At 38.8% G+C, this 109366-nt stretch carries 138 protein-coding genes and 1 pseudogene (2 of these 139 running past the window's edge); 61 read left to right on the top strand and 78 right to left on the bottom strand.

From position 1 onward, the window contains the following. Both ACFX4R_RS04825 and ACFX4R_RS04820 read right to left on the bottom strand, forming a co-directional pair. Positions 1–927: the 5' portion of an MDR family MFS transporter gene (locus ACFX4R_RS04825; RefSeq protein WP_237074414.1), read on the bottom strand. The gene continues 681 nt to the left of window position 1, outside the view; only the first 927 of its 1608 coding nucleotides appear in the window; it begins with the start codon at positions 925–927; its stop codon lies beyond the left edge, outside the window. A gap of 22 nt (positions 928–949) precedes the next feature. Beyond that, positions 950–1402, bottom strand: coding sequence for a MarR family winged helix-turn-helix transcriptional regulator (locus ACFX4R_RS04820; RefSeq protein WP_043981452.1), 453 nt, complete (start codon positions 1400–1402; stop codon positions 950–952). 158 nt (positions 1403–1560) lie between these two features. Between ACFX4R_RS04820 and ACFX4R_RS04815 the strand changes: the two genes are divergently transcribed. Beyond that, complete coding sequence (locus tag ACFX4R_RS04815; protein ID WP_043981451.1) at positions 1561–2331, top strand: MerR family transcriptional regulator; 771 nt, start codon at positions 1561–1563, stop codon at positions 2329–2331. A gap of 232 nt (positions 2332–2563) precedes the next feature. On the opposite strand, the gene ACFX4R_RS04810 is transcribed toward ACFX4R_RS04815, so the two are convergent. From ACFX4R_RS04810 to ACFX4R_RS04795, 4 genes are all read right to left on the bottom strand, one after another. Beyond that, positions 2564–3097 carry a GNAT family N-acetyltransferase gene (locus tag ACFX4R_RS04810; RefSeq protein ID WP_043981450.1) on the bottom strand — a complete coding sequence of 178 codons (534 nt, stop codon included), beginning with the start codon at positions 3095–3097 and terminating at the stop codon, positions 2564–2566. Between the two features lie 44 nt (positions 3098–3141). Continuing rightward, complete coding sequence (locus tag ACFX4R_RS04805) at positions 3142–3513, bottom strand: hypothetical protein (RefSeq protein WP_013057801.1); 372 nt, start codon at positions 3511–3513, stop codon at positions 3142–3144. 42 nt (positions 3514–3555) lie between these two features. After that, the gene (locus ACFX4R_RS04800; protein ID WP_014459359.1) at positions 3556–3747 is read right to left on the bottom strand and encodes a hypothetical protein; all 192 of its coding nucleotides are present in this window, start codon (positions 3745–3747) and stop codon (positions 3556–3558) included. Positions 3748–3831: 84 nt separating this feature from the next. Then, positions 3832–4104, bottom strand: coding sequence for a hypothetical protein (locus tag ACFX4R_RS04795; protein ID WP_025751130.1), 273 nt, complete (start codon positions 4102–4104; stop codon positions 3832–3834). Positions 4105–4324: 220 nt separating this feature from the next. Between ACFX4R_RS04795 and ACFX4R_RS04790 the strand changes: the two genes are divergently transcribed. Further along, positions 4325–4558, top strand: coding sequence for a hypothetical protein (locus ACFX4R_RS04790; protein ID WP_043981449.1), 234 nt, complete (start codon positions 4325–4327; stop codon positions 4556–4558). Between the two features lie 15 nt (positions 4559–4573). After that, complete coding sequence (locus tag ACFX4R_RS04785; RefSeq protein WP_025751128.1) at positions 4574–5683, top strand: GerAB/ArcD/ProY family transporter; 1110 nt, start codon at positions 4574–4576, stop codon at positions 5681–5683. Between the two features lie 20 nt (positions 5684–5703). Here ACFX4R_RS04785 and ACFX4R_RS04780 read toward each other — a convergent pair whose 3' ends face one another. Then, a complete protein-coding gene (locus tag ACFX4R_RS04780) occupies positions 5704–6420 on the bottom strand; it encodes a CPBP family intramembrane glutamic endopeptidase (protein WP_043981448.1) in 717 nt (238 codons plus the stop codon). Between the two features lie 219 nt (positions 6421–6639). Here ACFX4R_RS04780 and ACFX4R_RS04775 point away from each other — a divergent pair, with 219 nt between their 5' ends. Further along, entirely contained in the window at positions 6640–7827 is a 1188-nt protein-coding gene (locus ACFX4R_RS04775; protein WP_043981447.1) for a macrolide family glycosyltransferase, read from the top strand. A gap of 327 nt (positions 7828–8154) precedes the next feature. Further along, on the top strand, positions 8155–8433 hold the full coding sequence (locus tag ACFX4R_RS04770) for an RNA polymerase sigma factor (protein WP_028409216.1): 279 nt from the start codon (positions 8155–8157) through the stop codon (positions 8431–8433). Positions 8434–8453: 20 nt separating this feature from the next. Here ACFX4R_RS04770 and ACFX4R_RS04765 read toward each other — a convergent pair whose 3' ends face one another. Further along, on the bottom strand, positions 8454–8771 hold the full coding sequence (locus ACFX4R_RS04765; RefSeq protein ID WP_013057808.1) for a hypothetical protein: 318 nt from the start codon (positions 8769–8771) through the stop codon (positions 8454–8456). 208 nt (positions 8772–8979) lie between these two features. Here ACFX4R_RS04765 and ACFX4R_RS04760 point away from each other — a divergent pair, with 208 nt between their 5' ends. Continuing rightward, entirely contained in the window at positions 8980–9099 is a 120-nt protein-coding gene (locus ACFX4R_RS04760; RefSeq protein ID WP_013057809.1) for a DUF4023 domain-containing protein, read from the top strand. A 172-nt stretch (positions 9100–9271) separates the two neighbouring features. After that, a pseudogene (locus ACFX4R_RS04755) lies at positions 9272–10312 on the top strand (alkene reductase); the annotation flags it as partial. 27 nt (positions 10313–10339) lie between these two features. On the opposite strand, the gene ACFX4R_RS04750 reads toward ACFX4R_RS04755, so the two are convergent. The 4 genes from ACFX4R_RS04750 to ACFX4R_RS04735 form a co-directional block, all read right to left on the bottom strand. Then, complete coding sequence (locus tag ACFX4R_RS04750; protein ID WP_162214550.1) at positions 10340–11062, bottom strand: GDSL-type esterase/lipase family protein; 723 nt, start codon at positions 11060–11062, stop codon at positions 10340–10342. Between the two features lie 245 nt (positions 11063–11307). Further along, entirely contained in the window at positions 11308–14346 is a 3039-nt protein-coding gene (locus tag ACFX4R_RS04745; protein ID WP_377568990.1) for an efflux RND transporter permease subunit, read from the bottom strand. Positions 14347–14466: 120 nt separating this feature from the next. Beyond that, complete coding sequence (locus ACFX4R_RS04740) at positions 14467–14916, bottom strand: DUF6188 family protein (RefSeq protein ID WP_043981443.1); 450 nt, start codon at positions 14914–14916, stop codon at positions 14467–14469. Positions 14917–14955: 39 nt separating this feature from the next. After that, positions 14956–15525: a TetR/AcrR family transcriptional regulator gene (locus ACFX4R_RS04735; protein WP_016764786.1), complete on the bottom strand. Its 570-nt coding sequence runs from the start codon at positions 15523–15525 to the stop codon at positions 14956–14958. Between the two features lie 260 nt (positions 15526–15785). On the opposite strand from ACFX4R_RS04735, the gene ACFX4R_RS04730 reads away from it, so the two are divergent. Beyond that, positions 15786–16079 (top strand): DUF3817 domain-containing protein, encoded by a 294-nt coding sequence (locus ACFX4R_RS04730; RefSeq protein ID WP_013083888.1) that lies wholly within the window; start codon positions 15786–15788, stop codon positions 16077–16079. 47 nt (positions 16080–16126) lie between these two features. Here the strand turns inward: ACFX4R_RS04730 and ACFX4R_RS04725 are convergent, their stop codons facing one another. Continuing rightward, a complete protein-coding gene (locus tag ACFX4R_RS04725) occupies positions 16127–16501 on the bottom strand; it encodes a DUF7674 family protein (protein WP_013057816.1) in 375 nt (124 codons plus the stop codon). Between the two features lie 75 nt (positions 16502–16576). Further along, positions 16577–17854, bottom strand: coding sequence for an imidazolonepropionase (gene hutI, locus ACFX4R_RS04720; RefSeq protein ID WP_377568986.1), 1278 nt, complete (start codon positions 17852–17854; stop codon positions 16577–16579). Positions 17855–18267: 413 nt separating this feature from the next. On the opposite strand from hutI, the gene ACFX4R_RS04715 reads away from it, so the two are divergent. Then, a complete protein-coding gene (locus tag ACFX4R_RS04715) occupies positions 18268–18531 on the top strand; it encodes a hypothetical protein (protein WP_013057818.1) in 264 nt (87 codons plus the stop codon). Between the two features lie 34 nt (positions 18532–18565). On the opposite strand, the gene ACFX4R_RS04710 is transcribed toward ACFX4R_RS04715, so the two are convergent. The 3 genes from ACFX4R_RS04710 to ACFX4R_RS04700 form a co-directional block, all read right to left on the bottom strand. Then, positions 18566–19393, bottom strand: a complete 828-nt coding sequence (locus ACFX4R_RS04710) for an LCP family protein (RefSeq protein ID WP_377568983.1) — start codon at positions 19391–19393, stop codon at positions 18566–18568. A 133-nt stretch (positions 19394–19526) separates the two neighbouring features. Further along, complete coding sequence (locus ACFX4R_RS04705) at positions 19527–20069, bottom strand: GNAT family N-acetyltransferase (RefSeq protein ID WP_028409223.1); 543 nt, start codon at positions 20067–20069, stop codon at positions 19527–19529. Positions 20070–20170: 101 nt separating this feature from the next. Next, positions 20171–20584 carry a hypothetical protein gene (locus tag ACFX4R_RS04700; RefSeq protein WP_028409224.1) on the bottom strand — a complete coding sequence of 138 codons (414 nt, stop codon included), beginning with the start codon at positions 20582–20584 and terminating at the stop codon, positions 20171–20173. 181 nt (positions 20585–20765) lie between these two features. On the opposite strand from ACFX4R_RS04700, the gene ACFX4R_RS04695 reads away from it, so the two are divergent. Then, complete coding sequence (locus tag ACFX4R_RS04695; protein WP_060746350.1) at positions 20766–21545, top strand: undecaprenyl-diphosphate phosphatase; 780 nt, start codon at positions 20766–20768, stop codon at positions 21543–21545. Between the two features lies 1 nt (position 21546). After that, positions 21547–21885, top strand: coding sequence for a hypothetical protein (locus ACFX4R_RS04690; RefSeq protein WP_013083895.1), 339 nt, complete (start codon positions 21547–21549; stop codon positions 21883–21885). Positions 21886–21914: 29 nt separating this feature from the next. Here ACFX4R_RS04690 and qoxD read toward each other — a convergent pair whose 3' ends face one another. From qoxD to ACFX4R_RS04660, 6 genes are all read right to left on the bottom strand, one after another. Beyond that, positions 21915–22223, bottom strand: coding sequence for a cytochrome aa3 quinol oxidase subunit IV (gene qoxD / locus ACFX4R_RS04685; RefSeq protein ID WP_013057824.1), 309 nt, complete (start codon positions 22221–22223; stop codon positions 21915–21917). 3 nt (positions 22224–22226) lie between these two features. After that, on the bottom strand, positions 22227–22835 hold the full coding sequence (qoxC, locus tag ACFX4R_RS04680; protein WP_013057825.1) for a cytochrome aa3 quinol oxidase subunit III: 609 nt from the start codon (positions 22833–22835) through the stop codon (positions 22227–22229). Further along, positions 22835–24778, bottom strand: coding sequence for a cytochrome aa3 quinol oxidase subunit I (qoxB, locus tag ACFX4R_RS04675; RefSeq protein WP_013083896.1), 1944 nt, complete (start codon positions 24776–24778; stop codon positions 22835–22837). Before qoxB ends, qoxC begins: the two co-directional genes overlap by 1 nt. Before the next feature lie 46 nt (positions 24779–24824). After that, positions 24825–25778 carry a cytochrome aa3 quinol oxidase subunit II gene (gene qoxA, locus ACFX4R_RS04670; RefSeq protein ID WP_013057827.1) on the bottom strand — a complete coding sequence of 318 codons (954 nt, stop codon included), beginning with the start codon at positions 25776–25778 and terminating at the stop codon, positions 24825–24827. A gap of 566 nt (positions 25779–26344) precedes the next feature. Beyond that, a complete protein-coding gene (locus ACFX4R_RS04665) occupies positions 26345–26923 on the bottom strand; it encodes a hypothetical protein (protein ID WP_025751110.1) in 579 nt (192 codons plus the stop codon). Positions 26924–27231: 308 nt separating this feature from the next. Further along, positions 27232–27579 carry a rhodanese-like domain-containing protein gene (locus tag ACFX4R_RS04660; RefSeq protein ID WP_033580561.1) on the bottom strand — a complete coding sequence of 116 codons (348 nt, stop codon included), beginning with the start codon at positions 27577–27579 and terminating at the stop codon, positions 27232–27234. A 386-nt stretch (positions 27580–27965) separates the two neighbouring features. Here ACFX4R_RS04660 and ACFX4R_RS04655 point away from each other — a divergent pair, with 386 nt between their 5' ends. Then, positions 27966–28427 carry a hypothetical protein gene (locus ACFX4R_RS04655; RefSeq protein WP_162215273.1) on the top strand — a complete coding sequence of 154 codons (462 nt, stop codon included), beginning with the start codon at positions 27966–27968 and terminating at the stop codon, positions 28425–28427. A gap of 57 nt (positions 28428–28484) precedes the next feature. On the opposite strand, the gene ACFX4R_RS04650 is transcribed toward ACFX4R_RS04655, so the two are convergent. Continuing rightward, positions 28485–28637 carry a hypothetical protein gene (locus ACFX4R_RS04650; RefSeq protein WP_170960212.1) on the bottom strand — a complete coding sequence of 51 codons (153 nt, stop codon included), beginning with the start codon at positions 28635–28637 and terminating at the stop codon, positions 28485–28487. Positions 28638–29144: 507 nt separating this feature from the next. On the opposite strand from ACFX4R_RS04650, the gene ACFX4R_RS04645 reads away from it, so the two are divergent. The 6 genes from ACFX4R_RS04645 to ACFX4R_RS04620 all read left to right on the top strand — a co-directional run bounded on the left by ACFX4R_RS04645 (position 29145) and on the right by ACFX4R_RS04620 (position 34639). After that, entirely contained in the window at positions 29145–29573 is a 429-nt protein-coding gene (locus ACFX4R_RS04645) for a PAS domain-containing protein (protein ID WP_237074405.1), read from the top strand. A gap of 299 nt (positions 29574–29872) precedes the next feature. Beyond that, on the top strand, positions 29873–30232 hold the full coding sequence (locus ACFX4R_RS04640) for an ArsR/SmtB family transcription factor (protein WP_013057833.1): 360 nt from the start codon (positions 29873–29875) through the stop codon (positions 30230–30232). 31 nt (positions 30233–30263) lie between these two features. Beyond that, a complete protein-coding gene (locus tag ACFX4R_RS04635) occupies positions 30264–32825 on the top strand; it encodes a heavy metal translocating P-type ATPase (protein WP_377568978.1) in 2562 nt (853 codons plus the stop codon). A gap of 58 nt (positions 32826–32883) precedes the next feature. Continuing rightward, entirely contained in the window at positions 32884–33504 is a 621-nt protein-coding gene (locus ACFX4R_RS04630; RefSeq protein ID WP_043981436.1) for a class I SAM-dependent methyltransferase, read from the top strand. 88 nt (positions 33505–33592) lie between these two features. After that, positions 33593–34099 carry a PCYCGC motif-containing (lipo)protein gene (locus tag ACFX4R_RS04625; protein WP_162214555.1) on the top strand — a complete coding sequence of 169 codons (507 nt, stop codon included), beginning with the start codon at positions 33593–33595 and terminating at the stop codon, positions 34097–34099. A gap of 222 nt (positions 34100–34321) precedes the next feature. After that, positions 34322–34639: a DUF3243 domain-containing protein gene (locus ACFX4R_RS04620; protein WP_013083905.1), complete on the top strand. Its 318-nt coding sequence runs from the start codon at positions 34322–34324 to the stop codon at positions 34637–34639. A gap of 47 nt (positions 34640–34686) precedes the next feature. Here the strand turns inward: ACFX4R_RS04620 and ACFX4R_RS04615 are convergent, their stop codons facing one another. The 5 genes from ACFX4R_RS04615 to ACFX4R_RS04595 all read right to left on the bottom strand — a co-directional run bounded on the left by ACFX4R_RS04615 (position 34687) and on the right by ACFX4R_RS04595 (position 39601). After that, positions 34687–35532 (bottom strand): N-acetylmuramoyl-L-alanine amidase, encoded by an 846-nt coding sequence (locus tag ACFX4R_RS04615; protein WP_043981434.1) that lies wholly within the window; start codon positions 35530–35532, stop codon positions 34687–34689. 427 nt (positions 35533–35959) lie between these two features. After that, a complete protein-coding gene (locus ACFX4R_RS04610) occupies positions 35960–36583 on the bottom strand; it encodes a LysE family translocator (protein ID WP_013057840.1) in 624 nt (207 codons plus the stop codon). A gap of 160 nt (positions 36584–36743) precedes the next feature. Then, positions 36744–36878, bottom strand: coding sequence for a hypothetical protein (locus ACFX4R_RS04605; protein ID WP_272911085.1), 135 nt, complete (start codon positions 36876–36878; stop codon positions 36744–36746). 137 nt (positions 36879–37015) lie between these two features. Continuing rightward, positions 37016–38659, bottom strand: a complete 1644-nt coding sequence (locus ACFX4R_RS04600) for a glutamate/serine transporter AimA (protein ID WP_043981433.1) — start codon at positions 38657–38659, stop codon at positions 37016–37018. Between the two features lie 384 nt (positions 38660–39043). Then, positions 39044–39601 (bottom strand): thioredoxin family protein, encoded by a 558-nt coding sequence (locus ACFX4R_RS04595; RefSeq protein WP_025751101.1) that lies wholly within the window; start codon positions 39599–39601, stop codon positions 39044–39046. A gap of 335 nt (positions 39602–39936) precedes the next feature. On the opposite strand from ACFX4R_RS04595, the gene ACFX4R_RS04590 reads away from it, so the two are divergent. The 3 genes from ACFX4R_RS04590 to ACFX4R_RS04580 all read left to right on the top strand — a co-directional run bounded on the left by ACFX4R_RS04590 (position 39937) and on the right by ACFX4R_RS04580 (position 42274). Then, positions 39937–40068, top strand: coding sequence for a hypothetical protein (locus tag ACFX4R_RS04590; RefSeq protein ID WP_013057845.1), 132 nt, complete (start codon positions 39937–39939; stop codon positions 40066–40068). A gap of 342 nt (positions 40069–40410) precedes the next feature. Then, a complete protein-coding gene (locus tag ACFX4R_RS04585) occupies positions 40411–41547 on the top strand; it encodes a processed acidic surface protein (RefSeq protein ID WP_377568973.1) in 1137 nt (378 codons plus the stop codon). A 1-nt stretch (position 41548) separates the two neighbouring features. Beyond that, positions 41549–42274, top strand: coding sequence for a class D sortase (locus ACFX4R_RS04580; protein ID WP_043981431.1), 726 nt, complete (start codon positions 41549–41551; stop codon positions 42272–42274). Between the two features lie 29 nt (positions 42275–42303). Here the strand turns inward: ACFX4R_RS04580 and ACFX4R_RS04575 are convergent, their stop codons facing one another. Continuing rightward, complete coding sequence (locus ACFX4R_RS04575) at positions 42304–43095, bottom strand: sulfite exporter TauE/SafE family protein (protein ID WP_377568970.1); 792 nt, start codon at positions 43093–43095, stop codon at positions 42304–42306. A 312-nt stretch (positions 43096–43407) separates the two neighbouring features. Here ACFX4R_RS04575 and ACFX4R_RS04570 point away from each other — a divergent pair, with 312 nt between their 5' ends. After that, positions 43408–43977, top strand: coding sequence for a GNAT family N-acetyltransferase (locus tag ACFX4R_RS04570; protein ID WP_043981430.1), 570 nt, complete (start codon positions 43408–43410; stop codon positions 43975–43977). A gap of 127 nt (positions 43978–44104) precedes the next feature. Here the strand turns inward: ACFX4R_RS04570 and ACFX4R_RS04565 are convergent, their stop codons facing one another. Beyond that, positions 44105–44242 carry a hypothetical protein gene (locus ACFX4R_RS04565; protein ID WP_193377160.1) on the bottom strand — a complete coding sequence of 46 codons (138 nt, stop codon included), beginning with the start codon at positions 44240–44242 and terminating at the stop codon, positions 44105–44107. 131 nt (positions 44243–44373) lie between these two features. Then, complete coding sequence (locus ACFX4R_RS04560) at positions 44374–45198, bottom strand: 5'-nucleotidase, lipoprotein e(P4) family (RefSeq protein ID WP_043981429.1); 825 nt, start codon at positions 45196–45198, stop codon at positions 44374–44376. A 417-nt stretch (positions 45199–45615) separates the two neighbouring features. On the opposite strand from ACFX4R_RS04560, the gene ACFX4R_RS04555 reads away from it, so the two are divergent. After that, positions 45616–46248 carry a YitT family protein gene (locus tag ACFX4R_RS04555; protein ID WP_013083915.1) on the top strand — a complete coding sequence of 211 codons (633 nt, stop codon included), beginning with the start codon at positions 45616–45618 and terminating at the stop codon, positions 46246–46248. Between the two features lie 39 nt (positions 46249–46287). Here the strand turns inward: ACFX4R_RS04555 and ACFX4R_RS04550 are convergent, their stop codons facing one another. Continuing rightward, positions 46288–47286 carry an NADP-dependent oxidoreductase gene (locus ACFX4R_RS04550; protein WP_028409240.1) on the bottom strand — a complete coding sequence of 333 codons (999 nt, stop codon included), beginning with the start codon at positions 47284–47286 and terminating at the stop codon, positions 46288–46290. Positions 47287–47414: 128 nt separating this feature from the next. On the opposite strand from ACFX4R_RS04550, the gene ACFX4R_RS04545 reads away from it, so the two are divergent. Then, entirely contained in the window at positions 47415–47642 is a 228-nt protein-coding gene (locus tag ACFX4R_RS04545) for a hypothetical protein (RefSeq protein ID WP_016764806.1), read from the top strand. Positions 47643–47884: 242 nt separating this feature from the next. Continuing rightward, entirely contained in the window at positions 47885–48343 is a 459-nt protein-coding gene (locus ACFX4R_RS04540) for a GyrI-like domain-containing protein (RefSeq protein WP_013083918.1), read from the top strand. 28 nt (positions 48344–48371) lie between these two features. Here the strand turns inward: ACFX4R_RS04540 and ACFX4R_RS04535 are convergent, their stop codons facing one another. Both ACFX4R_RS04535 and ACFX4R_RS04530 read right to left on the bottom strand, forming a co-directional pair. Beyond that, positions 48372–48845 carry a hypothetical protein gene (locus ACFX4R_RS04535; protein ID WP_097825272.1) on the bottom strand — a complete coding sequence of 158 codons (474 nt, stop codon included), beginning with the start codon at positions 48843–48845 and terminating at the stop codon, positions 48372–48374. 98 nt (positions 48846–48943) lie between these two features. After that, on the bottom strand, positions 48944–49069 hold the full coding sequence (locus ACFX4R_RS04530) for a hypothetical protein (protein ID WP_272911084.1): 126 nt from the start codon (positions 49067–49069) through the stop codon (positions 48944–48946). 301 nt (positions 49070–49370) lie between these two features. On the opposite strand from ACFX4R_RS04530, the gene ACFX4R_RS04525 reads away from it, so the two are divergent. After that, positions 49371–50255, top strand: coding sequence for a YitT family protein (locus ACFX4R_RS04525; protein WP_043981425.1), 885 nt, complete (start codon positions 49371–49373; stop codon positions 50253–50255). 38 nt (positions 50256–50293) lie between these two features. Here the strand turns inward: ACFX4R_RS04525 and ACFX4R_RS04520 are convergent, their stop codons facing one another. From ACFX4R_RS04520 to ACFX4R_RS04480, 9 genes are all read right to left on the bottom strand, one after another. Next, positions 50294–51052 (bottom strand): cytochrome c oxidase assembly protein, encoded by a 759-nt coding sequence (locus ACFX4R_RS04520; protein WP_043981424.1) that lies wholly within the window; start codon positions 51050–51052, stop codon positions 50294–50296. Continuing rightward, the gene (locus ACFX4R_RS04515; protein ID WP_043981423.1) at positions 51045–51527 is read right to left on the bottom strand and encodes a DUF2243 domain-containing protein; all 483 of its coding nucleotides are present in this window, start codon (positions 51525–51527) and stop codon (positions 51045–51047) included. Before ACFX4R_RS04515 ends, ACFX4R_RS04520 begins: the two co-directional genes overlap by 8 nt. A 946-nt stretch (positions 51528–52473) precedes the next feature. Next, the gene (locus ACFX4R_RS04510) at positions 52474–52884 is read right to left on the bottom strand and encodes a disulfide oxidoreductase (protein ID WP_043981422.1); all 411 of its coding nucleotides are present in this window, start codon (positions 52882–52884) and stop codon (positions 52474–52476) included. Beyond that, entirely contained in the window at positions 52884–53591 is a 708-nt protein-coding gene (locus tag ACFX4R_RS04505; protein ID WP_165574945.1) for a DsbA family protein, read from the bottom strand. Before ACFX4R_RS04505 ends, ACFX4R_RS04510 begins: the two co-directional genes overlap by 1 nt. Positions 53592–53627: 36 nt before the next feature. Then, positions 53628–54479, bottom strand: coding sequence for a M56 family metallopeptidase (locus tag ACFX4R_RS04500; RefSeq protein WP_043981420.1), 852 nt, complete (start codon positions 54477–54479; stop codon positions 53628–53630). Positions 54480–54482: 3 nt separating this feature from the next. Next, positions 54483–54896 (bottom strand): BlaI/MecI/CopY family transcriptional regulator, encoded by a 414-nt coding sequence (locus ACFX4R_RS04495; protein WP_013057865.1) that lies wholly within the window; start codon positions 54894–54896, stop codon positions 54483–54485. An 84-nt stretch (positions 54897–54980) separates the two neighbouring features. Next, positions 54981–55118: a YvrJ family protein gene (locus ACFX4R_RS04490; RefSeq protein ID WP_013057866.1), complete on the bottom strand. Its 138-nt coding sequence runs from the start codon at positions 55116–55118 to the stop codon at positions 54981–54983. A gap of 55 nt (positions 55119–55173) precedes the next feature. After that, the gene (locus tag ACFX4R_RS04485) at positions 55174–55386 is read right to left on the bottom strand and encodes a DUF2922 domain-containing protein (protein ID WP_377568964.1); all 213 of its coding nucleotides are present in this window, start codon (positions 55384–55386) and stop codon (positions 55174–55176) included. Positions 55387–55401: 15 nt separating this feature from the next. Further along, positions 55402–55620, bottom strand: a complete 219-nt coding sequence (locus ACFX4R_RS04480; protein ID WP_377568962.1) for a DUF1659 domain-containing protein — start codon at positions 55618–55620, stop codon at positions 55402–55404. A 118-nt stretch (positions 55621–55738) separates the two neighbouring features. Between ACFX4R_RS04480 and ACFX4R_RS04475 the strand changes: the two genes are divergently transcribed. Beyond that, the gene (locus tag ACFX4R_RS04475; RefSeq protein WP_043981418.1) at positions 55739–56182 is read left to right on the top strand and encodes a hypothetical protein; all 444 of its coding nucleotides are present in this window, start codon (positions 55739–55741) and stop codon (positions 56180–56182) included. Between the two features lie 39 nt (positions 56183–56221). Here ACFX4R_RS04475 and ACFX4R_RS04470 read toward each other — a convergent pair whose 3' ends face one another. Beyond that, entirely contained in the window at positions 56222–56368 is a 147-nt protein-coding gene (locus ACFX4R_RS04470) for a hypothetical protein (RefSeq protein ID WP_013057870.1), read from the bottom strand. 157 nt (positions 56369–56525) lie between these two features. After that, a complete protein-coding gene (locus ACFX4R_RS04465; RefSeq protein ID WP_043981417.1) occupies positions 56526–57848 on the bottom strand; it encodes an AlbA family DNA-binding domain-containing protein in 1323 nt (440 codons plus the stop codon). 148 nt (positions 57849–57996) lie between these two features. Here ACFX4R_RS04465 and ACFX4R_RS04460 point away from each other — a divergent pair, with 148 nt between their 5' ends. Continuing rightward, positions 57997–58551, top strand: coding sequence for an HAD-IIIA family hydrolase (locus tag ACFX4R_RS04460; protein WP_097822759.1), 555 nt, complete (start codon positions 57997–57999; stop codon positions 58549–58551). On the opposite strand, the gene ACFX4R_RS04455 is transcribed toward ACFX4R_RS04460, so the two are convergent. Next, positions 58502–59077 (bottom strand): poly-gamma-glutamate hydrolase family protein, encoded by a 576-nt coding sequence (locus tag ACFX4R_RS04455; RefSeq protein ID WP_165574942.1) that lies wholly within the window; start codon positions 59075–59077, stop codon positions 58502–58504. The genes ACFX4R_RS04460 and ACFX4R_RS04455 overlap by 50 nt on opposite strands. A gap of 228 nt (positions 59078–59305) precedes the next feature. Between ACFX4R_RS04455 and ACFX4R_RS04450 the strand changes: the two genes are divergently transcribed. Both ACFX4R_RS04450 and ACFX4R_RS04445 read left to right on the top strand, forming a co-directional pair. Next, positions 59306–59839, top strand: coding sequence for a TetR/AcrR family transcriptional regulator (locus tag ACFX4R_RS04450; RefSeq protein ID WP_043981414.1), 534 nt, complete (start codon positions 59306–59308; stop codon positions 59837–59839). After that, on the top strand, positions 59836–60162 hold the full coding sequence (locus tag ACFX4R_RS04445; protein ID WP_013057875.1) for a DMT family transporter: 327 nt from the start codon (positions 59836–59838) through the stop codon (positions 60160–60162). The genes ACFX4R_RS04450 and ACFX4R_RS04445 overlap by 4 nt, the downstream gene beginning before the upstream one ends. A gap of 97 nt (positions 60163–60259) precedes the next feature. Here ACFX4R_RS04445 and ACFX4R_RS04440 read toward each other — a convergent pair whose 3' ends face one another. Then, positions 60260–61837, bottom strand: a complete 1578-nt coding sequence (locus ACFX4R_RS04440; protein WP_016764821.1) for a peptide chain release factor 3 — start codon at positions 61835–61837, stop codon at positions 60260–60262. A gap of 242 nt (positions 61838–62079) precedes the next feature. After that, positions 62080–62277, bottom strand: a complete 198-nt coding sequence (gene cspD / locus ACFX4R_RS04435; protein WP_013057877.1) for a cold-shock protein CspD — start codon at positions 62275–62277, stop codon at positions 62080–62082. Positions 62278–62604: 327 nt separating this feature from the next. Here cspD and ACFX4R_RS04430 point away from each other — a divergent pair, with 327 nt between their 5' ends. Further along, positions 62605–63327 carry a DUF421 domain-containing protein gene (locus ACFX4R_RS04430; RefSeq protein ID WP_237074396.1) on the top strand — a complete coding sequence of 241 codons (723 nt, stop codon included), beginning with the start codon at positions 62605–62607 and terminating at the stop codon, positions 63325–63327. Between the two features lie 237 nt (positions 63328–63564). On the opposite strand, the gene ACFX4R_RS04425 is transcribed toward ACFX4R_RS04430, so the two are convergent. After that, positions 63565–65052: a hypothetical protein gene (locus ACFX4R_RS04425; RefSeq protein ID WP_043981412.1), complete on the bottom strand. Its 1488-nt coding sequence runs from the start codon at positions 65050–65052 to the stop codon at positions 63565–63567. A 535-nt stretch (positions 65053–65587) separates the two neighbouring features. Here ACFX4R_RS04425 and ACFX4R_RS04420 point away from each other — a divergent pair. From ACFX4R_RS04420 to ACFX4R_RS04405, 4 genes are all read left to right on the top strand, one after another. Continuing rightward, on the top strand, positions 65588–66202 hold the full coding sequence (locus ACFX4R_RS04420; protein ID WP_028414459.1) for an NAD(P)-dependent oxidoreductase: 615 nt from the start codon (positions 65588–65590) through the stop codon (positions 66200–66202). 22 nt (positions 66203–66224) lie between these two features. Further along, positions 66225–66473 (top strand): hypothetical protein, encoded by a 249-nt coding sequence (locus tag ACFX4R_RS04415; protein ID WP_013083940.1) that lies wholly within the window; start codon positions 66225–66227, stop codon positions 66471–66473. A 275-nt stretch (positions 66474–66748) separates the two neighbouring features. Next, entirely contained in the window at positions 66749–67828 is a 1080-nt protein-coding gene (locus ACFX4R_RS04410; protein ID WP_043981410.1) for a PrsW family intramembrane metalloprotease, read from the top strand. A gap of 152 nt (positions 67829–67980) precedes the next feature. Beyond that, a complete protein-coding gene (locus tag ACFX4R_RS04405) occupies positions 67981–68235 on the top strand; it encodes a hypothetical protein (protein WP_377568959.1) in 255 nt (84 codons plus the stop codon). A 60-nt stretch (positions 68236–68295) separates the two neighbouring features. Here the strand turns inward: ACFX4R_RS04405 and ACFX4R_RS04400 are convergent, their stop codons facing one another. The 7 genes from ACFX4R_RS04400 to ACFX4R_RS04370 form a co-directional block, all read right to left on the bottom strand. Then, positions 68296–68436, bottom strand: a complete 141-nt coding sequence (locus tag ACFX4R_RS04400) for a hypothetical protein (protein ID WP_013057884.1) — start codon at positions 68434–68436, stop codon at positions 68296–68298. Between the two features lie 259 nt (positions 68437–68695). After that, positions 68696–69550, bottom strand: a complete 855-nt coding sequence (locus ACFX4R_RS04395; RefSeq protein ID WP_013057886.1) for a manganese catalase family protein — start codon at positions 69548–69550, stop codon at positions 68696–68698. A 328-nt stretch (positions 69551–69878) separates the two neighbouring features. Further along, complete coding sequence (locus ACFX4R_RS04390; protein WP_377568956.1) at positions 69879–70835, bottom strand: siderophore ABC transporter substrate-binding protein; 957 nt, start codon at positions 70833–70835, stop codon at positions 69879–69881. A 23-nt stretch (positions 70836–70858) separates the two neighbouring features. After that, positions 70859–71617 carry an iron ABC transporter ATP-binding protein gene (locus tag ACFX4R_RS04385; RefSeq protein ID WP_043981407.1) on the bottom strand — a complete coding sequence of 253 codons (759 nt, stop codon included), beginning with the start codon at positions 71615–71617 and terminating at the stop codon, positions 70859–70861. Further along, positions 71611–72558 carry an iron chelate uptake ABC transporter family permease subunit gene (locus tag ACFX4R_RS04380; RefSeq protein WP_060746379.1) on the bottom strand — a complete coding sequence of 316 codons (948 nt, stop codon included), beginning with the start codon at positions 72556–72558 and terminating at the stop codon, positions 71611–71613. The genes ACFX4R_RS04385 and ACFX4R_RS04380 overlap by 7 nt, the downstream gene beginning before the upstream one ends. Next, positions 72551–73501: an ABC transporter permease gene (locus tag ACFX4R_RS04375; protein ID WP_097822768.1), complete on the bottom strand. Its 951-nt coding sequence runs from the start codon at positions 73499–73501 to the stop codon at positions 72551–72553. The genes ACFX4R_RS04380 and ACFX4R_RS04375 overlap by 8 nt, the downstream gene beginning before the upstream one ends. A gap of 552 nt (positions 73502–74053) precedes the next feature. Beyond that, positions 74054–74860 carry a cell wall hydrolase gene (locus tag ACFX4R_RS04370; RefSeq protein ID WP_377568951.1) on the bottom strand — a complete coding sequence of 269 codons (807 nt, stop codon included), beginning with the start codon at positions 74858–74860 and terminating at the stop codon, positions 74054–74056. A gap of 362 nt (positions 74861–75222) precedes the next feature. Here ACFX4R_RS04370 and ACFX4R_RS04365 point away from each other — a divergent pair, with 362 nt between their 5' ends. Continuing rightward, a complete protein-coding gene (locus ACFX4R_RS04365; protein WP_013057893.1) occupies positions 75223–75477 on the top strand; it encodes a hypothetical protein in 255 nt (84 codons plus the stop codon). An 81-nt stretch (positions 75478–75558) separates the two neighbouring features. On the opposite strand, the gene ACFX4R_RS04360 is transcribed toward ACFX4R_RS04365, so the two are convergent. From ACFX4R_RS04360 to ACFX4R_RS04340, 5 genes are all read right to left on the bottom strand, one after another. Further along, the gene (locus tag ACFX4R_RS04360; protein WP_013057894.1) at positions 75559–75723 is read right to left on the bottom strand and encodes a hypothetical protein; all 165 of its coding nucleotides are present in this window, start codon (positions 75721–75723) and stop codon (positions 75559–75561) included. A 325-nt stretch (positions 75724–76048) separates the two neighbouring features. After that, complete coding sequence (locus ACFX4R_RS04355) at positions 76049–76612, bottom strand: NAD(P)H-dependent oxidoreductase (RefSeq protein WP_028409265.1); 564 nt, start codon at positions 76610–76612, stop codon at positions 76049–76051. 291 nt (positions 76613–76903) lie between these two features. Continuing rightward, positions 76904–77464 carry a signal peptidase I gene (gene lepB / locus ACFX4R_RS04350; protein WP_043981403.1) on the bottom strand — a complete coding sequence of 187 codons (561 nt, stop codon included), beginning with the start codon at positions 77462–77464 and terminating at the stop codon, positions 76904–76906. Between the two features lie 83 nt (positions 77465–77547). Further along, a complete protein-coding gene (locus ACFX4R_RS04345) occupies positions 77548–77904 on the bottom strand; it encodes a nuclear transport factor 2 family protein (protein WP_097822777.1) in 357 nt (118 codons plus the stop codon). Positions 77905–78005: 101 nt separating this feature from the next. Beyond that, positions 78006–78551, bottom strand: a complete 546-nt coding sequence (locus ACFX4R_RS04340; protein WP_165574938.1) for a hypothetical protein — start codon at positions 78549–78551, stop codon at positions 78006–78008. A gap of 288 nt (positions 78552–78839) precedes the next feature. Between ACFX4R_RS04340 and ACFX4R_RS04335 the strand changes: the two genes are divergently transcribed. Together ACFX4R_RS04335 and ACFX4R_RS04330 are read left to right on the top strand one after the other, a co-directional pair. Beyond that, positions 78840–79496, top strand: coding sequence for a DUF975 family protein (locus ACFX4R_RS04335; RefSeq protein ID WP_043981401.1), 657 nt, complete (start codon positions 78840–78842; stop codon positions 79494–79496). Positions 79497–79610: 114 nt separating this feature from the next. Then, positions 79611–80024 (top strand): DUF1259 domain-containing protein, encoded by a 414-nt coding sequence (locus tag ACFX4R_RS04330; protein ID WP_029715116.1) that lies wholly within the window; start codon positions 79611–79613, stop codon positions 80022–80024. A 185-nt stretch (positions 80025–80209) separates the two neighbouring features. Here ACFX4R_RS04330 and ACFX4R_RS04325 read toward each other — a convergent pair whose 3' ends face one another. From ACFX4R_RS04325 to ACFX4R_RS04315, 3 genes are all read right to left on the bottom strand, one after another. Then, positions 80210–82108, bottom strand: a complete 1899-nt coding sequence (locus ACFX4R_RS04325) for an endonuclease MutS2 (protein ID WP_340447982.1) — start codon at positions 82106–82108, stop codon at positions 80210–80212. A gap of 452 nt (positions 82109–82560) precedes the next feature. Further along, on the bottom strand, positions 82561–82890 hold the full coding sequence (locus ACFX4R_RS04320) for an AzlD domain-containing protein (RefSeq protein WP_097822781.1): 330 nt from the start codon (positions 82888–82890) through the stop codon (positions 82561–82563). After that, positions 82887–83612 carry an AzlC family ABC transporter permease gene (locus ACFX4R_RS04315; RefSeq protein WP_377568947.1) on the bottom strand — a complete coding sequence of 242 codons (726 nt, stop codon included), beginning with the start codon at positions 83610–83612 and terminating at the stop codon, positions 82887–82889. The genes ACFX4R_RS04320 and ACFX4R_RS04315 overlap by 4 nt, the downstream gene beginning before the upstream one ends. Positions 83613–83707: 95 nt before the next feature. Between ACFX4R_RS04315 and ACFX4R_RS04310 the strand changes: the two genes are divergently transcribed. After that, positions 83708–84259 carry a helix-turn-helix domain-containing protein gene (locus ACFX4R_RS04310; RefSeq protein ID WP_237074390.1) on the top strand — a complete coding sequence of 184 codons (552 nt, stop codon included), beginning with the start codon at positions 83708–83710 and terminating at the stop codon, positions 84257–84259. Between the two features lie 35 nt (positions 84260–84294). On the opposite strand, the gene ACFX4R_RS04305 is transcribed toward ACFX4R_RS04310, so the two are convergent. Next, positions 84295–84978, bottom strand: coding sequence for a TerC family protein (locus tag ACFX4R_RS04305; protein ID WP_043981397.1), 684 nt, complete (start codon positions 84976–84978; stop codon positions 84295–84297). A 422-nt stretch (positions 84979–85400) separates the two neighbouring features. On the opposite strand from ACFX4R_RS04305, the gene ACFX4R_RS04300 reads away from it, so the two are divergent. Beyond that, the gene (locus tag ACFX4R_RS04300; protein ID WP_098965201.1) at positions 85401–86561 is read left to right on the top strand and encodes an Ig-like domain-containing protein; all 1161 of its coding nucleotides are present in this window, start codon (positions 85401–85403) and stop codon (positions 86559–86561) included. Between the two features lie 59 nt (positions 86562–86620). On the opposite strand, the gene ACFX4R_RS04295 is transcribed toward ACFX4R_RS04300, so the two are convergent. After that, positions 86621–87604: a LacI family DNA-binding transcriptional regulator gene (locus tag ACFX4R_RS04295; RefSeq protein WP_195696497.1), complete on the bottom strand. Its 984-nt coding sequence runs from the start codon at positions 87602–87604 to the stop codon at positions 86621–86623. Between the two features lie 160 nt (positions 87605–87764). Between ACFX4R_RS04295 and ACFX4R_RS04290 the strand changes: the two genes are divergently transcribed. Next, the gene (locus ACFX4R_RS04290; protein WP_043981394.1) at positions 87765–88244 is read left to right on the top strand and encodes an RrF2 family transcriptional regulator; all 480 of its coding nucleotides are present in this window, start codon (positions 87765–87767) and stop codon (positions 88242–88244) included. Between the two features lie 18 nt (positions 88245–88262). Further along, positions 88263–88646 (top strand): nuclear transport factor 2 family protein, encoded by a 384-nt coding sequence (locus ACFX4R_RS04285; protein WP_043981393.1) that lies wholly within the window; start codon positions 88263–88265, stop codon positions 88644–88646. A gap of 35 nt (positions 88647–88681) precedes the next feature. On the opposite strand, the gene ACFX4R_RS04280 is transcribed toward ACFX4R_RS04285, so the two are convergent. Continuing rightward, entirely contained in the window at positions 88682–89506 is an 825-nt protein-coding gene (locus tag ACFX4R_RS04280) for an SPL family radical SAM protein (protein ID WP_043981392.1), read from the bottom strand. A 436-nt stretch (positions 89507–89942) separates the two neighbouring features. Between ACFX4R_RS04280 and gvpA the strand changes: the two genes are divergently transcribed. The 10 genes from gvpA (at position 89943) to ACFX4R_RS04230 (ending at position 94064) form a co-directional block, all read left to right on the top strand. Further along, positions 89943–90221, top strand: coding sequence for a gas vesicle structural protein GvpA (gene gvpA, locus ACFX4R_RS04275; RefSeq protein WP_013057921.1), 279 nt, complete (start codon positions 89943–89945; stop codon positions 90219–90221). A gap of 23 nt (positions 90222–90244) precedes the next feature. Further along, positions 90245–90508: a gas vesicle protein GvpO gene (locus ACFX4R_RS04270; protein ID WP_013057922.1), complete on the top strand. Its 264-nt coding sequence runs from the start codon at positions 90245–90247 to the stop codon at positions 90506–90508. Between the two features lie 23 nt (positions 90509–90531). Next, entirely contained in the window at positions 90532–91302 is a 771-nt protein-coding gene (locus ACFX4R_RS04265) for a GvpL/GvpF family gas vesicle protein (protein ID WP_097822786.1), read from the top strand. Next, positions 91299–91556 (top strand): gas vesicle protein GvpG, encoded by a 258-nt coding sequence (locus tag ACFX4R_RS04260; RefSeq protein ID WP_014459264.1) that lies wholly within the window; start codon positions 91299–91301, stop codon positions 91554–91556. Before ACFX4R_RS04265 ends, ACFX4R_RS04260 begins: the two co-directional genes overlap by 4 nt. A 9-nt stretch (positions 91557–91565) precedes the next feature. Then, on the top strand, positions 91566–92390 hold the full coding sequence (locus ACFX4R_RS04255; RefSeq protein WP_043981390.1) for a GvpL/GvpF family gas vesicle protein: 825 nt from the start codon (positions 91566–91568) through the stop codon (positions 92388–92390). After that, positions 92387–92638, top strand: coding sequence for a gas vesicle protein (locus ACFX4R_RS04250; RefSeq protein ID WP_013057926.1), 252 nt, complete (start codon positions 92387–92389; stop codon positions 92636–92638). Before ACFX4R_RS04255 ends, ACFX4R_RS04250 begins: the two co-directional genes overlap by 4 nt. Further along, the gene (locus ACFX4R_RS04245; protein WP_013057927.1) at positions 92628–92912 is read left to right on the top strand and encodes a gas vesicle protein K; all 285 of its coding nucleotides are present in this window, start codon (positions 92628–92630) and stop codon (positions 92910–92912) included. The genes ACFX4R_RS04250 and ACFX4R_RS04245 overlap by 11 nt, the downstream gene beginning before the upstream one ends. A 14-nt stretch (positions 92913–92926) precedes the next feature. After that, entirely contained in the window at positions 92927–93244 is a 318-nt protein-coding gene (locus ACFX4R_RS04240) for a gas vesicle protein (RefSeq protein WP_016764858.1), read from the top strand. 32 nt (positions 93245–93276) lie between these two features. Continuing rightward, positions 93277–93405, top strand: a complete 129-nt coding sequence (locus tag ACFX4R_RS04235) for a hypothetical protein (RefSeq protein WP_013083966.1) — start codon at positions 93277–93279, stop codon at positions 93403–93405. A 134-nt stretch (positions 93406–93539) separates the two neighbouring features. Beyond that, a complete protein-coding gene (locus ACFX4R_RS04230) occupies positions 93540–94064 on the top strand; it encodes a hypothetical protein (protein WP_377568940.1) in 525 nt (174 codons plus the stop codon). A 141-nt stretch (positions 94065–94205) separates the two neighbouring features. Here the strand turns inward: ACFX4R_RS04230 and ACFX4R_RS04225 are convergent, their stop codons facing one another. Beyond that, entirely contained in the window at positions 94206–94646 is a 441-nt protein-coding gene (locus ACFX4R_RS04225; RefSeq protein WP_013083968.1) for a cell wall hydrolase, read from the bottom strand. Positions 94647–94777: 131 nt separating this feature from the next. Beyond that, positions 94778–95296 carry a dihydrofolate reductase family protein gene (locus ACFX4R_RS04220; RefSeq protein WP_025751048.1) on the bottom strand — a complete coding sequence of 173 codons (519 nt, stop codon included), beginning with the start codon at positions 95294–95296 and terminating at the stop codon, positions 94778–94780. 90 nt (positions 95297–95386) lie between these two features. Here ACFX4R_RS04220 and ACFX4R_RS04215 point away from each other — a divergent pair, with 90 nt between their 5' ends. After that, complete coding sequence (locus ACFX4R_RS04215) at positions 95387–96346, top strand: helix-turn-helix transcriptional regulator (protein ID WP_162214581.1); 960 nt, start codon at positions 95387–95389, stop codon at positions 96344–96346. A 204-nt stretch (positions 96347–96550) separates the two neighbouring features. Here ACFX4R_RS04215 and ACFX4R_RS04210 read toward each other — a convergent pair whose 3' ends face one another. Further along, positions 96551–99700, bottom strand: coding sequence for a bifunctional cytochrome P450/NADPH--P450 reductase (locus ACFX4R_RS04210; RefSeq protein ID WP_043981386.1), 3150 nt, complete (start codon positions 99698–99700; stop codon positions 96551–96553). A 26-nt stretch (positions 99701–99726) separates the two neighbouring features. Continuing rightward, positions 99727–100305: a TetR/AcrR family transcriptional regulator gene (locus tag ACFX4R_RS04205; protein ID WP_043981385.1), complete on the bottom strand. Its 579-nt coding sequence runs from the start codon at positions 100303–100305 to the stop codon at positions 99727–99729. 303 nt (positions 100306–100608) lie between these two features. Here ACFX4R_RS04205 and ACFX4R_RS04200 point away from each other — a divergent pair, with 303 nt between their 5' ends. Beyond that, positions 100609–100977, top strand: coding sequence for a nuclear transport factor 2 family protein (locus ACFX4R_RS04200; protein ID WP_043981384.1), 369 nt, complete (start codon positions 100609–100611; stop codon positions 100975–100977). A gap of 60 nt (positions 100978–101037) precedes the next feature. On the opposite strand, the gene cotJC is transcribed toward ACFX4R_RS04200, so the two are convergent. The 3 genes from cotJC to ACFX4R_RS04185 are packed head-to-tail and all read right to left on the bottom strand — an operon-like array spanning position 101038 to position 102134. Continuing rightward, on the bottom strand, positions 101038–101607 hold the full coding sequence (gene cotJC / locus ACFX4R_RS04195) for a spore coat protein CotJC (RefSeq protein WP_013083974.1): 570 nt from the start codon (positions 101605–101607) through the stop codon (positions 101038–101040). 21 nt (positions 101608–101628) lie between these two features. Then, complete coding sequence (locus ACFX4R_RS04190) at positions 101629–101889, bottom strand: spore coat protein CotJB (protein ID WP_028409289.1); 261 nt, start codon at positions 101887–101889, stop codon at positions 101629–101631. Continuing rightward, positions 101886–102134, bottom strand: a complete 249-nt coding sequence (locus ACFX4R_RS04185) for a spore coat associated protein CotJA (protein ID WP_013057939.1) — start codon at positions 102132–102134, stop codon at positions 101886–101888. The genes ACFX4R_RS04190 and ACFX4R_RS04185 overlap by 4 nt, the downstream gene beginning before the upstream one ends. A gap of 201 nt (positions 102135–102335) precedes the next feature. On the opposite strand from ACFX4R_RS04185, the gene ACFX4R_RS04180 reads away from it, so the two are divergent. Further along, the gene (locus tag ACFX4R_RS04180; RefSeq protein WP_043981383.1) at positions 102336–102698 is read left to right on the top strand and encodes a hypothetical protein; all 363 of its coding nucleotides are present in this window, start codon (positions 102336–102338) and stop codon (positions 102696–102698) included. 53 nt (positions 102699–102751) lie between these two features. On the opposite strand, the gene ACFX4R_RS04175 is transcribed toward ACFX4R_RS04180, so the two are convergent. Both ACFX4R_RS04175 and ACFX4R_RS04170 read right to left on the bottom strand, forming a co-directional pair. Further along, positions 102752–103381, bottom strand: coding sequence for a LysE family translocator (locus ACFX4R_RS04175; RefSeq protein WP_043981382.1), 630 nt, complete (start codon positions 103379–103381; stop codon positions 102752–102754). 27 nt (positions 103382–103408) lie between these two features. Beyond that, a complete protein-coding gene (locus ACFX4R_RS04170; RefSeq protein WP_043981381.1) occupies positions 103409–104242 on the bottom strand; it encodes an AraC family ligand binding domain-containing protein in 834 nt (277 codons plus the stop codon). A gap of 222 nt (positions 104243–104464) precedes the next feature. On the opposite strand from ACFX4R_RS04170, the gene ACFX4R_RS04165 reads away from it, so the two are divergent. From ACFX4R_RS04165 to ACFX4R_RS04140, 6 genes are all read left to right on the top strand, one after another. Further along, a complete protein-coding gene (locus ACFX4R_RS04165; protein WP_377568935.1) occupies positions 104465–105286 on the top strand; it encodes a sensor histidine kinase in 822 nt (273 codons plus the stop codon). Further along, positions 105287–105928, top strand: a complete 642-nt coding sequence (locus tag ACFX4R_RS04160) for a response regulator (RefSeq protein WP_043981379.1) — start codon at positions 105287–105289, stop codon at positions 105926–105928. Positions 105929–106059: 131 nt separating this feature from the next. Further along, complete coding sequence (locus tag ACFX4R_RS04155) at positions 106060–107442, top strand: PepSY-associated TM helix domain-containing protein (RefSeq protein ID WP_237074382.1); 1383 nt, start codon at positions 106060–106062, stop codon at positions 107440–107442. A gap of 29 nt (positions 107443–107471) precedes the next feature. Beyond that, positions 107472–107936, top strand: coding sequence for a FixH family protein (locus ACFX4R_RS04150; RefSeq protein ID WP_043981377.1), 465 nt, complete (start codon positions 107472–107474; stop codon positions 107934–107936). Between the two features lie 140 nt (positions 107937–108076). Further along, on the top strand, positions 108077–108499 hold the full coding sequence (locus ACFX4R_RS04145; protein ID WP_013057949.1) for a NucA/NucB deoxyribonuclease domain-containing protein: 423 nt from the start codon (positions 108077–108079) through the stop codon (positions 108497–108499). Positions 108500–108648: 149 nt separating this feature from the next. Continuing rightward, positions 108649–108993 (top strand): DUF1516 family protein, encoded by a 345-nt coding sequence (locus ACFX4R_RS04140; protein WP_025751033.1) that lies wholly within the window; start codon positions 108649–108651, stop codon positions 108991–108993. Positions 108994–109033: 40 nt separating this feature from the next. Here the strand turns inward: ACFX4R_RS04140 and ACFX4R_RS04135 are convergent, their stop codons facing one another. Further along, on the bottom strand, positions 109034–109366 hold the 3' portion of the coding sequence (locus ACFX4R_RS04135) for a hypothetical protein (RefSeq protein ID WP_097822801.1). The gene runs 261 nt beyond the window's last position; only the last 333 of its 594 coding nucleotides appear in the window; its start codon lies off the right edge, out of view; it ends in the stop codon at positions 109034–109036.

Below are 109366 nucleotides of genomic sequence, written 5' to 3'. Positions count from 1 at the left end.
CATCATCGGTGTCATAATGGTACCGGATTCCGAGGCGCTGACTCCAACGATTCCTTGCATAAAGAACGGAACAAACGTAATGGCCCCGAACATGCCGATGCTCATAAAAAAGCCAATGATATTTAAAAGCGTAAACGTTCGGTTCTTAAATAAATACATCGGAAGAATCGGCTCTTTCGCTTTCTTTTCCACAATAATAAAGCTTATGATCCCCACAACAGCAAGTGTAAATAGACTAATAATTTGCCAAGAGTTCCAGTCGTAGTCTTTTCCTCCAAAGCTCAGGGCAAGAAGCAAGCTCACTACTCCAATAACCATTGTGAACATACCGGCTACATCGAATTTCACAGGTCCCGTATGTTTCTTTCCTTGAAGTCCCAGGGCAATAAAAACGGTAGCGAGTATCCCTACCGGCAAGTTGATGTAAAATACCCATTTCCAGTTCAGTGAATCAACAATCCACCCGCCAATTTGTGGACCGATGACAGAAGCAAGACCGTAAATTCCTCCGAATACTCCTTGAAATTTTGCTCGTGCTTTTCCTGTAAATAAATCACCGATTACAATCATTGCCATCGGCATCATAACCCCGCCGCCAATTCCTTGTAATGCACGGAATAAAATAAGCTCTGTCATGTTATTTGCCATTCCACATAGAGCAGAAGCAACCATAAAAATAATAAGTCCTGTAACATAAATTACTCTGCGTCCTACTAAATCAGCGAGCTTTCCTGCAATCGGAACAACTGTTGTCGACGTTAATAAATAGGCTGTTGTCAGCCATGTCATCATGCTCAATCCACCAAGATCTCCTACGATTCTTGGCATAGCTGTTCCGACAATGGTTCCATCAAGTGCAGAAAAGAACATCGCAATAATTAACCCAATTAATAAGAGCGTGCGCTTTGAATTTTTTTGATTTTCCATCGTGTGTCTCTCCTCTTTTTTGTTACTGCTGCTTATCTTTATAAGAAGCAGCTGACGTTGCAAGCTTTTTCGTAATAGAAGCCATCATAGAAAGCTCTTCTTCTGTTAAATGCAAAAGATAGCGGTCCATAATGGCTTTTCGACCATTCAGCACATCTTCAAGCTTGTGATACCCAAATTCCGTTAAGGTAATATCAACGACTCGTCTGTCCTCTTTATTATGTTCTCTTACAACAAAATTGTGCTGTTCGAGACGATCCACTAAAAGAGTCACGGCGCTCGGTTTGACATCCATGAGTTCTGCAATTTGAGAAACCTTACTGCTCCCTACTTTCTTTAAATAAGAAAGAACAAATAATTGCGTAGGAGTCATCTCATGCTCATTTAGGCTCTCCATCATTTCGGGCTGCATTTTTTCAAATAGCACTTGAAGCGATGAACGAATCTCTCCAAGATACTGATTGCTTTTTGTCACATCTATTCCTCCAGGCTTGCTTATTTATTTCATGTCATAAATAGTTAATGCTAATTAAATATAAATGCATATAAACTAAAAGTCAATTATTTCTTTTTTAGTATTGACCCTTACGCTGCGTTATATTTTATAGTAGATTTCAGAAGGGAGATGAAAGAATGAACAGAAAAATAAAAGAAGTTGCTGACTTAGTAGGAATCAGCGTCCGCACGCTGCATCACTATGACGAAATCGGGCTATTAAAACCTGATGCCGTTAGTGAATCCGGCTATCGGCTTTATTCAGCGGCTAATCTCGATATGCTTCAACAAATATTATTTTTTAAAGAACTTGGCTTCCCTTTAAAACAAATTCACGAGATTATAACAGACCCGACGTTTAATCGCACAGAAGCATTGATACTGCAAAAAAACATGCTGATTGAAAAACGCAGTCGGCTCGATCAAATGATTGTAACCATTAATAAAACGATTCAATATGAAGAAGGAGCGATTGAAATGAACGAAAAAGAGCGGTTTAAAGGACTGGATTTTTCGCATAACCCATACGAAGAAGAAGCACGGAAGCGCTGGGGAAACCAGCGGGTAGATGAAGCGAATGAAAAAGTACAAAGCTTCTCACAAGAAGAACAGCAGCACATGTCAAACGAATGGGAAAGTATCTACACTCACCTAGCTTCGCTTCGTGATCTGTCACCATCCTCTACAGAAGCTCAAAAAGCTATTGGGAAATGGTATAAATTTTTAAATGAGAACTTTGGAACGTATTCATTAGAAGCCTTTAAAGGTCTCGGAGAAATGTATGTGCAAGATGAGCGATTTACAACTACCATTGACCGCTACGGAAAAGGATTAGCCAAATTTATGAACGAGGCGATGAGTGTATTTGCAGACGCTAAAAACAATAAACAAAAAGACAATGAGATATAACTAAATCAATTCAATCTAAAGACGAACAACTGGCATATATAATCTGACCTGCTTGTTCCGCCGCTGTTGATTTCCGTCCAAGGCTTCGCGTTCCGCGGGCGCCGCTGAGCCTTCAAAACCGCTAGAAGCACCTGCCTATATGAAACTTATGTTCATCACCACAATGAAAAAATCCGAACGATTCATCGTTCGGATTTTCATTCACTTAATATACTTTTGTCCCAGCCTCTTTTTATAAGTGAAGACCCATAAGCATTGTATTATAGTACACGCCATTTATATAGGTGTCTTTTTCTTTTAATCCTTCTGGTTGAAACCCTAGCTTCCTGTATAAAGAAATAGCTCTTTGGTTATCTTCTCGCGTCACAAGTTCGATTTTTTTTGTTTGTTTATGCGTACGTGCCCATTCAATCAGCTCAATCATTAGCTGTCTGCCTAACCCTAGCCCGCTATAAGATTTCTCTACTACAATACCGAGGGTTCCCACATGCTTATTACGCGGGTTTTGAGACGAGGTGATGGATGCGATACTAATGATTTTCTCTTCTTTTTCAGCCACAACTATAAGAGCATTTTGCTCTTGTTTTACAGAAGCTAAAAACAGTTCGTACTCTGAAAGGGGTGTAAGAAACTCACCTTCTCCAAATGAAAGAAAATCACTTTCTCCTCCTACCCGGTTGTAAAAAGCAATCATTTTCTCTGCGTCTTTTGGTGCTGCTTCTCGAATGCTGACGCCTATACCGTTCTTTAATGTACGTAAACTCATATACCTATCTTCCTTTTGGTTATTCTTGTTTGCTTAGCCGAGTTTTATCGCTGTTTTTCTCTCCACTGATCTAACCACATGCGATTTCCTAAAGCTGTAAAATCATTTTCATCGGCGTAGCGTTCAATGACGGAAAGCGCATTGTCCTCAAGCATTGGTGAATAGCTCATGATTTCTAAAATATGATGTGCAGCCCATAAATCAATTCGATAAGTAGGATTCGTCAGCAGTGTTGCAAATTCAAACAGCATGCCTGGATAGTATAAATGAATGAGCTGCGCAATTTTTTTCATATCTTCTGCAGCTCGATTGCCTTTTTTTACAGATTTTTTATCTCGATAATCGATTTCATAATGAATTTTGGCGCTTTTTTGATAAAGATCAACTAGCGTTTCATACGTACGGTGTTTCCGCATTTCTCATCTTCCTTTGCTTCTAGATTTCCTCGTTTGAAGATGCTATAGTTCATTTTTAGGTTTCATATATTCAAATAAATGCAGCAAAAATATGATACTTCCGCCAATACACATCACAAAACTTAACGTAGCAGGATACTGAATAAAGAAACCGACAACACCAAAAATCAGCATAGCAAGCGCTCCTATCATCATAAACAGATGATAAGCCGGTGTATTTTCTTCATTATTCATACATAACTCCTTTTCACTATTTTTTAAGTTATTAAAAAGATATGACACTTCTTTTGGACTATGATCTTTTATTTTGCTGACGCTTTATTTCTTTAGTTTAGCACGAAGTAACGTGAGAAGGCCTCCTCCAAACATGACGCCACCCACAATTTGATACAGGTGTATGTAGCTTTTTATCGTTTCAAGATACAGATCCGTGTCTGCGTTCCCTTGACTTTCTAGCCATTTTTGACCCATGGCCTGCCCTGTTGCAACACTTTTTAACAAAACGACCAGGCCTCCAAGCATGACAACAGCGGCGATAATAAGCTGCACCTTTTCTTTGTCATCTAGCATTTTTTTGAGCTCATCTGCCATATATCTCTCTCCCATCCTTCCCTTGTTATGTATCTACTTGTTTGTAATCATGATGTTTTTTCTATTATAACGCTCAACTTGGTCATTATAACACGGTTTTGCCCTGCCTTTAGTCTTACTTTTCATAAATGAAACCTTTTTGGATCATACTATCTTTGAAACACAGGCGTCTTTAACATCCCTTCATCATTTTTAAAGGGTTACTAATTGAGGTTGATACATGCTTATATTTTTAGGGATTTTTTTACTTTGTGCAGCTGTTTGTTTAGTAGAAATACCTTATTTAAAAAAAGTGAACAGTAAAAAAGAAAAGCGAATGTTTTGGAGTTTGTTCACAGTAAGTATTTTGATTGTTAGTTTAAAATACGGCGGTGTTGAAATCCCCAACCCCGGGGACGGCATTGCTTTTTTATTAAAACCTTTTAGTGATTTTTTGTTCAGTCTGTTGAAGTAAAAGGAAGTGAACAACTTGCATCGTCAGATGAAATTATCCGCAGCACAGTTTCGAATACTCGTCATTTTTTATAGTTTAGGCGATACTATTTTAGTCGTGCCTGGAAGCTTAACCGCTGATTCTAAACAAGAGGCATGGATTCCAGCTATTTTAGGCGTAGGTGTAGGCGTTTTACTGGTATGGATGTATATCAAACTCTCTAGCCTTTATCCGAATAAAACCCTGATAGAACTAAACGAAGCCATTTTAGGAAAGTGGCTAGGAAAGTTTGTCTCTCTTTTATTTGTCGCTTCTACTCTTCTTTTTTGCAGTCAAGTTTTGTTTTACGTGGGCTCGTTTCTAACAACTCGCATTATTATTCAAACACCTATGCTTGCTGTTCATATTTTGTTTATGGGAATTGTGATTGTCGGCGTTCGGCTTGGCATTGAAACGATTGCCCGCTGTGCTGAAATTCTCTTTCCATGGTTTGTTATTCCGTTCTTAATCTTAGTTTTTTCGATCTTCCCTCAAATTCATTATGAGAATTTGCAGCCTTTGTTAGAGGTAGGCGTTAAGCCTATTATCAGATCTATTCTGGTATTTACAAGCATTACGTCTCTCACTTTTATTGTATTGCTAACCGTTTTCCCTGCTCACGTAGCGGAACCAGACCAGCGGAACCGGGCTTTTTTTACGGGAAGCTTAATCGGCGGAGGCATTATGATTATTATTTTATTGCTTGGCATTCTTGTACTTGGAAATACGTATACACGTATTGCTTTATATCCAAGCTATGAGCTTGCAAGACGGATTGAAGTTGCGGATTTTCTAAAAAACATTGAAGTAATTATGGCTATTATGTGGTTTTTATCTCTTTATTTTAAAACATCTCTCTACTATTATGCGACCGTTTCTGGACTCGCTCAAATTCTTGAATTAAAAAACTACCGAGTTTTAACTCTTCCGCTAGGCATTATTGCCGTTACATTTTCACTTATCGTGTATCCAAGCATTCCATATGAACAAACGTGGGACAGAGATACGTGGATTCCGTACAGTCTGCTATTTGGACTATTTTACCCTCTTGGATTATTAATAGTTGGGAAAATTCGCGTAAAGCATTCTGCGTCTTTATCCAAATAAAAAAGCCGCTTAAGCGGCTTTTAAAAGAACACGGTTATGCTCACTAATCCATTCCACAGCATATGTAAAATCATAGATGGGAAAATAGATTTTGTTCGATAATAAATAATGGCAAAGACAAGTCCCATGACGGTAGCTGTAATCGGAAAGCCAATATGTAAAAGGCCGAATACAAGAGCGGAAACGAAAACGCCCACAAGCACGTGATGGCGTTTGGTTAAGAAACCACATAAAACACCTCTGTAAAGCAGTTCTTCTTTAATAGGCGTGATAACTGCTACACTTATAAAAAATATCCAGCTCGAAAGCAGCGTTTGATTAAAACTGCCTTGATTTAAATCCTTTTGCTGCTGATCTGCGCTTTCTACGTTTAAAAATGAAAGCATCACGTACTGCACCGCGGCTACAATTAAAAAGCCTACTACAATATATACATACGTTTTTCTTTCTTTTAATACTGAGAAGTTCCACATAGGCTTTAAAAATCTGCGCACAGGCCTGTACAGCACGGCAACACCTAGAAAAAACGCCGCGTCTACCAGCAGAGCATATGGTCCTTCTAATAAAATCCCCGTCATATTTGACCCCGTAACTTCATCGTAAATAGCTACTCCAATTCCAGCTATAATCTGCAGACCAAAGCCCAACACGATAAATAGAAGCAGCGTGAAGTAAGTAAACTCTTTTTTCTTTTTAGGCTTTAAAACCGGTTCTGAATTTGTTGATAACGTACTCAAAATAGTAACCTCCAAAAATGATTCTTTCTCTCTAGTGCTCTCAAAATTCTACCATAATCTCCGCTTAATGATGTTATTTTTTAGGAAAAAAGTTATATTTTTTCACATTTTACACACAAAGATAGGATTTGAAAAGATAAATGAGCTAGCCAAATTAGTTGTCAACTTCCTTATATTTGATTACGCTTGAAGAAATCTTACCGAAAGTGAAGTGAAAAAATGGCAAACATTTTAATGATCAATTTTCCCGCTGAAGGTCACGTAAACCCAACGCTTGGAATGGTAAAAGCTTTTTCAGACCGAGGTGATACCGTTCATTACATTACGACCGAGCGTTTTAAAGAGCGTCTTGAAAACGCCGGAGCTATCGTACACACTCACCGGGACTTCTTAAGCGGTGTATCCATCAAGCCTGAAACTCCTCAAGGAATCAACGCTTTTTTAAATATCCACATCCAAACGTCTTTAGATACGCTTAAGCTTGTTCATACGTTATCAAAAAAAATTGACTTTGACTTTGTGTTTTACGACAAGTTTGGAGCAGGCGAATTAGTCCGTGATTATTTGCGGATTCCCGGGATTGTATCATCCGCTTCTTTTTTAATGCCAAAAGAACGCTTAGCAATGATGCCTCTGCATCCCGATTCAGACGTTCCATTTAAACCTGACGAAAAAGCTCAGTACGGGCTCAGCTTGCTAAAAAATCAGTTTGGGGTAGAACCTAAAAATCTGCTTCAATTTATGAACAATGAAGGCGAATTAACGGTCGTATATACAAGCCGCTTTTTTCAGCCGCTTCATGAACATTTTGATGACTCTTGTTTATTTATTGGGCCAAGCTTTCCAAAGCGTCACGGCTCTCACGATTTTCCGCTAGAAAAGCTAAAGAACGAAAAAGTTCTTTATATTTCAATGGGAACGGTGCTTCATGATGTAGAAGGCTTTTTCAACCTTTGCATCGACGCATTTAGCGACTTTGAAGGAAAAGTTGTGATTGCAGCAGGAGACCGAGCTGATTTTAAAAAAATAAAAAAAGCACCAGAGCATTTTCTTATTTCGCCCTATGTTCCCCAGCTTGACGTGTTAAAAGAAGCTGATGTTTTTATCACGCACGGAGGTATGAACAGCGTAAATGAAAGTATTCATTTTAACGTACCGTTAGTCGTTTTACCTCATGGGAAAGATCAGCCTCTCGTCGCTCAAAGGCTCGTGGAACTAAACGCCGGGTATCGCTTAGCAAAAGAAACGGTAAATGCTTCTCTTTTAAGGAGTGCAGTTGAAGAAGTTGTCCGCGACGATCGCTATAAAAAAGGAATTAAAGAAATCAACGCAAGTTTCCAGCAGGCATCTGGACCGGCTGCAGCAGCTAAAAAAATTGTCAATTACTTAATAAAACAGCATTCATAAAGAAAAGGTGCACAGATGTGCACCTTTTCTTTATAAAAACAGCCATGTACAAACTGTATATATGCCAATGATTAGCAAACTGACGACTGTAAGGAAAATCAATGCACATCCAGCTACAATAAGCTTATCAGCCCATTTGGATACGTAATGAGCAAAGCTTGCAGGCGGTCTCTCACTTTCCCCAAGTTTTCTTCTTTGATATCTCGTTGAATATTTTGCCTTGTTTTTTTGATACTACGTAGCTCATAAGCCTCTCCTTTTTAGGTGTTTATACTCATCTTAACAAGGGTACAATGAACTATAATTGATTTTCGAAGGGGCTCGGTTATGAACAATGATCTTTTACTCATTCAAGAGATAAAAATCCGAAAGAAAGAAGCACTTCATCAGCTTTACAATCGATATGAATCGCTTTTGTATCGTCTTGTCTATTCAGCAGTAAAAGATCCACATGCTTGCGAAAGCATCTTAACAGAGCTATTCAAAGAAATTTGGCATTCCCCTGATCTTTTGGTCAAAGAACGTACTCTTTCTCTTTCTTTGTGCAAGCAATGTGTAAAAAATATAAAAAAGCACAGCCAGAACTCAGAGAGGATTTCGTCGTAAATCATTTTTTGCTATACATACTATGAATACAAATCCATATGACTGAAATAATCGAAAATATGATTTAAATCTGTAATCTTTATGCTATGAGTGCTGTAAGCAACGATTATTTCAGCCAGCATAAGAACGAATAAAATGGCCAATAGCACCTTAACAAGCGGAAATTGTCGGAACTGAGGAGAAAAAAGCAGCTTACTGACTGTATACAAAAACAGCAGGATAAAGTAGATCATCATGGCATTTGTCGCCTGAAGGGGCACATTCCAGACAAATATGTACACGCTGAATGTCAAAATTAAAATAAACGACATTTCTTTCCCGCTAAAAAAATCACTCATTGCGTAACACCTTTTCTTGTTCATGAATGAATAAGAAATTATAAACTCACGAAACATTAACATTATTTTTACAACAGTATACACGATTTTCCTATTAATTTCTATATACCGGTGTATATATGGAGCGGCTTTTAGCGGATTGGCGTCATGTTTTTGAGTGCAATGGGTTATAGTAACAGGGAAAGCTCATAAAGGAGGTTTAGATAATATGGAAAACACAAATGAATTTGTTCAAAAGCTGAACGATAATCAAGAAAAGCAGCGCAAAAATAAGCAGGGTCAAGCTACTGGGCATCCTGAGAAAAAACTTCCTAACAAACAGCATTAATGTTGTAAAAGTTGGCTGTAAAGACAGCCGGCTTTTTTTTTGAAATTTTTTCGGAAGTCGAAATGTTTGAAGATAAAACAAATCCCCTGTTACAATAAACTGAACCCGCTGCAAAACGTTCGCAGCTATACTTTCCTCTTAAGGAGCTGAATATAAAATGAGTAAATTTGAAAAACTATTCCAACCAACAAACATTGAAGCATTTGATTTACACACTCGTACAGCAATGGCACCGATGACAAGATGCTTTGCTGATCCAGAGACAGGCGTAGTCGGTCAAGACGTTGTAGACTATTACCGCCGCCGCGCAAAGGATGGTATTGGCTTAATTATTAGTGAAGGAATTGTTATCAGCGAACGCGCAAAAGGAAATCCTGGCGTTCCGGGTATCTATACCCAAGAACAAATTGATTCATGGAAGCCTGTAACAGAAGCTGTTCATGAAGAAGGCGGCACGATTATTGCTCAAATTTGGCACGTTGGCCGCTTGAGTCATTCCGGGTTAATCAATGGGCATAAGCCTCAGGCCCCTTCCGCTATTGCAGCACAAGGCCAAGTGCCTCGTTTCCGCAAGCCCTATGAAGAGCCTGAAGAAATGTCGAAAGAAGATATTAAAGAAGTTGTGGGACAGTATGCCCAAGCCGCTAAAAATGCCATTGAAGCAGGATTTGACGGTGTTGAAATTCACGGTGCTCACGGCTATTTGATCGATCAGTTTAATTCAGACTGGTCTAATAAACGCACTGATGAATACGGAGGCGACCTTGCACAGCGATTAACGTTTATGAAAGAAGTGATTTCCGCTGTTATCGACGCCATTGGAAAAGAGCGCGTTGTGATTCGCTTCTCTCCTCATAAGCTTGATAAACCAGACTACCGCTGGGATGATACTGAAAAAGCTATTCAAACGTATACAGAAGCATTTAAAGAAACAGGAATTGAGATCATCCATCCGTCTATGCTGGATTTTTATGAAGATGTTCAAAACGGTCAAAATCTTTATGAAATTACGCGTAAGTACTGGGATGGACCGATTATCGGTGTAGGTGACTTAACGCCTGAATCAGCTGAAAAAGCGCTTCAAGCCGGCTGGATCGACGTAGCTGCTATTGGCCGCCCGCTGATTTCAAATCCTGATTATTTACAGCGCATTAAAAACGGCCAGTCTCTTGTCGAATACGATGCTAAAAAACATTTACCAGAGCTTATCTAAAAAAAGCGCTCCTTCCGGAGCGCTTTTTTATTGGTTTACGTATGCCTGAACCTCTTGTTTCCAAATAGCATAGCCTTGGCCTTTTAAATGAAGACCATCAACCGTGAAATTACTTTTTAACTGATTATGTGTAGATACTTTCGAATACAGATCAATGTAAGAATCGTTGTGTTTCTTAGCTAGACGCTCTAAATAGTTATTTAATGCGATAACATCTTTATTGTCCACTGCGTCGCCGCATTTTTTATTGTTCACGGGCAGTACACTTTGAATGTAGACTTTTGTATTCGGTGATTCTTTATGAATACGTTCAAGAATTTCAGTATAATTGGCTTTGGTTTTTTTTACAGATTTTTGCTCGTTTAAATCGTTAATGCCAATCATTAAGAAAATCTTTTTTGGCTTAGCATCTGTAATACTTTTTAGACGATGCAATACCCCTTCTGTTGTATCATCGGCTACGCCTCGATTGACAATCTGCTTATTATGAAAAAGTTCGCTCCATTCAGAGCGCTGGGTAATGCTATCACCGAGAAATACGATCGACTCTTTAGGAATACTTAATTGCTTAAACAAAGTGGTCCGTTCAATGTAATAAGGATTATCTCTATAGCTTTGCTTAGATGAATCCTTAGATGACAGCGGATTTTTCATTGCGCTGCTGCTTGTAGCATAAAAAGCAAAAACACCTAGGAAAAGGACATTTAAAATAATGGAACTGATAAATACAACTTTCTTTGTTGAACTCACGAAAACGACACTCCTGTACTTTGTATGTTTTTTAGATAACTCTACGATGATATAGTAAAGCTTCCTGTTAACACTCTTTCCCTCCATACAAGACATTTAATCATTTTTTGTAAATAATGATTTTACATAAAAAAGAAGCGGCGCTCGAAAGCGCCGCTTCTTTTTCTATAATATAAGGGGTTAAAACGTACTTTTATTATAACATATAGTCTATGGTCATATTTTCCTCTATTAGAAAATAGTTCTTATGTCGTTTCTTTTTCCAGCTGTTTTTCTCTTTTCACTTGCTTTGCGAAGAAGAGTTCGTATACCACTGGAATAATAATTAAGGTAAGAAGGGTAGATGACGCAAGCCCTCCGATTACCGTGATAGCTAAGCCTTTTGAAATCAGCGTTCCGCTTGATGTAGTAAGCGCCAGCGGAATTAATGCAGCAATGGTAGCAAATGCCGTCATTAAAATTGGACGCAAGCGCGTTTTCCCAGCTTCAATAAGGGATTCGCGGATCGTCATGCCTTTTTGTTCACGATTTTGGGTAATTCGATCTACAAGCACAATCGCGTTTGTTGTAACAATTCCAATCAGCATTAAGAATCCAATCATGACGCTGACAGACAGCGGTTCTTTTGCAAGGACTAGACCAACTAACGAACCGATTGGCACAAAAATGAGTGACGATAAAATGATAAATGGAATACGCGCTTTTCCAAACGTAACGAGCATCGTTAAATACACAAGGCCGATTGCTGTTAAAATAGCTAGACCTAGAGATTGGAAGACTTCCACTGTCTCGTCGCTTCCGCCTCCACCGTCCAAGCTCACATCTTTTGGCAAGTCTAACTTTTTCACTCCATCTACAACATCTTTGGTCACAGCTTGAACATCATCGCCTTTAATGTCTGCTTCCACTCGCGCAAATACTTTGCCGTCAAGCTTTTGAATAGAAGTGAACGTATCAATTGTACGAACGTCAGCAATATCTTTTACTAACACAGGTCCTCGTTCTGTAAATACTTGAAGATCTTTAATTTCTTTTACTGAACTAAGGTCTTTATCGTATGAAAGCTGAACCGCTCGTTTTGTATTATCTAATTTTAAGTCTCCAACAGATACTGGTTTGGTTTGGTCGGAGATTGTACCAAGCAGCTGAAATCCAGATACTCCATACTCTGCGGCTTTATCAGGATCTACTTCTACTACAAGCTGCTTTTGCTTATCTGAGAAGTTATTTGTTACATATTTAAGACGTTTGTCTTTGTTTAAGTGGTTTTCCACTTGCTTAGCTGCCTTTTGCAAGTCATCTAAATTAGAAGAATATAAATCAACCGTTACGTTATTATTTGTAGGAGGCCCTCCTGTTGATGCTTCTTGTACATTAACTGTTGCTTTCGGTGATTCTTCTTTCGTGATGCTTTCCATTTTCTTTTGAACTTTATCAATAAACGTATCAACATTCACGTCTTCTTTTACGTTCAAGAAATAGCCAACTTGGTTCGGGCGTTTTATACCTGTTGAAAAGTCGCGTGATCCAACTTCCGTAGTCACATCGGAAATTTCATTTTGATCCGCAAACATCTTTTCAATTTTTAAAGATACATCGTTTGTTTTTTCAAGTGATGTAGATGCTGGTAATTGAACGTTGGCCTGAAGCATCTTTTGTTCTTCATTTGGAATAAACGTAAAGCCAAGTGAAGGAACAAGCGCAAATGAGCCAAACAGTAAAATAAAGGATAAAATTAAAATTTTGATTTTATGATTAAGCGACCATGCAATCGCTTTTGCATATCCGCGCTGCAGCTTTCCTTCTTTTTCTTCAGGCGGTACTTTTTTAAACGCAAACTTTGCTAAAATCGGCACGATTGTAATCGCTACAAGAAGAGATGCTAACAGTGAAAAAACAACTGTTAAGGCGAACGGCAAGAAGAACTCTCCTGTAATTCCTCCTACAAAGCCGATTGGCAAGAATACGACAACCGTTGTAATGGTAGACGAGGTAATGGCTTTTAAAATTTCTTTTGTGGACGATTCGACAAGCTCGTTGCTCATGCCTTCTTCTGAACGGCGAACACGTCTAAAAATATTTTCAATCACAACAATACTGTCATCCACTACGCGCCCAACGGCTACAGCCATTCCGCCTAGTGTCATAATGTTAAGTGAAATATCAAGCTGGTTTAAGAAAATAGCTGATACTAACAGCGATAATGGAATCGATATAATCGCAATGATCGTAGCGCGGAAGTTACGCAAGAAAATCAGCACGGCAAGTGATGCAAATAATGCTCCGAGCAATCCTTCGCGTACTAATGTTTCAACAGACTTTTCAATGCCGTCAGCTGAATCAAAGCCGATTGCGTAGTCTAACTGATCGTCATATTTTTTCAAAATTTTCATCGTTTCGCTCGCCACTTCAACCGTATTAGCATCTTGTTTTTTTGTGATGGCCATCGACAGTGCATCTTTGCCGTCATAACGCGTATATTCGCCTTGGTCTGTTACGGCTTCGACTTTGGCAATATCGCCAAGCTTCACAGGCTTTGCTTCAGGATTCATCGTAGATTTCAGCTGGATTTTCTTTAATGCATCGATCGTCGCAACTTTTTCTTCTACTCGCACTGGAATTTGAAGCTCTTTTCCGTTTAATGTTCCTGCTGGGAATGAAACAGCTTTTTGATTAATTTGTTCTTTCATCCCATCAAGCGTTAAGCCAGCTTGAGCTGCTTTTTCTTTATCGACCGTAATTTGTAAAAGGTCCTCTTTCACGCCGCCAACTGAGACGGAGTTAATACCTTGAATTTTATTCAATTCAGGAATCACTTCATCGTTTAATACTTTTTCAAGATTTGCATCATCTTTCGCAAACAGTGAAATGTTGAAAATCGGGAATGAACCAAATGAAAAACGGTTTACGTCTACATTTGATGACTCTGGTAAATCTAATTCTTTTATCGACGAGTTAATTTGCTGTTCAACTTTATCTAAATCCGTATTAAACGGGAATTCTAAATTAATAATGCCAACGTTTTCATACGATACGCTTTGTACACTTTTAATTCCTTCAATTCCTTTCACTTGGTCTTCGATTTTCGACGTGACGTTTTCATTTACGTCATCAGGAGAAGCCCCGGGATACGTTGCTTCAATGGACAGCTGCGGAAATTCGATATTCGGCAGTAAATCAATTTTTAGTTTTGAAAATGAATATAGCCCCGCTAAAATAAGTAAAAATGAAACGATAAACACAGCTACCGCATTTTTCAAACTAAATCTCGTCAAAAAATTCATCTTTTTCCTCCGTTACGTAACTAAGTTATTTGAGAAGCCTTCATCCTTTAATAGCTGCAGACCCGTCTTAATTTTTCAACAATTTTAGAGTACCCACGGGTCAGTTTTTCACAAAAAAACTCACCTCCTTTCATGTGCTGATGAACTGTCTATACAAACTGAAATTTGATGGTCACACGCTCCCCCTGGAAGCGAGATAAAGGAAAAGCCATCTTGACCATATAAATCCCAACCTTCAAAAAACGAGCTGTCGTGAAACATATCTAGCGCATACCCATTAGAAAATGTAATTCGAAGTATACCGATATCTTCATACCACTGTATAGAAATAATGTGCTGGCCAAGCAGCAGCGCTTCGACTTGCTGACGCTGCTCGGCAGAATGTAGCGATTTCCAGTCCGCTTGACCAAGCAAGATGCTGCGTTTGTTTTTTAGTCTCCATGGACATTCTGCCACAAGTCCACCTTTACTAAATCCAAGAGAAAACGGCAGGGTATTGTCTGTGTTAACCTTGGTAACGATTTGTTCTTGAAAATATGAAAAATTAATCACTGTGCTGCTGGTATCCATCATATCCCTCCATTATCAACCAGTACCGACGAGTCATTTTTAGGTCTCAAAGTAGCAGCCTTCAATGTATAAGTTCACAATGAACTCCGCATAGTTCATGATATCTTCTTCTGTTATATCATCATCGGAAACGATATCCATCCTATACCCATTTAACATGCTGCAAAACGCTTTTGAGTGTAAAAAAGCATTTTTTATTTTCTGCTCTTCAATCAATTTAGCAACAAGCCCGTGATAATCCTCAAAAAATTGATGAAGACGACCCATCATTTCTGGCATTTGGTGTGGGGCTTGCCAAAAAGAGTCGGGATATTTTTTAGTTTCGTAAAAAAAGAGCAGATGATGCTTCGCAATTGAATACAGCTTTTCATGAAACGTTTGGCATTCATCCGTTCTTCGCTTTGCATGATACAAAAACTCATCAAACGAACGATTGTTCACAGCGATATAAAGCGACTCTTTAGACGAAAAGTACAAGTAAAGCGTTCCTTTAGATACACCCGCTAGTTTAGCAATATCAATCATTTTTGCTTCATAGTAGCCTTTGGATCCGAACACTTCAAAAGCAGCATCTAAAATTTTCTCTCTCTGCTGTTTTCGGTTTGTCATGGTAAAAAATCCTCTCATACGTTTTCGATACTATACATATAAAATAATTAAAATAACTTGTCAACACGTAGTGTGCTCTTTTATCCCTTGCATCACAAGAGTATGTCAGTTTTTTAAACAAAACACTTCTATAGAGCAAATTAAAGCGTTTTCGACTTTTTTGTGACAGATACAAATGATGCTTGTATATGAAGAGCTCGCTATGGTACATTTTTGTCATTGATACAGAAATTTATTCCGTCGTTACGGGAGGAGAAAACATGGTTCTTACATCACCAATCGGTCGCCTGCGTTTAGTAGGAATTTTAGAAGGAATTTCATTTTTACTGCTGCTTGGCATTGCTATGCCGCTAAAATATGCAGCAGGCATACCAGAAGCTGTATCAGTTGTAGGCGCAGCACACGGTGCACTTTTTGTGCTGTACGCTCTTGCAGTCGTTCATGTAAAATTCGCGCATAAATGGTCAATCGGCCGCTCTTTATTTGCGTTTCTTATGTCGGTTATTCCGTTCGGCCCTTTTATTTTAGAGAGACAGCTGAAAAAAGAACAGTAAAAGAAAAGAACGTCACGGACATCATGTTTCCATGACGTTCTTTTTCCTTACTGTTCACCACTGTTTTCGCTAAAATGGTCAATCGTTTTCCACCACTTCAGTGAGTGAGGTTTTAATAGCATTCCAATTTCTTCTGGGCTAATTTGCTGATCTATAATCATTTCATGCATTGCTTGAAAGAGTCCCGTTGTAACAGCTTCTTTCACATCAGCTTCACCTTCTATATACAGCTGTTCAATCGCTTCAAATACGTCCGGTTCACGCTGGAGCTGGCCGTTATATTCAAGAGAGATTAAATGACCCGCAACACGGCTTAATTCATGCTGCAGCTCGTCTTTATCGTTGAGGTCCACTTCTTCGCTTGGCTCAAAAGATGGGCAAGCTTCTTTTAGTAATGGAATAACATTTTGTTTTGTAATCATATCTAAATTCCCTGCCTTTGCATGTGTGACAAATTCTCTATTCTTTACCCTTTTCTCTTTTTCTATAAACTTCTTTTACAAAACTTTTCCGTTTTCTACAACTACTTCTCCTTTTTTTACTACGCAGTCAATATGATTTAAGCCATACTGATATTGAAGGGTTCGATAACTAGAGACATTAAAAATCGCTAAGTCAGCCTGTTTTCCGGCTTCAATACTCCCAATCTTATCTCCTTGATTAATAGCATGAGCTGCGTTAATAGTTGTGGCTAAAAGCACTTCTTCAGGACTCATGTTCATATTCATACATGCCAGGTTCATCACAAATTGCTGTGAAGTCGTTGGAGATGAACCTGGATTGCAGTCTGTAGAAAGCGTAATCGGCACTTCTAAATCGATCATTTTTCTAGCATCTGGCCATTTCATTCCAACAAATAAGGAATTCCCCGGTAAAAGGGTCGCTACGATCCGTTTTTCAGCCAGTTTCTTTAATCCTTCATCAGAAGCATACAAAAGATAATCTGCTGATATCGCTCCTACCTCTGCTGCGAGCTCCGCTCCTCTGCAGTATTCAAAGGGGTCGGCATGTATTTTAGGAAGCATGCCATGGCTTTTCCCGGCTTCTAGTATTTCTTGACATTGTTTGAATGAAAAAGCATTTGGAAGACATACAGCATCATTAAATGCTGCAAGCTTATAAGAAGAAATTTGAGGAATCATTTCGTGAATAAGTAAATTGACGTATTTCTGCGTATCTTTTTTATATACAAGAGGTACGACGTGTGCGCCTAAAAAGGTACTTACTACATCAACTGCGTGCGTATCATTCAGCATTTTAGCGATTTGCAGCTGCTTTAGTTCTGTTTCTAGTTCTAAGCCATACCCGCTTTTCACTTCTATAGTTGTGACTCCGTGAGCTAGAAAAGACGTAAGACGCTCATAGCTCTGCTGATAAATCCGGTACGCATACTCTTCCTGTGTTTGAACGACAGTGGAGTGAATACCTCCACCTTCTTCTAATAAATCCAAGTAAGAAGTTGGCCTTTCAAACCGCCTATAAAATTCTTCTTCACGCGAGCCAGCGTACACAGCGTGTGTATGGGGATCAATCAGACCCGGAGTCACAATTTTATGAGAAGCATCAATAATCGTTGCGTCATTTCTTTCCCTTTCATATTTTTGTTCTAACTCTTTTGTTGTACCTACGGTCACAATTTGATCTCCTTCTATCCAGACTGAGCCATTTTCAATCACCGTTAAGTTTCTCATTTCTTTTCCAGCTAAAGGACCTTTATTTTCTTTGGCCGTTACAACTTGCGAAGCATTTTTAATCCATAGCGCTTTTTTTGACATCGTTGAATTTCCCCCTTTTCTAGCGTGTATCACGTTTTGGGGCCTCATGTTTACCGTAAACTCATTTAGATTCACCTACACATTTCGCATCTCTGCCTTCTTTCTTGTAGGTAGAAATTTGAAAAAGCATGTCCATGGTCTGAAAAGCGTGTTTTTAAGTCTTTAAAGCTAGATAACTTATATTTTTTTCAATTATATACGCTTTTAGACCCTTCTTTTCTCCGTTTTCTTACTTATTGATTTTCGTTTTATACAAATATATCCTTATATACTAAATCTTTTATCACATGTATTTTATAAACACCACGGCAAGTTCCCATCAACAGGATAAATAATAGATTTCTAGGAATAGAACGTTTATAATATTCTTTGAAGTTTTACTTTTAGAAAGATTCACTAATGGAGGAAGAAATATGATTGTCAACTATAAAAACCAAGCAACCGGTCATCGCATGAATAACGGCTGGAATCTTTTCTACGCGTCAAACTTAACGATGTGGCGCAAAGATGAAAAGTATTTGCTTTTAGATGAAAACCAAGATGTGGTGATGATCTTTGGCTTTAAAAAAGACGAAATCATTCTAGATAAATTGCAAACGTGGGGCTATACATTTGGTGTCCATCCAGAGAAAAAACAAATTTCCTGCTTGCAGCGTCAAGAAGAAATTGGTGAATAAAAAGAGGGCTGAATTTCTTCAGCCCTCTTTTTTATTAATGGGTTTGTTGAAACATAGCGCTCAGCTGTTTTTTTTCAGATGGTTTGACAACATAATACCATGTACCATCTACCACTTGCCCTTCTCCCTTTACCGTTACCGTTTCGAAATCGGGCCGTCCATTCTTAATGATGTTATACATCGTAAATGCATCACTGACATCAATATTCGTTCGAATATGCTTCTTTACAAGCGTGAGGAGACTTGGAATGTTTTTCACCGTTGACATGTTCATTCCTTTATCTAATAGGGCTTCCACTACTTGGCGCTGTCGATTATTTCTTCCTAAATCTCCTTTTGGATCTTCGTGTCTCATCCGCACATAGGCAAGAGCTTTTTCGCCGTTCAACGCATTTTCTCCTTGAGGAAAGATAAATGAATCAAACACAAAAGGAAACGGGTTCTTAACGTTCACTCCGCCAAGTTCATCTACTACATCTTTAAAGCCTTCCATATTTACTTTCACATAATAATCGACATCGATATCTAAGAAGTTCTCAACCGTGCGCACGGTTAAAGGAATGCCTCCGTATCGATAGGCATGATTAATTTTCTCATCCGTTCCTTTTCCATCAATGTGCACGCGCGTATCTCTAGGGATCGGCATAACTTTTGCTTTATTGTGGCTCGTATCTAAGTTGACCACCATTAATACATCTGAGCGGCCTGTATCTCCTGGCCTTTCATCTACGCCCATCACCAGTACATTAAATGAGTGAGGCTGCTCTTTAGCAGATGTTTGCTGTTGATAGACAATTCCAAATCCAGCGGTTCCTAAAAGCAAAATACATGCCGCTAAGATCCCTATTTTGTATTTTTTCATTCATACGGTCTCCTTTACACGTCACTTACTCTCTATATGCCTTAATGAATGAAAATTTATACCTTTTTAGAGAAATTTAAGCACACGTCAAAAAAGCCTGCTTGTTGAGAAGCTGGCTTTTCACTAGTAGATTTTAGCTTGATTTTTGATGCACATCACGCTGTGCCCATTCACTTTCTAACATACTCATTTCAATTAAGCTCCAGTACTGTCCATCTACAAGCCGGACATCTCGAAGAAGGCCTTCGCGTGTAAAGCCAATTCGTTCATAGGACTGAATCGCCCGCTCGTTAAAGTCAAAGACGCCGAGCGAAATTCGGTGAAGACCCAGTTCTTCAAAACCGAAAGCTAACACTTTTTCAAACATGTGCGAGCAAAGCCCTTTTCCTCTATACTTTTCACCAAGCAGCACTCGGCCAATTCTTCCTGTTTTATGATAATAATCAATGTGAGCCAGAGAAATATGCCCAATAAGCTGTTCATTGTCATCTATGACAGAAAAAGCATAGGTAGAAGCACCATCTTCATTTGCATATCGAATGTAGTGTTTTAACTGTCTAGGAGTAAGCGGAAAAGAAAAGCTAGAGCCGCTCCATTGCACCATAAATGACTCGGAGGGAATCCAATCCATTAGCTGTTTAAAGTCTTTTTTGGAGAACGGTCGTAGAGCTATCACATAATTCTCCCCCTTATTATTTCTGACTTTTCTAAATATATTACATTTATCATAATAAACTGTCAACTGTCTATGTAAAAAAAAGCCATCATTTCGATGACTTATAGCTGTAATGCTTTTCTGAGAAGAGTTAAATCATGAGTAAATTCAAAAAAATAGGTTCTATTTTCATTGTCAAATACCATCATGATTGGCTTTTGATTCGGCTCAAGAACAAAAATAACTTCACTTGCCAGCGTGTTGACCGCACTATTTTCAATTTTTACGGCTGGATCAAGAGGTACTTTAACAAGATAGCCTTTTTTAGGAAGCGGACTTGCCTTTTTATATAAACCAGTAATGGACGCAATACTTTTTTCGGCTTCTTTTTGAACACTGGGAGGTTTGAGCGTTGAACGAACGACTCTGCCCGTTTCAATTTGAAATACCTCTACTTTTGGCTGTTCGGCACTTACTGCCTGCGGAAAAATAAAAGCAGCGAATACGACGCATACAGCAACCCATTTTCGTATCATTTTTAGCACCTCTTTCCATTGTGGATGAGATGGAGATAAGAATGGTCGTCTCTTCTTATACTATGACCTATTTTTATGTATTTATTTCACTAAATGAATGCCTATACTTCCATGTTTTTGTCATGTTCTCAGAACTTACTCTATACACTACTAATAAGGACACGCTGTATGAGGTGATAAGATGTCGTGGTTTGAAGCATTTATTTTGGGAATCATTCAAGGGCTTACAGAGTTTTTACCGATAAGCAGCACGGGGCATTTGTATTTAGGGCGCCACTTATTTGGCTTAGACGATGCAGGATTGTATTTAGATACGATGCTGCATATAGGCACTCTGCTTGCTGTGTTTGTCTTTTATAAGCGTGAGCTATGGCATATTATTCGTCATCCCTTTAGCAAGCTTACAGGGCTTTTAGTGATAGGAACGATCCCTGCAGTTGCGATTGGTCTTTTGTTCAAGGACTATTTTGACAGTATTTCGAAATCTGGTTTAACGATCGGCTGGGAATTTCTTGTGACGGGACTGCTGTTATGGTTTGGTGATTCCGTAAAAAATGGCTATAAAAAAATGGACCATATTTCATACGGAGATGCCTTTTTTATCGGCTCGTTTCAAGCAGCTGCGATATTCCCTGCTGTATCTCGATCTGGTTTAACCATGGTAGCTGCGTTAATGCGAAAATTAGACCGTGAAACAGCCGCTTACTTTTCATTTTTATTGTCGACTCCCGCCATTTGCGGAGCGGTGTTACTTCAGTTAAAAGATGTAGTCACAGGTGAAGTCGAGCAGCTTTCCGTTTTCTTTTTATTCGTCGCCACCCTTTCATCTGCTTTATTTGGTTATGTAGCGGTAAAATGGATGATCAATTATTTAAAGCATCATTCATTAAAAACATTTGCAATTTACGTTTGGATATTAGGTGCAGTCGTGCTGGTTTGTCAGTTTACGGGGGTGTTTTAAGATGAAGATGAAAGTCCGGACGCTTTTTTTAGTATTGTTTTTTGCCGGCATTTTAGTCGTGACAAGCTATGTTGATAACAATTCCCAGCAGTCGTTTAACAGCTTATCTCACCTTTCACTTGATGGAGGAGCTGTTGAAACCTCTGCAGATGAAGACGAGGCGGAACAATTAAACATGTCGGTCAAAGAAGTTCATGTTAAAACAGAAAAAAGAGGCGGATACCGAATTGAAGTGTACGAACAAGTAAATGTTTATAGAGATGATAAAGGAAAAGTAGTAAAAAAAGTTCCCACAGGAGAATATCAAACGTTGAAATATAAACTGAATGAAAAAAAATAAACCACTTACCGAAGTAAGTGGTTTTATTTTTAATGGTTAAAGTGAGCTGCAAGAATCCACAGTGTACCAACAACGATACAAAGTGCAATAAAGAAACTGTAAAGAATATTTGCAACCTGTACTTTACCATTTTCACTTTCAGTCATGTGCATGAACATTACTAGCTGCATTGCTGCTTGTAATAACGCTAGGATCATGATAAGAGTCATCGTAATGCTTCTTGATAGATCAGCTAGCACTACTAAACCAAGCGCTGCGAATGTTAAGGCTAGTGAAAGGATAAGCCCAAATACATGACTAAGCGGAAAACCTGCTTTTTGGCCTTGTTTATTTTCCATGTCTTATCCCACCAATCCGTTCAAGTATACAAGCGTGAAGATGAAGATCCATACAACATCAAGGAAATGCCAGTATAAACCGATAATAAATACTTTACGAGCAGTAACTGGTGTTAATCCTCGTCTTACTAATTGAATAATAATACTGATTGCCCAGAATACACCGACTGTTACGTGAAGACCGTGCGTTCCAAGTAGTGTAAAGAACCCTGATAAGAAGGCACTTGTTTGCATTGTTGCACCTTCGTGAACTGCGTACATGTAAAACTCACGAATTTCGTAGAAAAGGAATCCTCCACCAAGGACAAGCGTAATCACGAACCAAACTAAAAGTCCTTTTAAATCATTATTACGCATTTTAAAGATGGCAATTCCCATCGTGAAACTACTGAATAGTAGTAACAGCGTTTCGATCATAAAATCTTTAACAACGAACAGTTCTTCTGCAGTAGGGCCACCCGCTGTACGCGTATGGTACGTTAAGTACGTTACGAACAGCGTAGAGAACAACGCGATCTCGGCACCTAAGAAAATCCAGAATCCAAGGATATTCAGGCGACTTTGTTCTTCTTGGTATTCTAACGGCAATGATTTATCTAAATGTCCTGCCATTATTTGTCACCCCCTGTAATTCCTTCAACCTTCTTGATTTCATCTACTTTTACATAGAAGCCTGGATCATAATCAAATGAACGAGCAAGCATACAAGCAAAAATACCTGCTAATCCAACGATTGCCATTGGAATCCATTCAAATACTAAGCCAAATCCACCGATAAACCAGAAAATACCTGAGATAAACGGCACACCAGAGTTGCTTGGTAAGTGAATTGGTTTTAAGTCTTCTGCTTTAATTTCTGTTTCATTACGTTTTTTCATGTGCCAAAATGCATCCATTTCTTTCACATGAGGAATTACTGCAAAGTTGTAAGCTTGAACTGGTGATTTAGTCCACCACTCAAGTGTACGACCATCCCAAGGATCGTTTGCAGTGTCGCGTTTGTTTTTCCATGCACTGTATAATAAGTTAACTACTAATACGAAGAAGCCAAGACCCATTAAGAATGCACCGATTGTTGAAACTAAGTTTAATCCGTTCCAGCCAAGGTTATCTGCATAAGTTTGCATACGACGAGTCATACCGTCTAAACCTAGGAAGAATTGTGGGAAGAAACATACGTTAAATCCAACAACAAAAATCCAGAATGAAATTTTTCCTAATTTTTCGTTCAACGTGTGACCGAAAATCTTTGGATACCAGAAGTATAAACCTGCGAAACAGCCAAACACTGTACCAGAGATTAATACATAGTGGAAGTGAGCGATTAGGAAGTAACTGTTATGATATTGATAATCGGCTGATGCCATCGCAAGCATAACCCCTGTTACCCCACCGATTACGAAGTTTGGAATAAACGCTAATGACCAAAGCATCGCAGTCGTAAATTTGATACGGCCTTTATACATTGTAAAGAGCCAGTTAAAGATTTTAACTCCGGTTGGTACGGCGATTAACATCGTTGTAATTGAGAAGAACGAGTTAACTGACGGTGAGTTACCCATTGTAAAGAAGTGATGCACCCATACAAGGTAACTTAAGAATGCGATACCGACCATTGATACAACCATTGCTTTATAACCGAATAAGTTCTTACGAGAATGTGTACTGATAACTTCTGAGAAGACACCGAATACCGGTAAAATAACGATATATACTTCAGGGTGACCCCAAATCCAGAATAAGTTAGCCCACATCATTGGAAGACCGCCGTTAGCCATTGTAAAGAAGGCTGTTCCGAATACACGGTCAAGTGTCATAAGTGCAAGCGCTACTGTTAATACAGGGAACGCGAAAATAATAATAATTGATGTGATGAAGATTGACCAAGTAAACATTGGCATTTTCATCATTGTCATGCCAGGGGCACGCATTTTTAAGATTGTTACAAAGAAGTTGATACCAGTCATTAATGTACCAGCACCAGCAATCTGTAGTGAAACGGCATAGAAGTTATTTCCGATACCTTCACTGAATTCTTTACCTGCAAGCGGGAAGTAACTTGTCCAACCTGCATCAGGAGCTCCTCCGATTACGAAAGAAAGGTTAAATAGCATTGCTCCCATAAAGAATGTCCAGAAACTAATTGCGTTTAAGAACGGATATGCTACGTCACGCGCACCAATTTGTAATGGAACGATTACGTTCATTAGTCCGATAATAAATGGCATTGCCATGAATAAGATCATGATAACACCGTGAGCCGTGAAGACTCCGTTGTAGTGATGTTCATCTAAAATGTTCATACCCGGGAATGCAAGCTGCATACGCATCATGATTCCATCAATTCCGCCGCGGAAAAGCATTAATACAGCTGAAAGGATGTACATGACACCGAGTCTTTTATGGTCAACTGTTGTTAACCATTCTGTCCATAACCATTTCCATTTCTTGAAATATGTTAAGACAAAAACGATACCGATGACCGTCATAGCGATTGCTGCATCAGCAGCGTAAATCATAGGTTCGCCAGTGACGAAAAATTCATCTAGCTTCATTATGTCTTCCCCCAATCATTACGTTATTTAGTGTAATAAATGAATGTTATTCATGATTTGAGTGATCCATGTTTTCCATTTCTTCATTACTCGTTTTTTCGTCTTCTTTCATCTTGCTGTGATCATGTCCTGTACCACGTTCTAGCTCTTTGCCAGGAATGTATACATCTTTTGCATGGTCAATCCATTTTAAATGTGTACCGTTGTAAGTTTGACGACCAACAACGCCTGGGCTTAGGATTTGATCATATTTCTTTTCAGTCAATTTACCAGCTGTACCTTTTACGTCACTAACCCACTCTTTAAAGTCTTTGTCCGTTTGAGCTTGAACTTCGAACTGCATTTGAGTGAAATGTTCACCAGAGAAGTTAGCACTACGTCCCATATAAGAACCAGGCTTATCAGCTTCTAAGTATAATGGCATTGACATGTTGTTCATCGAATATTTTTGTCCGCCAAGTTCTGGTACCCAGAATGAGTTCATAGGCCCTTGAGCTGTTAACTCAAATTTCACTGGCGTATCCGCTGGAATGTTTACGTAGTTAACCGTCTCGATATTTTGTTCCGGATAACTGAAAATCCATTTCCAGTTTGCAGATGTAACGTGAATCACGATTGGATCTTTATCCTTTGATTCTGCCGGTACTTCTTCTGCAGAATAGATCGCTTTAACAGTTGGCACTGCTAATAGAATTAAGATGATGATTGGGAATGCTGTCCAAATAACCTCCATCTTTAAGTTACCTTCTTGCTCAGGTGGCTCATAGTCCATGTTTTCAGGTTTTTCACGATATTTGACAAGAACAAATATAAAAATAGCAAATACGACAACAACCACGATCAACATCATCCACATAGACCAAATGATTAAATCAGATTGCGTTTTTGCAACAGGACCTTGCGGGTTCAATACAGCAAGCTTTGAACAACCGCTCAAAAATACTAGTGAAAGCGCAGATAGTAAACCTACTAGCTTCCAAAATCCTTTTTTTGGTTTCACTTAAAACTCTCCTTTCTAACAACACATGATGCGAAGCCTATATTGATGAACATTCAAAATGCGCTATCTTTCGCTAGATAACGACATTTTTATACAGACTCTCTTCCCCCTTATTTGTAGGCCACTACTATTGTAATACAAAATGACATTTTTTTCGTCCCTTTTGCTTTATTTTTTTATATTAAAAATATTCTAATATAGTGACTGTACCAATGGGGTTAGAGTGCTTCAACCTTGCGATATTCTATCACATAATTTGGTATGAATAAATGTAAATAAAAGGATTCAGCTCCCATTTCTTAACTATTTCTTTAGGAATAACTGCAAAATTAGCTTTGTATGTTTGCTTCAACATTGATATATCAATACACATCGACATAATTGAATATTTTGTGACAAATTTTCAAAGAAAATGTGACGCCCTGTATGAAACTTATTTTGCCCGTTAATTCCCCTTTACTTTATAGCAAATATTTGTTTTTTTTGCTTAAAATTCTTTCTTTCGAAAATATGAACAAAACGTGAATTTTTTTAAAAAGCTTTTTTTTATAGAAAAAAGCTGCGTGTTATTCACGCAGCTCTTGATCCATAAATTCTTTAACCGTGATATCATCCCCTGCTTTATCCAGCAGCGTTGTCGTTGCTGGAAACGGATGTTTAATATGACTCGGTATTTTTTCATACAGCACAAAATAATCACTTTTTGGGACCGCAGCATCAATTGTATATGTATCGTGCACCAAGGCCGCCTTTACTCGCTCAATTTGTTTACTTCTATTTGTTCCTGTAAACAGCGCATATGTCCCTTTATTTGTATGGATATCATCATAATCCACTAAATTGCTCATTTTAGTACTGACTTCAATACGCAGGCGTTTGTTCCATCCTTGCTTCAATACGGCCATTCCTTCTTTATCACCAGGTATGGAGAATAAGGCTATGTATGTATTAGAGTGATCAACCCGTTTAAAATCTTGCAGCGTAATCTTTGCAGAACCATCAATACTTTCTTTATGCTCCCAATTTCGCAAATGCTGCTGCACACTTGCAGCATTGTTTTCAATTGGATATCGAATCATCTCATACGCAACAATTACAACCGCTATACAAATGAACAGAAATAGCAACCGCTTTATCTTTCGCACATCTATTCACCTTCCTTAGCTTACTCCCCTTTTATGTAATTGCCTAAATTATAACTTCCTATTAAACCTCTGTCTATGCACTAGGAGAACTACGTTTTTTTTTACCACAAAAGGGATTTTTCAAACCTTTTGTCATAAAAATACGCTAAAAGACTCAGTAGCTGTTGAACCAAAAGAAACCGATCTCTGCCCCCCTTCTCATCTTCATAACAAAAAAAGATACCCGTTTTAACACAGGTATCTTTCAGCTTATATATCACAGCTTTCCAAAAGGAAACCCTATAAAGGGTCATTTGCTGTTCTTTTTATTACACACATCTTTCCGCACACATGTATCCCTTGACCTGATACCCATGTTTTTTGAGCTGCCGAATGCTTAAATTTCGGGAAATGCTGTCAGGAACAATTACGACCACTTCTTTATATGGAATTTCCTCATGCTGTCTCTCTAAATAAGGAAGCGGAATATGGATTGCTTTTTGACAGGGGTTTTGTTTCATTTCATGAAAATGACGAACATCTACATACGAAATTGTTGTAGAAGCACAGTCGACGGTCGTCACTTTCTTTATTCCCTGCACCGGCACATAGCGTTTATAAAAACTGTAACAAATTAATAAAAGTAAAATACCTATGCTCATATATAGTATCGCCATGTTTTCCTCCCAATTAATTTCTATACCCCTGTATGTATACTATATTCAAAAGAAAGAATCAACACAGAAGCACTCTATCTCATTTCTCTCTGTAAGAAAAATGGTCTTTTTACACTTTATTATGAAACCACAATAAAGTGACGAAATCAATCATTATTTATTTTGATTTTTCGAAAGATTTAAATACTAGTAAACAGATCGTTTTTTCTTATTATAATGAAGAAACGCAGAATTTTTATTTTCACTTCCCCTTTTCTTTCCAGTTAAAACTGAGGTTCGCTTATGAGTAATACATTAGAACCAATGTTGCACAAACGTCAGAAAAATGATTCTAAAAATGAAGGATGCGAGATAGGATAGTATGAACACGTGAAGGGAGAGATATGATGTTTGATTTGTACTATGTTGTATTATTTACAGATCAAGGTGAGGTAGCAGGCACATGCCCCATCTATATAAGTCCCGAAGAAGACGTTGAAAAAGAACTGTTAAAAAATATCACTTTGCATAAACAAAGGCTGCAGTCAAAAAAAGAAAAAGTGTTTTATTTTGACCAGGATAAAGAGGATATGACAGATTTATCAGATCACTATACACACATCCTTACATTTACTAACAGCGACAGCCAGATTGCAAAATGGCTGGAAGAAGCACATGAAAAGCTGTGCAAAACCGGTGAACTTTTTGTGGAGGACGGTTATTTCCAAAGCGTTTTTATGCAATATATTAATCAAAAAAACAATGTTTTAGAAAATTACTCGTATGACGTTTATGAGAAATCCGTAAAATTCATATATCGAAGGAGAGACTATATTATGATTGGCTCAGAAAAATACGAGTTAACTTAAAAATGCGATATACACCAAAAAGGAAAGCTTCGGAAACGAAAGCTTTCCTTTTTTAGATTAATCTCCGTCAAGGTTTGCCCGACAATTATTATGAGACAAAGAGGTACTTTGTGCTTCATGCTGTTTTTTCTCACCCTGCATTGTCATATCATCTTTTTCCGTTCTTCCTTTAGCGATGTGTTTAGTTTTATTTCCTTGGTTTAATGTCATGTTCATTCCCCTTTCTGGTGGATATAGTGTATGAAAATAACTCACACGCCATAAGAGGAAATGATATGAAAAAGCCCCTCTTAAATTGAGTGAGCTTTCTGCCTAAAACTGCTTTTCCTTTTATTGCTGAATCCGCATGAAAGGATATTCTCTATTTTAAACGTTCGCTTCTCGTTCCTTAGTAAGCACCAAGCTTTTACGCTCTGAGGATAAATTTTATACACAATAATAAATCGCTGTGTCAAACACCCTTTATCGTCCATATAAATAATTTCAACAGGTCGTTTTGAAGAGTAGCTTTCTTGAAGTAGCTGTCGCATAGAATTCGCTCCTTTAATTTTTAGTTTATCGAACGTATGTTCTTTTTTCAAGTGTTTTAAACTGAATAATTCTTTAGCTTTTACAGCTTAAAACGGGGAAAAGCATGGGGAAAATAATAAAAATCATACAAATATTAGGTAATTGTGATATGGTAAAAGGGATTACTTAAGTTGGGAGAGGTGCATGATGGAAAGTAACATACTTAAATGGATTCCCGTTCCTTACTTTCAATTAAATCAAGAAGGTGAAATCCTTCATTTTTCTAGTCAAGCACATTCTTATTTTTCTTCAGTCTCCAGTCTGTGGAGCATTATTCATAAAGACGATCGGAAACAAGCAATGTGGATGCTGTCACAGCACTCCTCATCTAACCCCATCATCAGGCATTTGCGTTTGAGAACGACCGATGATACATTTGTGAATTTTAAATGCACGATTCATTGGAAAAATGGTGTAGGGCATTTAGTATGTACCGAAAAGAAGAATGTCAAGGATCCGTTAGATGTTGTATTATCTGCTCAATCCTATTTAGAAAACTCGGACAAACGATTAAAAGAGTCGGACAAGGTGTTAAATAATGCAGCAGATTTATTATTTAACCGATTAAAACGCTAATTAAGTAAACAAAGTCTAAGCTATATTTCATTATTTCTATCATTTTTAAAATCATTAAAAGGCTACCTACAGGGGTGGCTTTTTGTTTTGTTCTGCATGTAAAGTCATTCTCTTTTCGCCCGCACCATTTAGTACAGAGTACATACACTAATAGGCATACTTTCCATATTTATTCTTCCTATATTTATGTTTTGCTCAGAAAAAAATTCCGAATACTCAATAAATGTTTGAACATTTTTAAAAATTGACATATATTATAAACAAACAATCATTTGAATGTTTGAATGAAGGAGGAAATCATGCCAAAAGACCGCTGTGATATTTATTGTTTTAATGAAGAAAAAGTAAATCGTATTAAGCCTGCCATCGATGCCGAAGCTGTTCAAGGGGTTTCTGCCCTGTTCAAAGCGTTAGGAGATGAAACGAGGCTTAAAATTGTCTTGGCTCTGTATAAAGGCGAGGAATTATGTGTATGTGACGTAGCCAATATTGTAGGCTCTACAGTTGCGACTGCTTCTCATCACTTAAGACTGCTGCGTAATATAGGAATTGCCAATTATCGCAAAGAAGGAAAGTTAGCTTTTTATTCTTTAAGGGATGCACATATTAAACAAGTAATTGATATCATGTTTGCTAAAAAAGAAGACGTAACCATTTAAGTTTTTTTTACCGTATAGGGAGTGGGACATAATGAAACACGAAGATAAAAAAAATCATCAGCATACCGGAAGCTGCTGCAGCGAATCTTCTTCAACAGAAATTGAAAGCAAGACCTGCTGCTCCTCTTCTTCAGAAGCCGCTTCTACTGAAGAGCCTTCTTCCTGTGGCACAAAGAGTCATGAACACAGTCACAGCTGCTGTTCAGATACGATTGTGTTAACGACCGATAAAGGCCAGCATTCTTGCTGCAGTGATCACGATATAGTACCAGGCGACAGTGACATAGAAGAAACGGCTGAATACCGCGTATATGGAATGGATTGCCCTTCCTGCGCCGCGACGATTGAAAAAAGTTTAAAAACATTAAACGATATTCAACACGTAACCCTAAACTATAATACAGGAAAGCTCCAGGTAGCGGCGGCAAGTGAGTCAGCTCTGTCACTCATTCCAAGCTCAGTAGAAAAACTAGGGTTTAACATTGAGGCTATCCAATCAAATAAAAAAATGAAAACGTATTTGATTGAAGGAATGGACTGCGCGGCTTGTGCGAACACGATTGTGAATCATTTAAAAACAGTTCCTGCTGTCAAAGATGTACGCGTTAACTTTTCAACGGGAAAAGCACAAATTGAGCACGATAACGAAGCCGATGACATTATTAAAGAAGTATCTAAAGCTGGGTATACAGCTACTTTAATAACCAGCAGCAGGCAGTCTGCTGAGTCGCGGCACCATAAAGGGCAAAATGGACCGATTGTTTTTTCGGGTATTTTCATCGCATTAGGTTTTATCGGTTCTCATACAGGAATTGCTTCTTATATGACAACTGTACTCTACGCTATTGCCATGATTGTCAGCGGATATAAGCCGGCTAAAAGTGCTTATTACGGAATTAAAAGCCGTTCTTTAGACATGAATGTTTTAATGACCGTTGCAGCACTTGGAGCAGCTGTTATTGGGGAATGGCTTGAAGGTGCTACGGTCGTTTGGCTATTTGCTTTAGGTGTTGCTCTGCAAACAAGGTCGATTGAACAAACAAGAAACTCGATACGAGGTTTGATGGACTTAGCTCCTTCTGAAGCATGGGTGAAAGAAAACGGCCAGCTGATTAAAAAAGCAGCGGAAGATATTTCAATCGGCACTACGATTGTCGTAAAGCCAGGAGACCGAATTCCGCTAGATGGTGAAATTATAAACGGCGAATCCAGTATCAACCAAGCTCCTATTACAGGTGAATCTATTCCAGTTGATAAAGTAATCGGTGATACGGTTTATGCAGGCACCATTAACGAAAGCGCATCGTTAGAAATTAAGGTAACAAAGCTAGTGGAAGATACGACGATTTCTAAAATTATTCATTTAGTGGAAGAAGCACAGGAGAAAAAAGCGCCTACTCAAGCATTTGTTGATAAATTTGCAACCATTTACACGCCTATCGTCTTTATTTTAGCTTTATTCATTATGGTCATCCCTCCCCTGTTTGATGGTGCATGGAGTGAGTGGTTTTACAAGGGGCTTGAATTATTAGTCGTGGCTTGTCCATGTGCGCTAGTCATTTCTACTCCCGTCGCCATTGTATCTGCGATTGGAAACGCGGCGAAAAATGGCGTGCTCATTAAAGGCGGGACGTTTTTAGAAAAAGCTGGTGCAATCAATGCGATTGCTTTTGATAAAACAGGAACGCTAACAGAAGGCAAACCAGCCGTTTCAGAGGTTGTTTCCCTTTCTGCTGAAGAAAATCAGCTTTTAGCGATAACAAAAACGCTTGAAGACTATTCGAATCACCCCATTGCCCGTGCTATCGTGGATTATGCAGAGGAGAAAAAAGTCGGTTCTTTACAAGGATCAAATTTTAAAATCCTTACAGGAAAAGGCGTGCAGGCAACAATTCAAGAAACGGTTTATTACGCAGGTAATGCAAAATTATTCTCAGATTTAGAAACACCTCTATCCCACTGCTGGGCTCATATTGAAAAGCTTCAAAACGAAGGTAAAACGATTATTATTGTCGGAACAGCTAAAAGTGTTCTAGGTATTATTAGCGTAGCTGATACCATCAGACATACAACCGTATCTGCTTTAGAAAGCCTCAAACAAAACGGTATGCAGCAAATTGTGATGTTGACTGGTGATAACGAAGGAACAGCTAAAATGATTGCTTCTCAGTCTCGGATAGACCGCTATTTCGCCGATTTGATGCCTGAAGATAAAGTGAAAGCCATACAGCAGCTTCAAGATGAAGGCTATCAAACGGCTATGGTTGGAGATGGAATTAATGATGCCCCTGCTCTAGCTACTGCTGATCTTGGAATTGCAATGGGCGGTGCTGGTACTGATACGGCTATGGAAACAGCTGATATTGTTCTCATGGCAGACAATTTAGAAAAGCTTCCTCATACGATGAAGCTAAGCCGCAAAGCGTTAGCTGTCATCAAACAAAACATTTGGTTTTCTATTATTGTTAAAGTCATTGCCTTAGCTTTTATCTTTCCAGGATGGCTTACTCTGTGGATTGCCGTCTTAAGCGATACAGGAGCAGCGCTACTTGTTATTTTAAACAGTCTTCGCTTACTCAAAATGAAAAATTAAATGTAATCCGTAAGCTTTTCAGCAGGCGTTGGAAAGCTTATTTTCTAGGAGGGTTTACGTGAATAACCGCTGGAATCAATTTATTTATAAGTGTTGGGCTCCTTTTTACGATGTGTTTTTTAATAACGGGATGTTTTATCGAGCCAGAAAAAAAGTCTTTCAAGACGTCCACTTTTCATCTGAACAGCGCATTTTATTTGTAGGTGTTGGAACGGGTGCAGATTTAGCTTTTATTCCTCATGAAGTAAATGTAACAGCCATAGACTATTCCAGTGAAATGCTTCAAAAAGCAAAAAATAAATACAAAAATCCATCTATAACCTTTCACCAAATGGACGCTCAGCAGCTAACATTCGACTCTTTTTCGTTTGATGTAGTTGTAGCAAGCTTAATTCTTAGCGTAGTACCTGATGCGGAGCAAGCTTTAAAAGAAATGACAAGAGTAGCAAAGCCTAAGGGAACTATCCTGATTTTTGATAAATTTGAAACTAAAAAGAAATCAGCGGCTTTTCCTAAAAAAATATTCCGCCCCTTCGTAAAATTACTAGGAACGGATATTGGACTCTCTTTTGAACATGTGTTTGAAGCAAGCCGGGATCAGCTTATCTTGAAGGAGAATTCAAGCGTCATGTTGAAAGGTATGTATCGGAAAATTAGTTTGCAGAAAGTTGATGAATGACTTCAAAGACGAATGATGCCTTTTTCACATGCATGATGGATGTACATACTATTGTCTAGCTTTAATTGAAGAAAGGATGAACATTTTAATGATAAAATCAAAGGTCATAACAGTTGTCCTTGCAGCAAGCATGGTCTCCGGCTGCGGAAACGAAAGTAAAGAAAGTTCAGGCAGCAAACGTACAGAAGCAACACAACATGAAGAACATCAGCAGCACACATTAGGTGATAAACGAGAAGAAACAAAAAATAGTGAAACTCTTCCCTCTTTTCTAAGTGACAAGCCCGAAGACATGCAGCTTATTTATGCAGCCGCTGCTAAGCATCAAACCTTACTAGAAAACATTCCTTGCTACTGCGGATGTGGAGAAGAGGCTAATCATCAAAACAACTACGACTGTTTTATCTTCGAAAACAAAGGAAACGGCGCAGTGACGTGGGATGATCACGGAACAAAATGCGGCGTCTGTTTAGAAATAGCGGCTCAAGCTGTAGTAGACTACAGCAAAGGCAAAAGCATCGAAGACATTCGCCAAGAAATCGATGATAAATATAAGGAAGGCTATGCCCCGCCTACTCCTACGCCCCAGGTATGATGCTTCAGTATAAAATAAAAATTAGTAAAAGACTTTGATTTCTTTATTCAAAGTCTTTTACTAATTTTATTATTGGTTGATAAAATCTCGGTTGACCTCACCTTTTTAAGTCCTTGTAAAACGCCATAATGTAAAAATAACACATTTGGACGTTTATTTACTGAATCCTCAGGGAATATGCTTTCTAACACCCAAATATAACCATGAGAGGAGAAAAAAACTATGAGTAATTCTGTAGAAACAAATCATTCAGCAAAAGTTGAAGGAGCAATTAATTCTATGAGCGAGGAGAAAAAAGAGGATATTCTCTCTAGCTTCGAAGGATTCAAAAGTTATCTAGGGGACAAGGTCTCAAAAGGCGAAAAGTTAGGGATGAATGAAGAACAGCTTGCTAAAACAGCTCAAAAAGTAGCTGATTACCTTGCCAAACATGAAGAGCCGCGCAATCGAGAGGAAAACCTGCTTCACGAACTGTGGAAGGTTGGAGACAAAGAACAGCAGCATCACCTTGCCCATATGCTTGTAAGATTAGTTCAATAAATAAAAAAGATGACACGGCAGCGTGTCATCTTTTTTATTTGCAGATATTAAACAGCTGGAATGATAATTTGCTGGCCAATTTGTAATTTTGCAGGATCCACACCAGGATTTGCATCCTGCAGCTGCTGAACGGTCATGCTATATTTTTTCGCAATGCTATAAAACGTATCTCCCGCTTGTACAGTATACGTAGCGACAGGAAGAACAATTTGCTGACCAATTTGCAATTTTGCAGGATCTACGCCAGGGTTTGCATCCTGCAGCTGCTGAACGGTGATATTATACTTCTTTGCAATGCTATAAAATGTATCTCCAGATTGAATGCTATAGAATGTAACTCCATTAGAAGATAAGTTTAAATACTTAGCAATTCCACGCGCGTGCGCTTCTCCCACTTCCCGAAGAAACGTAGCGTTTTTTAATTTTTCAGCGTCGGCTGTCGTATCGATAAACAAGTTTTCTGTTAAAACAGCTGGCATATTTGTTTCACGCAGTACAGCGTAATTAGCCGTTTTTAAACCGCGATCTGCAACCGTTCCAAATTTCTGCATGGTTGTTAAAATTTCCGTGTGCAGTTCTTTTTGTAAAAGATAAGATTGACTTCCCTCTTGTGATGGATACCGATACGTTTCAAATCCAGTACCGCTGCCAGCATTGATATGCATAGAAACAAAAATATCTGCTCCCCATGCATTAGCCCGGTTCGCTCGATCTGATAATGAAACAAACACATCGGTTGAACGAGTTACCTGAACATCTACGGAATAGTTATGTTCTAAATACGCCCGCGCGTGTAGTACAAGCTGCAGCGTAATATCTTTTTCACGCAAATTATTTCCTAAAGCTCCTGAATCTGTACCGCCGTGTCCTGCATCTAGCCATACTTTTTTCATGTGAACCTTTCCTTTCAATCATAATATGAAAGAACTTGTGATTAACACCGGCTTTGCCTGATGATTTATCTCTCATTCTATATATATATGTAATTGGACAAGAAGGGTTCGTCCCCTTAAAACATTCAAAAAAATTCACACAAGAAAGCAGGATTTCGCTAGGTATTCTCCGCTGTTTTAAAGCACAAAATAAAGATGAACAAATGGGATACATGAGCTGGACTGCTTGTTACACCGCTGTTGATTTCCGTGCAAGGCTTCGTTTTTCCCTCCAATCACCAGCTAGAAGCAACTGCATACATGAAACCTACTTTTACCATAGACATAAAAAATCCGAGCGAATTGAATTTATCGCTCGGATCTTCCTTTAACTAACGTCCACGCCTTTTAGTGCAGATAAAAAGCAGGTTCGCCATCTTATCTCCTGCTATTTCTCACTAAAAGCAATTTTTAAGCCAATAAGCGTAAAGATAGAGCCTTGCACGAGATTAAGCCGCTTAGACAGAGCTGGAGATTTTCGCAAAAACTCCCCTACTTTCCCTGCAAATAGACTAATTAACGTAAAAATAATCAGCGCTTGAACTAAAAATACGGCGCCGTAAACGAGCATTTGCTGTGTGGCATGTCCGGTTGAATGATTAACAAACTGAGGTAAAAGAGCAAGAAAAAAAAGCGAAACTTTTGGATTTAGCAGATTCATAATCACTCCTTTTTTATATAGCACCTTGTACTCAACGGCTTCTTTGTTTTCAACAGCGAGAGCGGAATCTTTTGCTGTAAACGTCTTATAAGCCAGATATAATAAATAAGCTGCTCCAGCGTATTTTACAATAGCAAACGCTAAAGCCGATTGATAGATAACAGCCGATAGACCCAATGTTGCTGCAGCTATATGACCAAGCAAGCCCGTACAAAGCCCTAATGAAGTCGAGATTCCTGCATATCTACCGTTTGATATGCTTTGTGCTAAAACAAATAAGTTATCAGGTCCAGGCATAACCGTAAGCAAAGCGGCTACGCCTAAAAAAGAAGTGATTGATACGATATCCATAAGTCGTTCTCCCCCTGCATGATTTTGCCCACCATTATAGCATTTTTTACTATCTAGTATTCAAAAAAATAAAATTCATCCACAAAAGAAGAGGCCGGGACATAACTAAATCAATCTAATCTAAAGACAAACAAATGGGATACATAAGCTGGACTGCTTGTTACACCGCTGTTGATTTCCGTGCAAGGCTTCGCTTTCCGCGGGCGGCCGGTGAGCCTCCTCGTCGCTTGCGCTTCTGCGGGGTCTCACCTATGCCGCTTTTCCCGCAGGAGTCTTCGCCTTGCCCTCCAATCAACTGCTAGAACCAACTATACACATAAAATCTATATTCAACATAACAACAAAAAAACACGAACTACCAATCAAAAAATAATTAATAGTTCGCATTTGACTTCAACTGAAATACTTTTTTCCCAGCCTCATTTTTACTACTTATTTAATTTGTTTTTCTATGATCTGTTCTTTAGCTGAGGCAGTCTGTGCTTCCGCTGCTTTCATTTCATTATTAACATCGATTGCTTCTTTTAAATACTCAGTTTTGTATCCGCTTTTAAGTGCCCAAGCATAAAAGAAAAGTGCAACAATTGCAATAAGACCCATATCCCAGCCGTATTTAATAATATTGAGTCCCCCGAACTTTTCACTTCCTATCCAAGAGATTGTCATCATACATAATAAGTAGACAATCATCCAAACGCCAGCTCGGAAGTTTTGACCAAAGCCTTTCCATTTTGATTTTGCTTGGTAATAAAAATAAATTGGCAAACCAATTAAAATAATAAATAATACCTGTCCAGTTAACGGCCATCTTGCCCAGTAAAGAGTAAGTGAAGCAAAAATAAATCCAAGAGGCGCTATTACGCTTAACCCTTTTATACGTAAAGGTCTATAAAGATCGGTCCCCGTTTTTCTTAACGTCATAGCGGTAATAGGACCGGTAAGATATGAAATTAATGTAGCTACAGAAATAATTTCGGCTAATATCCCCCAGCCTCTAAATAAAAATAAAAAGATGAATGAGACAAATAAATTAAAGAACATGGCTTGACGGGGAACTCCGTAAAGCGGATGAACTCTTCCCAGTATATTCGGCAAGTATTTATTTTTTTCCATACCATAAATCATGCGTGACGTGGTAGCTGTATACGTAATACCTGTTCCTGATGGTGATACAAAAGCATCGGCATATAAAACAATAACAAGCCAGTTAATATTTAACGCAATCGCTAAATCGGCAAACGGCGAATTAAAGTTAAGATGACTCCATCCTTTTACGATTTCTGAAGGATTTACCGCTCCAATAAATGCAATTTGAAGCAATACGTAGATCACGGTCGCAATTAAAATGGATCCTACTACCGCAATCGGAATAGAGCGACCCGGATTTTTCGCTTCTCCCGCCATATTAATAGGGCTTTGAAAACCGTTAAAAGCAAACACAATCCCAGACGTAGCAACAGCTGTCAAAACGCTTGCCCATCCATTTGGAGCAACGCCTCCTGCAGAGGAGAAGTTTCCTCCGTGAAACCCTGCGAATAAAAGAGCACCAATTGTAAGCCCTGGAATTATAATCTTAAAAACAGTAATAAGTGAATTAGCTTTCGAAAATAAGCCTACGGTCCAATAATTTAAAAGAAAATAAATGATTAATAGTCCTGTAGCAATAGCCAAGCCTTTTCCCGTAAGAATCCCGTTTTCTACTAAACTGCCTGTCCATTTCGCCCACTCCCACGGCCATGAACTCATATACTGAACAGAAGCAACGGCTTCAACAGGAATAACCGATACGATTGCAATCCAGTTTGCCCAAGCCGCAATAAAGCCAAGAAATGAGCCGTGCGAGTATTGCGTATATTTAACCATACCTCCTGCTTCTGGAAACATCGATCCTAGTTCACTGTAAGAAAGAGCTATAAATAAAATAACAACCATTCCAATAATCCAAGAAGCAATTGCTGCGGGGCCTGCAATTTGAGCAGCTCTCCATGCTCCAAACAGCCATCCTGATCCAATAATAGATCCAAGGCCAACCATCATGAGAGAAAACGTTCCCATTTTTCTATGTAAGTTATTCATGTATCTAACACCTTTCTTCTATATTTTCTGAGAAGTGAGTTATTAAGCGCTTTCATTAAATTTAAAAAATAAAATTCATTTTGAACTTTAAAAATGCTGCTTAAAAATACTAACCAAAAGCTTTTCCATTCATTTACGCGCCCCCTTTCTTCATTTATTATTTGTTATTATATCATCATCAAGTTAAAAAGTACGCGTTGTGAATAAAAAATATTTTTATTTTTAGAATTTTGTGCGTTTTTTTAATTAAAAGTACGCGTTTTGAACACTAACATTCATAAGAGCTGCCTTTCCCTTGAAGTGATATACAAACGATCTTGTTGCAATAACCAGAAAAAAAGCAAGATAAAATGAATGCTTCATTTTATCTTGCTTTCTTTTAAGTTATTTCACAACAGCTAATACCGTTTCTTTAAAGCTGTTATAAACATACGACCAAAGAGCCGGTTCTTCTTTATATCTTGTTCGTAACGAAGAAAAGACTTCTTTTTGCTTTTCTTCAAACGAAGGATCTTCTTTTGAAGGAAGCGTGGCACGAAGCTCATCGACGATTTGCTGAACTTCGGGAGCACGGGGGCCCCACTTCCCAAGTAACGTCCCTTCATTATTAAAAATTAAAATAATCGGAATGGCACGCCCTCCGTTTGTTAAGTGACGGTCAATTAATTCGGTGTCTGCATCTCGCAGTGCAACGCGCACATCGATACCGGCAGCTTCAGCTACTTTACGAATGATTGGATTAATCATCATCGCATCTCCGCACCAATCTTCAGTAATCGCTAAGAAATGAAGCTTGTGAGCCTTTAATTTGTCAGCCAGTCCATCTTTAGGAAGCTGAAATTGTTCATAAACAGCTAAACTTTCCTCTTTTAATGTACTCATGTCGTTCATATATGTTTGGATTGATTTTCCTTCTTCAAAATACTGCTGTTCTGTTTTCATCAAAATCCCTCTTTCTTTTTTGTATACGAATAGATGAGATGTAAAAATTCGGTTTACTCTTTTCTATACGCACTACTAGTATAGCTTTTAAGCACAGTGAATCAAAATATAAAAGTCAGCGCTTTTTTTAGCCTGCGACAGGATTTACAAAACTTCAATTTAAAAACAGCACATTGAGATGTTATAAAAAAAGAGAATGGGGTACATGTACACTATCAATGTAACAAATTTTAAATCTTTGTGAATATTTGAGAATGTTTATTGTGTAACCGTCATCTTTTGATTATGATAATGATATGTTAGCTACTTGACTAAATATGGAGGATGAGGCAAATATGAATCAATCCCCGCATGAAAAGCGAAAAAAACGCAAACAGTTTGTAGAACGTTTAAGGCTAAAAGGAATCAAAATAGAGCTGACAAAACCGCGCTCTCACTTTTCTTCACTATCCTTACTAAAATCATAACTCGTAACCACCTTTTTCTAAAGCGGAACGGTATCGAATTTCAACTATCTATGCTAAGGCTTACATATCATTTCAAAAAGAACAGCTTCTAAGTGCTGTTCTTTTTTGATACTTTTTTATATTTCTGCCTCTGTAAAAAAAATTATAAACCTTTTTCTTTATTTCTTCCTTTTTCTATCTAGGGCTTTCCACTCCCTTTCGTACGGTGTTCTCAAAATATATAGTTCTATAAATCCCTTAAATTACCACTATATTCAAGGTATATATAATATAAGTATATATTGTAAATTTATAACTCTTCCTATATAATCTTGTAGAAAACGTAAAAAAAGGAGAAAATTGATGAAAAAACTGGGGGCAATACTATTATCATTTCTGCTGTTTGTTGGCGTATTTCCAACGTCTTCATTCGCAGCAGCGTCAACATTTGACGCAGATTTCAACAAGTATTTAAAATCGGTAAGCCAAACGCGAGGCTTTGAAGTAACCAAAGACGACGTTGAATATTCACTTTCACTGTATGACCATAGTCTTGAAAACTACGATACAATCGCAGATTTAGAAGATTTTTTAGGTGAACCAATTGCAGCTGACTTACATAACGTGCAAGATGTGTATGCAGATTTTGACTTAGACAAAACAAGCTTAAATGCGTTGTTAAAAGAGAACGGTCAAAGCTTAGACGACTATGTGTACCTAGATGATTTATACGAGGATGTTGGCTTCTATCTAGAGGGCGACGACTGGTATGAAGATGATGAGTCATATGATGAAGAAGACGCTTCTTACGATGATGAATTATTAAGCGAAGAAGATTTAAGCGGCTTACTATCGTTTATGCAGTCTGAATTAGGCTTAACTTCAGAAGAATTAAATCGAATTGAAGCACATTTTACATCGTTAGAAGATGAGCTTTCAAATGAAGCAACGCTTAACCGCTTAGATCAATTAGGCGAGCGCTTAGCGGCATTCGAAGATTTTGATACAGCAACAGAATTATCTGCTGATCAAATCGCTGAATTAATGTCTATTTATAAAGAAATGCTATCAATCTTCCATTTAGACGCTAAGTTCGCACTTGTACAAGGCGGAAATGAAAGACCGCTTTCTCTTACTGATTTAATCAACTTAGAAGAATTAAAAAATGCAAGTCTAAAAATTTCTCTTTATACAACAGACGGTAAATTTTTAGCAGACATGGTGATCACAGGCGATATGTTTAATTCTGATATCATCACAGACACAGGAAAAGAAGTAGAAAAATCTGCTGAAGCTGTAGTAAAACCAGCTCAAGCGCAAAAACCAGCAGTAGAAAAGAAACAAGAACCGGTGAAGAAACAAACGAATGGCGCTGTACAAAAAACCGTTAAAGGCGGAAAACTTCCTGAAACGGCTTCTAATTATGCAACAAATACATTAATTGGATTAGTACTTGTAGCAGCTGGCTTTGTTCTTTTCCGCAAAGTGAGACGTGCATAAAATGGAACCAAGAAAAACAAGAAGAACAATCAATCGCAAAAAGCGGTTGATTGTTCTTTCCCTTTTAGCCGCCGTCATTTGCTTTGGTCTTTGGTTTACGACCACAAACGCCTATAAATTTGCAAGAGGCTATTTGGCATTTAAAACAATGGATACAGAAGAACCAGCCGCAGCTTCAGTTTCTAAAAGCAAGGACGCTTCAACAGCGGACTCTTCTGCTGAAGCTTCTGCTGTTGAAGCTAAAAAAACGGTACACTCTCGTACTGCTAGCCCGGAAAAAAAGCCGAAAGTGTCAAATGTGTCTTACCCAAAGCAGCCAAAAATCGGTGATTTAATGGGAGAATTATATATTCCTAAATTAAACGCTAAGCTGCCGATCTATCACGGTACGAACGAAGATGAATTAGAAAAAGGCGTGGGTCATTTTGCGGGAAGCGTGCTGCCTGGTCAAAACGACAATTCTGTTCTATCAGGACATCGCGATACGGTCTTTCGTAAGCTTGGCGACGTGGGTGAAGGCGATTCGCTCGTGGTGGACACGGCAGCAGGCACCTTCACATACAAAGTGAACAAAGTACGAATCGTTGATGCGGATGACCGGACTGTTATTGTACCAAAGCCTAGAGCCACTTTAACCGTCAGCACCTGTTATCCGTTTAATTACGTTGGTTCAGCACCTGAACGCTATATTTTAGTCGCTCACCTTGTGTCATCAACACCAAAATAAAAAAGCTGTCCTTAAAAAGGCAGCTTTTTTTAATGAATAGATTTCATTAGTAAATCAAACCATATTTTCAGCGAAGTCGCCGTAATAACGATCGCTAAGATAACTTGCAGCGACGCTACCTTCGTCTTTTGCCCAACAAAAGCGCCGATTGGAGCTGCTAGTAAGCTTGCTCCAATAATCATAAGCGCCGGAAGCAAAAGGACTTGATGCGTCATTACTTTACCGAATGTTGTTCCCATAGACGAAATAAACGTCACGGCTAATGAGCTTGCAATCGTTACGCGCACAGGAATTTTTAACACGGTAATCATAATAGGAACAAGTAAAAATGCGCCTCCTGCTCCGACAATCCCCCCGCAAATTCCAACTAAAAACGCCAGAGCCGCTGCCAAAGGTTTTGAAAACGTCACTTCGAATGAATCGGCCGCTGGATTATTTTTTTTGGGCATAAACATTAATCCTGCAGCAATTGTTGCCATCACGCCGTAAATGAAATTGATCATTCCTTCTGAAAACGAGTTTGATAGCGTTGAACCAATGAGACTGCCAACTAAGACGCTGATACCCATATATAAAATTAACGGTTTATTCAAATAGCCGCCCTTTTTGTAAGCAAGAGCTCCTGAAACAGACGCAAACAGCGACTGTACGGCTCCTATACCAGCTACTTCGTGCGCGTTGAACATTCCCACTCCTACAAGAGGCGGAACAAATAGCAGCAGCGGGTACAAAACAACTGATCCTCCAATTCCAAGCATACCTGCTAAAAATGACCCGAAAAACCCGAGTGCAAATACCGTTATTAATAGTTGTACATCCATGTTTTTACCACCTGCTTTTATCAATCCAATATCATGTTTGTTAGAAAGTATGTATACTTACAACGCCTTATCGCTTCTTCCATTGTATCACTGTATATGCTTCTTTTCTGTAAAAATATTGATAAAAGTGCTTTCAATTATTAATTTTTTTAATCATTAAAATCCTATCGACTTTATGTGTTATTTACTTTTAGCCTAAACTTCCTCGCTCTCCTCTTTGTTACTTGTGGTAGAATAAAGAAAAACTAGATGTTAGAACTGCCTACACGCTACGCTTATCTCAGCAGGCCCATCATCACAGGAGGCTTTCGTATGTTTGAATACAAAATTGATGACGAAGTTAGTTTGCATTTGATTGAATCAACTGACGCTTTCCCCTTGCTTTCTCTTATTAACGAGTCAAGACCTTACCTAAAAGAATGGCTCCCATGGGTAGATAGCATGCAAAGTATTGCTGACTACGATGAACTCATCCCTGAATGGAGAGCTCAATATTATAATAACCAAGGATTCCAGGCCATCATTCGGTACTACGGAGAAATCGCCGGGATGATTGGTTTTCACGGAATTAATTGGGGAAACAAAAGTACAAGTCTTGGCTATTGGATTGGACATGATTTTCAAGGAAAAGGTATTATGACAAGAGCCGTACACGGATGCCTGAATTATGCATTTAATACGTTAAACCTTCATCGAGTCGAAATACGCTGCGGCGTTAATAACGAAAAAAGTAAAGCCATCCCTGCGCGTCTAGGTTTTACAGAAGAAGGCATTTGCAGAGAAGGTGAATACCTATATGATCACTACCATGACCTTGTGATTTATGGCATGTTAAAACACGAGTGGAAGCAAGTTCCTTATGCTCCTTGGCTTCTTTCTTAAAAAGCAGGATCATTTGGACAAGCTATCGTTTGAACTGACTATATTGGAAAAATTAAAAAGAGGTTGAAGACATAACGAAATGAATCCAGCCTAAAGACGAACAAATGAGATACATGAACTGAACCGCTTATGACACCGCAGTTGATTTCCGTGCAAGGCTTCGCTTTCCGCGGGCGGCCGCTGAGCCTCCTCGTCGCTTGCGCTTCTGCGGGGTCTCACCTGTTCCGCTTTTCCCGCAGGAGTCTTCACCTTGCCCTCCAATCACCTGCTAGAAGGAACAAACAAGACAGATGAAACTATATTCACCATAACAAAAAAAACGAACAATTGATCACGTGCTGATCAATTGTTCGTTTTTCACTTGGGTTAAAAACCTTTTTTCCCAGCCTCTCTTTTTTAGTTGAAATACTGAAGCTGTTCGCGGCGAAGCTTATCTTTTTGTTTGTCCGAAATTGAGTAGTCGTAGTTATAAATAGCTCCTTCCCAATCTCCATACATTGGATTTGGAAATACGATTAGCTTTTGGCCAAACGTTTCTTTTTGCTCTTCTACAAGCTTATTTCGATCAGTAATGGACTTTTTATCAAAGCCGCTAAAATCAGATAAGTTATCACCAAACAGCAGGACTACATTATGATTCGTCGCTACTTTTTGACGGCGCGTTTCTTTTCCTTCATCTTTTGGACCCGTTAATAGCACATGGTCTTTGGTTGCTTGAGGAATATGTAAATTCTTTAGGTTTTTAATTGTTGCCTCAAGCTGAGAAGTTGTACGGCCCGAAATATAGTAAATATCTACGCCTTTTTGATCCGCATACGTCAAGAAATCAACAGCACCTGGTACTGCTTTCGCTTTTGCTGCTTGCACCCACTCATCCCATTTATAAGGAAATCCTTTTCCGGTTTTGATTGCTGAAGCTTGAAATGGGCTATTATCAAGCACGGTTTCATCTAAATCCAAAATAATGGCAGGCTTTTTATCGGTACTTTTTGCAAGCCCCTCATCTAAACGAAGCTTTCCAGTATTATAGCCTTGGTAATACAAAGCTTTCATTTCGCCGGATGTTTGGTACCAAGCATCGGCCATGATTTGCTGATCAGCTAGGTGTTGAGCGGGTTCTTTTTTCTCAGCAGACACTTCTTTTTCCTGCTGAGGAGCACATGCCGTCAGTGAAAAAGCAAGTACAGCCACCCCTGTCAACGCTGATAATTTCTTATTCATTTCGCATCCACTTCCATCTCTACATATTTTTATGCTAATAATGTTATATATTACCTCAATCAAACGAAAAATCAATAAAAATACGAATTATATTTTAATTTCAGTTAAAAAATGTTCGTTTTAACTAATGTTTTCTCCCTTTTTTTAACCATTATCCAAATATTTGTTTATACATTTTCCAAAATCCGTTTTTCTCATTCTTTCTTTGTAATCTTTTTTTAGAAACATATTGATTTATCGCTCATTCGCTTCAAAAAAACTTAATAAATCTGAATTATCTAACTTTTAATCTTGTGTTAGATTCTCTCACAAAAGTGCTTTTTTTTGAAAAGATATATAGTAAAATAGATTTTGTGAATTAAAAGACGGTGTTTTCTATCGAAAGTATTGTATAAATATACAAAAGGGGATGGAGATATGAATCACGTAAAACAATGGGGATGGATTACCTTTGGCTGTTTGTGCGTTGCCATCGGAATTCAATTTTTAACCGCTTCTAACCTCGTTATTGGCGGAACAGCAGGACTTGGAATCGTCCTGCAGCATTTAACAGGTATTTCATTTGGGGTATTGTTCTTTATCATCAATTTACCATTTTATTTTATGGCTCTTACGCAAATTGGGCTGCAATTTACGATAAAAAGCTTCATCAGCGTTAGCCTGATGTCAGTGATGTCTGATTTATTAGCTGCCAACTTTTCGTTTGCGCTTCCGCATCCGCTTGTAGCTGCGATTGTGGGCGGCATTATTGTCGGCATTGGACTGATCTTTTTGTTTCGCCACGGCTCTTCTCTTGGCGGAATCAACATGCTATGCGTGTTTCTTGATAAACGCTTTGGCATTAATCCAGGTAAAACAATGCTTTTGACAGATGTATTGATTGTAGGCTCTGCAACTGTGGTATTCGGCGTAGTTCAAGTTCTTTATTCGTTAATCGGTATCTTCATCATGACAGGACTGCTTGGACGCTATCACAAACGCTCGCCAATCGAACGAACTGGTGAACATATGGAAGAAGAAGCAAAACAACAAACGGCTTCAACTATGTAAAAAAACCGTGCGGGAATAATCCCACACGGTTTTTTACGCTTATTCTGCTACTTTTACAAGCTGTTTTCCTAAGTTTGCTCCTTCAAATAAACCAAGGAACGCTTCAGGTACATTTTCAAAACCTTCTACAACGTTTTCGCTGTACTTGATTTTTCCTTGCTGCACCCATTCCCCTAACTGCTTAATGCCTTCAGGGAATTTGTCTGCATAGTCGGCTACGATAAAGCCTTTCATTAACGCACTGTTAATTAATAAAGGTGTTTGAACACGCGGTCCAACATCTTGTTTTTCTAAGTTATACAGTGAAATTTGGCCGCAAAGCGGAATGCGCGCAAATTTATTTAATAAGCTAACAACTGCATCTGAAATCTCTCCACCGACGTTTTCAAAGTAAACATCAACGCCATTAGGACACGCTTCTTTCAACGCTTCTTTCACATTTCCTTTTTTATAATTAATCACTTCATCAAATCCGAGCTCATCTTTTAAATAAGCAATTTTATCTTCAGAACCTGCGATGCCGACAACACGCGCGCCTTTAATTTTAGCGATTTGACCAACAACAGATCCAACAGCACCTGCTGCACCGGAAACGACTACTGTTTCGCCTTCTTTTGGCTGACCGATTTCAAGCAGTCCAAAGTAAGCTGTGAGACCAGGCATACCAAGAACGCCGATAGCCGTTGTAATTGGCGCTAGCTCTGGATCAACTTTCTGTAAGTTTTTTGCTTCTGCAGCTGAATAGCGTTTCCAAGGAAGCATACCCGTCACGATATCGCCTTCTTTAAAACGATCTGATTTTGATTCCGTTACGCGTGCTACAATGCCGCCTGCAAGCGGTGCGTTTAGCTCAAATGGAGGAACATATGATTTTGTATCGTTCATGCGTCCTCTCATATACGGATCAACAGAAAGGTACAGTGTTTGAACAAGTACCTCGCCTTCTTTCGCTGTAGGCATTTCAATTTTTTCGTATTTAAACGTATCTTTTGTTGGCATTCCCTTTGGGCGTTCTGCTAATAAAATTTGTTCATTCATCGATATCGCTCCTTTTTATTTCTCTGTTTTTTGTAAAATGTGCTAAACTTACCTTTGTTATTTTAAATTATATATTGTGCACAACGCAAAAAATATGATTGTGCAATAACACCGAAGGAGAAAAAGACATGGAGCTAATTCGCTGTAAAGAAGATGTTGTTAAAAAACTAAACGAGTTTGTTGAAGTAACTCCCCCCGTTATTTTGTTTAAAAAAGGCAATATGTATCCGATTAAAATGGATATCAACTACAACTGGATTGCCACAGACGAACAAGGTCATGAGCATATTGTCGCTTCAAACACAAAGAATGTGCAGGACGACTACTGGTTTAGCTACCATTTTGACTTATATTAAGGAGTTTCCCGGATTTACTCTTCGTAAACGTTATATAAATAAAGTGTTGCATTAATAAAAACAGCGTGCGAATTCCGGCGCTGTTTTTATGTAATAATTAGAGTATCTCAAGCACGTGTTTGAAGCTTTGATCATGTTCCATTTTCTGCATCGATATCTACTTAAGATTATGTTACAATCACGGTAAAGTAATTTATGATTGATAGAATAAAAGCTAGAGCTTGAAAAATTCGAGGTGGATTATGCAAGGTAAAGTTGTATATAAAGAAGGATTTTCAGTGATAGGCATAGCAAAAAACGGAGAGTATCAAAAAGAGAATCTTTTGAAGCAAATACTTAAAGAAAAAGAAATGATTAGCTCTTCAAAAGAACCTCATATGGTTACAGGCATTTGCATGGCTCCGAAAAAAGAAAATTATTTTTATATTGCAGGGACAGAAGTGGCTGATACGGCTTTTATTCCAAACGGTATGAGCGTTCATACGTTTCCTTCGTTTACATACCTGCAGTTTAAACACAGAGGTCCCATTACATCGCTCGGGTCGACGTACAACAGCATCTGGAATGAATGGCTGCCGAACTCTCCTTACAGCATGATTGAAGGTCCTGCTCTTGAAATTGTAAATACAGCTATACACAGCAATTTATATAGTGATACATATGAAATGGATATTTATATTCCCATAAAGCTGGGACAATAAAAAAGGTGAACTTACGTTCACCTTTTTCCTATTTTTGCAGCTGTTTATATAAATGATAAAGAGTAAAAACGCACTCTGGATGACGCTCTTTATGGTTAAAAAATCCGTGAGGAAACATGAGTGAAAGATTCCCTTTTTCAATTCCGGTCACATACTTGTTTTCCATAAGCGGATATTCTTTCACAACCCAGTGCGCTTCATCAATAGTAGACGTAACCACTTCACCAAAGTATACGCCCATACACTCTTCGAATTCTTCTTTTGTCATCGAAAAATAGTCAAAGCAGTTGCTGTCTTCTAGATCATAGTAAAGAAGCTCTAATATTTTCAAACTTTCATCTGTAAAATCAACGATGAACTCATCTACCGCTTTGCTTATTTCATGAATGTGATTCATGCACTGTTCGCGCACTTGATGATAGTAATAGCTAGCTTCAAACTGATGTTCACACGTCACTAACGATTCTCCGTATGATGCTGTTAGATCATGATGCTTGCTCATGCTGACACCTCCACGCTATGCTTATGGAGCAAGTATAACATTAACCAAGCAGCTATTGATCATCTTCCATTAACAACCTATCCGTGGCAATATTAGGTTCACTTTTTGTTCATTATGCTACCGTACACAAATCCTCCGCTAACAAGAAGAATACCGCTAATTAATACGCTGCTTAAAAAGATTTGCGAATGCATCAAGTGATTATACATCATCCACACGCTCATTTCGTCATCTCCTTTTGGCTTTTTTAACTAGTATCCCCGGTTTTCTTACCGCACATGCCGGCATTTTCACTGTTTTTTCATCAATTTTCTATATAGTTAAAGCCGTAAAGCCAACTATCTTTTTTCATCGTTTTACTCCTTAAAAAGCCTGCTTATGACTCTGAAGCAGGCTTTTTTTGCATGGTGAAACAAGTGATTAAGCCGTCTATCCCCACTAATTGTGCATAGTAAGGTATAATTAAAGATAGTTTCACTTTTCTAAAGTGAGAAATACATAGGAGACATCAAAGGAGACATGCAAATGACAGAACTCGAAAAAGCGAAAATTCAGCACCGAAAGCTGTCCAAGGGACAGGTATTTGGTAGGGCCATCGCCATTGCGATCGGTGCCCTGCTCATGGCCACAGGACTTGAAATTTTTCTCGTTCCGAACCACGTTGTCGACGGAGGAATTACCGGTATTTCCATCATGCTTTCGCACCTTACTGGCGTAAATCTAGGAATCTTTCTTTTTGTACTAAATCTTCCGTTTGTATTTATCGGGTACAAGCAAATGGGGAAAACATTTGCCCTTTCCACTATTTTTGGCATACTGGTTGTATCCATCTTAACTTCTATGTTTCATGATGTCCCCGCATTTACCGCAGACGTTCTTCTTGCTACCGTTTTTGGAGGGATTATTCTCGGAATTGGAATTGGACTCGTAATTCGCTACGGCGGAGCGCTTGACGGTACGGAGATACTTGCCATTTTAATCAGTAAAAAAATTCCGTTTTCCGTGGGAGAAATTGTGATGTTTTTCAACTTCTTCATTTTAGGAGCAGCGGGATTTGTGTTCACGTGGGACCGCGCCATGTATTCCATCCTTGCGTACATCATTGCAGCTAAAGCCATTGATACGGTTGTAGAAGGATTGGAAGAATCAAAATCCGCTTGGATTATTAGCGAATATTCCGACGAAATTGGCGATGCGATTAATGCGCGGCTAGGTCGAGGCGTTACCTATTTGCACGGTGAAGGTGCTTATACGGGCGATGATAAAAAAGTGATTTTCTGCATCATCACGCGCCTTGAAGAATCAAAGCTAAAAACCATTGTTGAAGATTTTGATCCTACTGCCTTTTTAGCCGTTGCAGATATTACCGAAGTCCGCGGCGGACGCTTTAAAAAACGAAACATTCACTAAAAAAACGCGCAGAAAGCACCATGCTTTCTGCGCGTTTTTTATGTAAGAGATACTTTTTGAACCTGCTTAAACCATTCATAACAAAGAAGCACAATTAAACATAAGTCGATTAAATCGCCTCCGTAATACATCAGCATAGCCCCTTGCTGCGCCCCTTCCGCCGATACGTGCATAGGCGGGTGAGCGTACACATATTTTGATAAAATACCGTGAGCAGCAAGAGCAAGAACCAATACGGATGCCCGGTGCGTAAAAGTTTTTTGATGCGGCGAAGGATCGATTGAAATCATCGATACGGTGAATAAATAGCCGGCTAAAAACACGTGAATATGTACAGCGACATGCACGAAAAAAGAGTGATGCATCATGCCATACAGACTTGTTGTATAAAGAATCCAAAGTCCTCCTACGTTAAGAACAGAAGCTGTCACCGGACTGCTGATGAACCGAACAAACCGTCCTTTTAAAAGTTTTGACACTTTTCTGGCTGCATGAACCGGAAGCGTGCGAAGCAGCAGCGTAAGAGGTGCTCCTAACGCCATTAAAAGCGGAGCTAGCATACCTAAAAGCAAATGCCCCGTCATATGCGCAGTAAAGTCCATATGAGCACGGGCTGCGAGCGGTCCGGCTACAGAAGATATGGCGCATAAAATACCAAGTGTCCAGCTGGACGTCCTATATAATGACCATTTTCTATACGTTGCATTCGAAGAAGCTACAGCCCACATGTATAAAAAAAAGGCAGCGACAAAAGGCAGGGCTAATAAAAGCTGAGACAATACTTCATATTTAATCATGATGTGCACCTTGTTTACGTGTAAACCATGTTAAAATGATGCCAATAAGCAGCATCAAACATGCAAGTACATTCCACGTAATGTCGTAAGGTGCAATCTTCACTCCGTACCGGATTTGATGAAGTCCCATAAGCTTATGCTGCACGGTCCCGTCATAAAGCTGAAACGCCCCGGCTCCAAGCAATACTCCTCCTATCCACCTTTTCACCCACCAGCCGCCTCGGCGCCTTAGATCTGCCACCATAAAAAGTGATGCAATTGTAGCGAACCAGCTGAATGCATGAAACAAACCGTCCGACACTAAACCAGCGGCCGTTGTGGATTTATCATAAAAATGATGCCAATGAAGCAGCTGATGAAACACTGCTTCATCAATAAAAGCAACTAACCCTACGCCAAACAAAAAGCCTGACCAGCTATTTCGAGTGCGATGAACCACGCGCTGATTTGCAGTTGCTTCGTGTTTCTTTTCCATATATATACCTCCCTGGCAGCTCTTTAAGTTTATATCGATTCTAATGAACGTATACCCTATTAAAGAGAAATGAATCTATAATATGGAAAAATAGGAGCTATATCCTAATATCGTTTTCACTATCTTTTCACCATAAAGGTATAGGATAGTATTTGCGAAGCCAATTAGCATATTTTTTCATAGTTTTACTCCCTTTCTAATGACCTGTTTCCCCAGAGCAAATCTTTTTTATATTCCGCTTCTCTTTTCACCATTTTTTCACCATAAAGGTATAGGATAGTACTTGCGAAGCCAATTAGCATATTTTTTTCATAGTTTTACTCCTTTTGAAGATCTGCTTCCCCAGAGCAGGTCTTTTTTTATATTCCGCTTCTCTTTTCATCATTTTTTCACCATAAAGGTATAGGATAGTACTTGCGAAGCCAATTAGCATATTTTTTCATAGTTTTACTCCCTTTCTAATGACCTGTTTCCCCAAAGCAGGTCTTTTTTATATCCCGTTTCTCTTTTCACCATTTTTTCACCATAAAGGTATAGGATAGTACTTGCGAAGCCAATTAGCATATTTTTTTCATAGTTTTACTCCTTTGTGAAGACCTGCTTCCCCAGAGCAGGTCTTTTTTTATTTTTTCTAAAAGCTTCCATCTTTTCACCGTTTTTTCACTTTTCTTTTGTATACTAAGTTTGTCAAAGCAATTTCATCATTTTTCATAAATGACCCCTATTTATTCCCCGCTTTTTGTGAGCGGGGCTTTTTTTGTAAGAAAAGCATATTTTCACCTTTTTTTTAAAAAAGCTTTTCTCTTTTCACCGTTTTTTCACTTTTCTTTTATATACTGTTCTTGTCAAAACAATTTCATCATTTTTCATAGATGTACCCTATTTGCACCCGCTTCTTGGAAGCGGGACTTTTTTTGTTTCCATACAAAAAAGCTTAACCCGGAGGTTAAGCTTTTTTCGCCTGCTTGCGAAGAACAAGCATCATAATTGTAATGACAGTAAACGCAATAAACGCTAAAAAAGGAATGGTGATAAATCCAAGCCAGTTAATATATTGACCTGAGCAAGGAACACCGCTTGTACACGTTTCAAATGCTTTAAGAGCCGGTATCTTCTGCAGGCAATAATGATAGCCTGAAAGCGCCATACCAATCACTGAAAACGGCAGGACGTATTTGTAGATGAACGTATCATTCCGATACACGGCTACACCTAGCACAATCGCGAGCGGATACATTAAAATTCGCTGATACCAGCAAAGTTCACACGGAATAAAGTGAAGAACTTCACTAAACGTCAAGCTTCCAAGCATCGCGATAAGCGCTGTAATCCACCCGAAGACCAAAGACTTGTTCATTATTTGTTCTCCTTAGCCGCATCTTTGACCATTTGATCAAAGTCATTGATTGTTTTTCCTTCGAATTTTTTGCCGCCTACATAAATGGTTGGTGTACCTGTGATGCCTAAGTTATTGGCTGTCTTCATATCTTGATCAAACGCATCTTTTCCTTTTCCATCTTTAAAAGCACTCGCTACTTTTTTCGCATCGGCATCGCTAGATACTTCTTTCAGCGTATCTTCTAAGTAAGATTCCGTTAAGACATCTTTCTTTTCATCCGCTGCGTTTTGCTTTTTATAAAGAAGTTCATGGAATTTCCAAAATGTATCGTTCCCAAGCTCTTTATATACCGTCTCGGCAAACTCTGCTGCACGAGATGAGTCATTGTTGATAAACGCATAGTTCATAAAGTAGAATTTGACTTTGCCTGTATCTACATAATCTTTTTGAATCAGCGGGAAAAAGGATTCCGTGAAGTTTTTACAAGCCGGACATTTGTAATCTCCAAACTCTACCACTTCTACCGGAGCTGACTCTTTTCCAAGATACGGCTGATTATCATATGTAAGAGCGGCCTTTTCATCTCCTCCGCCCTTTGACATATTAGAAAGGACGATTAACCCTAAAATACAGACCGCAATAATTCCAATCACCCAAAAAATCCACTTGCTCGAGGACGTTTGCTGATTGGGCGTTACTTTTTTCTTTTTCTTTGCTTTTGACACAATCTCATCTCCTTCTTTTCTTTCTCTCTTACAAACTTACAAAGCTGTTAGAGCGGTAAAAATTAGCGCACACAAAATAAAAAACACGTATAGCGATGTCAGCGTTAAAATAACAGGAGGCTGCATCGGCATTTTCGTTTCCGGATTTAAAATATATTGAATGCGATAATTAACCGACGTATCAGCAAACGATACGTGCGCACACGAAAGACTTGTCTGTCCCGTTTTAACCATTTTTAAAAGGGCGCTACCGATGTGAGCAGACGTGCCATTTTTCACAATGGCATCTTGATCAGCCAGCACTTCACGCATGACTTTGAAACGTTTATGGCTCCATTTAATAAACGGAATATACCATAATGCAGAAGCAAGCGTGCTTAGTAAAAATGTTTTGAGCGGATCTTTATTTGCAACATGTGACTGCTCGTGGTAAATAACAGCTTCTAGTTCATTTTCATCAAGCACCGAGAGCAACCCTGTAGACAGAACGATGTGCGGTCTAAACAATCCCATTGTTAATGCAATGGGCTGATCTGTTGTTAAAACTGTTAAATTCTTTCCGTACGCTTTTTGCAGGTGAGCCGTTGTTGTTTCATTTCGCAGCTTCGTAATCATTTTACGGACTTTCCGCATTTGAATCACTTGCTTTACAGCTTTAATGAACAGTACAAACATCGTATGAAAAATAACCGCATTCAGCATGTATTCAATAAAAAACAAGCCGAAAAAGTGGGCTACTTTGTTACAAAGTAAAATTAAGTTAAACGATAAATTCCATCCAAACAGCAAATGCAGCACATACATGCCCATTTGCATAAGCAACGTCACGGCAATAAAAAAGCACAGGTTAAAAATAAGCTTAGAACGCTTTAGTATTCCTTGATTCATTGATTATTCATCCTTTTTTAACTGTTTGACTTTTGATTCGAGCATGCTTAACAGTGAATCATCAACTTCTTCTAACGCATCAAGCATATGAGTAACAGCAAGCGAGCCAAATTCGTCGATCAATTCGTGCGTTAACTCTTTCGACTGAGCGTCGATAAATTCCTCTTTAGAGAGAATCGGCTGATACATCGACGTACGTCCTTTTAAACGCTTTTGTAACACGCCTTTTTCCACCAATCGATTCATAACGGTCATAACGGTGTTGAAGTTCACTGCTTTTTCTTTCTCAAGTACGTGCTGCACATCTTTAATGGACATTTCACTTCCGTTCCATAAAGCCGTCATAATTTTTGCTTCAAGCGGGCCAAAAAAGCGATTAAGGCCGGTTTCGTTAAATTTGAATTTTTCAATTTTCATATTCGACACCTCACACTACCAATTGTAGTGTGAGGTGTCAAATCCGTCAACTTTTCCATGACAACTGCCTTACAATTGTCATAATCACTTTTTTACTTCATCGGTTAAATGCTGAATGGATAGCACAACTGTATCGAGCTTGGCTTCAATTCGGTGAAGTAAATAAAGCGTCACCACAACGGGAAAACCAACGTCTGAGACAAGCGTAAACCACTCTGTCATCTTCCTCTCTCCTTTTAAAAAAGCCCTTCGCACCGAAGTGGAAGGACTTTCATTTTTAAATCGTAAATTCGGTTACATTTCGCTCGACGATTTGAGCGCCTTTTCTGGAAACGAGTGCTCCGCCGCTTGAAGTAAAGACATCGCTTGCGATCAGCGCGTTCATTGCTCCTGTAATGGCTGCCGCGTCTAACGTATCTTTAGGTGATTCAATCGATAGGCTTACTGCTTTTTGTGACTCATTCAAAAACTGCATCGTTAAAGTTTTCATACTCTACCTCTTTTCTTATTTTAAAAGTGAAAACGTGACAACTTCGTTGATTTCAACAAGCAGCAGTGACTGCAGGCTGGCAATGGTTTCACTTGCTGTAATGAGTGCATCTGCAGAACTTCCAGGCTGAATGTTCATATAGGATTTTGTCTTTAAATCGGGTTTTCCATCCTCTTTTATTCCTTGTTCTAATACTAAGCGAAGCTGGCTTGAATGCTGAATTTTTTCTGCCATCTTTTATTCCCCCTTTCACTTTATATATAGAAATGGAAATAGGAAAGAGGGATGATGGAAACATAAAAATTTTTGGTTTATAATGGGAGATAGTCTGAGTTAGAAAGAGGCTTTGGTAATGAGAAAGTGGAGCTTTTTATTTTTTGTTCTAGCATTCATGCACCCAGCTTCAGCACTTGCTGACGACGGTGCAGATGAAAAAAAGCTTGGTCCGTTTTACTACACGGTTTCTCATGATTATAGTCGAGAAAAATGGGATGTAGGGGTGTTAAATCAGCAAGATAAAACGAACATTCCTGCGACTGATTTGAACGATGAAACGCTAAAATTGTTTCAGCGTACGGTTGATGATTTAGCAGACCTCGCGATTCGATTTGCTGCTATGAGCGTACTGCTTGTATGTTCACTCGCTGTTTTTACATACTTTCGCATTCAAAGAAAACGCCCTTTTCTCCGCTTGTTTTTTGTTTTTTCAAGCGTTGGCTTTCTATTTTGCGTCTATACATCATTGGAGTTATTTAAAAAAACTGAACAAGCAAAATCTTTATTTTACTTACTATGACTTGAAACCCAAAAAAAACCAGCCAATCGGCTGGTTTTTTCATGCATTTCTTACGGTTATGTACTTCTGTTCATACGTCATTTCTTCCGTTTGCTTTTGCTGCTCCAAATGGTAATAAGCAGCGCATACTCCTCCTAACCCAGCCAGTGCTAGGACAATTAGAAGTATGGATGTCGCTTTTTTCATTGCCTTTTCTCCCCTTATGTTTAACCCTACCTAGCAACGGCATCCGTAAAAAAGAGTCCCCTTTCTCTTCTTTACTTGCTCATTACTTACGAAAGATATTATCATACTTTTTTTCACTTTTGTCATTTTTTTAGTTATTGTCAAAAAATTGTATATTTTATCCTTGATTTAATGAGTGTTTAAGAAAGTCAATGGACTGGTTTTTTGAAAGGCCAAACGCTGTCACGATATAATCAACGTAGGCAAGAAGCTCCAGATTCCCTCCTAATTTTGTTGTTTTAAATGATCGATTAAATCGATATTGCTTTTTATCTGAAAAGACGAGCCCTTCTTCTTCTAGAAATGTTTGAAATTGCTCATGTGGAAAGTAAAGCACATCGTTTCGAACGTTCTCTAAGTCAATCACAATAATCATATCTTCCAGCTCTGCTTTTAATTCCATCATACAATCAATGTATCCGCCGATGCAGCTGATTAAAGATGTGAGAAAAAAGGGTCCGTTTATATATTGAAACTGCTCAAAAATCGTCTCATCGATGTAGCTTGAAATACTTGACTTTAATACGTCATGAATTGGTTTTGATTCTTCCATGTACGGAATAGGAATATGAAACTTAGCTGATCCGTTATAAAACTGCTCCCACGCAATTGTTTTATCATACGCATCAATCACATCTGTGCTTCGAAAAATGATGGATTCCGCTGAATAAGAGGCTTTAACAAACGGTGTATGCAGCATCACCGTACTCTCGTCGTCCAAACGATAGTATTTTGGCTCGCTAGACTTGCTTAAAATATATTGCTTTAACCGTTCTTCTTCCATTTGTTCAACTAAATGCAAATCATATAGTGGCAGCACGTACATATTACACATCCCGTAATGAATATAGCTTTTCCCGTGCATCGGCCATTTTCTGTTATAGATAGACAGTTCTTTTGTGCAAAATTCCTCTATTCGCTGCGTTTGATCCTCGGATTTTTGATAGAGTCGATCTAAATGATAGCGATCATCGATTTCCGTAACGGGAGATGTGCCGCTTCCAATTCTTCTGTAAATTTTCCCGTAAGACATGTACGGAGGGTTCGGGCCTTCGGGAATCCAAATAACAAAAACACCTTGCCCGGGGTGATCTTCAGGTGATAAAAAACGCGTAACGATACGAGGAATGGGATTGGTGACATCTTTAAGCATATTATTAATAAACAGCTCATATTCTTTGCGCTCGAGCAGGTTAATGGAATGGTCGTCTTCATCTACGCCAAAAATAAGCCACCCTCCTTTTTCATTGGCAAACGAAGCGATGATATTTGGGATTTTCCGTTTGACCGTTGAGCTTACTTCGCGCTTGAACTCAAGCTGATAGCCTTCTTCTAAATGTTTTTTCATCATGCGCTGCACATCTGAAAACTCAATTTCTCCAATTGTTTTTTTCTTTCCGTCTTCGCTTATAAATGGTGAATAAAACGATTCTTCGTTCACTTGTCTTCCCCCCCTCACCACTTCTATTTAACTTATCCATATGATGAGAAGTAAAAAGACAGTCATATTTCTTTGATTTTTTTCAAAAAACAAAGTTTTTACCAAATTAATCCTGTTTTATATTATGATAGAAAAAGAGGTGAAGAATATGATTGAAGCAATATTTTTAGACCGAGACGGAACAATTGGAGGCAGTAATGAAATACAATATCCAGGTGATTTTCAGCTGTTCCCCCAAGCAAAGCAAGCGATTATAGACATAAAGAAACAAAACATTCCGCTGTTTTCCTTTACGAATCAGCCCGATATTACAAAAGGAAAGGTAAAGAAATCACAGTTTATCTCTGAGCTTTTAGCTTTTGGATTTGATGATGTTTACCTTTGTCCTCATGAAGATTCAGACAATTGTTCGTGCCGCAAACCAAGGCCGGGCATGCTGTTAAAAGCAGCCGAGGAGCACAGCTTAAATTTGGCTAATTGCATCGTGATTGGCGACCGGTGGAAAGACCTCGTAGCGGCCCATGCAGCAGGAGCACAATGTATTTTAGTGTTAACAGGAGCTGGGCACGACACGTTACATGTACGGGAAAAATGGGCTGACGTACAAGCAGCCTTTATTGCAGCCAATATACAGGAAGCTGTTGAATTTATCTTTACATCACTGAGTTCACAGCCGATACTACCGCATTCACATACTCGTTAAACAGCTGATTGTTCTGTAATAATTGTTCATACTGCGGAGTGGTTATTTCAAGCTGCAGTCCTTTGTGGCGCTGATTGCCGTTTGCGATATTTCGAGGTGAAACGCCTTTTAAATGCACGGGCGTTTCACTGATCGGAAAACCTGAGAGTGCACGACGCACCGCTTTTTCTAACTTTTCGTCTCTTCCTCCGATATAAGTCGTGCAGACGTCGCTGTAGGCACCGTGAAGAGAAATCGTGACCTCTGATTTTTTAACAAGGTGACGCGCCATTTCTTCATCGTAGTTTGCAGACGTAACATGCAATTCAAACGGATTTTCTGTTTTCAGCGTTTTAAATACGTACACCGTTGCGTTCAGCTTTTCTGCTATTTTTTCTGCTACTTCTTCTGTCCCAATTTCCATCGTTCCTCCGTGAATAGCAAGCACGACAATTTCTCTCCGGCGAACGACACATTCTATTTCGTAATCAATTCCCGCTCGTTCACACTGTGATAGTTCTTGAAAACTTTGATACACATCCCTCATCCGTTTCTTCACACCTTTCTTTTATCTTTCATATACCCAGGCTTTATTTTTTCTTTTTCTTCATATAGTAAAGGTATTAACCCTTTGTTTACTCGTTTATTTTTGTTTTTATACTTTATATTTTAGTGTGCACAAAAATTTTTTTTGAAATTCGAAATAAAAGTATTGCCAAACAAACCGTCCAGACGGTAAAGTATTCTAGGGAAAATCAAAAAGGAGGAAATTCGTGTGTCTACATTTGATGATATATTGCTTGCAGCTACGCAGGTTGTACAGCGTGACGGCGTTGGAAATTTGACGCTTGAAAAAGTAGCAAAAGAAGCCGGCGTCAGTAAAGGCGGTTTGTTGTATCACTTCTCTTCAAAAGATGAATTGATTAAGCAAATGCTGTATTCAGTCACAAAGAAATATGATGACGGACTAAACGTACAAGTTGAACATGACAATTCTCCTGGCAAATGGAGCCGGGCTTATCTCGCTGAGACGCTTCATGACCTTCAGCGTGAACAAGTGATGAGCGCGGGGTTACTTGCAGGTATTGCAACCAATCCTGAACTCCTGCAGCACTTTCAAAAGCAATACGAAAAGTGGCAGCAGCACATTGAACAAGACGACATTGATCCAGTCCTTGCTACCATTGTGCGCCTAGCAGCTGACGGATTATGGTTCAGTCAAATGTTTGGGCTCGCACCCGTGGATCCAGACATGCAAAAACAGATTCAACAACAACTTCGGAAATTAACAGAGGAGGGTTTTCGATGAAAGCCTATTTATTTTTAGCGATTGCTATTAGTTCAGAGTTATTCGGTACATCTATGTTAAAAGCATCAAACGGATTTACAAAATTTTGGCCTAGTCTTGGTGTTTTATTAGGGTTTGGTCTGGCCTTCTATGCGCTTTCCACATCGCTTCAGCACATTCCACTCAGCGTTGCGTATGCCATCTGGTCTGGTGTAGGAACTGCTGTGACAGCTGTGATTGGCGTAGTTATTTGGAAAGAAAGCGGCAGTCTCACGATGGTATTTGGCATCGTATTAATCATTGCAGGAGTCATTCTTTTAAATTTAAAATCAGTGGCTCACTAAAAAAAGAGCCAGTAAATACTGACTCTTAAGCAAAGGAGGAAAATCGACTGTCTACTTATGAAAGTAGTATGTATCGTTTTCCTTTTTTTATACTCTTTTATAGATTAAACGGGTCTAGGAATTTAACAGATGGATATTTGTCCTGGAACAAACGCCATACAAAATCGTTTTCAAACATAAGAACGGCATGTTTATCACGATCTTCTACTAGCATCACGCGAGAATCTAGCATGCGATCTTCAATTGTTGATTTGTCTACCCATTTTGCAATGTTATGAGACATGCGCGTGAATTCAAGATCGACGTTGTACTCGCCTTTCATACGGTGTTCAAACACTTGGAACTGAAGTTCACCGACTGCTCCTAAAATATAATCTCCAAAGAACGGCGTACGGTAAAGCTGTACGGCTCCTTCTTGTACAAGCTGATTAATCCCTTTTTCAAAGTGCTTAGATTTCATTGCATTTTTCGCACGAACTTTTACAAACAGTTCAGGCGGGAACTTTGGAAGAGCATCAAATTCGAATACTTTTCCCTCTCCTACAATGGTATCGCCAATCTGATACGTACCCGAGTCATACAAGCCAATGATATCCCCTGGATACGCTGTGTCTACTGTTTCACGGCTTGATGCCAAGAACTGATGAGACTGCGCTAGCTTCATTTTACGGTTCGTTCTTGCTAACGTCACGTTCATTCCACGCTCGAATTTCCCTGAACATACGCGTACGAACGCAATGCGGTCGCGGTGAGCTGGGTTCATGTTCGCTTGAATTTTAAAGATGAAACCTGAGAAGTTTTCATCCGTAGGCTGAACGGTGCCATTCGTTGATTCACGAGGCTGCGGCGGTGATGTTAATTGTAAAAATGAATTAAAGAAAGACTGTACACCAAAGTTTGCAATCGCACTTCCGAAGAAAACAGGTGTTAATAGGCCTTGCTTTACTTTTTCAATTGAAAAATCATTACCTGCTTCGTCTAATAGAGATAAATCATCCACTAAGCCTGGTAAATACATTTCATCGACGTGTTTTTTAATTTCATCGTCGATATTTTCACCGTCAAAGTCTGCAAAATATGACTCTTTGTTTCCTTGGTATACTTCAATTTGTTTTGAAAAACGGTCATACGTTCCTTGGAATCGTTTCCCCATGCCAATTGGCCACGTTACAGGGTATGATTCAATACCAAGTACATCTTCAATTTCTTCAAGCAGCTCAAGCGGCTCTTTTCCTTCACGGTCTAATTTATTGATAAATGTTAGAATAGGAATACCACGCATACGACAAACTTTAAAAAGTTTAAGCGTTTGTGCTTCAATCCCTTTCGTTCCGTCAATAACCATGACCGCACTGTCTACAGCCGTTAAGGTACGATACGTATCCTCACTGAAGTCTTCGTGTCCTGGTGTATCCAAGATGTTAATAAAGTGATCTTTATACTCAAACTGCATAACACTTGATGTAACCGAAATTCCACGTTGTTTTTCGATTTCCATCCAGTCAGATGTAGCAAACTTGCCTGATTTTTTTCCTTTAACCGTTCCGGCTGAACGAATCATTCCGCCCAGTAACAGCATTTTTTCTGTTAACGTTGTTTTCCCGGCATCCGGGTGAGAAATAATGGCGAATGTACGACGTGAATCGACCATCGTTTCTTGAAGTTGGTTGTTCATACGTTTTAAAATCCTTTCTGCTCTACAATTCCTATTTTCATCATTTCATTATACGCTTTTTTTATACTGCGTGACTAGTTTTTTTCATATTTGAATACTTCTACAAAATCAAAGAAATCGTCAACAAGGTGTAAAAAGCGAACAAGAAAAGACCCCTTTTATAAAAGGGGCCTTCTCCCAGTTTAGTTTAACGAACGACCAGAGAAACGTTCTGCTGATCGGCTTAAACTTTATAAAAAAAATTACTTTTGAACGTTAGCAGCTTGTGGTCCACGGTTGCCTTCAACGATTTCAAATGTAACTTCTTGACCTTCTTCTAAAGTTTTGAAACCTTCGCCTTGGATAGCAGAGAAATGAACGAATACATCGTCTTGTCCTTCTACTTCGATGAAACCGAAACCTTTTTCAGCGTTGAACCATTTTACTTTACCTTGTAACATATCTCTTTTCCTCCTTGTGTGACAATCCACACATTGTGTATTACTCTATTCCTGCTCTTACAATAAGTCAAGACGAACACTTCGAACTATCCTTACCGAACAAAAATAAGCACCTTTATTGTAACAAATCCTCCAAAAAATTTCAAAGGAATTTGCACATTCTTTTTGTTTGCTTTGATCCCTTACCTACAGCCTTTCCGCCCCTTTTTAAGCAGCCGAATGTGAACGCATTATCCGCACTTCTTCTTGGTGTTTTTTCTTGTATAACGATCCTTTAAATGGATAACGCTATAGAGATAGATACTCTTTCTATTTATGAGAAAGCAGGTGACATCACAACCTATGGAAGACATTCTCATGTCCCTTCTTAGAACCTTTGTTTCTTTCATTATCTTAAGCATTACAACTTTCCTGATTGGAAAACAAATTAACACGCATAATAATCATTTTACATTTGCGATGTCCATCATTATTGGGTCGTTCATCGCAAATATGGGATTTGATTTAAAATTAAAATTTCTGCCGATGTTCGCTTCTTTTGCTTTTCTTGTAGCCATTCATTTTCTTTTAGCATCAACAGCTCTAAAAAGCAGGCGCTTGCGAAAATGGATTACAGGACGCCCGACGGTTATTATGGAAAAAGGAAAGCTTCTTGAAGCAAATATGAAAAAAGTCAAATATTCTATTGACGACTTGAATCAGCATTTACGAGAACTAGGAACGTTCAACATTGCTGAAGTAGAATTTGCTGTTTTAGAAGTAAGCGGAAAACTGTCAGTATTAAAGAAAACTGCTTATCAAAACATTGCCAAACAGGACGTTTTGTCTAAGCCGTTTAAAGAAATGAGTTTACCGGTAGAACTCATCATGGACGGAGAAATTATTCATAAAAACTTAACATCTCACTATACCGAACAGTGGATCAACCTTGAGCTTTCAAATCGTCAGCTTCAGTTGAACCAAGTGCTGTATGCAGTTGTGTCAACAAACGGCATGCTCTATGTAGATGAGTATAAAGATCAGCTGTCCGCTCCTACAGACAGAGAATAAGATTGAGACATACCTAAATTACGCCAATCTAAAGACAGACAAATGGAGTGAATGAGTTCGTATGGATCGCTTGAGACATCGCTGTTAATTTTTGTACAGGGCTTTGCTCTCCTATCAACAGCTAGAAGCAGCTACATATATAAAACCTATGTTCACGATCACCATAAAAAAATCCGAACGAGTTTGATTCTTGATGGAGAATCAAACTCGTTCGGATAAAATATGTTTGTCCCAGTTTCACTGTGCCATCTCTTCAACGGTTCCTTCTTTTAAGCCATAGTAATTCCGTTCAAATCGCTTTATTTCTTGATCATAGCGGCGTACTTTTGCATCGGCTAGCTGACGGCTTTGTTTTGTTTCTTCAAGCAGCTCGACCTGCTGATTAATTTGAAAAATAGTCGTCGACAGCTCGTCTTGATAATCATAAATTTCATTTTGAATATCCACGCATACGGGCAAGCGATTTGCTAAAATAAAGTCCGTCATTTGCATAAGCACTTTTTTACGCTCTACTTCTTTCACTTTGCTTTTGACGGCTCGTTCTGCAGAACGAAACGTCAGTCTTACTTTAGAGAAGAAATCACCTTTAATCGAAAGCTTGCGCTGCAGTTCTTCTACATCTTGTTTTAATGATTCATGCTCTTCAATCATTTTTTGAAGCACAAGCCCTCCGTTTAACGATGTGAGCTCCATTTCATCAAGCTGATGGCGAATGGCTGTTTTGAGCGTTTCAATTTGCTTCACCGTCTTTTTCTCCGTAGCTCGGAGCTGCTTAACATACTGCTCTGTTTTATAAATAAAGCTGTCTAACCGTTCACGGTCAAACAGTGACTGCTCTTTCTTTTTCATATAATCTTGATACGCTGTGTGTACAGACGACCACTTGATCAGCAGAGACTGATAATTCAACAGCTCATCCTGATGCTCAAGCTTGTACGTCCACATCAGCTGAACAACTACCAATAACAGCGGCAAAAAAGTTCCAGCTTCTTTGCGTTTTGCAATAATTTCATGACTTTCAAAGCTCGCCATTAAAAACAGCGGCGCATTCATACTAAATAGCAGTGCTGGCGGGTAATTAACGGGAATAAAGATACTCATTACGGTTGCCATAAGGTCTGAAATAGCAGGGTATGCGTGCGGAGGAAGCTGTTTGTACAGTTCAATTGTCCCTTTTTTCTGCAGCAGTTTCACAAGTGCTTCCTGCTGATATTCTCCTAATGCATCAATCATTCTTTCCTGATACATGGGGGGCAGCTGTTCAATCCAATTCATCAGCTGCTGCTGAAACACAGCTTGCTGACGATTTGTAGCAATCATGTATTGCGAATCAATTAGATGAAAGAACAGTCGGGTTTGATGGCGCATTACGTCTTCCAGCGTATGACAGCGTGCAATTGAAAACAGCTCATTGTATTTAGATACAAGCAAATTTCCAATGTTATCGCTTAACTCGTACAGCTCGCCATTTGTTGTAGCATGGGAAACAGGAAGTTCAAAAAACTTCGCCATTTCAAGCAAAATATGCAGATGCATGTCTACTTCAGGCTGTTTTTCAAGCAATTTCATTTCTTCTATCAATGACGCTTGAAAATCCGTATGCTCCGTTTGCTGATACTGTGCTGACATTTCCGTATAAATGCGGTGGTCACATAACACATAAGCAGCTCTTAGGATATCGCCTTTAGACGTAAGCAACCCATACAATAACTGTTGTCCGTTCATCTTCACACCGTCCTTCATTAAATTTTCTTACTATAGCTTTCTATCATTTTATACTTTTTCTATAAATTCGATGCAATAGTTCAAATTTCCTGTTATCTTTCTTCTTGCTTCCTTAATACAAAGAGTGCCGTCCAACATGACATCAGTGCAGGCGGAATGGTCCAAGTCATATATCGCCACTCACCCGTCACAAGCGCCATAATGAAAAAGATGAGCGGAAAACCTATTAGTACTATGATGATACGTGCTCGGCTTACCGATTTTTTCATAGTGCATCGCCCCTTCTGTTCGTCCCTTATTCCTATAATACCCTTTCGCTTCTATAGCATTAAACACCTTTATAAACCGTTCGTACATTTCTTTGTTTTCTAGACAGTCTATGACATAAGTTTTAAAAAAGAACAGAGGATACCTCTTACTTTGGTGAATCTCGTAAGCAGCTTTTATGTTTTGACAAGCTAAATCGAGAAAAATGTGTTATGGTAAAAGAAAATTTCGTTTTTACTACCTACATTGAAACGAAAGGGTTGATCGTATGAACATTTTTTTGATTGGCGCAAGCGGCAGGACCGGACAGGAATTAATAAAGCAAGCGATTAAAAACGGACATTATGTAAAAGCATTTGTGCGAAATCCATCTAAGCTTAAGATAACGCATGCGAACGTACACATCATACAAGGCGACGTGCTTGATTATTATGAAGTTTGTCAGGCCATGCGAGGGTGTGATGCAGTAATTTCTTGTCTTGGAACCGAAAATCTAGGGCATTCTACCCTTTTAGTAGAAACGACAAATCTGCTGATTCAATGTATGAATGAAAACGGAATTCAGCGTATCGCCTACACGGCTTCTGCCGGAATCGACGGAGAAATTCCAGGCATGACGGGCTGGCTTGCTCAGCGTATTTTAAAAAATGTGCTTCGCGATCATCACGAAGCCGTGAAGCTCTTGAAGGTAAGCGGGCTCGACTGGACTGTTGCTCGGCCAATGGGTTTAACGAGCGGTCCATTAACTACGTATTATCGTATAGGAGAAGCTAGCATACCAGAAAACGGACGCAACATCAGCCGTTCTGACGTCGCTCACTTTCTTCTTCAAGCCGTAGAAAACAACAGGCATATAAAAAAATCACTAAGTCTTTCGTATTAAGTGTTCTAAAGGAGTGTTGATAGTGAACCTATCAAAAATTTTTCTAAAAATAAGTCTTGTACTTTTAATGGCATGCGTCTTTATTGAAGGTAATTTTCAGGTGGCGCTTGGCATCTTTGCTGCTGTTTGCATGCTTGTCATCATTTTTGCCAAGCCTCTTTCAAAATCGCTGCTTCCTGCTAATAAAAAACCAGGAAAAAAAGACCGCGAAACATTAATGATGGTCATTGGTGTCATCGTTTTTATTTCAGGAAGCTTTTTTATTGCGTAGTAGCATTGTAAAGAAAACAGGCTTAAATCCAGATTTTCAATCATATAAAGGGCTGTGCTGTAAGTCGAATGTTCGGCTTACGACACAGCCTTTTTTTGTTTCATGAGGTCTCTTTTAGCAATAGCTTCTGTCTTTTATACACATACCATTCCATTATTTAAGCAAATTACCTATCAAACCCTCTTATGCTTTTTTCATCAGTTCACATAATATATGTAGAAGATGTCCTAAGACAAGCGTCAAACGATTTGTATCTAGAAAAAGGAGGAAGATAAATGAAATGCCCCCATTGCGCTTATTCTAATCCGGAAGGGGTAAAATTCTGCTTAAATTGCGGCCATGAAATCGTGGAACACGACGAAAACTACAGCATATTCTACTTGTTTGCCCATCGTGTTGATAAAATCCCAAGAAATGAACGTTCGGTTGAACCTAAATTTCGAAATATATTCTCTCGAGTCTTCCGACAGCACAGTGAAATGGAAGCTGAACGGCTTTTTATTGTAGGAACAGGGCTTACGACTCCCAAAATAGAAGAAGTTGTAAATACATGGCCAAAGCCTTGGCTTTTTGCAAGAGTCTTTCTTATTGCGCTTCTCGCATACTTAGGGCTATATCTAGGCGTAAGCTTGTTCGAAAACATCAACTTCATACCCGGTCTTATTGTAGTCGGTGCTTTTGCAGTGCCATTTACTACGCTTATTTTCTTTTGGGAAATGAACGCTCCGCAGAATATTGCTATTTACAAAATTGTTTATGTCGTTTTTATTGGCGGAATCCTTTCACTTTTATTAGCACTTGTGTTTTATGATATTCTTGGAAATAACACAAACGTGATCGTGATTGGAATATGCGAGGAACTGGCTAAAGTTATCGCGGTTATTTATTTTGTGCGCAATCTTAAATATAGATATGTGCTTAACGGTCTCCTCTTGGGAGCTGCAATAGGAGCTGGTTTTGCTGCTTTTGAAACCGCTGGCTATGCTTTAAGGGCACTTCTTTCAGGCAGCTTTCACATGCTTTATTCTACAATACTTTGGCGCAGTATTTTTGCTCCTGGAGGACATGTGGCTTGGGCTGCCTTAACTGGAGCTGCCGTCTGCATCGTCCAAGGAAATAAGAAATTTCAGTGGAGCATGTTGATAAAACCAAAATTTCTCGGTGTATTTTTGTTTGTCGTTTTTATGCACGCTCTTTGGGACTCACCTATACTAGGTATGTTGCCCGCTGGACATACAATTTTAACGGTTATATTATGGATTTTAGTATTCAGTATGATTCGTATTGGGCTAAAAGAAATCGCAGATAAAAAGTTGGAATTGACCTACTGCAAAGAAAATCCTACCCCCTCATAGGAAATGTTCAGCTTGCGTTAAGCTGCCCGTTTTAACTTTTTATTACCTTTATGTTTCATTTTGAAAATTGTTGTTACAAATTGTAAAAAAAACATTCAAACTACCTGTACATGGTATGATAACTTCAATAACATGAAAGGGTGACTTGGTGGATGAACCTAACTGAAATTAAGCACATGATAGCAAATTTAGTAAATTATAGAGATAGCGAGATTACTCATACTCTTGCCAATAGGTTTACACTAAGTTATTCAAAACAATTAAACAGTTTTCAAATCTGCGATATTGAAAACGATATCATTTATCGTTATGAAGAACCAGAAACAACTGCGTTAGCTCTGTTTAACATGGTCCATCATCTTCCTGAGACTATTTATAGACATACTAATTCGTTTGAACAAGTTTAAAGCAGCAAAAAAAGCTCATTTATTAACTAACATGAGCTTTTTTGCCGGTGTTTATCTATTTTAGTTATTTATAACCTTCTTCAAAAGAAGAATATCCTTTTTAATTGCCCGTCTAATTTCTTCAACTTTGCAGCGTTTGTATTCTTGTACTAAGCGATAGAGCTCTCGTTTAAATAAAAATTCATCTTTTTGGTTACTCATAGCAGCATACCCCTTATTTGCTTTCTATCACAAGCGATTAAAGAAAGTATTCCCTTTTCTTCTTGTAAAAAACAAATAAATTCACAAACAGATGTAAAAAAGCCCTTTATCATGCGCTTACAGGAATGGCGGGATGTGCTTTGCGCTAGACAAATGAAAGAATTTCGCTAAAACAAATAAAAAAACATTGACTACGAGCTCTCAGTCAATGTTTTTTATTTATTTCAGCTTTGTTTAATTAAAGTCGATTCACATACTTTTACGCGTTCATATCTCCTAAACCTGGAGCATGCTCATTTGGCATTTCAGATAAATGAGGGACTGGAAAAGCTTCCGGTGGAGGTGTTACGCTCAAGTCTCCGCCATTTCTGCTTGGGGTCTGCCCTTGGAATATTTCTCCCATTCGATGCGGATCTAACCTAAAATCAAATTGCGTGTTATGATACCCCATCTCGACAAATTTTCTGCATTCAGGGTATTTGTTAATATCATAATTTGGTACAGGGAATAGTTTTCCCCAGTCCACGCCTAATGTTTCAAGAGCTTTTGCAAACGCATTTTGATGAGCATTATCTCGAACAATTAAGAAACCTAGCGTTTCTCTTAACGTTTGGTTAGAACTCATTTCGTATATTCTTGTTTTTTGTAAAACGCCGGTTGATTCTAATACAACGTTATTGAGCAAATCAGCCACTAGATTTCCGTGATTATAAACCCACGAGCCGTTCCATGGATTTCCGCCCGCATCTACTGGCAGTGAGCTTTGAGCGCCCATGATATAGTGATGAGGATTAGCATGTTTTACGGCTTCATCAAGAGGAGCCTGATCTGAACCTTGACTTCCTACCCCGGCTCCGCCAGATTCATCTAACAATGCATTAATGGTATTTTGAACGAGTTCTACATGAGCAATTTCTTCTAAAAAAACACCTTTCATTAAATCGCGATACTGCGTCTCTTTCCCTCTGAAGTTAGAGCTTTGAAAGAAATATTGCATCATCGTCCGCATTTCACCAAACTGCCCGCCTAAGGCTTCTTGCAGTACCTTCGCGGCCGCAGGATCGGGCTTATCCGGTTTAATGCCATTGATTAATCCTTCTTTGTAATAATACATATCAAACACTCCTTTTACTGACATTGCTTGTTTTTCGAACTAGCTTATGTAGATTTTTGTCCCCTATATGATTATTCACTTGCATACCTGTTGCTTTTCTTCTTAACATATTTTAGCGTGCCATCTTTCTACCATGTGCACATAACTACTGTTTCCAGATGCGGCCTTTTTATTCTAGGTAGCTAAAAGACAACTTCATTGAAACACGTGGATAACACCCTTTGTTATAAGCAAAAAACTGCTCGCAGCGGTCTTTTTACAGTCACGGAACCGTGAATACTTTGAATGCAAAAAAAAAGAGCTGGTCAAAATCAGCTCTTTTTTTCCATTACTTCTCTATCCCTGCTTTGATTTCTTTAATCATGCCAGCCATTGACTCAAGGCCTCCTCCAGATAAATACCAAAGGCCTGGATCCAGATACACAACGTGATTGTTTTTCACCGCATTGACTTCTTTTACGTACTCATTTTCAACAATTTGTTTAGCGGATGATTTTTCACCAATCGCTGCACCGCGGTCAACGACGAATAAGTAGTCTGGATTTTGCTTAACTAAATATTCGTATGAAATGCTTTGACCGTGCTTAGCGGATGGATCTAAACTGTCGTCTGCTGCTTTAATACCGAATATGTCGTGGATTAATCCGTATTTAGAACCCGGACCAAACGCTGTCATTTTGCTATCATTTGCCATCATTACAAGCGCTTTTTTATCTAGTTTGTCCGCTTGTTTTTTCAAATCTGCAATTTGCTTATCAATTGCTGCTAGCTCTTTTTTCGCTTGATCTTCTTTATCAAAAATTTGTCCTAGTACTTTTGTATTTTCTTTAAATGACTTCATATAGTGCTGGTTGTCCGTATCGATATAGATCGTCGGCGCAATTTTTGAAAATTCATCGAATGAATCTGCTTGGCGGCCTTGAATAATAATTAAGTCTGGCTTTAATTCTGCAATTTTTTCGAAATCAGGTTCTTTTAAGCCACCTACATTCGCATACTTATCATCTTGATATTTTGATAAATACTCAGGAATCGCTTGTTTTGGCAAGCCCGCCACTTCAACCCCTAGTTTATCTAGTGTATCAAGTGCACCCATGCTGAATACTACAACTTTTTTAGGGTTTTTCTTAATTTTAATTCCGTCTTTATTGAACTGATCGGTTACTGTTACCGTCTCTTTTTGCTTACTTTCTCCGCCTGTTGTTTCTTTTGCTCCTTGATTACCGCAAGCGGCTACAACAATCGCAGTTAAGACTGCTACAAACATTACTAACACTTTTTTCACTTTCGTCACCTCATGAATAAATTTTATGAAAAATACACGCAAATACGCTGTCCGTTAACCGTTTCGATTGGAATATCCATATCGTATATATCCTTTAATACAGACGTTTGAATGATGGTTTCTGTTGGGCCTTCACAGATTACTTCACCGTTTTTAAGTGCCACAATATAATCCGAATAAACAGACGCAAAATTAATATCGTGAATGACAATTACAATCGTTTTGCCTAAGTCTTCTACGAGACGTTTCAACAGCTTCATAATTTCAACAGAATGCTTCATATCTAAGTTATTGAGCGGTTCATCTAAGAAAATATACTCCGTGTCCTGTGCGATGACCATAGCGATAAAGGCCCGCTGACACTGTCCCCCGCTCAGTTCATCCAAGTATTTGTCTTGAATACTTTCAAGCTTCATATAACTTAGCGCCTGATCAACCGCTTGTTCATCACTTTTTGTTAACCGGCCTTTTGAATAAGGAAACCTTCCAAAATTGACGAGTTCACGTACGCTAAGCCTGATATTCAGCTGATTGGACTGTTTTAAAATGCTCATTTTTTTGGCTAAATCTGAGCTGTCAATATTCTCTATATTTTTTCCTTCTATTGATATTGATCCTGAGTCGGCTTTAATGAGACGGCTCATAATTGAAAGCAGCGTACTTTTCCCCGCTCCGTTTGGACCGATAAATGACGTGATTTTCCCTTTTGGAATCACGACGGATGTTTTTTCCAAAACGGTTTTTTCTCCGTATGTTTTACTGACATTTGTTACTTCTACCATGATTTATTCTCCTTTAGCAGCAAATAAATAAAGTAAATTCCGCCGGCAAAGTCAATGATGACGCTCAGCGTGGTGCTGAAGGTGAACACTTTTTCAACGATAAATTCTCCTCCGACGAGAGCTATAACACTAAGCAGCAGTGATCCCATCATTAAATAGGTGTGCTTGTACGTTTTGAACAGCTCTCTCGCAAGGTTCACAACAAGCAGTCCAAGAAAGGTAATCGGCCCAACTAACGCTGTAGCCACTGAGACAAAAATGGCGATCACAATCAGCATTTTTTTGACGAGCCCGTCATAATCAATACCTAAATTTACCGCATGTTCTCTTCCAAGCGACAGGACATCAAAAATGGATGTAAAGCGCCACACGTAAATACCAAGCAGGATAAATATGACGGCTGCTATGTATAGCAAATCGGTATTAACATTGTTAAAGCTTGCAAATGATTTATCTTGTACAACTTGAAATTCATTCGGATCGATCAGCATTTCCATAAATGAAGACATGCTTTTAAATAATGTGCCGAACACAATTCCAACCAGTAAAATAAAGAAAATATTCTTACCGGCTTTTTTGAACATCAGTATGTAAAGCAAGACCGAAAAGATAATCATCAGCGAAACGCAAAGAAGAAAGTTAAGATTTTTGTTCATGATGACAATATTCGTCGAGCCAAAGATGTACACAATAAACGTTTGCAGAAATAAATACAGTGAATCCAGTCCTAGAATACTAGGAGTTAGAATTCGATTATTAGTAATTGTTTGAAAGATAACGGATGAAAAAGCAATGGCTCCTCCGGTTAAAACAATCGCAGCAACTTTTTCAATTCTTCGCGGCAGCGTGTACTGCCAGTAGCCTAAATCGTAGCTGATAAACAGTGCCACTGATAAAACGGCCAGCGCGGCGAGAATGATGATTTTATGTTTGTTATGCATAACGACCTCTCCTTATCAGCATAAAAAGAAAGATCGCACTTCCTATTACACCGACCATTAGCCCAATAGAGATTTCATAAGGGAAAATAATGACTCTGCCTAAAATATCGCACGCCAGTACGAACACAGCTCCAAGCAGCGCTGTATGAGGCAGGCTTTTTCGCAAATGATCTCCACGGTAAATCGATACGATATTTGGAATGATTAATCCTAAAAAAGGCAGCATGCCAACGGTCAAAATCGTAATCGACGTAATAAGCGAAACAATGACTAATCCAATGTTTACGATTTGTTTGTATTTCACGCCTAAATTGATTGAAAAGCTTTCTCCCATACCAGCAACCGTGAACTTATCTGCGTAAAGATAAGCAATTATTACGAGCGGTATACTCAGGTATAAAAGTTCATATCTCCCTTTGACTACTAGCGAAAAGTCGCCTTGCAGCCATGAAGAAAGGTTTTGAATCAAATCGTATTTGTAGGCGATGAAGGTAGCTAAGGAACTTACGATACTGCCGAGCATTAAACCGACTAGTGGAATATAAATCGTATCGTTAAATTTAATTCTGTCTAGTATTCTCATAAACAATAGATTGCCCGCCAGTGAGAAAATGAAAGCAATGCTCATTTTTAATAGAGGACTTGCTGAAGCAAATACTAGTAGAGAAATCAACACACCAAGTCTTGCCCAGTCCATCGTTCCTGCCGTTGTTGGAGATACAAACTTATTTCGCGTAATTTGCTGCATAATTAATCCGCAAATACTAAGGCTCATTCCTGCCATAATAATGCTCAAAAGCCTAGGAAAACGACTAAAAAACAGCGTTTGACTTTCTTCTTTTGTTAAATGAAAGAGATCCGTCGCTGACAGATCTTGTACGCCTATAAAAAGAGACGAAACTGCTAGTACAGCAAACACAAGAATTAACTGATAAAATTTCAACTTTCCTTACTCCTTTCTTCCCTCTATAAGTCTAGTTATCTCCTCCTTCATCACATGTAAATGATTATCATTATCAATTGACTTTCTTTATCATATCATTATTCTCTAAATAATCAATGGTTTTCTCAAAATTTAAGCAAAAAAATACCTTAACAGATGGACCTGTTAAGGTATTTTAAGGTTCAATTAGACTTAAAAAATAGCTATTTCTTTCTTCATCTAAAAGAGGATTGAGACATAACTGTATTAATCTAAAGATGAATAAATTAGATACATTAACTCGTATGGATCGCTTGGTACGCCCATCTTGATTTCCGTGCAAGGCTTCTCGCTTTCCGCTTTTTTCGCAGGAGTCTTCGCCTTCCCCTCCAATTAACAGCTAGAAGTAACTACATATATGAATCTGCGTTTACCATAACAACAAAAAAATCCGAACCATTAATAACGATTAATGATTCGGATTTAACTTTAAGCAAAATACTTTTGTGGCAGTCTCTCTGTATCAACATTACATATATATGAAATATATGTTTATATTTGAAAGAAATCTACTTATTTTGCAAATACATGGTTTCCGATAACTGCCGTTACTTGCTGCGTTGCAACCCATTGGCTTTCAGCGATTTTCGGATTATAGAAAAACAGCGCATCGTTTTCATGCGGGTTTGATAATGCTTCGCTTACCGCTTGTTTTGATTCTTCTGATGCAGGCTGATTAATTGCGCCGTTTGCTACTGGTGAAAATTGATATACGCCGTTTCCTAGCTGCTGATAAATAACGTCGTGAATGTTATTTGGAAATTCCGGTGAAGCTACACGGTTTAATACCACAATTGCTACCGCTACTTTTCCTTGGTACGGCTCACCTTTTGCTTCTGCCTCTACTAATCTTGCTAGTAAATCTTGATCTTGTGCAGAAACCGATGTAGACGGAGCAGGTTGTGCCGGCGCCGGTGCTTCTCCTTGAAGTTTTAACGTTTGTCCGATGGTAATGATATCACTTTGTAAACCGTTAACAGCTTTTAACTGATCCACAGTCATGCCGTTTTGTGTTGCAATATGATATAACGTTTCGCCTTGTGCTACTGTATGTACAGATGTTGCCGGACTAGCGGCAGGTTGTGCTTGTCCCTGGTCAGGAATCGTTAATGTTTCTCCAACGTAAATCATGTCGTTTTGGCGGTTATTAGCACCTTTTAGCTCATCTACCGTAACCCCATTTTGTTGGCCAAGCCCCCACAAGGTATCTCCTTTTACGACTTTGTGCGAAGCTGCTGCTGATGCTGTTCCTTGACTTGCTAGAAATGCTACAGACGCTGCAGAAGCAACTGCCCATTTTTTTACACGTTTTTTACTCACAAAAACTACCTCCTAAAATTTGAACCTGTTATTACCTTAGCACATAGATTCGCCTTTTCATTAAAAAAAACAGTAACATTTGTTCTAATTGGATTAAGTTTCTTACAGTGCCATTCATTATGTTACAACTTTTACATGACCCTTAAAGAATATGTAGAAATATGACGATTTCATTGCGAAACGAGCTTTTTATCTGTTTACTTACATTCCTCTTTCTGTAAAAAACTTGATTTAATTATGATTAATCGCAGAGATAAAAAGGAAAACAGCAGTCAAATAGAGAAATAGTGTAACTATTGAGGAATGATTCAGCGCTTCTTTGTCAATTTACGTTTGTTTATTAATAAAGGAGGTCTATTTGGATGTGTGCAAATAAAATGTATGTGACGTATAACACGGAGAAACCGGCTATTACAATTCAAGGAGCTTTTTATCATACGGGAGGAACGCAGGAAGAGTTTTTGCGGGAATTCAAGTACTGGCTTGAATCTCACGGCTGGTCATTTATGGGCGTAACAAATGAAACAACGATGACAACGGCGAACAAAGAGTTAAAAGAAACGATGGAACAGCATAAAATAGAAGGCAAAAAAGTTCAAAGACTAGAAGATTTATAACGATTGCTTCTGTGACCCTTCACACATGTCCAAACGCCAATACGTAAAAAAGCCTTTAGATGAGCTAAAGGCTTTTTTACATTAACGAGAAAGTGCGACCACCTTCTGATTTTCTACTCTCTCTTCAACAGGCTTTCTCATTTCTTTTTCCGTCCATACGCCAATGCGTTTTTGTCTTTTTCCAAGAGGCTGTTTTTCACATGCATAGCAAATTTCTGAAATATCATCAAAATGAGCTAACGACATCTTTATCCCTCCTTTTCTAAATATACACAGGCAAGTTAGTATACTTCTTCCCTTATTTTCCAAAGCTAAACTGCTTCTTCTTATATTTAAACAATTTATAAACAAACGGAATAAATAATTTCTACTTCATTATCATTTAGATTGTTTTATTTAGATATAGACGGGTAAACAAAAACTATCCCACCTCACACCCTGAAGTTTGAAACTGTCACGTAAAAAAGCTGCTTTCTATCCATTACATGGATAGAAAGCAGCTTTTTTATGTTTTTTTCTTTTACTAGCTGTAAAATCTAAGGATACTCTCAGAAAACGAACGGCTATACTTTTATTGATGCTCTCCTATTCCAAATACTTCTGCTACATGATTTTCTAATTTATGCTTGTAGTGATCAATGTTTGGATGTTTGACTACGTCATGAATAGAGTAAGTTGGAAGTGGACTCATACCGACGTACTGATTCATTTTATGCAAATGCATAATGGCTTCGTCTAAACTTTTTCCTTCATAGAAAGCTTCGTCATTGTCGAAAATAGCTTCCGGCGCATTCCACGTGAGAGAAAACATGTATTTTTTCCCCGTTAATAAGCCGCCTCGCCCGTATTGATTGGAGCCTTTAAAGAAAATGTTATCCATATACACGCGATCAATATATTGCTTAAACTTTCCGGGAATGCTGAACCAGTAAATAGGCGTCTGCATAATCACAACATCAGCCCATAGCCACTTTTCAATTTCTTCTTCTACTTCGTAGCCTTTATCAACCACCGTTGTTTTAATGTCAAATTGATCAGCGAGTAAATGCTGCATTTCGTTAAAAATCGTTTGATTTAACTCTCCTTTTGATTTTTTATAATACTCGTGTCCATTAATGATTAATACGTTTTTCAAGCTGACCTGCTCCTTTCCAAAATCCTTGTTTCTTTATCTTCATATATTTGTATACCCATAAAAACTACTTACCTATCAGTACTATCTCTTACTTTGAAGTAACATAGGCACCTAGAAGTCCCTTTTTAAACACCCTTATGATTTCCTAAACAAAGAAAAAAACAAGGTCTAATTTACTGATTTCTTAGAAGATGTTTAACTTGCATAAAGCAAATCGTTTTTTAAAATCAGTTCTTTTAACCCAATAAAAAAGGCTGGCGAATTAAATTCCGCCAGCCTTTTTTCCTTTTTTTATTTCGGTTCGCCTACTTCATTTAATGGATAGTAGCGAAACTGCACTTTTCCGATAACTGATTTTTGTGGAATGAAGCCAAATGCTCGTCCATCATGACTTACAGGACGGTTGTCCCCCATTACAAACAGTGAATTTTTCGGTACCTTCACTTTGCCATCAGTTGCAGGCAGCGTTTGAAGCGTAAAATCTTCCGTGAATTTTTCATTAGGTGCAAGAGAATTTTTAGATTCTTTTAAATACGGCTCTTTATAAGCTTTACCGTTAATATATAAAACGTCGTTTTTCATTTCTACCGTATCTCCTGGCAGTCCAATTACACGTTTAATATAATTTTCATCTGCATCCGGTGCATGAAATACAATCATATCAAAGCGATCAACATCACTGATTTTATTTAAAATAACGCGGTTTGAATCTTCAAACGTTGGATACATCGATTCCCCGTGAACTGTAGTTGGCGCAAATAAAAAATGGCGAACTCCCACTACAATAACCAATGCAATAACAATGGACTTAATCCATGAAAACACTTCTTTTTTTACGTTATTTTTGCTCATCTCAAAACATCCCTTACGTCAAAATATACTTTCATCATAGCATCAAATAGAGGGAAAGTATAATAATAACCGAATAATCTTATTTATTGATCACCGTTTGTCACTGTGCCTTGATGGAAAAACAAACGCCACTTTTCTTCTCTTTTTCGCCAAATAGAACTGCGAAGCGTCTTTTTTTCTGCCGTATGGTTCATAAGATGATAGGTAGTTAATACACAGTCAGGAGACAATACGTCTATATGAAAATGAGAGATTTCGAATACATCTGGCGAGAGTACATGATTGTTATTGTAATCTTTTCGTTTCCATACCGTGCCCGAACTGCCAAACTCCACGTAATCATCTGCAAGAATGTTTGAAAGCTCTTTAGCAGAGGTTCGTACTTCTGATTTTAAGTGCATGCATTCTAATTCATAAAATATTTGGGTAGCGTTCTCCATTTTTTATTCATCTCCTCTTACGCTTATTATAAAGAAATAACGCGTTATTTTCATACAAACAAACCATACTCATATCCCGTATAGATATAAGTATAGTTTGTTCAGCTGATTCTATAGCGTCTATTCTTACCTGCCATCCAATCGCTAATGATTTTCACCACAATTCCTATGATAAATACTGTGAGAAAAGAATAAAAAATTGTCCAGTTCAGCAATTCATATAAATGCAGCGCTCTAAATAGCGGAATACCTATAAAAGCAATAATGGCAGAATTAACGGCATGTGCGATGAAGAAAAATTTCCATTTGCTAAAAAATTGGTAGACGAGTGCGATACTTACCGGAATAATAGCAAAGTCAACCGTATTGAAGCGATCTGTAAACGGAAGCATCTGGTGAAGATAGCACCACAGGTTAAAAAATTTCCCGAATTCATCTACCAAACCGACTATGTCAAAGCTGATAAAAAAAACGAGAATCATAAAAAAGAGGCGCTGTCTATCAATAAAAAAGTAAAAAAGCAGCAAAAAAAGAGCGTTTATCACCACTATGAGCCACCATTGAAAACTAAAAAGATCTTGATGAACCCAATAAGAAAATTCCTTTTCATTTAAGACTTGTTGCATCATTTTGATCATTTCAAACATAGAAATCCCTCCTATCTTAGAAAGTCTGTCCATGAGGGTTTCACTTCATACAAAAATGCCAAATCACGCATGGTGCTTTCCTTTCTTACATCCATCTTCTTCAAAAACAGATTGTACCTATTTAGCGATTTCTATCTGTCTAGTAAAAATTTTTCGCAGGAGCTTTGCTTTTCATCTCAGAACCTATTGACTATTATTTTCATTTCATACAAAATTAACAATTGTGCATGGTTTACATGTTAATACGAGCAAAAAGATACTGTTTTGCAACATTAAAGGAGGAACAACATGAACATCGGTACGATTAAAAGAGAAGCTAAAGCTTCTTTAAAGAATCGCTGGGGACTTGCGATTTTACTGACGGTGGTGACGTACGGAGTATATACGCTTCTGCCTATTCCATTTGAAATTGTGGCAAGCGGCGGCTATGACAATTGGATGAAAGATGAATCTGATTCGGCGTCATGGATTTCAACTGCCTTTGCTATTGTCTTTTCGCCTCTTCTCATGGCGAACTACTGGGCATTTTTAGGTTTGGCGCGAGGTGAATCTGTCCGATTGGGACATTTGTTTAAAACATTCCAAGACTTCGGTCTTTATGTAAAGTCACTAGGAATTTATGTACTGATGACTCTTTATGTGATGCTGTGGTCACTGCTTTTACTGATTCCTGGAATTATCAAAGCACTGGCATATTCACAAACGTACTATATTTGTAAAGACAATCCTACTTACTCGATGAATCAAGCGATTACAGAAAGCCGCAGGTTGATGAATGGTTATAAAGGACAGTACTTCCTGCTGCTACTAAGCTTTCTTGGCTGGTTTTTATTAAGTATTATTACACTAGGAATCGGCTTTTTATGGTCTATTCCATACCTTTCTGCTTCACTTGCCCGTTTTTATGAAAATTTGTTAAATGAACGCTCATCGCATGCTGAATAATAAAAAAATCCTCTTCAACGTGAAGGGGATTTTTTTATAAGAACACTGTTTGCATAAGTGAAGCTCTGATGTCATAAAGCTTACTAAGAGTCTAGAAGAAAGGCAGGAGCTTATATGTATACTACAAATGAAATTTGTCAGCAGTTTGGCCAGATTTTAAACGCTAAAAGCAAAGTTAGTCCAACAGGATGCTCAGTGTCTCTTAAAAGAAGCTTTCAAGCTCATGTTCAAGGGCGGAAAAGCAGCTCTGTCGTTCCTGTTGGTGTATCATTTGAAGCGATAGACGCACAGGGAAACGCGTTAAACTTGGCTGAGATTGCTATTTTACAAGAAGAAATCCCCCGTTTTACAGAAGCTGCTGCGCGGCAAGGTCTTATCGTAAGCGCTTTGCATAACCATTGGCTTTTTACAGAACCGGTCCTTATGTATCTTCATATTCAATCTGTCGAGCCTCCTTTACATTTTGCGAAAAAAATGGCTTTTTGTTTTACAACCCTCAAGAGTCTTCCCGTTCCGACAAACGAATAATTTATTAAACGCATCTCTCAGGTATATTAGAGAGGTGAAAGATGTTTTTTATACCTATAGATTACTAATATAGCTAAAGGAAACCTCCTTATCTTTTAAGTCATTAACAAAAGGGCGCTATGTATTTTTGAGAAGCTGCATAAAAACAAAACCCAGCACTTTCTTATAAGTGCTGGGCTTCTGCTTTATCTATTTTCGCGTATATCTTTTTCAATTTTCCGCAATGCTTTTTTGGATCCTCGCTGCAGATCATGCTGCTCTTTTCGATCTTTATAGCTAATAAATAACGAATCGAGGTCATAGCCTTCGGGATATAATTCAGCAGCTTTGATTTCAAGAGCTACTCGCTTAATGTTTACTTCAATTAACTCATTCTGATAGAGTACGACTATATTGTTTGTGTTGTCTTTAGACTTATACACAATCGCATGATTTTCATAATCTAACAGTTTGACTCGATCTCCCATTTGGTATTCAACACGGTCTTTTTTCTTTTCCTTCAAAATAGTTGGCTTTTTTATTTTATTTTCTCTGACGACTTCTGTATCATACGATTTGCTTTGCATATAGAACTTTGCTTTTTGTAAAATCTCTTCTTCTACCTTCATCTTCTTTGAAATCCAAAGCGCATTGCTTTCTCCAGATGTGCCAATTAACAGCTGATACAGCGGTTCTAATGTTTTACTGTTGAACTGCATCGCGGCATTCATAAAGTCAGGATGAATTTCTGAGAAACGCTTAATTTCTCCGTAATGCGTAGTCGCGACCGTTATGCAGCCCATATGATAAAACTTTTCTAAGATTGCAATCGCAAGTGCAGCTCCCTCATTCGGTTCGGTGCCGCTGCCAATTTCATCGAATAGGAGCAGCGTATTGTTCGTTGCTTTTTGCAAAATAGCCGATATATTTTTCATGTGTGAGGAAAAGGTGCTCAGCGCATTTTCAATACTTTGGTTGTCGCCGATATCGACAAAAATATGTTCAAACAATGCAATTTCTGTTCCTTCATCAGCTGTAATATGAAATCCTAACATTGTAGCGAGTGTCAGTAGCCCAATCGTTTTTAAGACAACGGTTTTTCCTCCTGCGTTAGGTCCGGTAATAATTAAGCTTCGATAATTCTCGCCAATTTCGAAGTGAAGCGGAACAATTTTACCAGTTAACAGCGGGTGATATGCGCCTTTTAAATGAATATATCCATAATCATTAATTTTAGGTTCGATTCCGTCTGCCTGTTTACTGTATTTTGCTTTGGCAAACACCATGTCGTATTGGCTAATTAGCTCTAAATTAATATGAATATCAGCTAGCTTCTCTAACACTAAACCTGTTAAAAACGCTAAAATTTGATATTCTTCTACCTCTTCTTCTGCTTTCAAAATCGCTAGTTCCGCATTCAGCTTTGTAATAGATGCCGGCTCTATGAACACTGTTGATCCTTTAGAAGATGTTTCAACAATCGTTCCTCCAACATGATTTTTATAGGATGCCTTGATCGGAATCGTATAGCGGTCTCCTTTTTTACTGATGAAGAAGTCTTGAATATACTCTTTGTTTTTCCCGTTTCGTAAAAATTTCGCAAGCTGTTCTGAAATCTTCGCTTCCGTTCCTTCTATATGTCTTCTGATACGCTTGAGCTCTTTGCTTGCCGCAGCGTCTACTTTTCCGGCTTTGATCGCAAAATTAATTTCCTCTTCTATACCTGTCAGTTCTTTCATCGAATGTGCATAGGAACTTAAGAGCGAAGCAAAAAATTCTTTATCCACCATATATTGTTTTACTTTTCTGCAGCCTTTTAAAAAATCGGATACGCGCATTAGCTCTTCGGGCTCTAAAATCATGCCTTTTTCAAGCTTTTCGATGACTCTTCCTATACCTGAGACACCTGATAGCGGAAGTGATTTCTCAGCATCTAGAAGTCTTCGTGCTTCCGTTGTTTCTTTAAGTCGGTTTTTTACTGTTTTAAGAGATGTGCTCGGCTGAAGTTTATCCATTAATTGTTTTCCCAGCTCACTTACGCAGTGAGATTTTACGATTTCTTTTAATTCCTGATACTGCAATTTTTCAAATGTCATCGTATTCATGGTTTTTCTCCTCACTATGATTTGTCATCACATATGAAGATACCTATTTATTAGAAGGCAATGAAAAAGATAAACAAAAAAAGCTGTGGTGATCCCACAGCTTTTTGCGTTCATAAGGTGTCTAAACACATATCACAAAAGAAAGCTCTGTAAAAACAGACGCCTCTCTCGCGACAAATGCCGAACCCTTTATAAAGCATTGTAGGTATCTTCATAGGCAGTGAAATAAATCCATAAGCAAATAAAGGGTACCTTCCTTCTCCAAAAAATACCCGTCTTGCTTATTTAATTTATTTCATTCAATTGTTCCTATTTAGATACTACTCCGCTCATAAAAGCACCTCATCTATATTTTAGTTTTCATTGGCTTCTAATTTACACTCTTATCATACTATATGAAAAAGCGTGCGTAAAGGAGACAGTAAAAAAGCTCAAGAGCATAACTTGAGCTTTCATGACAAAAGAAAAAAACGAAGCAGCGCCATCATTCCAACTCCGCTAATAACGGTGATGGATAAACTTTTTGTTTTCAGGGCAATCAGTAAGGTTGGAATAACTACGATAATGACGGGCCAGTTAATCTTTACGCTGTCATCTACTTGAATGATAAAGTTTTCTACAACAAGTGCGGTTAAAATACAAATAGGAATATAGGATAGCCATTTTAATACGGGTTCTGGCAGCGCGATGTTACGTACAACTAAAAACGGAACAATGCGAGGAACTACGGTAACAAGGGCACACCCTAAAATAACGATGAGTGTTGGGTAGTGGATGCTCATTTATCCGTCACCACCCCAATTGTCGCTACAATAATCGTTGAAATCAATACGGCCACATGTGAAGGTACGAAAAAAGACAGCACAATCATAATAATCGCCATATAAAGAATTAAACGTAAGTAATGATTAAGCTTTGAAGGTAACACGCTTTCGATTTGTAAAACAAGCAGAGCTAAAAACATAGCTGTTAAGGCAAAATCAAACCCAAAGGCTTCCGGGTTAGATAGCATATGGCCAAAAATAGCTCCTGTCGTACAGGCGATAATCCAGCTGACGTAAGCCGTTATATTTAATCCGTTCATCCAGCGGTCATTAATTGGCTTACCTTTTGCAATTTTATTTGAAGACACCCCAAATGATTCGTCCGTTAGAAGGGCTCCAATTCCGACGTTTTTTAATAACGAATATTTTGTAAATTCAGGCGCGACCGTAGCGCTCAAAAGAAAGTGTCGTAAGTTTACAATAAATGTTGTGAGAATAATAGCTGAAATCGAGCTGTTTGCAACCATCAGTGCACAAATAATAAACTGCGCTGCTCCTGCATACACGAGCGCTGATAATAAAGCAACTTCCATAACGGAAAGATGCGAGGATACTCCAACGATCCCAGCCGCAAGCCCTATACTTATGTAACCGAGTAGCGTAGGGATACAATCCTTAGCCCCTTGTCTGAACGTTAAGTCCATTTTTTCTCTTTGCTGTACTGCTTTTTCTGCAATCACCGTACTCCCTCCTTTTCTGCTATATTATACATCTATACGTTATATTAAACAACGGTATGTTATACTATCTTTATAATAATTAAAGGAGTACAACAATGGACGCGATTCAAGATATTATTGCTAAAAATCTTGTTAAATTACGAAAAAATCGAAATTTGACGCTTGATCAAGTTTCCGAATTAACCGGTGTTAGTAAAGCAATGCTTGCACAAATTGAAAAGGGTAAATCCAGTCCCACGGTTACCACGCTTTGGAAAATCGCCAACGGCCTTCAAGTCTCTTTTTCTGTATTTATGAAAGAAGACACCCCGGATGTGCAGAAAGTAAGCATAAAACAGCTAGATCCCGTCACGGACAACAAAGGTGATTACTTAGTATATTCTTTTTTTCCTTATCATCCGGAAAAAAAGTTTGAAATTTACATCGTCACATTAAAGCCTGGATGCGTGCACGAAGCGAAAACTCATTTAGGAGATGAATACTTACTTATTAAAGAAGGCGAATTAACGGTTCGTTTTGAAAATGAAGAACATGAATTAGTCTCGGGAGATGCTCTGCATTTTTCAGGAAATACCTCTCACAGCTATATCAATTCTTCTGAAGAAGAAGCAAGCTTTTTTTTGCTTATGCACTACCCCGAATCATAAAAAAAGAGCGTACGGATCATCCGTACGCTCTTTTTTTAAGCTGCGTGGGCTTGTTCTTTTTTCATTTTTTTGTTTTTCATGTACCCAATGCCTACAACTGCAATAGTTAAGATAACTTGAACAGCGAGATGTAAAGCTGTGTTTGGAACAAATCCGCCGATAATTTTATCTTCAACAATCATTTTTCCAGCAGACCATGCAAGCATCGCCGCTCCAGCGTAAATGATAATCGGAAATTTTTCCATTGCTTTCATAATAAAGCTGCTTCCCCAAATAATAATCGGAATTGAAATTAATACACCAATCATAATCGGGACAAATTCGTGAGCTACACCTGCTAGAGCTAATACGTTATCTAATGACATGACCGCATCTGCGATAATGATCGTTTTAACCGCGCTCCATACCGTTGCTCCACCTTGAGGATTGTCGCCGTGATCGTGATTGTCCGCTAATAATTTATATGCAATCCACACTAGCATCAAACCGCCGACCGCTCCGATTAATGGTATTTTCAATAAAGGGACAATAATAGCCGCAAATAATAATCGAAGACCAATCGCGCCGCCTGTTCCAATTAAAATCGCTCTTTTTTGTAAATCTTTTGGTACGTTACGAGCCGCCATTGCAATAACAATTGCGTTATCCCCGCTTAAAATTAAATCAAGAAAAATAATTTGCAGCAAACCTTGCACTGATACCCCAATTAGTTCCTCCATAGTTACCTCCACCTTCTCTTTTTATGTAACGTTTCTCCTCTAAATGTCTGAGCCTTTTCCTCCTTTTTTATAATTGAATACAAAAAAGACCCTTACCAAATAAGCGGTAAAGGTCTTGCTAACAACATAATGTCGCCAACAAAGCCGAGAGATAATCTCTGTAATGACGACTTTGCTGTTAAAGCTACTCCCCTTTAGGAGATACGTTCAATTATTTGTTTGTATTTACACCACTTATACTATAGCATCTCCTACATTCTGTCAATCGTTTTTTTATTCACTTTCAATTTGGTAAAATTACTGTCGCTTTTCTAGAAAGGATGTCGAAAAATGAATATAAAAACCTGTAGTTGTATTCGCTTTCTTATAGTATGATAGATTCAGTTCTATAGTCTTATATTTTAAAGGAGGAAAATAAAAATATGAATAAAAAAGGTATAATATCCCTAGTTTCTGCTGGTTTATTAGCATCAACACTATCCGTTCAGTCTGTTCAAGCAGATACCAATAAAAGTGAAAGTGTTTCAAAAAAACTAATAGACCAGCATATGGACAAGCCTCTTCAAAAAAAGAATCTAAATCAACGTGTACTTAATGATTTAAAAAGCGATGCAACTCATTCCTTAGAAAAAGCTCCTTCTCTTTCTTCATCTCAGAATTCAAAACAAATGAACAGCTCCTCTGCAAACGATGATCCACTGTTTGAAAAAGAGCCAAATAATGATTTTAACAAAGCTAATAGTTTGCCAAATGAAAAAACAATCATCGGACAAATGCTTCCTATGTATGACGTTGATTTTTATAAAGTGAATGTCCCTGCTAAAGGCGCACTGCTTGTAGCTGGGACGACCAATTCTCCAGCAATTGACCTTGCCTTTACAGCAGCTGAAAAAGACTTTAAAGATAACAAGAATTTAATCTACCAAGGCTCAGACTATAGCGATGGAGTCGAAGTTCAAGTCTATCAGGTAAATAAATCAGGAACATATTACATAGGCGCCACTGATTATGAGTTTGATGATGATTACGACGATAATACCGTGGATGATCTATATGCTCTGAGCACAGCATTCGTAGACAACGTCGCTCCAGATAAACCAGCCGTAAACAAAGTCGGTAATAATGATAAAGTGGTTACGGGAAAAGCGGAGGCTTCTTCTACTGTAACAGTTAAGGCTGGCAGCAAAACGCTCGGATCTGCCAAAACGTCTTCTAAAGGCACATTTTCTGTTAATATAAGTGTTCAAAAAGCCGGAACAACTCTTACCGTAACGGCTAAAGACAGCGCCGGAAACGTAAGTCCAAGCGTTTCCACGAAAGTAGCCGATGTCGTAGCGCCTAATAAGCCAACTGTCAATAAAGTCGATGATAATGATAAAGTGGTTACGGGAAAAGCGGAGGCTTCTTCTACTGTAACAGTCAAAGCGGGCAGTAAATCGCTTGGATCTGCCAAGGCTTCTTCTAAAGGAACGTACTCTGTAAAAATACCAGCGCAGAAAGCAGGCACTACTCTTACCGTGACGGCCAAAGATGTTGCGGGGAATGTTAGCAGCGGAGCGACAACAAAAGTCGTGAAGCATTAATCAAAGAAGGAGGTGACTATGGTCACCTCCTTCTTTGATATAGTTAAAAAATCGTTTTTTTATACAAAGCGGTTGTCAACGCTTTCTCTTTCAATCAATTCATAGTTAGAAAGTGTAAGCTTTTCAACTTCTTCTCCGTTGACTAGCTTAATAATTCGCTGTGCCCCCATTTGTCCCGCTTCTTTATAGTAATATTTTACGGTTGTTAAGCTAGGATGAATCACACCCGTAATTTCGTAGCCTCCAAAGCCGGTAATGGATACATCTTCCGGAACGCGAAGTCCGTTTAAATAAGCTGCCTTTAACGTGCCAAGTGCAATGTTATCGGTCGCACATACAATGATGGACGGATTAAATTCTTTCATCACAGCCGTAGCGGCCCCGATTGCATCGCTCATGTTAAAGCTTGTTTGATAACAGCGGATCTCGCAATCTCTGTCTTTAAGACCTTCCTTTACACCTTCTTTTCGCTTTACACCTACAGCTATGTCTTTTTCGGTTACGCCTAAAAAAGCAATTTTTTTATGCCCCTTTTCTCCTATGTACCTTCCAATGTCGCATGCCGCCTCGTAGTCTTGGTGAATTAAACTGTGGACTTCTTCATGCTGCTGTCCAATTAGCAAAACGGGAATTGAAATTGTGCGGAAAGCTTCCAAATGAGCTTTTGTGATTTGAACGGCAAGAAGAATAATACCTGCTACCTTCTGCTTAGCCAGCGTATAGATATTTTCGATTTCTCTTTCTAAATCTTGATTAGAATTGGAAATAATCATTTGATAGTGGTGGTCTCTAAGTTCTTGGTCAATACCATCTAATGTGCGGGAAGTCGCAAAAGAACCCATGCGCGGAACAATTACACCAATGATGTTTGTTTTTTTTGCTTTTAAGCTTTGGGCAAACGCATTTGGGCTATAGTTTGTTTCTTTAATAATCTCTTCGATTTTTCGTTTCGTCGCATCGCTCACAGACCCTCCGTTAAGGTAGCGGGATACAGTACTTTTTGCTACTCCTGCAAGCCGAGCGATATCTGCAATAGTTGTCATTCTCTCATCTCCGTATTTTGTTGCTGCTTCTTTCACAGTATACACGAATATCCCGCGTATATTAAGTAACTGCTTTACTTTTTGCTTCATAAGCGGTATGATAATCTAAACGTGGATAATCATTATCCACGTTGTACACATAAAGCAGGAGATGATGTTTTTGCATATGAAAACAGGCGTTGAGCAATCGGTGTATGCCATTTTGCTGCTTACGTTTTTACCTGAAAAAGCTGTGTTGCCAGGAGATGTCATCAGCACTCAGCTCGGGGGCTCGCCTACGTATTTTCAAAAGCTTCTTCGCAAACTGGTTAGCGCTGATTTACTTGCTTCCGTTCCTGGTAGCAAAGGTGGATTTCGCTTAAAGAAAACGCCGGAAGAAATTCGTATTTATGACGTATACGTAGCCATTGAAGGTAAGCAGTCTCTTTACTCATCAAGCGGTATTTTTCACGACATGCTTAACTTAAAAGACAAAGACATTTGCTTATTATCCGATTTAATGGAAGAAGCCGAATCTTCGTGGCAGTCTATCTTAAAACGGCAAACCATTGCTACGCTCACAAATGAAATTAACAAAAAATGTCCGAAAGAAAACCTGGACATGCTAAAAGCAACAGTAGAAGAAAAAATGGTGCTGTAGCACCCAAAGGAGATCATCATGGAAAACTTAAATAGATATTTTGATTTATTCGATCAATCACGTACAAGCGAACAAGCATTTGAAGAATTAGTGGGGCTTTTTTCAGACGATATCGTATTTGTCTTAAACGGCCACGAAAAGCAAGGCATTGAAAACTGGAAGCTGTTTGTGAAAATGGTGTTTAAAGAAAATGCTGATATTAAGCATATGTTCGAAGGCTGGAAAGCAGTTGAAGGTACAGATAAGTTTGAAACGCCTTGGGCAGTATGCGGAAAACGTGCATCTGGCAGCGTCTTTACTCAAACAGGAAAAGATATTGCTAAGCTAGATGAAAACGGGAAAATCAGCTATTTAGAAAACGTACCTGACGATACGAACATGTTTGATACGTATAAAAACTAATACAAAAAAGAAGGGCTCTTCTAGCCCTTCTTTTTTTACGGAGCAAATCCCTCTTGAGACAGATAAATCATCGAAGAAGGATAAAATTTTTCAAAATAACGAATGGCTTTGACATGAATGTCTTTGTCATACCAGTCTAGAAAACCGTACTTCTCAAATAATTCCGGCATCCCTAGCCTTTTAGACGTTTTACCTAAGGAACCGTCTCCTAAGTACAAGGTATCAATGCAAATTCGGTCCATCATTCCTTCTATTTTTTCAGGAAATTCAGGTGTGAAAGGAAGCATTGGAGCAATGGTTACTTGCGTTGAAATTCCGCTTTCTTTTACTTTTTTTAACGCGTTCATACGAAGTTTCATCCCCGGAGCATAAGGAGAAAAAATTTGTTTTACATCTTCTCGGTCCGTTTCAACAGTCATCGATACGCGAAGATCACATACTTTTTGAAGCTGTAAAAGCAAATCAATATCCCTCGTCACAAGTGGCGACCTTGTTTGAATCAATAAAAAATCAGGGGGATGATTGATCATCGTTTCTAAAAGGGCACGTGTGATGCCTGCTTTGCGCTCAGCAGGCTGATAGGGATCTGTCGCTGAAGACATAAATATGCGCACCGGCTGCTCTTTTTTTCGCAGTTTTTGTATTTCTTTTTGATAGACTTCAGCTGCGTTGACTTTAAGCTCTAGCCATGTCCCCCACTCCATCTCTTTAAAACGCTGAATTGGCAGCTCTCGCACGTAGCAAAATTTGCAGGAAAATGCACATCCGGCATACGGATTTAAACTATGAGTATAACCAGATGCTAAAAAGCCGGTCGCTTTTGTTAAAATACTTCTCGAAACCACGTCTCTTTTGTTCATCTTTCTCACCTCGTTGTCCAATAAGTATATCAAGTTCGCAAATGAAAAAACTACTTTCCACATGGAAAGTAGCCCTTTATGTTTTCAATTCATCAACTTTGATTTTCTTTCTTTTCACTTGTCGTTTCAAGTAAAGAGGTTAAATATGAATTTAACTCAAATTGGTCCTTTTCAATAAAATCAGATAATACCGGCTGCTCTTCTTTTCTCATCTTTCTCCACTCCCTTTGTTTTTTATGTATGTGTTTTCATTCATCAATGGATAAAAGTAATGTACTTAACTCTACCCGTATTAAAACAAAAATAATCATGGTATTTTATACTATTTTTTAATTTATGCACGTTTTATTTGTATATTTTTTACAATATCACACACATTAATAGCAAGATTAGCAAACGTATATATTTTACTATGCAACATGAGAGGAATTTCATCATGACGATTAACAAATCAAACGATTGTTCTAGTCTAGCTGAAGTAGTTGACCGCATCTTAGATAAAGGCGTGGTAATTGACGTATTCGCTCGTATTTCCGTTATTGGTATTGAATTAATTACCATCGAAGCTCGAATCGTTATTGCCAGTGTGGACACATGGCTGAGGTATGCCGAGGCAGTTCGGCTGCTTCATAATGAAAGAGAAGATTTTCTTTCTTCGAATAACGGCGGAAAAAAACTTGAACAGCTAAACCTTTTACAAGATTTAGATTTATAAACTCATAAAGGTGGGTTAGAGAAGTGAAAGTAGCCGAAATTATGGAATCCGTGACTGATTTTTTTAAAGAACACGTTGCTCCTCCTCACCGAATTATTTCGTATGAATCGATTCAAAATGGAGGATGGAAAATAACACTTGAAGCATTTGAAGAACAGGAGTATATGAGGCGCTATGCAAAAGATGAACTGCTTGGTATCTATGAAGTGCTGGTCAATAAGCAGCATAACATTACGTCTTTTTCACGCACCAGCCTGCGCTATCGAAGCTCTCCAGCAGAGAAGTAAGCTGATTATTTTAATGGAAAGGAATGAAACAGAAATCAATGAGTGAAGAAACGGGCATTTATATTTTTTGCAGTATTCCCGCCACCGAGGCGCATACGTTTGGCAGCGTCACGATTGATCAGCAAGAAAGAGCTACTTTTACCATTCATTACCGAGATGCAGCTATAGTGGCTGCTGCCTTTCCTCTTAAAATTTATCATCCTACAAAAGAGAACGTCACAGCGCACCAGCAGGTGATTTCCAAAGTAATGAATGAGCATGATTCGGTCATTCCAATCAGCTTTGGCAACGTGTTTCATAGTCAACAAGATGTTGAAATGCTGTTAGAAAACTTATATCCACAGTTCGCCTCTCTTTTCCCACAGTTAAAAGGAAAAATAGAAGTCGGACTAAAAGTAATTGGGAAACCGGACTGGCTGAAACAAAAAGTGAATCAAGATTCTTCTTTGCAGCAAGTACGAAACCCGCGTTCTGCCAGTGCTGATTTTTATAAACAAATTGCGCACGGAGAAACAGCTCAGAAATTCTTTTTAAAGCTTCAGCACGACTGTAAAAAAGAGCTGTATCAACATTTAGAACCGATAGCTGAAGCGTCGAGACTCAATCCTCCTATTGTCGAAACAATGCTTTTGAACGCTTCTTTTTTAATTGACCGAGAAAAAGAAGCAGCGTTTGATGAACGTGTAAATGACCTGTATGAAAAATGGAAGCACAAAGCCGATTTTAAATATTCCGGACCGTGGGCTGCTTATAACTTTATTAATATTCAACTAAAGGTAGAAGAGAATGTATGATTCATAAACTGCTGCTGTCTCCTGTTACGCTCATTGTAAAAGTCGGACAGAAAATCAAGGAAGAAGCGGATAAAGAACTTTACGATGTCTCTTTTATTCAGCAAAAAATCGTTCATCTTCAAATGATGTATGAGCTTGGAGAAATACCAGAAGATGCATATATGGAAAAAGAAAAAGAACTACTGCTGAGGTATGAAGCAGCAAAAGAATATGAATTAAAAAGATGGGAATCAATGACGAAGAAACAAAAGTGAGGTTAAAAGATGGAAAAGCTCATTTATTTATATGGTCTAGTTCCAACCGAAGAAGCTAATGAAATGCCCTTTCCTTCACTTGAAGGTATGGATCAGAACAACCCTATCTATGCTCTTTGCTTTGATGACATTACCGCATTTGTATGCGACTTGCCAAGCGATGAGTATTCGGAAGAAATGCTGAAAGAAAAGATCGAGCACGATATGAAATGGCTGCAGGACAAAGCCATGCATCACCATGAGATTCTTCTTTTCTTACAAAGTCACTACACGCTTCTTCCCATGAAATTTTGTACGGTCTACAAAAGCAAGGATAGCTGTCAAAAAAGTATTGCTGATAACAAAGAAAAAACGCTCTCTTCTCTTCAGCTTTTAAAAAGATCTGAAGAATGGAATATAAAAGTGTATGCCCATACGAATTCTTTAAAGAACTATCTGCTAACGAACAATGAAACGATCCAAAAGAAAAAAGAAGAAATAAATACGCTGCCTCCAGGCAGGCAGTTTTTTGAACGTAAAAAGATAGAAAGGCTGATCGAAGAAGAAACAGAAAAAGAACAGCTTTCGCTTTGTGATCACTTGCACACTGAGATAAGCCCCTACGCCGCTTACCACACAATCAAAAATAACTGGAGTCAAAAAATAACCGGCGAGAGCTACAGCATGTGCTGGAACAGCATCTACCTTCTTTCAAAGAACAATGTAGAATCATTTTTAAAAGCCATTAGCGACAAGCAAACGTTTTATAGTGAAATGGGACTGAACATCGAAGTAACGGGACCATGGCCTGCTTATCATATCGACACTCTGCGCTCGGAGAAAGATGCGGGATGACATCTCTGCGAAAACAAACGCTGGAGCAAAAGGACATCGCCCTCATTGATATATTAGATGTGATCCTCGATAAAGGAATTGCCATTAAAGGTGATTTATTGATTTCAATTGCCGGAATTGATTTAGTCTATCTTGATTTGCGGGTATTGATTTCTTCTGTAGAAACGCTGATAGGCTCTCATGATCGTCAAATCATTTCTTCTCAGCAGCTTGAACAGGAAACGGAGGCGTTGAGAAATGGAAAATAACCTCAAACGAAACGGCCGCATTGAGCTGAGTGCGGAAAATGCTGAACAAGGCCTAGCGCAGCTTGTTTTAACCGTCATTGAATTACTGCGGCAGCTCATTGAAAAACATGCGATTCGCCGAGTCGACAGCGGAAACCTGACGGACGCTCAAATCGAAGACCTGGGCGTGGCGTTGATGAAGTTAGAGAACAAAATGGAGGAGCTAAAATCAGTGTTTAACTTTACAAATGAAGATTTAAATATTGATCTAGGTCCCCTAGGAAAAGTGCTATAACGAGGAGTGAAAAAATGGCGGCGGAACATAACGGGCATCTGGGCACCATTGTAGAAGTATTGGAAAAAGTATTAGATAAAGGTCTTGTTATTGCTGGAGATATTAAAGTGCAAATTGCTGATGTTGAACTCTTAACAATCAAAATCCGGCTGCTTGTCGCTTCTATTGATAAAGCAAGAGAAATTGGCATGGACTGGTGGGAAACAGACCCTTACCTATGTTCAAAAGCAAATCAGTCTTATCAAAAACTCCAGGCGGAAAATGACAGTTTAACGCAGCAAGTGGCATCTTTAACGCAGCGAATTCAAGATGATTTGCTTTCGCTTGATTAACAGCTCACTTTATATAAGGAGGAATAACAAACATGAACCCTGAACAAAAATCTACCCTGTCTCCTATTTCACAAGAGCAGCAAAGCCCCGATACTCAGCTAACGGAAAAAGAAGAGCGTATGCCCGAGTATACGCATACTTCGCTTAATCCAGATTCATAGAACCAAAAGAGAAATGCTTCGGCATTTCTCTTTTGGTTCTTCTTCATTAATCATGACATTGAAACAAATGGAGGTAAATACAATGAACATAGCGAATGAGTACCATTATCTATCAATTACAAAGGAGAACGAGCATGAAGAAAAGAGCATTTGGAGTAGTCTATACTCTTTTAACGCTGTTCATTTTAGGTGCCTGCAGTACCGCAGACGTTGTGACAAATAATTCAGATCCAAAAGTTTCTGTTTCTACTACAGTTAAACCGCTGACGAAAAAAGAATTTAGTGAAGTTGGAACATCAGGGTTAACAAGCCCTTCAAAAGAAGATTTTCACAAAGTACATATGACCCTTACCTTACGCGGCACGGATTACCTGTCGAATATTCAAGTTAAGCTACCTAACTATAAAGAAGCTTTTAATAACATCAAAGACGATCAGCAAATAAGATATTGGTTTGGCAACGGTGCAGATGAAGAGCAAGAAAATAAAAACATCTATACAAGAGAATTTGTCCTTTATACGAAAGGCTTAAACGATAAGCAAATTAAAGAAATTTTATCAGCAGCTAAGGTAAAGACGTCCTGGGTGGTAAAGGATACAAAAGCGAAGGATCAATCCGAATTTGCTGCTGGTAAAAACATAAAATTTGAAGCAAAATGAGAAATGCATCAATTAGCAAAAGCCCCCTTTATTAAAAGAGGGCTTTCTCTTATTATATGAAGAACGACTACCTTGTCACCTGCAGCTAAAGGTTTGGATTTGAGGCCAGACTTTCAGAATGCAGCATATTTTCTAAGCTATCTATCCGTTATAAACGCTAGCGCATGTTCCGGGCTTTGGCTCGTAGTAACAGTGATTTTTGTATTGACCAGAAGCGGGTTGACCGTACCAGGTTGGAGGGCATGGAGCGGATGGATTAAAGTACCACAGTGCATATTTCCCCGGGTGTTCTCTCCAATAATCCAAATTCTTTTTGGCTAACCTTTTTTCAACACCTCTTGCTCTTTGATAAAATACGTTTCCTTTTTGAACAGCTTCGAACGAATAGTTGCCTCCCTGCACCTGATAAATAACTTGCGGAACGGATCTTAAATTCTTGAAATCTAAACAGTTTGCTTTAAGACGATTTACAATGACATTTCCAACATACAGCATTCCTTGTTTTCCTTCGCCTTCAGCTTCTGCTCTCATCATCCTTGCCATTAAAGCAACGTCTGAATCTCGATAATTTACTCTTGGCATTTTTTCACCCCAAAAATATACTATGAAAAAAGGACGCTCTTGATGTCACTGCCCCTAAAATAACAATAGCTGGATGTTAAATACACGATGAGCACACTGACACTGCAGAAAGAGTTTTTATTACGAAAAGCTTATTCTTTTTCATAATAAAGCTGAGCAATTTGCCCGTACTGTTTTATATCGGTAAGCTTCAAGTTCATTTCGGGAATTCCTCGTTTAAACAGCGGAATACCAGCCCCAAGCAAAACGGGAATGACCGATATAATAAATTCATCCACCCTCTTTGCTGTTAAGAAATCAGCGAGAATATCAGCGCCTCCCACCAGCCATATTTTTTTAGTTTCTTGACTGAGGTTGTTGAGAAATAACGCCACGCTTTCGTTTATAAACTCGACATATTGATCTTTTCCTTGAGCTGAGCGGCTAAACACGTAGCATTTTTTACCGAGATACGGAAACTCAGGTGTGAGCTTCAGCACGTGGTCGTACGTAGCTTTTCCCATAACAACCGCATCACACGTTTGATAAAACGCTTCGTAGCCGTTGTCTCCCTCTCCTTCTACGCTTTCCAGCCAGTCAATCTCTCCGTTTTCTCTTGCAATATATCCGTCTAAGCTTGCCGCAATATATACGACGATTTTTTTCTTCATTCCCTTTTCTCCTTTCAACTTTACTGTTTCTGTATGATATCATCTTAATACGACACTTTTTGTCATATTAAAAGAAAAAGGTGAAAATAAATGGCTAAGTCTAGACGGCTTGTTGATATGCTCATGTTTATTAATACAAAAAGAACGTTTACGGCAAAAGAACTAGCGGAGGAATTTGGTCTTTCCGTGCGGACCGTCCAGCGCTATTTACTGGACTTAAGTGAATTAGGGCTGCCTCTTTACAGTGAAAAAGGGCGGAGCGGCGGTTACAGAGTGCTAAAAAATCGTATTCTCCCTCCCATTTTGTTTACGGAAGAAGAAGCTATTTCTATCTTTTTTGCTTATCAAGCTCTGCAGTATTATCATGACCTTCCGTTTGATGCAGGAATTCATGCGGCTCTTCAAAAATTTTATGTGTACCTGTCTGAGGAAACAAAGAAAAAAGTAGATAAAATGAGTGCTCATATTGCGTTTTGGAATCCTAAAAGAAACCTTGACACTCCTTATTTAAAAGAGCTTTTAGAAGCAAGCCTTGCAGGGAAATATATTGAATTTCTTTATGATTCAAAGGCGGGTCAAACAAGAAAAGAAGTCAAACCCCTTGGAATTTATGCTCATAACGGTTTATGGTACTGTCCTGCTTATTCCTTCAATAAGCAAAAAGTGTTATTATTTCGAGCGGATCGTATTCACTCGTTAAAAGTTTTAGAAAAAGACGAAAATATGTCTCTTACGTTAAAGGAATGGCTTGAAACAGAACCGGTAAACTCACAGCCGATTTCGTTAAAAGTAACCTTGACACACGAAGGCGTTCGTCAGTGTAAAGGCGTTCCGTGGCTTGAAAATCATGTGAGGGTGGCGCGTGATGGGAATGGCTATATCGATACAATAACTGATGGAAATGAAATAAATTACATGGCTTCTTTTTTCTATACCTTAGGGGCTCATGCTTTTATTGAAGAACCTCAGAAGCTAATTGAAAAAATCTGCTGTCACGCAGAAGAAACGTTAAGACGCTATAAAAATGAAGTGGGGACAAAAGACGAATAAATGGGAGAAATGAACTCGTATAAATCGCTTTATGCACCGGGGTTGATTTTCTTGCAAGACTTCGCCTTGCACTCCAATCAACCGCTACAAGTCACTAAATAGATGAAATCTACGTTCACTCTACCAATAAAAAGATCCGAACGATTCATCGTTCGGATCTTCCTTCAACCAACTAAACTACTTTTATCCTAGCCTCTTTTTAATTTACCCAGCCCACACGTCTTTTGCGTATCGGCCTTTTTCTTCTAGCTGCTGCAGCCATAAGCGAGCGTCTGCTTCACTCACTTGGTGAACGTCAGCATAGCTTTTCATAAGCGTTGCTTCAACGTCAGGTGCCATTTTGCTTCCGTCTCCGCAAATATAGAAGTGCGCTCCTTGATCAAGAAGTTCAATCAATTTCTTGCCGTCTTGTTCCATCACGTGCTGAACGTATGTTTTCGGCTGATTTGGCATGCGAGAAAAAGCGGTATGAAGCGTAATGATGCCTTCATTTTGGGCGTTTTCAAGCTCTTCTTGATACAGATAGTCTTCATGAGGTGAACGGCAGCCGAAGTATAAATGCGCTTCTCCAAGCGACTGTCCTTGTTCTTTTAGCTGTTTGCGAGCCTGCACGAAACCTCTAAACGGCGCGACGCCTGTTCCCGGTCCGACCATGATAAGCGGCGTTTCAGGGTCTTTTGGCAGCGTAAATCCTGACTGCGGTGTGGAAATAAAGCACGTAATCGTATCTCCTTCTTGCAGCTCGGCAAGATAGTTCGACGCAATTCCTTTATATTCTCCATATCCGCTCCACGCTTCTCCTGAGACAACGCTGACCGTGATGCTTGCTTGTTTTTCATCGACACGAGGTGATGAAGAAATTGAGTAATAGCGCGGGCGTATGCTTGGCAGAAGGGCGATAAATTCGCTGAATTCCATTTCACACGCCGGGTATTTTTCAAGCAGTTCAAGCATTGTTAAACGTTTTGCCAGCACTTGTTCTTTGTAGGCTTGCTTTTCAAGCAAGGCTTCAAGCTCTACTTTATGCGGCGGGCAGACCGTTATAGCAGCCATTGCGCGAAGCTGCGTGCGCGTAACAGGATCTTGAAGCTCCACGTATTGCAGAAGCTCTTCTACTGATACTGTTTTAGCGAGTGGCAAATGAGCTAATTTTTCTTCTTCTGCTTCCAGACGGATTTGCTGTGATGCATCTAGGCCGAACCTTGCTGTTACACGGTTTACTATTCCTTCATAGTTGCGAGGAATAACGCCTAAATGATCTCCTTCTTGATAAGAAGCTTCTTTTGGAAGTTCAATTTCAAGATGACGCGTGCTTCGTGCACTGCCTGGCTGTTGAAGTTCTTTGCTTGCTACGACGTTCGCTGAAAACGCACCGTGCATTTTCGCAAGCGGCATATCCGCGGCGCTGTCGACGAATTGAAGTGAAAGTGTAGATTTATTATCTTCACTGTTTTCAATGTCGAGGTTAAAGTAGGCTGCTACATCACTCCACATATGTTCACGCCATTCTTCATATGTGCCTTCAAAGTCGTCGCTTGCATCTGCTTCACCGCGGTCAGCGATGTTTTCTGCCCCTTTAGCGGCAAGCGTTTCATCGATAAAAGCAGGCACTTTTTGATACGTTGTCGCCCAGTTTTTATCACCGCATCCAAATACGGAATAGCGAACACCTTTTACTTCATCAGCAGACGCTTGGTCTAACCAGTCGACAAATTGCTTTGCGTTATCAGGCGGGTGTCCGTTATAAGACGCCGTTACAATTAATACAGCTCCTTCGCGGGGAAGATTTCCGGCGTGCGAATCAAGGGTAGCGACCTGTGGTGCGAATCCTTTGCTCATTGCAATATCTGCTAAATCACGCGCCGTTCCTTCAGCTGTTCCCATATTTGAACCGTATAGCACAAGCAGCGGCGTATTATGAGCGTTTTCTGCCTTTTTGCGTACTTTTTTAGCAGACTGTTCAGTGCTAGGTGAAGGAATACCGCCAAGCGGAATTTTTTTCGATTTTGCTTTTACCACAAAGCCTTCAGGTTTTAACGTTAAAGTTTCTTTAATATCCAGCTCGTAGTTTGTATGATCTTCAAAGTCAAAGTGTTTTAGCATCATACCAAGTACCAGCGTTGCTTCATGAAGAGCGAACTGCTGACCGATACACGCACGCTGCCCGTTTCCAAACGGTTTAAACGCATGCTGCGGAATCGCACTTGGATTTTCAAAACGCTCTGGACGGAACTCTTCCACATCGTCTCCCCAAATTGTTTTATCACGGTGAAGCTGAGGAATCAGAACCATTAGTTCGTCGCCTTTTTCTAAAGGATATTCTCCTCCAAGCACCGTATCTTCTTTTGCATATAGGGAAAACGCAGGAGCCGTTGGCCATAAGCGCAGCGCTTCGTTTAAGACCATGCCCACATATTTAAGCTGTTTGACTTGTTTGTAGCTTGGAACAGGATCTACTAGAACTCGTGCTGCTTCTTCTGCTGCTTTTTGTAATACATGTGGATTTTTCACTAAGAAATACAGCGCAAATGATAAAAGACCGCTTGTTGTTTCGTGTCCCGCAATTAAGAATGTAATAATTTGATAGCGAATGTTCTCGTCATCAAGCGGCTCACCTGTTTCTGGATCTTTTCCGTTTAGCATATGTGTTAACAAATCATCGCTTTGTTCACCGCTTGCTTTGCGATCTGCAATAATTTTATCTACTAGTTTGTTCATTACCTTGATATCTTCTTGAAACTGGCGCTTGTTTTCATCATAAGCTGGGTCATCTGGATTTGCTCGCTGCAGCTTGTTCATCGATTCATCCAGTGCACGGACCATACTCGTAATAAACGGATGCGGCTGATCTCGGTAAAAGCTGTTAAAGCGGTAGTTAAAGCCGCAAAGACCGATTGTATCAAGCGTTAAACGCGTCATATCTTCCGGTACTTCAATATGCTCATCTGCATTTAGACGCTCCCACTTTTGAATAAGCTGCACGGCGATATCGACCATCATCGCATGATAGCCTTTCATTGCCTGCTGACTGAAGCTTGGAAGTAAGATATTATGCGCTTTTTTCCAATTTTTTTCGTGCGTCCAGCTTGTAAATAACCCGTCTCCTGCAAAATCACGTACAAATTTAAGCGCTTGACTTAAGTTTTTATCAAAACGTGATTCATCGCATGCTTCTTTAATTAGACGCTGACTTGATAAGTAACGCGTTACACGGCCAGGCGCCTCGAATTTAAAGATTTCTCCTAATTCATCCGCAATTTTCATCAAAGCTTGAACCGGTTTATCTGTGTTTAATAACGGTAAATTTTTAAGCTCTCCAAACGTTTTTGGCTGAGGCATTTCTTTAATTGTCATGTTATCCCTCTTTCACTTGTTAAGTTTCATGATTGTCTGCTAAGTGCTGCCCACAGACTCTCTTCTACACCAGTAAGAAGTTCATCAGTTAAAGATAAGTAGTCATTTTCAATCATTTCATATACTTCCATGAAACTTCCAAATAAAATAGCAATTAGCGCATTTTCAGGAAGATTTCTAATCACACCTTGCTTTTGTCCTTCTCTGAAGAACGTGCAAACAAATTCCACCAGCTTTTGATATGCGAAGCGGCTCTCTTCCGTTAAAAAAGCTCCTTGGCTATGAGTTTTAATAAATCCAAGAGCACGAGGATGATTTTTAGTAAATGTCACCATACCTTCAAAGATATGATGAAACCCATCTCGGTATCCATCTCTTTCGTTTGCCAGACCGCTTTCAATGCACTGTAAAAACTCGTTTACGTGCTGTTGAAATAATTCATTTACAAGGCTTTCTTTATTTTTAAAGTAGCGATAAATTGTTCCTGCTCCTACTTTGGCATTTTCTGCAATCATTGGCATCGTGGTTGCATCAAACCCTCTTTCTGCAAACAGCAGAAGCGAAGCAGAAAAAATCGCTTTTTGTTTTGTTGGAGTAGATTCCACTTTATCACCTCTTTCCAAAAGCGGAATGAACGTTCATTCCGCTACAATTACAAGTATAAAAAACTGCATCTTAATAGTAAAAAGATAACTAGAAAAGTGGAAAGAAAAGGTTCTTTCACTCTAACTTTATACCATTTAAAGGTAATTAACTGAGTCTTTCAGAATCTTTAGTGCTTACAGAAAATTAGTCCACTTATCCCCTCTATTAACATAATTTAGAACAACTTATTAAGGACAGAAGTTTAAAGGAAAAGCAACGTGGAAATAGAAAAGAGTTACACAAGGCGTAAAGGAGGATTAAAAATGAATCAAGCAAGAGTTATAGAATACGAAGAAATGCTTCGCTCAGCCATGCTTTCTAATAACATAGAGCTATTAGAAGAATTACTTTCAGATGAGCTTATTTTTGTGAATCACCTTGGGCAATGGTTGTCAAAAGAAGAAGATATAAATGTTCATCGTTCAAAAAGTCTTGATATAGCGGGCATGGAAGTGTTGGAACAAGAAGTTAAACTGTTTCAAGAACTTGCCGTTACGATTACAAAAATAGCGTTGAATGGGGCACTGGCAACCGGTGAATCGATCGGAGGCGAATACAGCTATACGCGAGTTTGGAAAGATGTTGAAGGGAAATTAAAGGTTGTTTCTTGTCACTGCAGTTCTAGCGTATAATCGACGCTGCCATAATAAAAAACATCCCTCCTGTACTAAGAGGGATGTTCCTTTTGCTCGTTAAAAGATTTTCTTCCTGTCTCTGTCATCTTTTAAAATCTCCACGGCCTCGCGGAACCGCTGTGAGTGAACAATCTCTCTTTCTCGTAAAAATCGTAAGCTATCGTTTAAATCAGGATCATCTGATATATCAATTAACCATTGATATGTAGCTCTTGCTTTTTCTTCTGCAGCTATGTCTTCATAAAGATCTGCAATCGGATCGCCTTTTGCCTGTATATAAGTAGCTGTAAACGGAACCCCAGCAGCATTATTGTAATAAAGTGCACTATCATGGTTCACATAGTGTTCTGCTAATCCCGCTGCCTTCAGCTGCTCCGGCGTTGCATCTTTTGTTAGCTTATAAATCATCGTAGCAATCATTTCAAGATGAGCAAACTCTTCTGTTCCAATATCGTTTAGCAGTCCAACAACTTTATCGGGAATTGTATAGCGCTGATTCAAATAACGAAGTGCTGCTGCAAGCTCTCCGTCCGCTCCCCCGTATTGTTCCATTAAATATTTGGCAAGCGTTGGATTACACGTGCTTACTTTCACTGGATACTGCAATTTCTTTTCATACACCCACATATAGCTCCCGCCTTTATCTGCTTATATTTGCCATGGCCAAGGGCTTGTTCCCCAGCTCCACTTTCCGTCGGTATAGCTGTTTCCATATTGCTGAAGCGGCCCGTACTTTGTTTCAAAGGTTCTTTTTAACTGCATAGCCTGCTGCGCGTATTCGTTAAACTGCTGCATAGCCTGCTGGTCATTTGGATGGGTATCTAAATACAGCGTTAATTCTACTAGTGCAAAATCAATCGCCTGTATTTCTTCTAAATCCTGATAGTACTCCGGAGGTAGATTTTTCATTCTTCATCCCTCTTCTTATCTTTGTATGGATTTTCATAGTAGTCCCAAAAAGCCGGCCACAGCGTTCCTTTTTTTAGCGCTTCTTTCGGTGAAAACTGCTGCAGATTCGGCGGCTGAAATCCCATGTATAATTGAGGCGGTGTAGAATAATATTTAACTCCTATCGGCCGGCAAGGATCATAGATACTGTGGAAAGGTTGATAGGTCTTAACCGGTGTAAACATCTTTTTTGGATTGTTATCCATGAAAAGTCCTCCTCTAAAAACACACTCTGTTTTATCCTATTCAGCTTTTATCGAGTTCATGAAGGAATTTACTTCCGACTTAGGAACCAAACTTTTCTTTATAAAAAAGACCTATGTAAAAAACGCTGTAATTGCCCAATCCCTTTAGGCAGTTTTCTCATACTTTATAAAATAGTGATAAAAAATAGAGGTGATTAAAAAATGGACATTAACTACATGGATTTTTATTTGTACCCGACAAGGTTTCCTGGACCTCAACTCCCGCCCGGTCCACCTAGACCACCAGGCGGTTTACCTGCACCTAGCCCGCAGCAAGCCCCAACTTCCCCTCCGCCGGCATTTATTCCGGCTCAACAAACGGCAACTCCATTTGCCGTTGACCCAGGAGCCATTTCTCTATGTCTATTCCGCAACACGTTCATATGGCTTAGAAACGGCTCTAGCTTCTGGTATTTTCCTATTTTTGTAGGACCGCGATCGGTTGCAGGATTTAGATGGAACGGACGTTTTTGGACCATTTTCGGTGTGGATACACGACAAATTGTTTCGTTTACGTGTTTTTAAACGTAAAAAAAAGCCTTATTTTTCAATAAGGCTTTTTTGCTTACTAACTACGATTACACTATTGTTCTTATTCCAAAACCAATCAGCAGCACGCCACTGCATCGTTGAAAGGCTTTTTGAAACACCGGTTTTTTAAACCATTTTTTCACGTAATCTATTACATACACCAAGATTAAAAACCACCCTACCGCTATAAGCGTCAGAATAAAACCGAGTATCAGCAGCTGTTGATTTGTGTGTGCATCCAAGTTAATAAACTGTGGCATAAACGTAATATAAACTAATACCGTTTTAGGATTAAGAAAATTACTAAGAGCCCCTTGCATATATGATTCTCTATAGCAGCGACTAGATGAAGACTTTACAGTTTTTGTTTCTTCTGAAATGGCCTCTAATGAGAGCGTATTTTTGGTCAGAAATATTCTGATGCCTAAGTAAAATAAGTACGCTGCCCCTATGTATTTAATCGTGTTAAACAGATACACCGACTGCGCAATAGCAACAGACAAGCCAAGCACAGCAATTAACGTCCAAAACGTGAGGCCTGTAGCCATGCCGAGTATGGTAAAACGTCCTGCTTTTGCTCCGTGATGAAGCGTATTTTTCATGATAAGAATTGTATCAGCACCAGGTATCATCGACATAACCAGCGCCATCAGCATGTAAGCAGCTAAATGATCCACAGTATTTCTCTCCCTTTTAAGCTATTACTAGCATCCTGTTTTCTTTTCACTTTCAAATATTTTCATGTATTGTTTTGGTGTTAGCCCAACCTGACTTTTAAAAAATCGAGTCAAATGACTTTGATCACTGAATCCCGTTAGAAAGGATACGTCAATTGGCTTTTTCCCCTGCTCTAGCAGCTTTTTAGCCTGATTGATTCGAATTGTTTCCAAGTAGCTGTATGGAGAGATTCCTTTTTGCTTTGTAAAAGAGCGCAGCAGCCGGTATTTGCTCCATCCAATTAGCTGACTTAACTCATCCAGCGTGATCTTGTTTGTATAGTTGTCTTCCAAATAGCTGCAGATTGTTGTGATTTCATGGGACGTGTCAACGGCTGACGAAAGAAAAGAAAGATTTGAATGATCCTGCATGAGTTCTTCTAGCAAATATAAAAATAACTCTTCTTTCTTAAACTCCCGTTCACCATTTAAAATTTGTAAATGAAGCTCTTTTAAACTAGAGACAGCATCACTTCTTTGCACCACGCTGCTGTTAAAACGCGGAAGACTTTCACTGCCGTTAATGTCAAAAACAGCTTTTTTCATCACTTCTGGCGTCACGTTAATACAACGATAATCAAGCTTTTTGCCGTCTATTTGTTCACAGCTATGGACATCATACGGATTAAACAGCAGCAAATCTCCTGGATTAATGATGTATTCTTTGCCTTGGCAAATTAAATGACGCTGACCTTCTTCAATAAATCCAATCACATAATACTCGTGAAAATGAGCAGGAAACTTTTGCATAATCCCTTTAAAACGATAAGCTTCAATATGTAAATCGGCGTCAACGTGCGCCGTGCGAATTTCTTTTGTCATCAATGCCCCCTCCTTGTCACATACTAAGCTTTTTAAGCATACCATTCACTCAAAAATTTTTCTTGTATGATATTGCAGATGAGACTTTTTTCCACTACTTTTATCCGTTCAGCTAGGGGTGGTACCAATCACTCTTAAGAGTGATTTCTCTTCTTTCCTCTAGTAATTTTCCGCTCAAATGATAAAATATAGACACATTTTATGGACGAAAGAAGGGATACCGTGAAATATAGACAAATTAAATGGCTGATTTTGCTTCTTCCAACTCTGACCATCGCGCTTTGGGAGTACGTTCGTCATGCCTTTTTGCTCCCTTACATCTCAATGGATATGGGAAATGTGCTTTCTCCGCTCCTTGTCTTTTTTGTAACGCTTGTATTTGTCCGCTATTTATTTTCTATTTTAGAAAAAATGCAAGAGGAACTAAGACAAGAAAAAGAAAAGAAAGCAGCACTTATTGAACGTGAAAAATTAGCTCGTGAACTGCATGACGGCATTGCACAGTCGCTGTTTCTCCTATCTGTTAAAATGAACAAGTTCGGAAGAAAAAACAAATTAGAGCAGGATCCTGATTTTATCCGGATGAAGCAAACTCTGCAGCATGTTCATGACGATACGCGCCAAGCAATTACAAATTTAAAGCACTCTCCTTTAGACACTTCAGAAAGCTGGACTGAAAGCATTCATCAATACGTCGATGATTTAACACATACTCATTTACTAGATGTAAATTTAGATTGGAGACTGTCAGAAACAACGCTGTCCAGAAAAGAAAAAAATGAGCTGTTTGCCTGTGTGAAAGAAGCGGCTATGAACGTCATTAAACATGCAAAAACAAATAAAATCTGGATTACAGCCAGTGAAACGGCTGGCGGATGGATTTGTGAAATTACAGATTTCGGTATAGGTTTTACTTCCGAATCTCTCAAGGCCGGGCTTGGTTTACAAATTATGAAAGATCGTGCGAAGGACATGAACTGGGACTTTTCCATTGAGCGAAAACAGAACCAAACCATTGTTAGCATTAAAAAGGGGGTTATGTAAATGCAGCCGTTTCGTATTTTGATTGTAGATGATCATGCTCATGCGAGAGAAGGCATTCGCGATATTTTAGAAGAATATGAAGATTTTATTATTGTTGGCGAAGGAACCAACGGGCAAGAAGCCATTGAACTGACCGAAAAATTAATGCCCGATATCGTACTAATGGACATTGGAATGCCTGTGATGGACGGGTTGGAAGCGACAAAACAAATTAAGCTTCGGTTTCCGTACGTTAAAATTGTGGTTATCACGGTTTCAGACGATATTACGGATTTATTTGATGCGCTGAAAAAAGGCGCACAGGGCTATTTGTTAAAAAACCTGCAGTCTGAAGTGTGGTACAACTATTTGCGTGCGTTCGCTTTAGATGAAGTTCCTATGTCAAAGGAAATTGCGTTTCAAATTTTAAAAGAGTTTCCGCAAGAAACATCGATAAAAAAACCCGACACTCCCCTTTCTGCACGAGAGCTTGAAGTACTTCAATTAGTGGCTAAAGGACTGTCGAACCGCGATATCTCCGCGCAGTTATTTATTTCTGAACACACGGTAAAAAGCCATTTGAAAAATATTTTAAGCAAGCTTCATTTAGAAAACCGCGTGCAGCTGACAAGCTATGCGTTTCAAAACGGCTTAATGAACTAACAGCTTTCACGAGCTGTTTTTTTATTAGCAGCTTCCTCTTATAAGTCCCAACAATCACTCTCAGGAGTGATGGCTAATTCTCCCTTTCCTTCTATAATGAAAGCACATTCGTTAGTAAAAAGGAGGAAAAAATGATGCAGGAAAAGCGCGAAGAAACAACAAGTACAATTAAAAAAAGCACGGCGCGTTCTCAAGGCCTATACAAAGCCATATGGCGCTGGCACTTTTATGCGGGCTTAGTGTTTACTCCGTTTCTTCTTATATTAGCTGTTACTGGAGGCGTGTATTTGTTCAAGCCTCAAATTGAAGAAAGACTGTACCACGACTTGTATCATGTTCAAGCTCAATCACAGTCTACATCCCCTTCAGCACAAGTGCAGGCTGTAAAGGAAAAGTATCCAGGCGCTGACGTGTTGACGTATAAGCCCAGTGAGCGCTCCACTCGTTCTTCAGAAGTAGGAATCTCATTAAAAGACCATACATATACGATTTTTGTTAATCCTCACAATGGTCACATTGTAGGAAAACTGGATGATTCGAGTCGCTTAATGAATCAAATTGAAGAATTTCACGGAGAGCTAATGGCAGGAACAGCGGGTGATCGTATCGTAGAACTTGCGGCCTGCTGGGCGATTGTCTTAATTGTAACCGGTGCTTTTTTATGGTGGCCGCGCAAAAAAGACAAAATAAAAGGCGTGCTGATTCCTCGTTTTTCAAAAGGTAAAAACGTGCTTGCACGAGACCTTCATGCGGTACCGGCCTTTTGGATTTCAGCTGGTATGCTTTTTCTCGTACTAACGGGCCTTCCGTGGTCAGGACTGTGGGGCAATGCGTTTCAGCAAATCGCCACAAACGCAGGCGTTGGGTACCCTCCGTCTATTTGGGTAGGCAGTGCACCTACTTCAACCGTGCAAACAAAAGATGTAGCGGACGTGCCTTGGGGAGCTGAAACGTTAGAAGTTCCAAACTCCACAGCTTCGCAATATACAAAAGTATCGCTTGATGACATTGTAGATATTGCAAAAGAACAGCATATGCACGACGGCTATACCATTTCTATTCCGCAAGAACCTCAAGGCGTGTATACGCTCTCTGTATTTTCACCAAGAGCTCAGGATGAAGCAACCATTCACCTTGATCAATACACCGGCGCTGTGTTAGCCGATTATCGGTACGACAACTATGGATTTATGGGAAAATTGATTGCACTTGGTATTACGCTTCATAAAGGTACACAGTTTGGGTTTATAAATCAGCTTATGGGCCTCATTGTTTGTATCGGAATTGCTGGTATTGCTATCAGCGGAGCCTTACTGTGGTGGAAACGAAAACCAGCTAAAAACATAGGCGCTCCTAAAGTTCCTGAAGGAAATGCAATGCGCATTGTGACGTGTATAATCGTGGTGTTTGGTCTCGTCTTTCCTTTAGTCGGACTGTCCTTAGTTATCGTGTGGCTTTTAGATTTCTTTGTCATCAAACGAATTCCAGCATTGAAGCGGTTTTTAAACGCATGATGCATGAAACGATGTGAGGTGCAGTAACAATGAACAAATGGAAAATACCCGGATTGGTCATACTCAGTACGATTTTACTTTCCGCGTGCTCTGTAAACAGTAACGCAGACAAGCTCTACAAGCAGCCAAAGCCTCTGTCTGCGCATGTGATGCTTCCTGAAACTATAAAACCACGGAGCACACAGGTACTAGAAGTGCACGTAATGCAAGAAAATAAAACGGTGGATGATGCCAAAAGCGTTCAGTTTAAAGTGTGGAAAAAAGATGCTCCCGGTAAAGTTGAAATAGTAAAAGCACATTATGACGGCAGTATGTATAAAGCCAAAGCAACCTTTAAGGAAGATGGTATTTACTATATTAAAACGGATATTAACGCGCGCGGTGAACACATCCTTCCTACTCAGCAAGTCGCAGTAGGCGAATTATCGAAAGAAGAATTACGTTCACTGCAGCCAGCTGAAAACGAAACGCATCATCATCACTCTCATCATTAGACATAAGCTCACGTTCAGCGACTGTACGTGAGCTTATATTTTTCTTATGAATTTTGACTAGTTCCATTATATGTTTTTACATTTTTTTCTTATTACTTTAAAATAAAAGTGATAAACGTTTTATAAAGGAGTTTTACAGATTGAAAAAAATTGTTTCTGGTATTTTAATTTTAGTATTAGCCGTTATTGTTATGATTGAAGGAAATCCGTTAGAGCAGAACTCTTCAACGAATACCTCCTACGATGAAGTAATTACCTTCCCTGCTGATCGTTATCCTGAAACTGCAGCGCACATTCAACATGCAATCGATAAAGGAAAATCGGCTGTTTGTACAATTGACCGAGACGGGGCTGAGGAAAACCGCCGTGAGTCTTTAAAAGGTATTCCGACTAAAAGCGGCTATGACCGAGATGAGTTTCCGATGGCCTTTTGTGAAGAAGGCGGAAGCGGTGCTGATATTGAATATGTAAAGCCTTCAGACAACCGAGGCGCCGGGTCTTGGATCTCCCATCAAGTAGACGAGTTTCCTGACGGTACGAAGGTTTTAATTGAAGTGAAGTAAAAAGAATGGTCGTGATGACCTTTCTTTTTTTATATTAAAAGTCTATAAAAAATGAAAAATTGCTCTTGCCTAAAGATACTCTTCACTTTTAAAATAAAAACGTGTGTGTTACATATATGCATCATCGTTTTATAGGAGGAATGAGTTTCTTGGACAATCTATGGCAGCAGCTACTCCCTGCCTCATGGCAATTAACTTTATTTATTTTCTTTTTTGTTTATATCTTGCGCTACAAACAAGAGAATAAATTCAGCATGCAGCTTCACTTGCTGCTTAAGTTTCTTTATGCCGTTATTTTGATTTTAAATGCGGTGTTGTTTTTAGTGGAAAGTCAGCGCGATTTTCTTTTTTATGCAACGCTTTTCATGAGTATCCTGACAATTATTTTGATGGAGTTCACGCTTTCTGCAAAAAAACAGAACGAGCTTGATTTTATTTCAGCCGTTTCTTGCTGTGTTCTTCCGATTTTTATTTCTTTACTTGAACTTAGTTAATGAACCAAAGGCCTCTGATGATTCAGAGGCCTTTTTGATGTTATTGATCTTTGTTGTTACGGTCCATCATATCTTTTGGATCTTCTACAATATCTTCTGGATCACGGTTGTTGTCTTTTTCATCATCTCGATACATCTTGTCATTTTTATCTACGCCAGGTACGTTATTGTTGTTGTTCATATTGTCTAAGCCCGTGTTTACAAACGCCACGTATACTTTGTCGATTTTACTATCTGCTTCTCTTACGCGGTCTGCAATTTTTTGCTCAAAATCAGTTGAAACTTCATGATAAGTATCGCCGTTATACGTTACGGTGTTCACCTTGCCGTTATCATTGTTGTCCGCTGCGTCATTTCCAGCTAGGTCTACCGT

The organism is Priestia sp. YIM B13490, from assembly GCF_042787735.1.
GTDB classification, from domain to species: Bacteria; Bacillota; Bacilli; order Bacillales; family Bacillaceae_H; genus Priestia; species Priestia megaterium.
This window is presented reverse-complemented; position numbering and strand designations above follow the sequence as displayed.

Excerpts from the sequence above, each read along its gene's own strand:
- ACFX4R_RS04815 (WP_043981451.1), top strand. The coding sequence starts at position 1,561 with ATGAACAGAAAAATAAAAGAAGTTGCTGACTTAGTAGGAATCAGCGTC.
- ACFX4R_RS04810 (WP_043981450.1), bottom strand. The coding sequence starts at position 3,097 with ATGAGTTTACGTACATTAAAGAACGGTATAGGCGTCAGCATTCGAGAA.
- ACFX4R_RS04805 (WP_013057801.1), bottom strand. The coding sequence starts at position 3,513 with ATGCGGAAACACCGTACGTATGAAACGCTAGTTGATCTTTATCAAAAA.
- ACFX4R_RS04800 (WP_014459359.1), bottom strand. The coding sequence starts at position 3,747 with ATGAATAATGAAGAAAATACACCGGCTTATCATCTGTTTATGATGATA.
- ACFX4R_RS04795 (WP_025751130.1), bottom strand. The coding sequence starts at position 4,104 with ATGGCAGATGAGCTCAAAAAAATGCTAGATGACAAAGAAAAGGTGCAG.
- ACFX4R_RS04790 (WP_043981449.1), top strand. The coding sequence starts at position 4,325 with ATGCTTATATTTTTAGGGATTTTTTTACTTTGTGCAGCTGTTTGTTTA.
- ACFX4R_RS04775 (WP_043981447.1), top strand. The coding sequence starts at position 6,640 with ATGGCAAACATTTTAATGATCAATTTTCCCGCTGAAGGTCACGTAAAC.
- ACFX4R_RS04770 (WP_028409216.1), top strand. The coding sequence starts at position 8,155 with ATGAACAATGATCTTTTACTCATTCAAGAGATAAAAATCCGAAAGAAA.
- ACFX4R_RS04765 (WP_013057808.1), bottom strand. The coding sequence starts at position 8,771 with ATGAGTGATTTTTTTAGCGGGAAAGAAATGTCGTTTATTTTAATTTTG.
- ACFX4R_RS04760 (WP_013057809.1), top strand. The coding sequence starts at position 8,980 with ATGGAAAACACAAATGAATTTGTTCAAAAGCTGAACGATAATCAAGAA.
- ACFX4R_RS04745 (WP_377568990.1), bottom strand. The coding sequence starts at position 14,346 with ATGAATTTTTTGACGAGATTTAGTTTGAAAAATGCGGTAGCTGTGTTT.
- ACFX4R_RS04740 (WP_043981443.1), bottom strand. The coding sequence starts at position 14,916 with ATGGATACCAGCAGCACAGTGATTAATTTTTCATATTTTCAAGAACAA.
- ACFX4R_RS04735 (WP_016764786.1), bottom strand. The coding sequence starts at position 15,525 with ATGACAAACCGAAAACAGCAGAGAGAGAAAATTTTAGATGCTGCTTTT.
- ACFX4R_RS04730 (WP_013083888.1), top strand. The coding sequence starts at position 15,786 with ATGGTTCTTACATCACCAATCGGTCGCCTGCGTTTAGTAGGAATTTTA.
- ACFX4R_RS04725 (WP_013057816.1), bottom strand. The coding sequence starts at position 16,501 with ATGATTACAAAACAAAATGTTATTCCATTACTAAAAGAAGCTTGCCCA.
- hutI (WP_377568986.1), bottom strand. The coding sequence starts at position 17,854 with ATGTCAAAAAAAGCGCTATGGATTAAAAATGCTTCGCAAGTTGTAACG.
- ACFX4R_RS04715 (WP_013057818.1), top strand. The coding sequence starts at position 18,268 with ATGATTGTCAACTATAAAAACCAAGCAACCGGTCATCGCATGAATAAC.
- ACFX4R_RS04710 (WP_377568983.1), bottom strand. The coding sequence starts at position 19,393 with ATGAAAAAATACAAAATAGGGATCTTAGCGGCATGTATTTTGCTTTTA.
- ACFX4R_RS04700 (WP_028409224.1), bottom strand. The coding sequence starts at position 20,584 with ATGATACGAAAATGGGTTGCTGTATGCGTCGTATTCGCTGCTTTTATT.
- ACFX4R_RS04695 (WP_060746350.1), top strand. The coding sequence starts at position 20,766 with ATGTCGTGGTTTGAAGCATTTATTTTGGGAATCATTCAAGGGCTTACA.
- ACFX4R_RS04690 (WP_013083895.1), top strand. The coding sequence starts at position 21,547 with ATGAAGATGAAAGTCCGGACGCTTTTTTTAGTATTGTTTTTTGCCGGC.
- qoxD (WP_013057824.1), bottom strand. The coding sequence starts at position 22,223 with ATGGAAAATAAACAAGGCCAAAAAGCAGGTTTTCCGCTTAGTCATGTA.
- qoxC (WP_013057825.1), bottom strand. The coding sequence starts at position 22,835 with ATGGCAGGACATTTAGATAAATCATTGCCGTTAGAATACCAAGAAGAA.
- qoxB (WP_013083896.1), bottom strand. The coding sequence starts at position 24,778 with ATGAAGCTAGATGAATTTTTCGTCACTGGCGAACCTATGATTTACGCT.
- ACFX4R_RS04660 (WP_033580561.1), bottom strand. The coding sequence starts at position 27,579 with ATGGCGATACTATATATGAGCATAGGTATTTTACTTTTATTAATTTGT.
- ACFX4R_RS04655 (WP_162215273.1), top strand. The coding sequence starts at position 27,966 with ATGTTTGATTTGTACTATGTTGTATTATTTACAGATCAAGGTGAGGTA.
- ACFX4R_RS04650 (WP_170960212.1), bottom strand. The coding sequence starts at position 28,637 with ATGACATTAAACCAAGGAAATAAAACTAAACACATCGCTAAAGGAAGA.
- ACFX4R_RS04645 (WP_237074405.1), top strand. The coding sequence starts at position 29,145 with ATGGAAAGTAACATACTTAAATGGATTCCCGTTCCTTACTTTCAATTA.
- ACFX4R_RS04640 (WP_013057833.1), top strand. The coding sequence starts at position 29,873 with ATGCCAAAAGACCGCTGTGATATTTATTGTTTTAATGAAGAAAAAGTA.
- ACFX4R_RS04635 (WP_377568978.1), top strand. The coding sequence starts at position 30,264 with ATGAAACACGAAGATAAAAAAAATCATCAGCATACCGGAAGCTGCTGC.
- ACFX4R_RS04625 (WP_162214555.1), top strand. The coding sequence starts at position 33,593 with ATGATAAAATCAAAGGTCATAACAGTTGTCCTTGCAGCAAGCATGGTC.
- ACFX4R_RS04620 (WP_013083905.1), top strand. The coding sequence starts at position 34,322 with ATGAGTAATTCTGTAGAAACAAATCATTCAGCAAAAGTTGAAGGAGCA.
- ACFX4R_RS04615 (WP_043981434.1), bottom strand. The coding sequence starts at position 35,532 with ATGAAAAAAGTATGGCTAGATGCAGGACACGGCGGTACAGATTCAGGA.
- ACFX4R_RS04610 (WP_013057840.1), bottom strand. The coding sequence starts at position 36,583 with ATGGATATCGTATCAATCACTTCTTTTTTAGGCGTAGCCGCTTTGCTT.
- ACFX4R_RS04600 (WP_043981433.1), bottom strand. The coding sequence starts at position 38,659 with ATGAATAACTTACATAGAAAAATGGGAACGTTTTCTCTCATGATGGTT.
- ACFX4R_RS04595 (WP_025751101.1), bottom strand. The coding sequence starts at position 39,601 with ATGAAAACAGAACAGCAGTATTTTGAAGAAGGAAAATCAATCCAAACA.
- ACFX4R_RS04590 (WP_013057845.1), top strand. The coding sequence starts at position 39,937 with ATGAATCAATCCCCGCATGAAAAGCGAAAAAAACGCAAACAGTTTGTA.
- ACFX4R_RS04585 (WP_377568973.1), top strand. The coding sequence starts at position 40,411 with ATGAAAAAACTGGGGGCAATACTATTATCATTTCTGCTGTTTGTTGGC.
- ACFX4R_RS04580 (WP_043981431.1), top strand. The coding sequence starts at position 41,549 with ATGGAACCAAGAAAAACAAGAAGAACAATCAATCGCAAAAAGCGGTTG.
- ACFX4R_RS04575 (WP_377568970.1), bottom strand. The coding sequence starts at position 43,095 with ATGGATGTACAACTATTAATAACGGTATTTGCACTCGGGTTTTTCGGG.
- ACFX4R_RS04570 (WP_043981430.1), top strand. The coding sequence starts at position 43,408 with ATGTTTGAATACAAAATTGATGACGAAGTTAGTTTGCATTTGATTGAA.
- ACFX4R_RS04560 (WP_043981429.1), bottom strand. The coding sequence starts at position 45,198 with ATGAATAAGAAATTATCAGCGTTGACAGGGGTGGCTGTACTTGCTTTT.
- ACFX4R_RS04555 (WP_013083915.1), top strand. The coding sequence starts at position 45,616 with ATGAATCACGTAAAACAATGGGGATGGATTACCTTTGGCTGTTTGTGC.
- ACFX4R_RS04550 (WP_028409240.1), bottom strand. The coding sequence starts at position 47,286 with ATGAATGAACAAATTTTATTAGCAGAACGCCCAAAGGGAATGCCAACA.
- ACFX4R_RS04545 (WP_016764806.1), top strand. The coding sequence starts at position 47,415 with ATGGAGCTAATTCGCTGTAAAGAAGATGTTGTTAAAAAACTAAACGAG.
- ACFX4R_RS04540 (WP_013083918.1), top strand. The coding sequence starts at position 47,885 with ATGCAAGGTAAAGTTGTATATAAAGAAGGATTTTCAGTGATAGGCATA.
- ACFX4R_RS04535 (WP_097825272.1), bottom strand. The coding sequence starts at position 48,845 with ATGAGCAAGCATCATGATCTAACAGCATCATACGGAGAATCGTTAGTG.
- ACFX4R_RS04530 (WP_272911084.1), bottom strand. The coding sequence starts at position 49,069 with ATGAGCGTGTGGATGATGTATAATCACTTGATGCATTCGCAAATCTTT.
- ACFX4R_RS04525 (WP_043981425.1), top strand. The coding sequence starts at position 49,371 with ATGACAGAACTCGAAAAAGCGAAAATTCAGCACCGAAAGCTGTCCAAG.
- ACFX4R_RS04520 (WP_043981424.1), bottom strand. The coding sequence starts at position 51,052 with ATGATTAAATATGAAGTATTGTCTCAGCTTTTATTAGCCCTGCCTTTT.
- ACFX4R_RS04515 (WP_043981423.1), bottom strand. The coding sequence starts at position 51,527 with ATGGAAAAGAAACACGAAGCAACTGCAAATCAGCGCGTGGTTCATCGC.
- ACFX4R_RS04510 (WP_043981422.1), bottom strand. The coding sequence starts at position 52,884 with ATGAACAAGTCTTTGGTCTTCGGGTGGATTACAGCGCTTATCGCGATG.
- ACFX4R_RS04500 (WP_043981420.1), bottom strand. The coding sequence starts at position 54,479 with ATGAATCAAGGAATACTAAAGCGTTCTAAGCTTATTTTTAACCTGTGC.
- ACFX4R_RS04495 (WP_013057865.1), bottom strand. The coding sequence starts at position 54,896 with ATGAAAATTGAAAAATTCAAATTTAACGAAACCGGCCTTAATCGCTTT.
- ACFX4R_RS04490 (WP_013057866.1), bottom strand. The coding sequence starts at position 55,118 with ATGACAGAGTGGTTTACGCTTGTCTCAGACGTTGGTTTTCCCGTTGTG.
- ACFX4R_RS04485 (WP_377568964.1), bottom strand. The coding sequence starts at position 55,386 with ATGAAAACTTTAACGATGCAGTTTTTGAATGAGTCACAAAAAGCAGTA.
- ACFX4R_RS04480 (WP_377568962.1), bottom strand. The coding sequence starts at position 55,620 with ATGGCAGAAAAAATTCAGCATTCAAGCCAGCTTCGCTTAGTATTAGAA.
- ACFX4R_RS04475 (WP_043981418.1), top strand. The coding sequence starts at position 55,739 with ATGAGAAAGTGGAGCTTTTTATTTTTTGTTCTAGCATTCATGCACCCA.
- ACFX4R_RS04470 (WP_013057870.1), bottom strand. The coding sequence starts at position 56,368 with ATGAAAAAAGCGACATCCATACTTCTAATTGTCCTAGCACTGGCTGGG.
- ACFX4R_RS04460 (WP_097822759.1), top strand. The coding sequence starts at position 57,997 with ATGATTGAAGCAATATTTTTAGACCGAGACGGAACAATTGGAGGCAGT.
- ACFX4R_RS04455 (WP_165574942.1), bottom strand. The coding sequence starts at position 59,077 with ATGAGGGATGTGTATCAAAGTTTTCAAGAACTATCACAGTGTGAACGA.
- ACFX4R_RS04445 (WP_013057875.1), top strand. The coding sequence starts at position 59,836 with ATGAAAGCCTATTTATTTTTAGCGATTGCTATTAGTTCAGAGTTATTC.
- ACFX4R_RS04440 (WP_016764821.1), bottom strand. The coding sequence starts at position 61,837 with ATGAACAACCAACTTCAAGAAACGATGGTCGATTCACGTCGTACATTC.
- cspD (WP_013057877.1), bottom strand. The coding sequence starts at position 62,277 with ATGTTACAAGGTAAAGTAAAATGGTTCAACGCTGAAAAAGGTTTCGGT.
- ACFX4R_RS04425 (WP_043981412.1), bottom strand. The coding sequence starts at position 65,052 with ATGAACGGACAACAGTTATTGTATGGGTTGCTTACGTCTAAAGGCGAT.
- ACFX4R_RS04420 (WP_028414459.1), top strand. The coding sequence starts at position 65,588 with ATGAACATTTTTTTGATTGGCGCAAGCGGCAGGACCGGACAGGAATTA.
- ACFX4R_RS04410 (WP_043981410.1), top strand. The coding sequence starts at position 66,749 with ATGAAATGCCCCCATTGCGCTTATTCTAATCCGGAAGGGGTAAAATTC.
- ACFX4R_RS04405 (WP_377568959.1), top strand. The coding sequence starts at position 67,981 with ATGAACCTAACTGAAATTAAGCACATGATAGCAAATTTAGTAAATTAT.
- ACFX4R_RS04400 (WP_013057884.1), bottom strand. The coding sequence starts at position 68,436 with ATGAGTAACCAAAAAGATGAATTTTTATTTAAACGAGAGCTCTATCGC.
- ACFX4R_RS04395 (WP_013057886.1), bottom strand. The coding sequence starts at position 69,550 with ATGTATTATTACAAAGAAGGATTAATCAATGGCATTAAACCGGATAAG.
- ACFX4R_RS04385 (WP_043981407.1), bottom strand. The coding sequence starts at position 71,617 with ATGGTAGAAGTAACAAATGTCAGTAAAACATACGGAGAAAAAACCGTT.
- ACFX4R_RS04380 (WP_060746379.1), bottom strand. The coding sequence starts at position 72,558 with ATGCATAACAAACATAAAATCATCATTCTCGCCGCGCTGGCCGTTTTA.
- ACFX4R_RS04365 (WP_013057893.1), top strand. The coding sequence starts at position 75,223 with ATGTGTGCAAATAAAATGTATGTGACGTATAACACGGAGAAACCGGCT.
- ACFX4R_RS04360 (WP_013057894.1), bottom strand. The coding sequence starts at position 75,723 with ATGTCGTTAGCTCATTTTGATGATATTTCAGAAATTTGCTATGCATGT.
- lepB (WP_043981403.1), bottom strand. The coding sequence starts at position 77,464 with ATGAGCAAAAATAACGTAAAAAAAGAAGTGTTTTCATGGATTAAGTCC.
- ACFX4R_RS04345 (WP_097822777.1), bottom strand. The coding sequence starts at position 77,904 with ATGGAGAACGCTACCCAAATATTTTATGAATTAGAATGCATGCACTTA.
- ACFX4R_RS04340 (WP_165574938.1), bottom strand. The coding sequence starts at position 78,551 with ATGTTTGAAATGATCAAAATGATGCAACAAGTCTTAAATGAAAAGGAA.
- ACFX4R_RS04335 (WP_043981401.1), top strand. The coding sequence starts at position 78,840 with ATGAACATCGGTACGATTAAAAGAGAAGCTAAAGCTTCTTTAAAGAAT.
- ACFX4R_RS04330 (WP_029715116.1), top strand. The coding sequence starts at position 79,611 with ATGTATACTACAAATGAAATTTGTCAGCAGTTTGGCCAGATTTTAAAC.
- ACFX4R_RS04325 (WP_340447982.1), bottom strand. The coding sequence starts at position 82,108 with ATGAATACGATGACATTTGAAAAATTGCAGTATCAGGAATTAAAAGAA.
- ACFX4R_RS04320 (WP_097822781.1), bottom strand. The coding sequence starts at position 82,890 with ATGAGCATCCACTACCCAACACTCATCGTTATTTTAGGGTGTGCCCTT.
- ACFX4R_RS04310 (WP_237074390.1), top strand. The coding sequence starts at position 83,708 with ATGGACGCGATTCAAGATATTATTGCTAAAAATCTTGTTAAATTACGA.
- ACFX4R_RS04305 (WP_043981397.1), bottom strand. The coding sequence starts at position 84,978 with ATGGAGGAACTAATTGGGGTATCAGTGCAAGGTTTGCTGCAAATTATT.
- ACFX4R_RS04300 (WP_098965201.1), top strand. The coding sequence starts at position 85,401 with ATGAATAAAAAAGGTATAATATCCCTAGTTTCTGCTGGTTTATTAGCA.
- ACFX4R_RS04295 (WP_195696497.1), bottom strand. The coding sequence starts at position 87,604 with ATGACAACTATTGCAGATATCGCTCGGCTTGCAGGAGTAGCAAAAAGT.
- ACFX4R_RS04285 (WP_043981393.1), top strand. The coding sequence starts at position 88,263 with ATGGAAAACTTAAATAGATATTTTGATTTATTCGATCAATCACGTACA.
- ACFX4R_RS04280 (WP_043981392.1), bottom strand. The coding sequence starts at position 89,506 with ATGAACAAAAGAGACGTGGTTTCGAGAAGTATTTTAACAAAAGCGACC.
- gvpA (WP_013057921.1), top strand. The coding sequence starts at position 89,943 with ATGACGATTAACAAATCAAACGATTGTTCTAGTCTAGCTGAAGTAGTT.
- ACFX4R_RS04265 (WP_097822786.1), top strand. The coding sequence starts at position 90,532 with ATGAAACAGAAATCAATGAGTGAAGAAACGGGCATTTATATTTTTTGC.
- ACFX4R_RS04260 (WP_014459264.1), top strand. The coding sequence starts at position 91,299 with ATGATTCATAAACTGCTGCTGTCTCCTGTTACGCTCATTGTAAAAGTC.
- ACFX4R_RS04255 (WP_043981390.1), top strand. The coding sequence starts at position 91,566 with ATGGAAAAGCTCATTTATTTATATGGTCTAGTTCCAACCGAAGAAGCT.
- ACFX4R_RS04250 (WP_013057926.1), top strand. The coding sequence starts at position 92,387 with ATGACATCTCTGCGAAAACAAACGCTGGAGCAAAAGGACATCGCCCTC.
- ACFX4R_RS04245 (WP_013057927.1), top strand. The coding sequence starts at position 92,628 with ATGGAAAATAACCTCAAACGAAACGGCCGCATTGAGCTGAGTGCGGAA.
- ACFX4R_RS04240 (WP_016764858.1), top strand. The coding sequence starts at position 92,927 with ATGGCGGCGGAACATAACGGGCATCTGGGCACCATTGTAGAAGTATTG.
- ACFX4R_RS04235 (WP_013083966.1), top strand. The coding sequence starts at position 93,277 with ATGAACCCTGAACAAAAATCTACCCTGTCTCCTATTTCACAAGAGCAG.
- ACFX4R_RS04230 (WP_377568940.1), top strand. The coding sequence starts at position 93,540 with ATGAAGAAAAGAGCATTTGGAGTAGTCTATACTCTTTTAACGCTGTTC.
- ACFX4R_RS04225 (WP_013083968.1), bottom strand. The coding sequence starts at position 94,646 with ATGCCAAGAGTAAATTATCGAGATTCAGACGTTGCTTTAATGGCAAGG.
- ACFX4R_RS04220 (WP_025751048.1), bottom strand. The coding sequence starts at position 95,296 with ATGAAGAAAAAAATCGTCGTATATATTGCGGCAAGCTTAGACGGATAT.
- ACFX4R_RS04215 (WP_162214581.1), top strand. The coding sequence starts at position 95,387 with ATGGCTAAGTCTAGACGGCTTGTTGATATGCTCATGTTTATTAATACA.
- ACFX4R_RS04210 (WP_043981386.1), bottom strand. The coding sequence starts at position 99,700 with ATGACAATTAAAGAAATGCCTCAGCCAAAAACGTTTGGAGAGCTTAAA.
- ACFX4R_RS04200 (WP_043981384.1), top strand. The coding sequence starts at position 100,609 with ATGAATCAAGCAAGAGTTATAGAATACGAAGAAATGCTTCGCTCAGCC.
- cotJC (WP_013083974.1), bottom strand. The coding sequence starts at position 101,607 with ATGTGGGTGTATGAAAAGAAATTGCAGTATCCAGTGAAAGTAAGCACG.
- ACFX4R_RS04190 (WP_028409289.1), bottom strand. The coding sequence starts at position 101,889 with ATGAAAAATCTACCTCCGGAGTACTATCAGGATTTAGAAGAAATACAG.
- ACFX4R_RS04185 (WP_013057939.1), bottom strand. The coding sequence starts at position 102,134 with ATGGATAACAATCCAAAAAAGATGTTTACACCGGTTAAGACCTATCAA.
- ACFX4R_RS04180 (WP_043981383.1), top strand. The coding sequence starts at position 102,336 with ATGGACATTAACTACATGGATTTTTATTTGTACCCGACAAGGTTTCCT.
- ACFX4R_RS04170 (WP_043981381.1), bottom strand. The coding sequence starts at position 104,242 with ATGACAAAAGAAATTCGCACGGCGCACGTTGACGCCGATTTACATATT.
- ACFX4R_RS04160 (WP_043981379.1), top strand. The coding sequence starts at position 105,287 with ATGCAGCCGTTTCGTATTTTGATTGTAGATGATCATGCTCATGCGAGA.
- ACFX4R_RS04155 (WP_237074382.1), top strand. The coding sequence starts at position 106,060 with ATGATGCAGGAAAAGCGCGAAGAAACAACAAGTACAATTAAAAAAAGC.
- ACFX4R_RS04150 (WP_043981377.1), top strand. The coding sequence starts at position 107,472 with ATGAACAAATGGAAAATACCCGGATTGGTCATACTCAGTACGATTTTA.